General features: G+C 49.4%; 117 protein-coding genes, 2 tRNA genes and 3 riboswitches. Of the genes, 77 read left to right on the forward strand and 42 right to left on the reverse strand.

The annotated features are described in order from the left end of the window. Position 1 precedes the first annotated feature (1 nt). The 6 genes from P397_RS0102485 to P397_RS0102510 all read left to right on the forward strand — a co-directional run bounded on the left by P397_RS0102485 (position 2) and on the right by P397_RS0102510 (position 3338). A tRNA-Met gene (locus tag P397_RS0102485) sits at positions 2-78 on the forward strand. Positions 79-185: 107 nt separating this feature from the next. Next, entirely contained in the window at positions 186-632 is a 447-nt protein-coding gene (gene tsaE, locus P397_RS0102490; protein ID WP_026831810.1) for a tRNA (adenosine(37)-N6)-threonylcarbamoyltransferase complex ATPase subunit type 1 TsaE, read from the forward strand. Beyond that, positions 629-1282 carry a tRNA (adenosine(37)-N6)-threonylcarbamoyltransferase complex dimerization subunit type 1 TsaB gene (gene tsaB, locus P397_RS0102495; protein ID WP_028105504.1) on the forward strand — a complete coding sequence of 218 codons (654 nt, stop codon included), beginning with the start codon at positions 629-631 and terminating at the stop codon, positions 1280-1282. The genes tsaE and tsaB overlap by 4 nt, the downstream gene beginning before the upstream one ends. Further along, on the forward strand, positions 1275-1733 hold the full coding sequence (rimI, locus tag P397_RS0102500; protein WP_026831812.1) for a ribosomal protein S18-alanine N-acetyltransferase: 459 nt from the start codon (positions 1275-1277) through the stop codon (positions 1731-1733). The genes tsaB and rimI overlap by 8 nt, the downstream gene beginning before the upstream one ends. Further along, the gene (tsaD, locus tag P397_RS0102505) at positions 1730-2737 is read left to right on the forward strand and encodes a tRNA (adenosine(37)-N6)-threonylcarbamoyltransferase complex transferase subunit TsaD (protein ID WP_026831813.1); all 1008 of its coding nucleotides are present in this window, start codon (positions 1730-1732) and stop codon (positions 2735-2737) included. Before rimI ends, tsaD begins: the two co-directional genes overlap by 4 nt. Positions 2738-2768: 31 nt before the next feature. Beyond that, positions 2769-3338 (forward strand): hypothetical protein, encoded by a 570-nt coding sequence (locus tag P397_RS0102510; RefSeq protein WP_026831814.1) that lies wholly within the window; start codon positions 2769-2771, stop codon positions 3336-3338. Positions 3339-3384: 46 nt separating this feature from the next. Here the strand turns inward: P397_RS0102510 and P397_RS0102515 are convergent, their stop codons facing one another. After that, positions 3385-4050, reverse strand: coding sequence for a haloacid dehalogenase type II (locus tag P397_RS0102515; RefSeq protein WP_028105505.1), 666 nt, complete (start codon positions 4048-4050; stop codon positions 3385-3387). Between the two features lie 163 nt (positions 4051-4213). On the opposite strand from P397_RS0102515, the gene P397_RS0102520 reads away from it, so the two are divergent. Further along, on the forward strand, positions 4214-4867 hold the full coding sequence (locus tag P397_RS0102520; protein ID WP_028105506.1) for a TVP38/TMEM64 family protein: 654 nt from the start codon (positions 4214-4216) through the stop codon (positions 4865-4867). A gap of 18 nt (positions 4868-4885) precedes the next feature. Here the strand turns inward: P397_RS0102520 and P397_RS0102525 are convergent, their stop codons facing one another. Together P397_RS0102525 and P397_RS0102530 are read right to left on the reverse strand one after the other, a co-directional pair. Further along, complete coding sequence (locus tag P397_RS0102525) at positions 4886-5341, reverse strand: flavodoxin (RefSeq protein WP_035414024.1); 456 nt, start codon at positions 5339-5341, stop codon at positions 4886-4888. A gap of 114 nt (positions 5342-5455) precedes the next feature. Further along, a complete protein-coding gene (locus tag P397_RS0102530) occupies positions 5456-5776 on the reverse strand; it encodes a winged helix-turn-helix transcriptional regulator (RefSeq protein WP_012371654.1) in 321 nt (106 codons plus the stop codon). 183 nt (positions 5777-5959) lie between these two features. Here P397_RS0102530 and P397_RS0102535 point away from each other — a divergent pair, with 183 nt between their 5' ends. Beyond that, complete coding sequence (locus P397_RS0102535; RefSeq protein ID WP_026831818.1) at positions 5960-6358, forward strand: DoxX family protein; 399 nt, start codon at positions 5960-5962, stop codon at positions 6356-6358. Positions 6359-6381: 23 nt separating this feature from the next. Then, positions 6382-6975 (forward strand): flavin reductase family protein, encoded by a 594-nt coding sequence (locus P397_RS0102540; RefSeq protein WP_028105508.1) that lies wholly within the window; start codon positions 6382-6384, stop codon positions 6973-6975. A 67-nt stretch (positions 6976-7042) separates the two neighbouring features. Here P397_RS0102540 and P397_RS0102545 read toward each other — a convergent pair whose 3' ends face one another. Both P397_RS0102545 and P397_RS0102550 read right to left on the reverse strand, forming a co-directional pair. Next, complete coding sequence (locus P397_RS0102545; RefSeq protein WP_026831820.1) at positions 7043-7435, reverse strand: hypothetical protein; 393 nt, start codon at positions 7433-7435, stop codon at positions 7043-7045. Next, positions 7435-9336 carry an ABC-F family ATP-binding cassette domain-containing protein gene (locus P397_RS0102550; RefSeq protein ID WP_026831821.1) on the reverse strand — a complete coding sequence of 634 codons (1902 nt, stop codon included), beginning with the start codon at positions 9334-9336 and terminating at the stop codon, positions 7435-7437. The genes P397_RS0102545 and P397_RS0102550 overlap by 1 nt, the downstream gene beginning before the upstream one ends. Positions 9337-9492: 156 nt before the next feature. On the opposite strand from P397_RS0102550, the gene P397_RS0102555 reads away from it, so the two are divergent. From P397_RS0102555 to P397_RS0102600, 10 genes are all read left to right on the forward strand, one after another. Further along, the gene (locus P397_RS0102555) at positions 9493-10152 is read left to right on the forward strand and encodes a redox-sensing transcriptional repressor Rex (protein WP_026831822.1); all 660 of its coding nucleotides are present in this window, start codon (positions 9493-9495) and stop codon (positions 10150-10152) included. Further along, positions 10152-10355: a twin-arginine translocase TatA/TatE family subunit gene (locus P397_RS0102560; RefSeq protein WP_026831823.1), complete on the forward strand. Its 204-nt coding sequence runs from the start codon at positions 10152-10154 to the stop codon at positions 10353-10355. The genes P397_RS0102555 and P397_RS0102560 overlap by 1 nt, the downstream gene beginning before the upstream one ends. Before the next feature lie 7 nt (positions 10356-10362). Continuing rightward, positions 10363-11142 (forward strand): twin-arginine translocase subunit TatC, encoded by a 780-nt coding sequence (tatC, locus tag P397_RS0102565; RefSeq protein ID WP_028105509.1) that lies wholly within the window; start codon positions 10363-10365, stop codon positions 11140-11142. Between the two features lie 107 nt (positions 11143-11249). Further along, positions 11250-11322 (forward strand) — tRNA-Ala (locus P397_RS0102570). 251 nt (positions 11323-11573) lie between these two features. After that, positions 11574-15317 carry a S8 family serine peptidase gene (locus P397_RS0102575; protein ID WP_028105510.1) on the forward strand — a complete coding sequence of 1248 codons (3744 nt, stop codon included), beginning with the start codon at positions 11574-11576 and terminating at the stop codon, positions 15315-15317. Positions 15318-15487: 170 nt separating this feature from the next. Further along, a complete protein-coding gene (locus P397_RS17945) occupies positions 15488-15646 on the forward strand; it encodes a hypothetical protein (RefSeq protein ID WP_014971497.1) in 159 nt (52 codons plus the stop codon). A gap of 162 nt (positions 15647-15808) precedes the next feature. Continuing rightward, on the forward strand, positions 15809-16285 hold the full coding sequence (locus tag P397_RS0102585; RefSeq protein WP_028105511.1) for a hypothetical protein: 477 nt from the start codon (positions 15809-15811) through the stop codon (positions 16283-16285). A gap of 22 nt (positions 16286-16307) precedes the next feature. After that, positions 16308-16769, forward strand: coding sequence for a hypothetical protein (locus P397_RS0102590; protein ID WP_028105512.1), 462 nt, complete (start codon positions 16308-16310; stop codon positions 16767-16769). Between the two features lie 18 nt (positions 16770-16787). Then, the gene (locus P397_RS0102595; RefSeq protein WP_028105513.1) at positions 16788-17264 is read left to right on the forward strand and encodes a hypothetical protein; all 477 of its coding nucleotides are present in this window, start codon (positions 16788-16790) and stop codon (positions 17262-17264) included. Between the two features lie 26 nt (positions 17265-17290). Beyond that, a complete protein-coding gene (locus tag P397_RS0102600) occupies positions 17291-17776 on the forward strand; it encodes a hypothetical protein (protein ID WP_028105514.1) in 486 nt (161 codons plus the stop codon). Positions 17777-18024: 248 nt separating this feature from the next. Here the strand turns inward: P397_RS0102600 and P397_RS0102605 are convergent, their stop codons facing one another. The 4 genes from P397_RS0102605 to P397_RS0102620 are packed head-to-tail and all read right to left on the reverse strand — an operon-like array spanning position 18025 to position 21806. Beyond that, positions 18025-19032, reverse strand: coding sequence for a FecCD family ABC transporter permease (locus tag P397_RS0102605; protein ID WP_026831831.1), 1008 nt, complete (start codon positions 19030-19032; stop codon positions 18025-18027). Continuing rightward, positions 19029-20075 carry a FecCD family ABC transporter permease gene (locus P397_RS0102610; protein WP_051523867.1) on the reverse strand — a complete coding sequence of 349 codons (1047 nt, stop codon included), beginning with the start codon at positions 20073-20075 and terminating at the stop codon, positions 19029-19031. The genes P397_RS0102605 and P397_RS0102610 overlap by 4 nt, the downstream gene beginning before the upstream one ends. A 24-nt stretch (positions 20076-20099) precedes the next feature. Beyond that, positions 20100-21011 carry an iron-hydroxamate ABC transporter substrate-binding protein gene (locus tag P397_RS0102615; RefSeq protein WP_026831833.1) on the reverse strand — a complete coding sequence of 304 codons (912 nt, stop codon included), beginning with the start codon at positions 21009-21011 and terminating at the stop codon, positions 20100-20102. A 3-nt stretch (positions 21012-21014) separates the two neighbouring features. After that, complete coding sequence (locus tag P397_RS0102620) at positions 21015-21806, reverse strand: ABC transporter ATP-binding protein (RefSeq protein ID WP_028105515.1); 792 nt, start codon at positions 21804-21806, stop codon at positions 21015-21017. Between the two features lie 183 nt (positions 21807-21989). Here P397_RS0102620 and P397_RS0102625 point away from each other — a divergent pair, with 183 nt between their 5' ends. Together P397_RS0102625 and P397_RS0102630 are read left to right on the forward strand one after the other, a co-directional pair. Further along, positions 21990-23048, forward strand: a complete 1059-nt coding sequence (locus P397_RS0102625) for an NAD(P)/FAD-dependent oxidoreductase (protein WP_028105516.1) — start codon at positions 21990-21992, stop codon at positions 23046-23048. A 157-nt stretch (positions 23049-23205) separates the two neighbouring features. Further along, the gene (locus P397_RS0102630; RefSeq protein ID WP_028105517.1) at positions 23206-24501 is read left to right on the forward strand and encodes a cation:dicarboxylate symporter family transporter; all 1296 of its coding nucleotides are present in this window, start codon (positions 23206-23208) and stop codon (positions 24499-24501) included. Positions 24502-24814: 313 nt separating this feature from the next. On the opposite strand, the gene P397_RS0102640 is transcribed toward P397_RS0102630, so the two are convergent. Beyond that, entirely contained in the window at positions 24815-25048 is a 234-nt protein-coding gene (locus tag P397_RS0102640) for a DUF4305 domain-containing protein (protein ID WP_026831839.1), read from the reverse strand. Between the two features lie 21 nt (positions 25049-25069). Next, a complete protein-coding gene (locus P397_RS0102645) occupies positions 25070-25762 on the reverse strand; it encodes a CPBP family intramembrane glutamic endopeptidase (protein WP_026831840.1) in 693 nt (230 codons plus the stop codon). Between the two features lie 220 nt (positions 25763-25982). Here P397_RS0102645 and groES point away from each other — a divergent pair, with 220 nt between their 5' ends. The 5 genes from groES (at position 25983) to P397_RS0102670 (ending at position 30347) form a co-directional block, all read left to right on the forward strand. Beyond that, complete coding sequence (gene groES, locus P397_RS0102650) at positions 25983-26267, forward strand: co-chaperone GroES (RefSeq protein WP_012371631.1); 285 nt, start codon at positions 25983-25985, stop codon at positions 26265-26267. Between the two features lie 19 nt (positions 26268-26286). Further along, complete coding sequence (gene groL, locus P397_RS0102655; RefSeq protein WP_028105519.1) at positions 26287-27927, forward strand: chaperonin GroEL; 1641 nt, start codon at positions 26287-26289, stop codon at positions 27925-27927. Positions 27928-28224: 297 nt separating this feature from the next. Continuing rightward, on the forward strand, positions 28225-28764 hold the full coding sequence (locus P397_RS0102660; protein ID WP_028105520.1) for an ATP-binding protein: 540 nt from the start codon (positions 28225-28227) through the stop codon (positions 28762-28764). An 82-nt stretch (positions 28765-28846) separates the two neighbouring features. Beyond that, positions 28847-29422, forward strand: coding sequence for a GNAT family N-acetyltransferase (locus tag P397_RS0102665; RefSeq protein WP_028105521.1), 576 nt, complete (start codon positions 28847-28849; stop codon positions 29420-29422). Further along, positions 29409-30347, forward strand: a complete 939-nt coding sequence (locus P397_RS0102670; RefSeq protein ID WP_028105522.1) for a HEAT repeat domain-containing protein — start codon at positions 29409-29411, stop codon at positions 30345-30347. The genes P397_RS0102665 and P397_RS0102670 overlap by 14 nt, the downstream gene beginning before the upstream one ends. Before the next feature lie 107 nt (positions 30348-30454). Here P397_RS0102670 and P397_RS0102675 read toward each other — a convergent pair whose 3' ends face one another. Continuing rightward, complete coding sequence (locus tag P397_RS0102675) at positions 30455-32260, reverse strand: LTA synthase family protein (RefSeq protein WP_028105523.1); 1806 nt, start codon at positions 32258-32260, stop codon at positions 30455-30457. Between the two features lie 185 nt (positions 32261-32445). Between P397_RS0102675 and P397_RS0102680 the strand changes: the two genes are divergently transcribed. The 3 genes from P397_RS0102680 (at position 32446) to P397_RS0102690 (ending at position 38008) form a co-directional block, all read left to right on the forward strand. Then, entirely contained in the window at positions 32446-34605 is a 2160-nt protein-coding gene (locus P397_RS0102680) for a hypothetical protein (protein WP_028105524.1), read from the forward strand. 205 nt (positions 34606-34810) lie between these two features. Beyond that, the gene (locus P397_RS0102685; protein WP_028105525.1) at positions 34811-36844 is read left to right on the forward strand and encodes an acyltransferase family protein; all 2034 of its coding nucleotides are present in this window, start codon (positions 34811-34813) and stop codon (positions 36842-36844) included. Positions 36845-36961: 117 nt separating this feature from the next. After that, positions 36962-38008 carry a DUF2332 domain-containing protein gene (locus P397_RS0102690; protein ID WP_028105526.1) on the forward strand — a complete coding sequence of 349 codons (1047 nt, stop codon included), beginning with the start codon at positions 36962-36964 and terminating at the stop codon, positions 38006-38008. 137 nt (positions 38009-38145) lie between these two features. Here P397_RS0102690 and P397_RS0102695 read toward each other — a convergent pair whose 3' ends face one another. Beyond that, positions 38146-38757, reverse strand: a complete 612-nt coding sequence (locus tag P397_RS0102695) for a TetR/AcrR family transcriptional regulator (protein WP_028105527.1) — start codon at positions 38755-38757, stop codon at positions 38146-38148. A 160-nt stretch (positions 38758-38917) separates the two neighbouring features. Between P397_RS0102695 and P397_RS0102700 the strand changes: the two genes are divergently transcribed. The 3 genes from P397_RS0102700 (at position 38918) to wrbA (ending at position 41376) form a co-directional block, all read left to right on the forward strand. Beyond that, positions 38918-39661 carry an ABC transporter ATP-binding protein gene (locus P397_RS0102700; RefSeq protein WP_028105528.1) on the forward strand — a complete coding sequence of 248 codons (744 nt, stop codon included), beginning with the start codon at positions 38918-38920 and terminating at the stop codon, positions 39659-39661. Then, the gene (locus tag P397_RS0102705; protein ID WP_028105529.1) at positions 39645-40664 is read left to right on the forward strand and encodes an ABC transporter permease; all 1020 of its coding nucleotides are present in this window, start codon (positions 39645-39647) and stop codon (positions 40662-40664) included. Before P397_RS0102700 ends, P397_RS0102705 begins: the two co-directional genes overlap by 17 nt. Positions 40665-40773: 109 nt before the next feature. Further along, on the forward strand, positions 40774-41376 hold the full coding sequence (gene wrbA / locus P397_RS0102710; protein ID WP_028105530.1) for an NAD(P)H:quinone oxidoreductase: 603 nt from the start codon (positions 40774-40776) through the stop codon (positions 41374-41376). Between the two features lie 56 nt (positions 41377-41432). Here wrbA and P397_RS0102715 read toward each other — a convergent pair whose 3' ends face one another. Further along, positions 41433-43868, reverse strand: a complete 2436-nt coding sequence (locus tag P397_RS0102715) for an ATP-binding protein (RefSeq protein ID WP_028105531.1) — start codon at positions 43866-43868, stop codon at positions 41433-41435. Positions 43869-44131: 263 nt separating this feature from the next. Between P397_RS0102715 and P397_RS17950 the strand changes: the two genes are divergently transcribed. After that, a complete protein-coding gene (locus P397_RS17950) occupies positions 44132-44305 on the forward strand; it encodes a hypothetical protein (RefSeq protein ID WP_167331052.1) in 174 nt (57 codons plus the stop codon). A gap of 256 nt (positions 44306-44561) precedes the next feature. Here the strand turns inward: P397_RS17950 and P397_RS0102725 are convergent, their stop codons facing one another. Then, positions 44562-45584 (reverse strand): zinc-binding alcohol dehydrogenase family protein, encoded by a 1023-nt coding sequence (locus tag P397_RS0102725; protein WP_028105532.1) that lies wholly within the window; start codon positions 45582-45584, stop codon positions 44562-44564. 173 nt (positions 45585-45757) lie between these two features. On the opposite strand from P397_RS0102725, the gene P397_RS0102730 reads away from it, so the two are divergent. Then, the gene (locus tag P397_RS0102730) at positions 45758-46195 is read left to right on the forward strand and encodes a hypothetical protein (protein ID WP_028105533.1); all 438 of its coding nucleotides are present in this window, start codon (positions 45758-45760) and stop codon (positions 46193-46195) included. Between the two features lie 53 nt (positions 46196-46248). Here the strand turns inward: P397_RS0102730 and P397_RS0102735 are convergent, their stop codons facing one another. The 4 genes from P397_RS0102735 to P397_RS0102750 form a co-directional block, all read right to left on the reverse strand. Continuing rightward, positions 46249-46773 (reverse strand): PCYCGC motif-containing (lipo)protein, encoded by a 525-nt coding sequence (locus P397_RS0102735; protein WP_028105534.1) that lies wholly within the window; start codon positions 46771-46773, stop codon positions 46249-46251. A gap of 93 nt (positions 46774-46866) precedes the next feature. Beyond that, on the reverse strand, positions 46867-47784 hold the full coding sequence (locus P397_RS0102740; protein ID WP_028105535.1) for a metal ABC transporter substrate-binding protein: 918 nt from the start codon (positions 47782-47784) through the stop codon (positions 46867-46869). Continuing rightward, entirely contained in the window at positions 47781-48641 is an 861-nt protein-coding gene (locus P397_RS0102745) for a metal ABC transporter permease (RefSeq protein ID WP_026831856.1), read from the reverse strand. The genes P397_RS0102740 and P397_RS0102745 overlap by 4 nt, the downstream gene beginning before the upstream one ends. Beyond that, positions 48638-49378 carry a metal ABC transporter ATP-binding protein gene (locus tag P397_RS0102750; protein ID WP_028105536.1) on the reverse strand — a complete coding sequence of 247 codons (741 nt, stop codon included), beginning with the start codon at positions 49376-49378 and terminating at the stop codon, positions 48638-48640. Before P397_RS0102750 ends, P397_RS0102745 begins: the two co-directional genes overlap by 4 nt. 235 nt (positions 49379-49613) lie before the next feature. On the opposite strand from P397_RS0102750, the gene mgtE reads away from it, so the two are divergent. Next, entirely contained in the window at positions 49614-50966 is a 1353-nt protein-coding gene (gene mgtE, locus P397_RS0102755) for a magnesium transporter (protein WP_028105537.1), read from the forward strand. Between the two features lie 77 nt (positions 50967-51043). Here mgtE and P397_RS0102760 read toward each other — a convergent pair whose 3' ends face one another. From P397_RS0102760 to P397_RS0102780, 5 genes are all read right to left on the reverse strand, one after another. After that, on the reverse strand, positions 51044-52615 hold the full coding sequence (locus tag P397_RS0102760) for a glycosyltransferase (protein ID WP_028105538.1): 1572 nt from the start codon (positions 52613-52615) through the stop codon (positions 51044-51046). 118 nt (positions 52616-52733) lie between these two features. Beyond that, on the reverse strand, positions 52734-53366 hold the full coding sequence (locus tag P397_RS0102765) for a hypothetical protein (protein WP_028105539.1): 633 nt from the start codon (positions 53364-53366) through the stop codon (positions 52734-52736). Positions 53367-53381: 15 nt separating this feature from the next. Next, positions 53382-53708 carry a potassium channel family protein gene (locus P397_RS0102770; RefSeq protein WP_028105540.1) on the reverse strand — a complete coding sequence of 109 codons (327 nt, stop codon included), beginning with the start codon at positions 53706-53708 and terminating at the stop codon, positions 53382-53384. Further along, on the reverse strand, positions 53705-55288 hold the full coding sequence (locus P397_RS0102775) for a sensor domain-containing diguanylate cyclase (RefSeq protein WP_028105541.1): 1584 nt from the start codon (positions 55286-55288) through the stop codon (positions 53705-53707). The genes P397_RS0102770 and P397_RS0102775 overlap by 4 nt, the downstream gene beginning before the upstream one ends. 92 nt (positions 55289-55380) lie before the next feature. Beyond that, positions 55381-56220, reverse strand: a complete 840-nt coding sequence (locus P397_RS0102780) for an SDR family NAD(P)-dependent oxidoreductase (RefSeq protein WP_028105542.1) — start codon at positions 56218-56220, stop codon at positions 55381-55383. Between the two features lie 130 nt (positions 56221-56350). On the opposite strand from P397_RS0102780, the gene P397_RS0102785 reads away from it, so the two are divergent. The 3 genes from P397_RS0102785 to P397_RS0102795 are packed head-to-tail and all read left to right on the forward strand — an operon-like array spanning position 56351 to position 58607. Further along, on the forward strand, positions 56351-57112 hold the full coding sequence (locus tag P397_RS0102785; protein WP_028105543.1) for a DeoR/GlpR family DNA-binding transcription regulator: 762 nt from the start codon (positions 56351-56353) through the stop codon (positions 57110-57112). Then, on the forward strand, positions 57109-58149 hold the full coding sequence (locus P397_RS0102790) for a Gfo/Idh/MocA family oxidoreductase (protein WP_028105544.1): 1041 nt from the start codon (positions 57109-57111) through the stop codon (positions 58147-58149). Before P397_RS0102785 ends, P397_RS0102790 begins: the two co-directional genes overlap by 4 nt. After that, positions 58146-58607: a heme-degrading domain-containing protein gene (locus tag P397_RS0102795; protein WP_028105545.1), complete on the forward strand. Its 462-nt coding sequence runs from the start codon at positions 58146-58148 to the stop codon at positions 58605-58607. Before P397_RS0102790 ends, P397_RS0102795 begins: the two co-directional genes overlap by 4 nt. Positions 58608-58870: 263 nt before the next feature. On the opposite strand, the gene P397_RS0102800 is transcribed toward P397_RS0102795, so the two are convergent. The 4 genes from P397_RS0102800 to P397_RS0102815 all read right to left on the reverse strand — a co-directional run bounded on the left by P397_RS0102800 (position 58871) and on the right by P397_RS0102815 (position 60665). After that, positions 58871-59350, reverse strand: a complete 480-nt coding sequence (locus tag P397_RS0102800; RefSeq protein WP_026831867.1) for a DMT family transporter — start codon at positions 59348-59350, stop codon at positions 58871-58873. Between the two features lie 12 nt (positions 59351-59362). Next, on the reverse strand, positions 59363-59791 hold the full coding sequence (locus P397_RS0102805) for a DMT family transporter (RefSeq protein WP_026831868.1): 429 nt from the start codon (positions 59789-59791) through the stop codon (positions 59363-59365). A 70-nt stretch (positions 59792-59861) separates the two neighbouring features. Further along, entirely contained in the window at positions 59862-60179 is a 318-nt protein-coding gene (locus tag P397_RS0102810; protein ID WP_028105546.1) for an ArsR/SmtB family transcription factor, read from the reverse strand. Positions 60180-60215: 36 nt separating this feature from the next. Beyond that, positions 60216-60665: a GNAT family N-acetyltransferase gene (locus P397_RS0102815; RefSeq protein WP_028105547.1), complete on the reverse strand. Its 450-nt coding sequence runs from the start codon at positions 60663-60665 to the stop codon at positions 60216-60218. A gap of 169 nt (positions 60666-60834) precedes the next feature. On the opposite strand from P397_RS0102815, the gene rpoE reads away from it, so the two are divergent. The 7 genes from rpoE to P397_RS0102850 all read left to right on the forward strand — a co-directional run bounded on the left by rpoE (position 60835) and on the right by P397_RS0102850 (position 67637). Next, on the forward strand, positions 60835-61359 hold the full coding sequence (rpoE, locus tag P397_RS0102820; RefSeq protein ID WP_026831871.1) for a DNA-directed RNA polymerase subunit delta: 525 nt from the start codon (positions 60835-60837) through the stop codon (positions 61357-61359). A gap of 254 nt (positions 61360-61613) precedes the next feature. Further along, positions 61614-63209, forward strand: a complete 1596-nt coding sequence (locus P397_RS0102825; RefSeq protein ID WP_026831872.1) for a CTP synthase — start codon at positions 61614-61616, stop codon at positions 63207-63209. A 157-nt stretch (positions 63210-63366) separates the two neighbouring features. Next, the gene (locus P397_RS0102830; protein WP_026831873.1) at positions 63367-64077 is read left to right on the forward strand and encodes a GntR family transcriptional regulator; all 711 of its coding nucleotides are present in this window, start codon (positions 63367-63369) and stop codon (positions 64075-64077) included. 150 nt (positions 64078-64227) lie between these two features. Then, on the forward strand, positions 64228-64575 hold the full coding sequence (locus P397_RS0102835; RefSeq protein WP_026831874.1) for a PTS lactose/cellobiose transporter subunit IIA: 348 nt from the start codon (positions 64228-64230) through the stop codon (positions 64573-64575). Further along, positions 64572-64880 carry a PTS sugar transporter subunit IIB gene (locus P397_RS0102840; protein ID WP_026831875.1) on the forward strand — a complete coding sequence of 103 codons (309 nt, stop codon included), beginning with the start codon at positions 64572-64574 and terminating at the stop codon, positions 64878-64880. The genes P397_RS0102835 and P397_RS0102840 overlap by 4 nt, the downstream gene beginning before the upstream one ends. A gap of 15 nt (positions 64881-64895) precedes the next feature. Next, a complete protein-coding gene (locus P397_RS0102845; protein ID WP_026831876.1) occupies positions 64896-66302 on the forward strand; it encodes a glycoside hydrolase family 1 protein in 1407 nt (468 codons plus the stop codon). A 12-nt stretch (positions 66303-66314) separates the two neighbouring features. After that, positions 66315-67637: a PTS sugar transporter subunit IIC gene (locus P397_RS0102850; protein WP_026831877.1), complete on the forward strand. Its 1323-nt coding sequence runs from the start codon at positions 66315-66317 to the stop codon at positions 67635-67637. A gap of 127 nt (positions 67638-67764) precedes the next feature. Here P397_RS0102850 and P397_RS0102855 read toward each other — a convergent pair whose 3' ends face one another. Next, positions 67765-68274, reverse strand: coding sequence for a DUF2529 family protein (locus P397_RS0102855; protein WP_028105548.1), 510 nt, complete (start codon positions 68272-68274; stop codon positions 67765-67767). A 93-nt stretch (positions 68275-68367) separates the two neighbouring features. On the opposite strand from P397_RS0102855, the gene P397_RS0102860 reads away from it, so the two are divergent. From P397_RS0102860 to glpX, 5 genes are all read left to right on the forward strand, one after another. Then, the gene (locus tag P397_RS0102860; RefSeq protein WP_026831879.1) at positions 68368-68742 is read left to right on the forward strand and encodes a response regulator; all 375 of its coding nucleotides are present in this window, start codon (positions 68368-68370) and stop codon (positions 68740-68742) included. 132 nt (positions 68743-68874) lie between these two features. Then, positions 68875-69729 carry a class II fructose-1,6-bisphosphate aldolase gene (fba, locus tag P397_RS0102865; RefSeq protein WP_026831880.1) on the forward strand — a complete coding sequence of 285 codons (855 nt, stop codon included), beginning with the start codon at positions 68875-68877 and terminating at the stop codon, positions 69727-69729. A gap of 164 nt (positions 69730-69893) precedes the next feature. Then, a complete protein-coding gene (gene fsa / locus P397_RS0102870) occupies positions 69894-70541 on the forward strand; it encodes a fructose-6-phosphate aldolase (RefSeq protein WP_026831881.1) in 648 nt (215 codons plus the stop codon). 27 nt (positions 70542-70568) lie between these two features. Continuing rightward, positions 70569-71816: a UDP-N-acetylglucosamine 1-carboxyvinyltransferase gene (gene murA / locus P397_RS0102875; protein WP_026831882.1), complete on the forward strand. Its 1248-nt coding sequence runs from the start codon at positions 70569-70571 to the stop codon at positions 71814-71816. Positions 71817-71847: 31 nt separating this feature from the next. Further along, entirely contained in the window at positions 71848-72813 is a 966-nt protein-coding gene (gene glpX / locus P397_RS0102880) for a class II fructose-bisphosphatase (RefSeq protein ID WP_026831883.1), read from the forward strand. 454 nt (positions 72814-73267) lie between these two features. Here the strand turns inward: glpX and P397_RS0102885 are convergent, their stop codons facing one another. Continuing rightward, entirely contained in the window at positions 73268-74041 is a 774-nt protein-coding gene (locus P397_RS0102885) for an SDR family NAD(P)-dependent oxidoreductase (protein ID WP_028105549.1), read from the reverse strand. A 73-nt stretch (positions 74042-74114) separates the two neighbouring features. Beyond that, complete coding sequence (locus P397_RS0102890) at positions 74115-74798, reverse strand: C40 family peptidase (protein ID WP_026831885.1); 684 nt, start codon at positions 74796-74798, stop codon at positions 74115-74117. A 362-nt stretch (positions 74799-75160) separates the two neighbouring features. Here P397_RS0102890 and rho point away from each other — a divergent pair, with 362 nt between their 5' ends. Both rho and P397_RS0102900 read left to right on the forward strand, forming a co-directional pair. Then, on the forward strand, positions 75161-76525 hold the full coding sequence (gene rho, locus P397_RS0102895) for a transcription termination factor Rho (RefSeq protein WP_026831886.1): 1365 nt from the start codon (positions 75161-75163) through the stop codon (positions 76523-76525). A gap of 97 nt (positions 76526-76622) precedes the next feature. Further along, positions 76623-76868: a type B 50S ribosomal protein L31 gene (locus tag P397_RS0102900; RefSeq protein WP_012371588.1), complete on the forward strand. Its 246-nt coding sequence runs from the start codon at positions 76623-76625 to the stop codon at positions 76866-76868. Positions 76869-76903: 35 nt separating this feature from the next. Here the strand turns inward: P397_RS0102900 and P397_RS0102905 are convergent, their stop codons facing one another. Beyond that, positions 76904-77554 (reverse strand): DedA family protein, encoded by a 651-nt coding sequence (locus tag P397_RS0102905; RefSeq protein WP_028105550.1) that lies wholly within the window; start codon positions 77552-77554, stop codon positions 76904-76906. Positions 77555-77732: 178 nt separating this feature from the next. Between P397_RS0102905 and P397_RS0102910 the strand changes: the two genes are divergently transcribed. Beyond that, entirely contained in the window at positions 77733-78353 is a 621-nt protein-coding gene (locus P397_RS0102910) for a thymidine kinase (RefSeq protein WP_026831888.1), read from the forward strand. Between the two features lie 68 nt (positions 78354-78421). On the opposite strand, the gene P397_RS0102915 is transcribed toward P397_RS0102910, so the two are convergent. After that, complete coding sequence (locus P397_RS0102915) at positions 78422-79180, reverse strand: alpha/beta hydrolase (RefSeq protein WP_028105551.1); 759 nt, start codon at positions 79178-79180, stop codon at positions 78422-78424. Positions 79181-79242: 62 nt separating this feature from the next. Then, a riboswitch (SAM riboswitch) is annotated at positions 79243-79345 on the reverse strand. Between the two features lie 249 nt (positions 79346-79594). Further along, positions 79595-79698, forward strand: a riboswitch (SAM riboswitch). 86 nt (positions 79699-79784) lie between these two features. On the opposite strand from P397_RS0102915, the gene P397_RS0102920 reads away from it, so the two are divergent. The 9 genes from P397_RS0102920 to P397_RS0102960 all read left to right on the forward strand — a co-directional run bounded on the left by P397_RS0102920 (position 79785) and on the right by P397_RS0102960 (position 90082). Then, a complete protein-coding gene (locus tag P397_RS0102920; RefSeq protein ID WP_026831890.1) occupies positions 79785-80816 on the forward strand; it encodes a methionine ABC transporter ATP-binding protein in 1032 nt (343 codons plus the stop codon). Then, positions 80806-81456: a methionine ABC transporter permease gene (locus P397_RS0102925; protein ID WP_026831891.1), complete on the forward strand. Its 651-nt coding sequence runs from the start codon at positions 80806-80808 to the stop codon at positions 81454-81456. Before P397_RS0102920 ends, P397_RS0102925 begins: the two co-directional genes overlap by 11 nt. Before the next feature lie 33 nt (positions 81457-81489). After that, positions 81490-82311 (forward strand): MetQ/NlpA family ABC transporter substrate-binding protein, encoded by an 822-nt coding sequence (locus tag P397_RS0102930; RefSeq protein WP_028105552.1) that lies wholly within the window; start codon positions 81490-81492, stop codon positions 82309-82311. A gap of 27 nt (positions 82312-82338) precedes the next feature. Then, positions 82339-83550, forward strand: coding sequence for a M20 family metallopeptidase (locus P397_RS0102935; protein ID WP_028105553.1), 1212 nt, complete (start codon positions 82339-82341; stop codon positions 83548-83550). A gap of 154 nt (positions 83551-83704) precedes the next feature. Further along, positions 83705-83849, forward strand: a riboswitch (FMN riboswitch). A gap of 158 nt (positions 83850-84007) precedes the next feature. Continuing rightward, positions 84008-85054 carry a bifunctional diaminohydroxyphosphoribosylaminopyrimidine deaminase/5-amino-6-(5-phosphoribosylamino)uracil reductase RibD gene (ribD, locus tag P397_RS0102940; RefSeq protein ID WP_028105554.1) on the forward strand — a complete coding sequence of 349 codons (1047 nt, stop codon included), beginning with the start codon at positions 84008-84010 and terminating at the stop codon, positions 85052-85054. Then, positions 85039-85668, forward strand: a complete 630-nt coding sequence (gene ribE / locus P397_RS0102945; RefSeq protein WP_028105555.1) for a riboflavin synthase — start codon at positions 85039-85041, stop codon at positions 85666-85668. The genes ribD and ribE overlap by 16 nt, the downstream gene beginning before the upstream one ends. After that, positions 85665-86849, forward strand: coding sequence for a bifunctional 3,4-dihydroxy-2-butanone-4-phosphate synthase/GTP cyclohydrolase II (locus tag P397_RS0102950; RefSeq protein ID WP_028105556.1), 1185 nt, complete (start codon positions 85665-85667; stop codon positions 86847-86849). Before ribE ends, P397_RS0102950 begins: the two co-directional genes overlap by 4 nt. Before the next feature lies 1 nt (position 86850). Then, the gene (ribH, locus tag P397_RS0102955) at positions 86851-87309 is read left to right on the forward strand and encodes a 6,7-dimethyl-8-ribityllumazine synthase (RefSeq protein WP_028105557.1); all 459 of its coding nucleotides are present in this window, start codon (positions 86851-86853) and stop codon (positions 87307-87309) included. Positions 87310-87439: 130 nt separating this feature from the next. After that, a complete protein-coding gene (locus P397_RS0102960; RefSeq protein ID WP_028105558.1) occupies positions 87440-90082 on the forward strand; it encodes a putative bifunctional diguanylate cyclase/phosphodiesterase in 2643 nt (880 codons plus the stop codon). Between the two features lie 47 nt (positions 90083-90129). On the opposite strand, the gene P397_RS0102965 is transcribed toward P397_RS0102960, so the two are convergent. Further along, positions 90130-90783 (reverse strand): DUF4352 domain-containing protein, encoded by a 654-nt coding sequence (locus tag P397_RS0102965; RefSeq protein ID WP_028105559.1) that lies wholly within the window; start codon positions 90781-90783, stop codon positions 90130-90132. A gap of 11 nt (positions 90784-90794) precedes the next feature. Further along, positions 90795-92153, reverse strand: coding sequence for an alkaline phosphatase (locus P397_RS0102970; protein WP_028105560.1), 1359 nt, complete (start codon positions 92151-92153; stop codon positions 90795-90797). Between the two features lie 264 nt (positions 92154-92417). Here P397_RS0102970 and P397_RS0102975 point away from each other — a divergent pair, with 264 nt between their 5' ends. Then, positions 92418-93224, forward strand: coding sequence for a DUF6612 family protein (locus P397_RS0102975; RefSeq protein ID WP_028105561.1), 807 nt, complete (start codon positions 92418-92420; stop codon positions 93222-93224). A gap of 77 nt (positions 93225-93301) precedes the next feature. On the opposite strand, the gene P397_RS0102980 is transcribed toward P397_RS0102975, so the two are convergent. Next, positions 93302-95005 (reverse strand): methyl-accepting chemotaxis protein, encoded by a 1704-nt coding sequence (locus P397_RS0102980; RefSeq protein WP_028105562.1) that lies wholly within the window; start codon positions 95003-95005, stop codon positions 93302-93304. A 191-nt stretch (positions 95006-95196) separates the two neighbouring features. On the opposite strand from P397_RS0102980, the gene P397_RS0102985 reads away from it, so the two are divergent. Beyond that, on the forward strand, positions 95197-96555 hold the full coding sequence (locus tag P397_RS0102985; protein WP_028105563.1) for an alanine/glycine:cation symporter family protein: 1359 nt from the start codon (positions 95197-95199) through the stop codon (positions 96553-96555). 50 nt (positions 96556-96605) lie between these two features. On the opposite strand, the gene treC is transcribed toward P397_RS0102985, so the two are convergent. The 6 genes from treC to P397_RS0103015 all read right to left on the reverse strand — a co-directional run bounded on the left by treC (position 96606) and on the right by P397_RS0103015 (position 102854). Further along, positions 96606-98249, reverse strand: a complete 1644-nt coding sequence (gene treC, locus P397_RS0102990; protein WP_028105564.1) for an alpha,alpha-phosphotrehalase — start codon at positions 98247-98249, stop codon at positions 96606-96608. Between the two features lie 24 nt (positions 98250-98273). Beyond that, the gene (gene treP / locus P397_RS0102995; RefSeq protein WP_028105565.1) at positions 98274-99713 is read right to left on the reverse strand and encodes a PTS system trehalose-specific EIIBC component; all 1440 of its coding nucleotides are present in this window, start codon (positions 99711-99713) and stop codon (positions 98274-98276) included. A 191-nt stretch (positions 99714-99904) separates the two neighbouring features. Next, positions 99905-100615, reverse strand: a complete 711-nt coding sequence (treR, locus tag P397_RS0103000) for a trehalose operon repressor (protein WP_028105566.1) — start codon at positions 100613-100615, stop codon at positions 99905-99907. 46 nt (positions 100616-100661) lie between these two features. After that, on the reverse strand, positions 100662-101633 hold the full coding sequence (locus tag P397_RS0103005; protein WP_028105567.1) for a hypothetical protein: 972 nt from the start codon (positions 101631-101633) through the stop codon (positions 100662-100664). Beyond that, entirely contained in the window at positions 101626-102492 is an 867-nt protein-coding gene (locus P397_RS0103010; protein ID WP_028105568.1) for an ABC transporter ATP-binding protein, read from the reverse strand. Before P397_RS0103010 ends, P397_RS0103005 begins: the two co-directional genes overlap by 8 nt. After that, positions 102486-102854 carry a GntR family transcriptional regulator gene (locus P397_RS0103015; RefSeq protein WP_028105569.1) on the reverse strand — a complete coding sequence of 123 codons (369 nt, stop codon included), beginning with the start codon at positions 102852-102854 and terminating at the stop codon, positions 102486-102488. The genes P397_RS0103010 and P397_RS0103015 overlap by 7 nt, the downstream gene beginning before the upstream one ends. 192 nt (positions 102855-103046) lie before the next feature. Here P397_RS0103015 and prfA point away from each other — a divergent pair, with 192 nt between their 5' ends. From prfA to upp, 13 genes are all read left to right on the forward strand, one after another. Further along, positions 103047-104105, forward strand: a complete 1059-nt coding sequence (gene prfA / locus P397_RS0103020) for a peptide chain release factor 1 (RefSeq protein WP_026831910.1) — start codon at positions 103047-103049, stop codon at positions 104103-104105. Next, positions 104105-104953: a peptide chain release factor N(5)-glutamine methyltransferase gene (gene prmC, locus P397_RS0103025; protein WP_028105570.1), complete on the forward strand. Its 849-nt coding sequence runs from the start codon at positions 104105-104107 to the stop codon at positions 104951-104953. The genes prfA and prmC overlap by 1 nt, the downstream gene beginning before the upstream one ends. Further along, positions 104950-105948 (forward strand): L-threonylcarbamoyladenylate synthase, encoded by a 999-nt coding sequence (locus P397_RS0103030; protein WP_028105571.1) that lies wholly within the window; start codon positions 104950-104952, stop codon positions 105946-105948. Before prmC ends, P397_RS0103030 begins: the two co-directional genes overlap by 4 nt. A 17-nt stretch (positions 105949-105965) precedes the next feature. Next, positions 105966-106481, forward strand: a complete 516-nt coding sequence (locus P397_RS0103035) for a low molecular weight protein arginine phosphatase (protein ID WP_012371560.1) — start codon at positions 105966-105968, stop codon at positions 106479-106481. Between the two features lie 5 nt (positions 106482-106486). Continuing rightward, positions 106487-106927, forward strand: coding sequence for a ribose 5-phosphate isomerase B (gene rpiB / locus P397_RS0103040; protein WP_026831913.1), 441 nt, complete (start codon positions 106487-106489; stop codon positions 106925-106927). Then, on the forward strand, positions 106928-107467 hold the full coding sequence (locus P397_RS0103045) for a TIGR01440 family protein (protein ID WP_026831914.1): 540 nt from the start codon (positions 106928-106930) through the stop codon (positions 107465-107467). A gap of 110 nt (positions 107468-107577) precedes the next feature. Continuing rightward, positions 107578-108837, forward strand: coding sequence for a serine hydroxymethyltransferase (gene glyA, locus P397_RS0103050; RefSeq protein ID WP_026831915.1), 1260 nt, complete (start codon positions 107578-107580; stop codon positions 108835-108837). Positions 108838-108935: 98 nt separating this feature from the next. Next, the gene (locus P397_RS0103055) at positions 108936-109604 is read left to right on the forward strand and encodes a response regulator transcription factor (RefSeq protein ID WP_028105572.1); all 669 of its coding nucleotides are present in this window, start codon (positions 108936-108938) and stop codon (positions 109602-109604) included. Beyond that, positions 109601-110971 carry a sensor histidine kinase gene (locus P397_RS0103060; RefSeq protein ID WP_028105573.1) on the forward strand — a complete coding sequence of 457 codons (1371 nt, stop codon included), beginning with the start codon at positions 109601-109603 and terminating at the stop codon, positions 110969-110971. The genes P397_RS0103055 and P397_RS0103060 overlap by 4 nt, the downstream gene beginning before the upstream one ends. 70 nt (positions 110972-111041) lie before the next feature. Next, complete coding sequence (locus tag P397_RS0103065) at positions 111042-112073, forward strand: ABC transporter permease (RefSeq protein ID WP_028105574.1); 1032 nt, start codon at positions 111042-111044, stop codon at positions 112071-112073. After that, positions 112070-112711 carry an ABC transporter ATP-binding protein gene (locus P397_RS0103070; protein ID WP_028105575.1) on the forward strand — a complete coding sequence of 214 codons (642 nt, stop codon included), beginning with the start codon at positions 112070-112072 and terminating at the stop codon, positions 112709-112711. The genes P397_RS0103065 and P397_RS0103070 overlap by 4 nt, the downstream gene beginning before the upstream one ends. A 166-nt stretch (positions 112712-112877) precedes the next feature. Continuing rightward, a complete protein-coding gene (locus P397_RS0103075; protein WP_028105576.1) occupies positions 112878-113819 on the forward strand; it encodes a hypothetical protein in 942 nt (313 codons plus the stop codon). Positions 113820-113889: 70 nt separating this feature from the next. Further along, positions 113890-114519: a uracil phosphoribosyltransferase gene (upp, locus tag P397_RS0103080; protein ID WP_026831921.1), complete on the forward strand. Its 630-nt coding sequence runs from the start codon at positions 113890-113892 to the stop codon at positions 114517-114519. Positions 114520-114642: the final 123 nt, after the last annotated feature.

Consider the following 114642-nt stretch of genomic DNA (forward strand, 5'->3'; position numbering starts at 1 on the left):
TCGCGGGGTGGAGCAGTCTGGTAGCTCGTTGGGCTCATAACCCAAAGGTCGTCGGTTCAAATCCGGCCCCCGCAACCAATTTTAAACTTAACTTCAACTTTACTACGAAACGTTCAGCGTTTCGTATTTTTTTTTGCCTTTTTTGTTCGGTACAATGGAGTAAGAGAAAAGGAGGAGGGACACAGATGATGAAACTTGAAATGACGAACCTCGAACAGACGACGGCGCTTGCCGTTGAACTGGGGCACCGTGCCTTCAAAGGGATGGTCGTGACGCTCGACGGGGACTTGGGGGCAGGAAAGACAACCTTCACCCAAGGATTCGCCAAGGGGTTGGGTGTGACCCGAAACGTCAACAGTCCGACGTTTACGATCATGAAGGTCTATACTGGACGATTGCCGCTTTACCATATGGATGTCTACCGTCTCGAAGGCGGAGATGACATCGGTCTTGAAGAATATTTGAATGGAGATGGTGTCGCTGTCGTCGAATGGTCGGAATTGATTGCTGATGTCCTTCCACCGGAACGCCTTGCGATCACGATTGAACGGACAGGCGATGACTCACGTCGTTTTTTGCTTGAACCAATCGGTGAACAGTACATCAAGATATGTGAGGGGTTATATCCATGAAAATCGTAGCGATTGATACATCGACGAAACAACTGTCTGTTGCGTTATCGGACGGGAAACAGATCTTGGCAGAAGCCTCTTATGTGACCTCGTTGAACCATGCAACAAAATTAATGCCTTTGCTTGAGCGCATGATGCAGGAAGTCCGCTGGTCGCCGCGCGATTTGACCCGTGTCGTCATTGCGGATGGACCCGGTTCGTATACCGGTCTCCGGATTGGAGCAACAACGGCCAAGACGTTAGCCTATACACTCGGAATCGAACTGGTTCCTGTGTCGACGCTTGAACTGATGGCAGCATCCGCCGGCTCGACCGGTCGGATCGTAGCGATTCAAGACGCCCGCCGCGGAACAGGATTCGTTGGTCTGTACGAAAACGGTCAATTGGTCGGAGAAGAGCAACATACATTGGTCGCAGATTTCGTCAAAAACTTGCCGACGGATACGAAAGTGACGGGGGATACGGACAAGTTCGGATCGGAACTGGAACCGTTCGCCATCGTTGATCCGGCATTCCGCGCTCCACGTGCCGGTGTTCTGGCATTGCTTGGCGCAACACGGCAATCTGTCGAGACTCATGCCTTTGAGCCGCGTTACCTTCGTCTCGCGGAAGCGGAAGCCAAATGGATTGAGGCACAACGTCATGAGTGACGTCTTGATTCGAAAAATGACGGTCGCTGACGCACCCGGCGTTCATGCCGTGGAACGGGAGTCCTTTGCGACGCCGTGGACACTGGAAGCATTTGTAGCGGAGATGACGCAAAATCCGAATGCCTATTATTTGGTCGCAGAAGCAGAAGAAATCATCGGATTTGCCGGACTGTGGCATATTGCGGATGAGGGCCATATCACGAACGTTGCCGTCAAACGGGCAACACGTGGCATGGGAATCGGAGAAGCTCTGCTCGTTGCGTTGATCGCGGAAGCCAAACAGCTTGGGTTACGGGCGATGACACTCGAAGTGCGTGTCTCGAATACACCGGCGCGGACCTTGTACGAAAAACTTGGTTTTTTATACGCCGGGACACGGAAACGTTATTATCAGGACAATAATGAAGATGCAGCCATCTATTGGTTGGAACTAGAAGGAGACAAGCTATGACACAACCGTTGATATTAGCAATTGAATCCAGTTGTGATGAGACAGCCGCTGCTGTCGTGCGCGGGGGGACGGATGTACTTTCGAATGTCGTCTCGTCTCAAATCGAGAGTCATAAACGTTTTGGCGGGGTCGTGCCGGAAGTTGCTTCCCGTCATCATGTGGAACGGATCACATATGTCATTGATGATGCCTTGACGGAAGCCGGCGTCACGATTGATGAGATCGATGCGATTGCCGTCACGGAAGGACCCGGTCTTGTCGGTGCCCTCCTCGTCGGTGTCAGCGCGGCCAAGGCATTGGCCTTTGCTCACAGTAAACCATTGATTGGTGTTCACCACATCGCGGGTCATATTTATGCCAATCGTCTTGTGCAAGAACTTCAGTTCCCGCTCGTCTGTTTGATTGCTTCAGGAGGACATACGGAATTGATTTATATGCCGGAAGACGGCGTCTACGAAGTAATCGGGGAAACCCGTGATGATGCAGCCGGAGAAGCGTATGACAAAGTGGCGCGGACCTTGAAGCTCCCTTATCCAGGTGGTCCCCGGATCGATCAACTGGCGCAAACAGGACAGGATACGTTCCATTTCCCACGGATTTGGCTCGAGAAAGAGTCATATGACTTTAGTTTCAGCGGCTTAAAATCCTCTGTCATCAATGCCGTCCACAATGCGGAACAACGGGGGGAAGTCATCATCCCGGAAGACTTGGCAGCCAGTTTTCAAGCGAGCGTCGTCGAAGTCCTCGTCACAAAAGCGATTCGGGCCGTCAAGGAAAAGGGCGGGACACAGCTGCTCGTTGCCGGTGGTGTTGCCGCGAACCAAGGGTTACGGAAAGGGTTGACCGAAGCCTGTCAACGTGAAGGGATCGAGCTCGTCATCCCGCCGATGCACTTATGCGGTGACAATGCCGCGATGATCGGAGCAGCAGCCATTCATCCATATCGGGCCGGCCGCCAATCGACACTTGCCATGAATGCCGAACCTGGGCTAGATTTAAAGTAAGGAATTCGAGAGACATGGGGGAAATAAGGGAATGAAAAAAGTCATCATCGCGTTATTAGGTGTACTCGTCATTGTCGCAATCGGTTTACAGATTCGGGAAATCGTCGATGCGTATCAAATCGCCTATAAAGAAGAGCTCGTACCAGATAAAAAAGCAGTTGAAGCGAATACGAAACAGCAGCCCCTGTACGAAATCGGTCGTGCGGAAGGTGAACAGACACGGATCGAGAAGCTGTATGCGTTTGATCAGACCGTCAACGGTGAACTAAAGAACGTGGTATTGGTCGACCGGAAATACGGTTTGACGAATAAAGCGAGTGATGACTTCTTTACGATCGCGCCAGGTAAGCCGGCGACGGATCAGGAAAAGAAATCCTTCCAACCGATGATCGACCGACTGGATGCCGAACAAATCCAAGCGGAGGTCATCTCGAAGCACCAGGTCGTGGCCAGTGAAAACAATAAAAAACGGACGTTGACGCTCTACAAAGTCTTTTATAAAGATACGGATCAAAAAGAATACCTGTTTTTCATCGAGAAAGACGGTGGCTTGAAGCTTGATCTCTTTAAAAGAGGATTCTCGCGTCTGGCGAACTATTAAAATAAGCGATGCTCTCCCAATATTCGTGGGGGAACATCGCTTGTTTTTATTTCCACTCCAGCAGACCGTTCAAATCATCGTAAATGCTGTCCGGATCGAGATTCAACTCTTCGACCGGCAGACCTGCCCGATTGATCCATGCTGTCCGAAAACCAAAACTTTTGGCACCGGTGATGTCCCAACCGTTCGACGACATGAACAGGACTTCTTCCCGCTTCAGCCCCAGTGTGTTGAGGGCATGCATGTAGGATGCCGGAGTCGGTTTATATTGTTTGATGTCATCAACGCTGATGATATGGTCGAACCATTCGGCCAGTCCGGACTGTTCCATCAACGGATCGAGCATATCGTGTGATCCGTTTGAGAAGACCGCCAGTTGTTTATCCCCCATCTGCCGGAGGACGGCATCGACTTCCGGGTAATGCTCGAGTTGCAAATAGACCTCCATCAAGTCAGCAATATGTTCTTCCGTGACATGCAGTTTGAGTTGTAGCAAGGCATACCGGAGCGCATCACGCGTTACTTGACTGAACGGAACGTATTGACCGTTCAACTGACGTAAAAACGAGTACTCGAGCTGCTTTTGGCGCCAGGCTTGGCTGATCGCTTCTCCATGTTCCGGATACAATTCTTCTGCTTTTACTTTGACGGAGTGGACATCAAATAAGGTCCCGTACACGTCAAAGACTAGGGCTTTAATCGGTTGTGTCATTCTGATCACCTTTCTGCTTTCCAGATTATTCTCTTTTAGCTAGTTCCCATAAAGCGTTACAGCTGAAACACCCATTTCAAGTGTAACCGGAGGCGTGACGCAAGTCGGATTCGGGAACTGATAGATAAGACCAGGGTCTACAGGAAAGGAAATGAGACATTTTATGACACGCCAACAAAAAATTATGCGAATTCTTCTGCTGGTCCTGATCATCAGCGGACTGATCTGGTTCAGCCGTGCCTATCTCGATATTAACCCGACAGATATCAAGGAGTGGATTTTATCGTTCGGAATGTGGGCGCCGATTCTCTATATTCTCCTCTATACGATCCGCCCGTTGATTTTCTTTCCGGCATCCGTCCTGTCGATTACCGGCGGACTGGCCTTTGGTGCCTGGATGGGAACAATCTATACAGTGATCGGAGCGACGCTCGGGGCGGTCGTTGCCTTTTTAGTCGCACGAAAGCTTGGAAGCGGACTGATCAAGGAGAAGGCGAATGCCGGAAAAGTGGAGCAGATTCAGCAGCAACTCGAAAAAAATGGATTTATCTATGTGTTGATTTTCCGTTTGCTTCCGATTTTCAACTTCGATTTGATCAGCTATGCAGCCGGACTGTCGAAAGTCCGTTTGCTGTCCTTTTTCCTAGCGACGTTGATCGGAATCATCCCCGGGACATTTGCCTATAATTTTTTGGGCAGCAGCATCGTCTCGAAGGATCCGCAAATCATCATCGGTGCGATTGTCGTCTTTCTTGTCTTGACGATTGTTCCTTGGTATCTCCAAAAACGCTGGAAAGCAAAAAAGAACCTCGGCTGAAGTCGAGGTTCTTTCCGGTTAAGCGTGAAGCCGTTGTGCCCGGACGAAAAATTCATTCGCAAACGTGCGACAGGCGGCTTGTTTCTCAGGTGTATCCGGATCAAACTCAATCTTCAGCCCGGGAACGACAATCGTCGCGCCCGCGGACGTGAGCGTCTGCTCCAACGTATCGACGGCTGCACAGTATTTGGGATAATCGAGGTCACCGGAGCCAAAGGCGGCAGCAGGTAAGCCGTTTAACGCACTTTCCCCCAACTCGTCGACGAAGTCTTCTGCTTCATACGGTAAATCGCCGTCCCCCCACGTGTAGGAGCCGAGTAAAACGGCATCATACTTGGAAAAGTCGGACGGGTATAACTGATCGAGCTCTTGTATGTGAACCGTACAGCCCTTGCGCTCGAGTTCCGACTGCAAGATCTGCACGATGTCTTCCGTGTTGCCGGACATGCTGACAAAACCAATCATGATGTTCATCTGAATCATCCTTTCTCCATAAGTGAACCTCTTCAGTTTAATTGATAATCGTTCTCAATGCAAAAAAAGAAATAAAAAAAGGCTCTCCACACGATTGGGAGAGTCTTTTTTGTGTCAGTCTTGGAGCTCGGCCCATTCTTCGATTGAACGAATGACAGGTTCAAGCTGACGACCTTTGTCAGTCAAACTGTATTGAATTTTAATCGGACGTTCCGGAATGACGGTCCGGATGACAATACCTTCCGCCTCAAGTTCCTTCATGCGCTCCGTTAACATACGACCAGATAACTCCGGAATCGCATCTTGAATTTCGTTGAAACGACAGGTCTTCGTCATCAGATGACGTAAAATCAAGCCCGTCCACTTCTTGCCCAAAATTTCAAAGGCATGTTCGACTTTCGGACAAAGGGCAGTCGGAATCAATGTCTCTTCCATCAGCACTCATCCTTTCTATACTTGTAGTATACCCGCTTCCACTAAAAAAATCGAATCATTTTACTTAATGTAACAAAAAGAACAAAAACAAATCTATTTACTTTTAGTAAGTGATGATTTATAGTCATATTTAGGTTACGAAAAGTAATTAAAAAACATTAAGTAAAAGGGGTTTTAATCAAGATGATGGATTTAGGATTATTTCTTATTCGATTGGTGATTGGATTAACATTTGCCGCACACGGGACACAAAAACTGTTTGGCTGGTTCGGAGGGCATGGCATTGCAGGGACGGGTGGCTGGTTCGAGTCGATCGGGATGAAGCCGGGTAAAACACTCGCAATTACGGCAGGACTGGCGGAACTCGTCGGTGGTTTGTTGTTTGCCGGTGGTTTGTTCTTATGGTTCGCTGCCGCCCTGATCATCGGATCGATGCTCATCGCAATCATCAAGGTCCACGGTCAAAATGGTTACTGGGTCACACAGAACGGGTACGAATACAACATGGCCCTGATCGTCATCGCCCTCGGCGTCGCATTGATTGGTGCTGGAGACTATTCGCTCGCAGCCATGCTCGGGTGATCAGAGAAAGCGGGTAATGAACAATGAAGTTTGATGCACAGTCACTCAGTCCAAAAGAAAATTATAAATTGTTGATCGGGAGCATCATCCCGCGACCGATTGCCTTCGTGACGACAAAAGGTGCGGACGGAACGATTAATGCTGCGCCGTTTTCGTTTTTCACGGTCGCCTCAAGCCATCCGCCGCAATTATTGATCGCAGTCCAAAAGACGGATCAAGGGGAAAAAGATACAGCCAAAAATATCTTACTCAATCAGGAGTATGTCATTCATATCGTCAGTGAAGAGATTGTCGAAGCGGTCAACGAAACGGCAGCCCCGCTCGCTTACGGTGAAAGTGAACTGGAGCGGACGAACCTGACGTTGATCGACAGCGATCTGATTGACGTCCCGGCAGTTGCCGAAGCGAAGATTCGCTTTGAACTGAAACTGACGCAACACGTTGAGCTGGAGGCAGCTGATTTATTGATCGGCGAAGTCGTACGGTATCACGTCGCAGATGAACTCGTGGACTCGTTCCGAATTGATGCCGACGGTTTAGGCGCAATTGCCCGTCTCGCCGGAAATGATTATGCGAAGATTGGTGACATCTTCACGATTGCGCGTCCTACGAAATAAGACAACGCGATACAAATAGACGAGAAAAGCAGATTCGACATCCGCTTTCCTCGTCTATTTTTGTTGCCTATTCCACTTTATGACGTTTGCTGTACTGGAAACCGTCCAGCAGATAAAACAACACGGCAAGGGCCCAGATCCCGACACAACTGATCAGAAACGCAACGAGCGGTGACACTGCTCCATAATACAGGATGATCATCGGATCATTGAGTTCAACGAATAATTGCGTCGTCAGGAGCGTACAGAATAAGCCGGACAACAGACTGATGAACAGACCGCTCCATGTCTGAATGACAAGACCGATCATACAGGAGATTAAGATAAACAACGGGTACACGGCATTTAATCCATCCGGACGGATGAAAACCGAAACGTAATCCGCATACATCGGGACAAAATAGAGTACACCGGACAATAGACCTTGAATGAGATTGATCAAGTAACTTTTCGAACGCATCAGTGGAACGACTCCCACTGTTCCATGAGCTCGAGTAAGTCGACATCAATCTGGTCGCGCTCCGCCGACAGGGCAGTCGCTTTCGGAATGTCATTAAAGACTTCCGGTTCGCACAACAGCTGTTCGATTTCGACCGACCGGTTCTCCAACCGTTCAATCTCTTGTTCCAGCTGTTCGAGTTGCTGTTTCTTTTTGCGTGCTTCTTTTTGGGCTTCCTTATCAATCGTCTTCGTCGATGCGACTTTGATTGCTTTCGCTTCTTCCGCTTCGAGGCGGGCGATTTCTTCCTTCTCGGCTTTTTTCTCCATGTAGTACGAGTAGTCGCCGAGGTAATCGGTCACACCATCGACACTCATCTCGATGACGCGGGTCGCGACCCGGTCGATGAAGTAACGGTCGTGGGAGACGAACAGTAACGTCCCTTCGTAATCGACGAGGGCATTCTCAAGCACCATTTTGGAGTCGAGATCCAAGTGGTTCGTCGGCTCATCGAGGACAAGGAGATTCGTTTTCCGTAATTTCAGCTTCGCCAGTGCCAATCGTCCGCGTTCGCCGCCGGATAATTCATGGACGAGCTTAAAGACGTCGTCTCCGCTGAAGAGGAATTGTCCGAGAACGGACCGGACTTCCTGTTCCCGCATCAACGGCCATTCGTTCCAAATCTCGTCGATGACCCGGTTGCGGTCGTTCAGTTCCGCCTGCTCCTGATCGTAGTAGCCGATCGAAACGCCGGTGCCAAAACGATAGTCACCGAACAGCGGTTTCAGACGACCGACGAGGACTTTCAGTAACGTTGATTTGCCGATTCCGTTTGGACCGACGAGCGCCAGCGACTCGGCACGTTGGAGACGGAACGTGATGTTTTTTGAGACAGCTTCTTCATAACCGACGGCAAGTTGGTTCACCTGCAGCACGTCATTGCCGCTTTGCTTTTCAATCGGGAACGACAGGACCGTACTGCGTTCGTCGCCGTCCGGTCGATCGATCCGGTCGACCTTCTCAAGACGTTTGCGGACGCTTTGCGCCCGTTTCGTCGTCGTCGCGCGGGCGATGTTACGCTGGATGAAGTCCTGCATCTTCGCGATGTCTTCCTGCTGCTGTTCAAACTGTTTCATTTCCTGTTCGTACAACGCCGCTTTTTGTTCGAGATACTTCGTATAGTTGCCGGTAAACTTCCGGGAGACGTTGCGGGACAATTCATAAACGACATTGACGACTTGATCGAGGAAATACCGGTCATGGGAGACGATCAGGACGGCGCCGCGGTAACCGGATAAGTAACTTTCGAGCCAAGACAGGGTATCGATGTCGAGGTGATTGGTCGGCTCATCGAGAATCAACAGTTCCGGTGCCTGCAGCAACATCTTCGCCAGGGCGAGACGGGTCCGTTGACCACCGGAAAGTGTTTGAATCCGGCGGGAATAATCGTCCGGATAAAAGCGCATCCCGTGTAAGACGGAGCGGATGTTGGCTTCAAACTGATAGCCGCCGGCTTCCGAGAAGTCGTGTTGTGCCTGATCGTAGGTTTTGAGCAACCGATCGTAGGCGACCGGATCATTCAAGATGTGCTCCATGCCCATCTCGATTTCCATCCGGCGTAACGCCCGTTCTTGATCCTGCAGGTGTTCGAAGACGGTCAGCATCTCGTTCCAAATCGATTCGTTGGACTCCAGTCCGCTGTCCTGAGCGAGGTAACCGATCCGGACTTCCTTGCTCTTCATGATTTCCCCGGAATCATGTGACAGCTCGCCGGCGATGATTTTTAAAAGTGTCGATTTTCCGGCACCATTTCGACCGACGAGGGCAATCCGGTCCCGTTCCTGTACTTCGAGTTTAATATTGTCTAAAATCGGCTCAACACCGAATGATTTTGAGAGTTGGTTTACTTGTAAGAGAATCATATCCATCCATCCTTCCACCCTTTAGTCTATCACGAAAAATCCTGCCGAATATAATATTTGTTACTCTATGTGAAGTGGTTTACAATCAAGGAGAGTAGAATTCTTTGCATTGATTTGGGTGCCACGTCAGAACGTGGCCGAAGGGGGAACTGCAGTATGAATGGGCCAGACACAAAAATACCACAAGCAACGGCGAAACGACTGCCGTTATATTATCGTTTCATCCAGAGTCTTTACAACTCCGGCAAGCTGCGCGTCTCGTCAGCAGAGCTCAGTGAAGCGGTCAAAGTCGACTCGGCGACGATCCGTCGTGATTTTTCCTACTTTGGGGCGTTAGGGAAAAAGGGGTACGGTTACAATGTTCAACATTTGTTAACATTTTTCCGAAAGACACTTAACCAAGACGAGGTCACGAATGTCGCCTTAATCGGGGTCGGACACCTCGGGACAGCGTTTGCAAATTATAACTTTTTAAAGAATAATAGTACTCGTATCGTCATCGCGTTTGACGCGGATGAGGAGAAGGTCGGAACGACGACACAAGACGTTCCGATTTACCACGTGTCAGATATGAAAGAACAAATCAAAGCGAACCATGTCGACGTCGCCATCTTGACGGTACCGTCCCAGTTCGCACAGTCAGTAGCGGACGAGTTAGTTGAGTATGGTGTGACCGGCATTCTGAACTTTACACCGGCACGATTAAACGTACCGGCCCATGTTCGGGTCCATCACATCGATCTGTCGATTGAGTTGCAGTCGCTTGTTTATTTCATGAAGCATTATTCGCAATCAGCTGAAGGAGTGAAATCATAATGGAAAACTTAATCCCGTTGACACTTGGTATCGGCCCGGGGAGCATCGCCTTGATTGGTGTCGTCGCCTTAATCATCTTCGGACCGAAGAAATTACCGGAACTCGGCCGCGCCGCCGGTCAGACGTTAAAAGAATTCAAGAGTGCGACAAACGGCATCATGGAAGATGATAAAGACAAAAAGGACGAAACGAAAGAGAAGTGAGTGAATCATGGCGATCGATCAAGAGCAGAGTATGACGACGCACTTAGATGAACTCCGGAAACGGATCATCTGGTCGCTCATCATCGTGGTGGTCATGTTCGCTGCAGCTTTTCCGCTTGTCCGTCCGCTTGTGCGTTTTCTGCAGGCTGACTTAAAGGAGCTTGGAATTGGTCTGAACGCTTTTAACGTGGCTGATCCACTGATGTTATATCTGAATCTTGCGTTCATCATCGCAATCGTCTTGGCGTCACCGTTTTGGATGTACCAGCTTTGGGCGTTCATCCGTCCCGGTCTGCATGACCAAGAACAAAAAGCGACGTTGACGTATATTCCAGTAACGTTCTTCTTATTTTTAGCTGGTGTTTCATTTTCTTACTTTTGGTTGTTACCGTTTTTACTTGAAGTATCGACAGAGCTCGGACAAGAGCTCGGCATCGAACAAGTCATCGGCGTCGAGAACTATTTCAGCTTTTTGATCCGCTTGACGATCCCGTTTGGAATACTGTTCCAACTGCCGGTCGTGACGATGTTTTTGACACGGCTTGGACTCGTGACGCCGTTCTTCATGCGGAAGAATCGGAAGTATGCCTACTTTGCGTTATTCGTCGTCGCGGCGTTGATCTCACCGCCGGACGTCACCTCGCATTTAATGATTTCTGTCCCATTGTTCGTCTTATATGAAATCAGTATCCTGATTTCAGCGCGGACGTATAAAAAAGTACTGATCTTGGAGCAACAAGCAGAACTGGAGCGACAGGCGGATTTGATGCGTGACTTAAATAAATAAGACTGAAACTCTCCTTGTCGAGGCGGCAAGGAGAGTTTTTTTGTAAGCGGTCTAATTTTATATTGAAAAAATGAACAGAAATGGTTATACTCTTAATAGAAACACACGGGGGCTTAGCTCAGCTGGGAGAGCGTTTGGCTGGCAGCCAAAAGGTCGTCGGTTCGAGCCCGATAGTCTCCATTCCGTATGTTCAAAAAACCCTTGGGAAACCAAGGGTTTTTTTTGTGTTTTCCTATAAGAAATCTTCTTAATAAAATAAGGGGAATATAGGGAGTTTGATACTTTTGATGACATAAACCAACAAATATTTTTAAAAAGAACCAAATTTAAATTGTATATTAAGAGAAACTTAATTAAACTAAAAATACAGAATTTTCGTTTAATATGTTTTTTAGGGTCACATTACATCTTTCGGAAAAGGGGAAAAACGAATGAAGAAGAAGATTGCATTGGTGGCAGCCGCCATCATGACATCTTCCAGCCTGGTTCATGCTGAGGGAAGTCTGTCATCTCAAGGGAAAGCAGACGTACAAAAGCCACAAGCACTCTCACTCAAGAAAACGGGGCAGGAAAAGTCATACAGTCAAAATGAGAAGGTCCGGATTGTCGTTGAACTGGATCAAAAAGCCGCAATCGAGCACGCGCAAGCTCAGAATAAACGTTACAGCGCGTTAAGCAACACGGAAAAAACGATTCTCAAGAATCAAATCGTCAACAAACAGAAGGAAGTCAAAGCTGCGATTGCACAACAAGACATCGCGGTTGCCTATAAGGAAAGCTTCACGACCGTGTTGAACGGGTTCAGCGGGGAAGTCAAATATGGTGAAATCAAGGAACTGAAGAAATTAAGCGGGGTCAAGAACGTACATATCGCACACGAATATGCGCGTCCGGAAGTCGAAAAGGGCGCAACGCCAAACATGTTACATAGTAAAGACATGGTTAATGCGAAGCAGACGTGGCAGGACTACGGGTATAAAGGGGAAGGCACGATCGTTGCCGTCATCGATACGGGAATCGATCCGACGCACAAGGACATGGTCCTCAGCCCGGAAACAAAAGTCGATTTGACGTCATCAAAAGTCGAAGGCTTTAAATCGTCAAAAGGACTAAAAGGAAACTACTTCACGGAAAAAGTACCGTATGGCTATAACTATGCGGATCATGACAGCGAAATCCGCGATCTCGGTCCGGGTGCTTCGATGCACGGGATGCACGTTGCCGGTACAGTCGGTGCCAACGGCGATGAAGCGAACGGTGGCATCAAAGGGGTTGCACCTGAGACACAACTTCTCGCGATGAAAGTATTCGGAAACGATCCGGGAATGCCGTCGACATTCAGTGACATCTACATCAAAGCAATCGATGATGCGATTGCGCTTGGCGCAGACGTCATCAACATGAGTCTCGGCTCAACGGCATCATTCGTCCAAAAAGATGATCCGGAACAAAAAGCAATCGTCAATGCGATGAACAACGGCATTTTGTGTGCGATTTCAGCCGGAAACTCAGCATTTGCCGGAAGCGGCGCCGGAAACCCGTACGCGTCGAATCCAGACGTCGGTGTCGTCGGTTCACCTGGTTTGATCAGCGAATCACTGCAAGTTGCGTCGGTTGAGAACACACAATTGACACTCGAAGGAATGGCGTTGACGGTTGACGGACAGGACGCCGGTTACCTCGCGTATCAAAAACAAGATTCACCGAATCCGATTACGGTCTTCGATAAAGAGAAGATGGATGTCGTCTATGTTGGCGATGGCAGTGAAGCGAACTATGCCGATAAAGACGTCAAAGATAAAGTCGTCTTCGTCGTTCGGAACGGCAGCTTCAACTACGGGATGATCCAGGCAGAAGCCGAAAAACAAGGCGCAGCCGGTGTCATCGTCCGCGGTCGGGTCGATCATGGCGATTATGTCAGCATGGCGCTTAATAAACCAACGATTCCGCTCGTCTCGTTAAGCATTGCCGACGGAAACGAACTCGAAGCAAAAGCCAAAGACGGCAAGGCGTTGACGGTGACGTTCGACGGCAAAGCGGTCTCCAGTCCGAATCCGGTTGCCGGCGAAATGTCCGACTTCACGTCATGGGGCGTTACACCGAACCTGGACTTCAAGCCGGAGATCACGGCACCAGGCGGAAAAATCTATTCGACGCTCAACGACAACGAATACGGCGTCATGAGCGGTACATCGATGGCAGCACCACACGTCGCCGGTGGGACGGCGCTCGTCATGCAACGGATCGACAAGGACTTTAAGGTCAGCGGTGCGACACGTGTCAAACTTGCGAAGACGATCCTGATGAACACGTCACGTCCGCAACTCGATAAAGGGAAGTACAATGCGGAAGCGAAAACCGGCAACTATTACTCGCCGCGTCGTGAAGGAGCGGGTCTGATGGACTTGCGTGCGGCGATGAAAACACCGGTCGTCGTGACGGAAACGAAATCGGGCGAAGGAAAAGCAGCCTTAAAACAAGTCGGTGACAAGTTCACCTTCACGTTAGATTTGAAGAACTACAGCAATGAGAAGTTAACGTACAAACTGGCCGGTACCGTTCAATCGGATCTTGCAGTTGAAGGTCAGAACCTCCTCGAGGCAAACGGTATCTTCAAAAAAGGAACCGTTGATGCAGTCGATGCCAACAAAGGCACGTTCCCGATCTCGTTCACGGTCGGTTCGAAGAAAGCAAGCTCGGTCGCGATCAATGCGAAGAGCACAACAAAAGTGAACGTCACAGTCGACTTAAAAGACACGGTGGATTGGGCGAACGGTGCACCACTCGACACGATCTTCGAAAACGGCTACTTCGTCGAAGGATTCGTCCGTCTCGTCGATGCCAACAGCAAAAACCCAGAGTTGACGGTTCCGTATGTCGGCTTTAAAGGGGCATGGGACAAAGCACCGATCGTGGATGCGCCGCTCTATGACGGCAACACATTCTACGGCATCACGGGTCTTGCGACAGAAGTGAAGGATGACTTCAACTTCCTCGGCACGAATGCGCTCGGTAAAGTCGTCAAAGAAAAAGTTTCGTTCTCTCCGAACGGAGACGGCAGCGCGGATGAGGCGTTCCCGGTTCTATCGTTCTTACGGAATGCGAAGAAAGTCGAGTATTCGATTCTCGACCGCAACCAGTCACCACTCCGTAAACTCGAAACTCAGTCGGATGTCGTCAAGAACTACTACGATGGTGGAGCGGAGCCAGGCTTTACGCCGGTGACGAACGCTGCGTGGGATGGAACGATCAACGGTTCAAAAGTCAAAGACGGTTTGTACTACTACCAAGTGAAATCAGTCGTCGATTACCCGAATGCGAAATGGCAGACCGCGACATTCCCGATCTATGTCGATACGAAAGTACCGGCTGCGACAGTCAAATGGGATGCTGACAAGAAGGCCGTCTCATGGACAGCCGGTGATCAAGGAACAGGTATCGCTTCATTTGATATTCTCGTTGATGGCAAAAGTGTCTTGAAACAGCCGCTTGCTCCGTCTGCTAAAAATTACACGCTGACGGATCTTCCGAGCCGCGCGAAAGTCACGTTCGTCGTCTCTGATTACGCGGGCAACATCGTCAAGAAAAACGTCAACACATCAGGCGTCGACAAAGCGGTGCCGAGTGTCCAAATCGACACACCGGAAGCACTCGCCTTAACGACGTCGCAACAAGTGACTGTAACAGGTAACGTTGCGGATGAGTCAGGCGTGAAGTCATTTAAAATCAACGGCAAATCCGTGAAATTACGCTGGGATGCCGCGCAACAGCACTATGCGTTCAGCCAGAACATCACGTATACGACAGACGGCGTGAAATCGTTTAAAGTCGAAGCGTATGATGGAAAAGGCAACCGTGTCGCTTTCAGCCGTCAAGTCATCATCGATTCGGAACGTCCGACGATCCGCGTGACGGCACCAACAACGGTTTCAAGCAAAACCAAAACAGCGAAGATGACAATCGTCCTGCGCGACAACTACGATGAGTTACGCTTTGATCTGAACGGCAATGCTGAATACCGCCGTTCGTTCAAAGAACCATACGAGATGCGTGCATTCAAGAAGACAATCAACAAAACCGTCACCTTGAAAAAAGGTCAAAACGTCTACAACCTGAAACTGACTGACTTAGGCGGCCATGTCGTCGAGAAGAAAGTTGTCATTACGAAGAAGTAATCCTTTTACGAAACAGTGCTTGGCAGGATGGAATTCCGTCCTGTCTAGCACTTTTTTTGCGTTTGGACACAAAACGTTTCCGTCTGAACTGCTGAGACGCCGCTTTGTGTGTTTATCAAGTTCCGGGAATGGGAAATTTCTTAGTAGGTTATTTTTGAGGGGGAACTACTATGAATCCATTCACAACGTTAATCGCCTTCATCGTCGGCTGTCTTGTTCTGTATCTCGGAATTCGTGATAAGAACGGTTGGTTGATCGGTGTCGCGATGATTCCGTTAGCCATCGTTGCCTATAGCGTCATTTACCTGATCATCCAAGTCTCGGCCTAGAAACTTCTTTTATAGAAGTTTCTTTTTTTTTGAAACATAACTGGTAAACTGTAAGTATATGACAGTATAGAACAACGAAAAGAAACGTGTGGCAGTTCGCTTGTGACACGGCCGGTATCACTAGCTACACTAGCGAAACAGGACTTCAAGGAGGAAAGACGGATGCAAACGGCAAAGGACGAACGATTACATGAACTGACGCTTGCCTATATCGACAAGAGTCAGCTGCAAAAAAACGGCTGGCTGATGGCTGCCGTGGCGGCGACGCTCGGCATCTTTTCGGAAACGATGGATTCCGCACTTTACTTCGGTCTGTTGCCGCTTGTGTATCTGATTTTTGATCTTCCGTTTCAGCTGGAAAAACGCAGGATTTTAGAACGGTATCTTTCAAAAGATCAGATCATGACACAATCGATGCTGTGGCTAGGCATTCAGATTGTGTTATATGGCACGCTGCTTGTCGTAGTACTTGAGACAAACGATCTCGGCTGGTGGAAGACGGCCTTTTGGATGGCATTGATTCTAGTGCCACTTTACTTTGCGACCGACTGGCTGTTTAAGAAAATGGCACGTTCAGGCGATCCTGACTTCGTCAGTGATCAGGAAGTGCATAAGCACGTGAAGTATCTGGAAGAATGACAGGCTTAAAGGAGAGAACATCATGCGTACGGCACGGGACGAACGGTTACACGAATTGACGCTAGCTTACATGGATAAGAATACCTTAGGGACAAAAATGATTTGGAGCATGTTACTATTCATCGGCGTCGGGATCCTGACAACGTTGTTTGACTCGAGTTTAATGGTATTACTGATCCCGGCAACTTACTTTTTGTTCGATTACCGGTATCAAGTCGAAAAGCGCCGGATTCTTGAATCCTATATCGGAGAAGAATTGGCAACCAAACAATGGCGTTTTTGGATCATCTATCAAGTCATCCTGTATACGATTTTTGTCGTCCTGATGGTAGCGACGATGGATCGTCCGTTTTGGCAGATGTGGTTGGCGCTTATGATCATCCTCATTCCACTCTATGCAATCTGTGAACGCGTGTATAAAAAAATCCAACTGCGTGATGATCCGGATTTTGTCAGTGATCAGGAAGTGTACAAAAATGTATAAAGTAGGAGCGAAAATTAAATGAATACATTGCTTGAAAAAAATGCACGGTTAAATCTGCTCGGACCACCGTTGAAAAAAATCCAATATTTGATTCCGATTCCTGTTTTAGTGGTCGCAGTCATCGGTTGGTTCATTCCGGATTTTTGGAAAACGGGACTGTTTACGTTATTTTCGCTTCCGTTACTTTGTCTCGGGGGCGTCGTCCGTGAAATCATGCGTCTGCGGATTTTAAAACGACGTCTGCCGGCTGAATTGTATCAAGAGACCGTCTTGAAGGTCGGTCGGGCTTCAATGATCGGCTATTTTGTGCCTGTGTTGTTGTTCTACGTGGGCTATCTCTTCCCGCAGTATTCAGGTGTCGCGTTTGCCATGATTCTGATCTGGGTGCTGGTAATTACGTTGTTTGTTTCCAAACTAAATGCGACGGCGAAACAACTGGATCCCGCCTTCGTGACGATGCGGGAGATTGAACAGTACCGGAAACCGGGAAATTAATTTAGCGATAAGGGGGAGGTCAGGGAATGGGTGAAATCAAACGGCAACTCACACTTGATTATCTGCGCTTCACGAAACGTGCCCGGCATGTCCAGACGGTATTTTTTCTACTCGTTTTGGTCGTCTTTTTGTTTCTAGCAGATGATTTAAACTTTTCCGAAGCCTCGATGCATTACTTTTTACTGGTCCCGGTCCTCGGCTACCAGTGGACCGTCCGCTTGTTGAAGTATCGTTACTTTACGAAACGATTTGACCGGATGGAAGTGTGGGACCATCTTGCCTTGCCGTACATCGTCATTACCATTAGCGAGTTGCTACTTGTCGTGGCATCCCAATTTCTAATTCCGTATGTGTCGCGACCAACGCTGATCGGCCCGATTCTTGTCTTTTTGCTGTCCGTCTTGTCACTCGACCGTCTCGTCGATTCGCGGATCAAACGACTGGATCCGACGCATCTGTCAGAACGCGAGCTGATTCTAGCGGAACGAGAAGCACGGCGCGTTAAATATTAAATAATAATGAACCGATACGTAAAAAACAACAGCGGCGAGAGGAAGTTAAAATTCCTCTCGCCGCTGTTGTTTTTTTAGAAATGATTTGATTTACGAGACTCCTGCAGGAAGAAACGCAAGGCAACTTGCGCTGTCAGAGACAAACAAGACCCGGTTTCCTGTCCAAATGGATAGGAAAACTGGCTTGTGTCTCGCCTGAGGAAAGCGAGTGAAACAAGAAATCATTTCTTGTTGGTTGATCAGTTTTCTTACTTTTTCAGAAGCAGATAAATAAAGTACGGTGCACCGATCAGTGCGACAACGATACCGGCCGGAACACCTTCCGGATCAGCGATGTTTCGTCCGATCGTATCGGCCAAGACGAGCAACCAGCCGCCGATCAACAGCGCAATCGGCAAGAACCATTGATGGCGCGGACCGACCAGGGCACGGGCGATATGCGGTGCCATCAAGCCGATGAAGGAAATCCCACCGGTGACGGAGACGGCGGATGCCGCGAGTGCGACTGCTGTCAGCAACAGTTGAATCCGTTCCTTCTCAATCGCGACCCCGACACCGATCGCGACCGGTTCGTTTAAAGCGAGCAGATTGAGTTTATTGGCTTTATACAGCGTAAACGGAATCAAGACGATCAGCCAGGGCAGCAAGGCGTAGACGAATGTCCAGTCCGTGCCCCAGATGTTACCGGCGAGCCATTTGGCGATGAAGTCGACTTTTTCACGTTTCGTCGATGAGATCAAGATGACCATGATACCGGACAAGGCCATCGAGAAGCCGACGCCGGTCAAAATCAGGCGGATCGGTTGCAAGCCGCGATTCCGGTCGTAAGAAAGCGCGTAAATGGCTACGGCCGTCACTAAAGCACCTAAGAAGGCCGCAACCGGTAATCCGTAGATAAATGAGCCGACATCAACCGGGAAATAGAGGAAGAAAATCGCCACCGCGACACCGGCTCCTGTATTGATCCCAATGATGCCGGGATCGGCCAGTTCATTCCGAGTGATACCTTGCAAAATCGAACCGGACAAGGCGAGCGCCATTCCCGCAAGTAAGGTAATGATAATTCGTGGCAGACGGAGCGAGAACAGAACAAAATCTTCTTTGAACGTCCCTTGACCGAATAACGTCGGCAACAAGCGGTCGTACGAGACGGATGCCGGACCAAGCCCGATACTGATGACGATCGTGCCGAGCAATAACACACTTAAAATGAAAAAGATCAAGCGTTGACGGCGACGTAAACGAGTTTCCATCATGAGAATGCGTGACCTCCTTTACGGACAATCAATAAGAAGAACGGTAAACCGAGCATCGAGACGATCGCGACGACTGGTGTCTCGTACGGCGCAAACAGCGTCCGACCGATCGTATCGGCAAGCAGCATGAACGTTGCTCCGAATACAGCCGTCATCGGCAGAATGTAACGGTAATCGGTCCCGACGATTGCCCGGACGATATGGGGAATCATCAATCCGATGAATGCCATATTGCCGACTAAGGCGACGGCAGCACCGGCAAGCAGGATGACGACGACGTACAAGACAGCTTTGATCCGGGTGATGTTTTGACCAAGACCAAGTGCGACTTCTTCCGACAGACTGAGAATCGTCAACTGACGCGAGAAAATCATCGCAATCACCGTCCCGATGACGATGACCGGCGTGATCGCTTGCAGTTGTCCCCACGTCGTGCCGACGAGTCCGCCTGACGTCCACTGAGAGACGTCCTGGGCAATCTTAAAGTAAATCCCGATTCCTTCCGCAATCGCGTACAAGAAGGCGGAAATCGCCGATCCGGCGAGGACGATCCGGAGCGGGGAGAAGCCGCCTTGGCGGGAAGCACCGATTCCGAAGACGAGAGCGGCACCGAGCGCAGCACCGATGAAGCAGGCGAGCATGATGCCGTAATAGTTGATGCCGGGAATGAAGACGATTGCTAAGGCAAGGGCCGCATTGGCACCGGCTGTTAGACCGAGCAGACCGGGATCCGCCAGAGGATTACGTGTCATCGCCTGCATGATGGCACCCGAGACGCCGAGTGCCGCACCGACGAGAATCGCGGCGAGTTCCCGGGGGAGACGAATTTCTTGAATGATTTTGGCTTTATCGTTGAGCGGACCAAACGTCAAGGCGTTCCAGACTTCACGGATTGACGTATCAGCAGCACCAAACGTCATCGAAATCCAAAACATGACGACGAAGAGGACCAGTCCGAATGAAATTTTTAATCCAAAGGGTAGTCGAGCGGATGACACAGGTATCGCCTCCAGTTTGTATGAATCCAAAAAAGGAGGGAGCATTGAGGCTCCCTCCTTTAGTATACGTTACGCGCCAAGGAAACTTTTCTTGAAGAACTCCAGTTGACGTTCCAATGTGAGTGGATCGTTGAAGTAAAATTCTTTTGAATCCACTTCGTAGACTTGCTTGTTCTTAACGGCAGGGATATTTTTGTATGTGTCCGTTTCTGTGAACGAGTTATCCGCTTCTGCTGTCTTGCTGAAGATCAGGTAATCGCCTGCATATTCAGGTAAGACTTCCGGTGATAACGCGTAGTAGCCGTCTTTTAACGCCATCTCTGTGACTTTTTTCGGCATTTTCAATTTCATCTCTTGGTAGAGGATTTCTGTGCCGCGGCCCCAGTTGTCGCCGAAGACGTAGAGTTGTTTGTCGAAGCTTTCGATGACAGAAACTGTCGCATCTTCACCGATTTTAGCTTTGATTTCTGTTCCGGCGTCTGCTGCACGTGTTTTGAAGTCTTTGACCCAGTCGCGTGCTTCTTGTTCTTTGTTGAGCAATTTACCGATTTCGATGTGTTGCGTCAAGTAGTCGACTTTGCCGTATGTGTACGTGACAGTTGGTGCGATTTCTTTGAACTTATCGATGTTTTTTGTCGTATCGTATCCGATGATGAGATCCGGCTCGAGTTCGATGACTTTTTCGACGTTTTCTTCTGAGATTTCTTGGACGTCTTTCAGGTCAAATTTCGGATTTGATTTTGACCACGAGTCGACACCGACGAGCGGTACGTCGAGTGCCATGACGTTGCCGGCGAAACCAGCCAGGACGACGACACGTTTTGGATCAGCCGGGACTTCGACGTCACCTTTTTCGGATTTATAGGTAATCGTTTCTTTTTTTGTATCAGCAGACGAGGTCTCTTCTTTTTTCTCCGTGTTGCCACAAGCGGCAATCACAAGCGTTAACAATAAAAGAACCGGTAATAAAAGTTTTTTCATGATTCAGTCTCCCTTAATTAAGTTGTAGGTGACACACATCGGTTTGTTCGTGCGCGGATCACGACCGATTTCGGCATCGATATGGAATACATCTTTGAGGACGTCTTTTGAGATGACTTCCTCACACGTTCCGGCTTTGACGACTTCGCCGTGTTTCATGGCGATGATGTAATCGGCGAAACGTGCCGCTTGATTTAAATCGTGTAACACCATCACGATTGTCCGACCTTCTGTCCGGTTGAGTTGTTCGAGTAACTCCAGGACTTCGAGTTGGTGGGCGAGATCGAGGTAGGTCGTCGGCTCATCGAGGAAGATGATGTCCGTTTCCTGCGCGAGGGCCATCGCAATCCAGACCCGTTGCCGTTGACCACCGGATAAGGCGTCGACCGGACGATGCTTAAACGCCATCGTGTCCGTCGCTTCCAGTGCCCAATCGATGATCTCGTAATCGTGTTTCGTTAAACGACCAAATCCTTTTTGATAAGGAAAGCGACCGTATGAGACAAGCTCTGCGACCGTCAGACCACTTGCGCTTTCCGGTGTCTGGGGCAGGATAGCCATTTTCCGGGCAAGCAGTTTTGTACTTTCCTTGGCAATATCGAGACCATCAAGTAACGCGCGTCCCGATTGATGGGGAATGATCCGGGTCATCGCTTTCAGTAACGTCGATTTGCCGCATCCGTTCGCACCGATGATCGTCGTGATTTTTCGATCAGGAATCTGAACCGTCAATTCCTTGACGATGGTACGATCTCCGTAACCAATACTGATATCTTCTGTTGCTAGACGTACCATAGACAGAGGCTCCTTCTCGTTTAAAGCTGTTATCATTGATAATGATTATCACTATCGTCCACCTAACCATAACAGTTTCATAAAAACGCTGTCAACATTTTTTCTTGTCTTCAAGAGATGTTCACGTTATCATTGGGAATGAGAATGATAATCAGTCGTGTTGAAGAGCGAGGAGTGAGTGAGATGGAGCAGCAGGAATTGTTCGATGTAACGGTAATTGGTGGAGGCCCGGCCGGGTTATACTCTACTTTCTATAGTGGACTACGCGGAATGAAGACGAAATTGATCGAATATCAGGCAGAACTGGGTGGGAAGATTCACGTCTATCCGGAAAAGATGATTTGGGACGTCGGGGGTCAGCCACCTATTACCGGTGCAAAGCTGATGGAACAGCTGGTCGAACAAGGCTTGACGTTTAATCCGAGCGTTCATTTAAACGAAAAAATCATCTCCATCACGAAGGACGTGTTCGGCAACTTCGTCTTGGAAGCGGAATCGGGGACGATTCATTATTCGAAAACGGTGATCGTTGCGGTTGGCGGCGGAATCCTCAATCCGCAGAAATTAAAGATTGAGGGCGCGGAACGGTACGAGGTGTCGAACTTGAACTACACCGTCAAATCGATTGAACGGTTTAAAGACAAAACCGTCATCATTTCCGGCGGCGGTAACTCGGCGATCGACTGGGCGAATGAACTGGAACCGGTCGCGAAAAAAGTCTATGTCACATACCGAAAAGACTGTTTCACGGGGCACGAAGCGCAAGTTGAGCAACTCGTGAACAGCTCTGCCGTTTGTCTCTTGAATACGACGATCCATAAATTAATTGCCAGTGACGACCATCACCGGATTGCCTCGGTCGAACTGATTGATTGTGCTACAAGCGAGACGGTGGCTTTGGAAATTGACGAGGTCATCATCAACCACGGCTACGAACAGGATGCCGAGTTACTTTCGAACTGCGATCTCGATTTGCAGCAGGTCGACGATTTTTATATCGCCGGAACAACGTCGAGTGAATCGAGTGTGCCCGGCTTGTATGCAGCAGGTGATATCTTATCCCACGACGGGAAAGTCCACCTCATCTCGGGGGCGTTCCAGGATGCGGCGAATGCCGTCAACCGGGCGAAAAAATTCATCGAACCGGACGCAGCAAAAGTCGCGATGGTTTCTTCCCATAATGAAGTCTTTAAAAAACGGAACCGTGAACTGATTCAGGAAATGGTCAATCAAAACCGCTAAACTAAGTGAAAATTGTATGGATGGCTTCTGTTCTTCGGACGGAAGCCATTTCTTTTTTTGTATTGTGCTATAACAGATGGGTTTGACAACGCTCTGTCTTTAGGACAAAATGCTCTTATTGTGTTTTTTTTAATTGCAAGATGTAGGAGGAATAATTATGGCAACAACAAAACGCAAGCCCATTGGTTTGGCTTGGCAGATTTTAATCGGATTGATTCTCGGGATCACTGTCGGCGGTGTCTTTTACGGGAATCCACACGTTGCGGAGTGGCTGAAGCCAATCGGTGACATCTTTATCCGAATGATGAAAATGATCGTTGTCCCGATCGTCTTTACGACAATCGTCCTCGGTGTTTCATCGGTCGGCAGTCCCAAAAGTCTCGGACGCCTCGGCGTCAAGACGCTTGGTTACTTTACGATCGTGACGATGATTGCGATCTTTACCGGATTGTTTGCAGCGAATCTCGTCGAGCCGGGTGCCGGCATCAACATGGCGACACTCGACAAGACAGACATCTCGACGTACGTGGAGACGGAAGAGACGACGCAAGATCAAGGGCTCGTTGAAAAAGTCGTCAACATCGTCCCGACAAACATCTTGGACGCGATGGTACGCGGGGATATGCTCGCGATTATCTTCTTCTCCGTTCTGTTTGGACTCGGTGTCGGATTTGCCGGTGAAAAAGGTTTACCGGTCGTCCGCTTCTTCGAAGGGGTCGCAGCCGCGATGTTCAATTTGGTCAACATCGTCATGAAGTTTGCGCCAATCGGTGTTTTCGCCCTGATTGGTGTCACGGTCTCGACGTTCGGGATCGAATCACTCGGTTCATTGTTCAAATTGATCGGAACGTTGTACGTGACGGCACTGCTGTTCATGGTCATCGTCTTTGGTTCCATCATGAAATGGGTCGGCATCCGCGTGTCGGATTTCGTTCGTGTCTTCAAAGATGAATTGCTCCTGACGTATTCGACGGCATCGTCGGAAACGGTCTTACCACGCGTCATGGAGAAGCTGGAAAAGATGGGAGTTCCAAAATCGATCGTCAGTTTCGTCGTTCCGACGGGTTATTCGTTTAACCTCGACGGTTCTGCACTTTATCAAGCCATGGCTGCTTTATTCATCGCGCAGATGTACGATATCAATTTATCGATCGGCACACAGTTGACACTCGTTTTCGTCTTGATGCTGACGTCAAAAGGGATGGCAGCTGTCCCTGGGGTTTCGTTTGTCGTCTTACTGGCGACACTCGGGACAGTCGGAATCCCGCCTGAAGGTCTGGCCTTCATCGCCGGAATCGACCGGATCATGGATATGATGCGTTCTGTCGTCAACGTAACAGGCAATACGCTCGCGTCACTCGTCATCGCGAAATGGGAAGGGGTCCTCGACTCCGATCAACTCGATGCGTTCATGTCGACGGAAGGTAAGAAGGATCAAATCAAGAGTGCCTAATAGAGGACAGCAGACCAGATGAATCGTCATCTGGTCTTTTTTGTTGTTTCGGAAATGGGAGGACATGATCTATTAGTGCTGGACGCGGTATCGTGTTTGTCACGCCCGCTTTTCTCGGGCGGAACGCAAGCCGCGGTCGTCTCTGACGACCGGGTCTCGCCTGTTCCTGACGGAAGCGGTGCTTCCTTTTCCCGTAGAAGTCGGGCGATGAACACACAACACCTTGCCATTAGCCTCTCATCATAAAGGCTTTTGAAACTATGTAATGAGACAAAAAATGAGATCCCCGATTCCTCGGCGATCTCATTTTGCATTATTTCTTGTCGTCCTTTTTTTCCTGTTCTTTTTTGATCATCTTCTTGGCTGCCATTCGGAAGCGGAAGATGAGGTAGAGACGGTAAAAGTCGACGGCTGCGAACAGCGTCAAGAGGATCGTCCAGAAGTTGAAGACGGTTCCTGCCTCGATCGAGTTGCTGTACGCGAGGTACATGAACAGAATACCGAAGATGGCATAGAAAAATGCCATGAAGTTTGAACCTTGTCGCATGAAAACACTACCTTTCGTTAATTAAGTCGTTGCGTAAAGTGCAAGTACGACGATGCCGTTATTAAAGACATGGATCGCGATTGGAGCGATGATGCGGCGTGTCTTGACGAAGACGAGCGAGAAGACGAAACTCATCGCGACGTAAATCAAGAACTTGTTGTCGCCGTGGATCAGACCGAAGATGATTCCACTGAGCACGAAGCTGAAGATGAAGTTCAGTTTCGTCGACAAGTTTCCGAACATGATGTGGCGGAACAGAAACTCTTCCATGATCGGACCAAGCAGGACGACCATCAGTTGGAGAATCGGAATGACCTGGATCGCTTTCATAATGTCATCCGTATTTTGTGATTTCGCGATGTTTTCAATCCCACCGGACAACCAGGCATCAATCAAGTTGACGCTGATTAAAGAGACATACAGTAAGACAATCCCGATTCCGATCCACTTTAACGTATCCATCGTATCGGTTTGATTGCCCTCTGCTTTCCACTTCTGCCAGTCAGGACGTAGACAATAGAAGGAAACGATGACGGCTACGGTAAAACCAATCGCGAGCCACCAACCGAGAACACTCGGAATTTGGCTTTTTGACAGGAAACTCGGAAAGGTTGCTGGGACAAGTTGCACGATTAAATAAATCACAATCGGAATGATGTGACGGATTTGCCACTTCTCTGCCATGTTGAACGGCAGATTGACGGAATTTTTCATCTGTCGGGAAACAACTCCTTTGTAATGAAGGTACTGTCCCGATTGTAACAAACAAACCGACCGGGCGCACGAATGGTGATGGTTCAAAGATGTCGATTTCGGGAAAACGGATAAGGGTTCGGGCTTGAATTCCAACTGGAAACCGTTTAAGATAAAAATATGTTAGCACTCCAATTAAGTGAGTGCTAAAAAACAGTCATGTTCAAGGAGGATGTTTCGCATGTTAAAACCACTTGGTGATCGCATCGTGATCGAAGTCGTTAAAAAAGAAGAAACAACACTCGGAGGAATCGTTCTTCCTGGGTCAGCGAAAGAAAAGCCGCAAGAGGGTAAAGTCGTCGCTGTCGGTACAGGCCGTGTGACGGAGCAGGGTGTCCGTGTACCACTTGAAGTGAATGTCGGGGACCACGTCATCTATGCGCAATACGCAGGGTCAGAAGTAAAAGTCGATGGCAACGAATACTTAATCTTACGCGAAAGCGATATTTTAGCAGTAGCAAACTAATCAAAGGGGGATTTCAGTCATGGCAAAAGATATCTTATTCAGTGAAGAAGCACGCCGGGCGATGCTTCGTGGAGTAGACGCATTAGCGGACGCAGTCAAGGTGACGATCGGACCAAAAGGACGGAACGTCGTTCTCGAACGTAAATTCGGTTCACCACTCATCACGAATGATGGTGTGACAATCGCAAAAGAAATCGAACTCGAAGACCACTTCGAAAACATGGGCGCGAAGCTTGTGGCAGAAGTCGCATCGAAAACGAATGAAATCGCAGGGGATGGTACGACAACAGCGACAGTCCTCGCACAAGCGATGATCCGTGAAGGACTTAAAAACGTCACTGCGGGTGCGAACCCGATGGTCATCCGTAAAGGGATCGAAAAAGCAGTCCGCCGTGCCGTCGAAGAACTGCACGCGATTGCGAAACCAATCGAAGGCAAAGAAGCGATCGCGCAAGTTGCGGCGATTTCAGCTGCTGACGAAGAAGTTGGTCAATTGATCGCCGAAGCGATGGAACGTGTGGGTCAAGACGGTGTCATCACAATCGAAGAATCACGCGGCTTCACGACGGAACTTGATGTCGTCGAAGGCATGCAGTTTGATCGTGGCTATGCATCACCATACATGATCACGGATTCGGATAAGATGGAAGCCGTCCTTGAGAATCCATACATCTTGATCACGGACAAAAAGATTTCGAACATCCAGGAAATCCTGCCGGTCCTTGAGCAAGTCGTTCAACAAAACAAACCACTCTTGATCATCGCGGAAGACGTCGAAGGCGAAGCACTCGCGACACTCGTCGTCAACAAACTCCGTGGAACGTTCAACGCCGTTGCGGTCAAAGCACCAGGTTTCGGGGACCGTCGGAAAGCGATGCTCGAAGACATCTCAATCGTCACTGGCGCAGAACTGATCACAGAAGAGCTCGGTCTTGATCTGAAAGAAACACAAATCACGCAACTCGGTCGTGCGTCGAAAGTCGTCGTTTCAAAAGACAACACGACAATCGTCGAAGGAAACGGACACAGTGATTCAATCACAGCCCGTGTCGGTACGATCCGTTCACAAATCGAAGAAACGACAAGCGACTTCGATCGTGAAAAACTCCAAGAGCGTCTCGCGAAACTCGCAGGCGGCGTAGCCGTCGTCAAAGTCGGAGCAGCAACAGAAACGGAACTGAAAGAACGAAAACTCCGGATTGAAGATGCACTCAACGCGACACGTGCAGCCGTCGAAGAAGGAATCGTTGCCGGTGGTGGTACTGCCTTCATCCACGTCACGAAAGCCGTTGAATCGATTCTTTCGGTAACGACAGGCGACGAAGCGACAGGTGTCAACATCGTCCTTCGTGCGCTCGAAGCACCGCTTCGCCAAATCGCGGAAAACGCCGGTCAAGAAGGTTCAGTCATCGTCGAGCGTCTCAAACATGAAGCACAGGGCATGGGTTACAACGCGGCAACGGACGAGTATGTCGACATGATCGAAACAGGAATCGTCGATCCAGCGAAAGTAACGCGTTCAGCCCTTCAAAACGCAGCGTCTGTTTCAGCGATGTTCTTAACAACAGAAGCTGTCATCGCCGATAAACCGGAACCAGCCGGATCTGCTCCTGCAATGCCTGATATGGGCGGCATGGGTGGAATGGGCGGTATGATGTAATCTAACCATATACCCCGCTGATCGATGGGATTTGTAGTGGAACCGGATTATAAAGCGCTAATTTAATGTTAAATCAGGGAGATCCTTTGTAAGTTCTTTGAACTTATAGAGGGTCTTTTTTTACTACGCTAGTACAAAATTACTTTTGAAGTTTTTTAAAGATGATGGTTTTTATTAATTGATATGAGTCTATTTTGAATGCTTTAAAAAGAATAGTAGGTGTCTTTTAAAAAATGTAATGTAAAATTAGGAAAACTATATAATAGATACATAAAACGCTTGTAAGGGTGAGAAAAAATGATGAATAAAATCCATATCATAGGGGCTTCGGGATCAGGAACATCCACACTGGGCAAAGCTTTAGCAGAAGTTCTTCCTCATGATTCTTTGGATACGGATGATTATTATTGGATATCCAAGTTTACTGAGCAGCGACCTGTACCTGAAAGAATAGAAATGTTGAAGAAGGATTTGTCACATTCCGAGCAATGGATTTTATCGGGAGCAACTGTAGGTTGGGGTAATTGCTTTGCTTCTTATTTTGACCTCGTTATTTTTTTATGGATACCACCGGAGGTCAGACTCGAAAGACTGCAAAAAAGGGAAATAGAACGGTACGGGGGAGAGGTACTACCGGGTGGTGAAAAGTATGAACAATCGCAAACGTTTCTTAAATGGGCTACTCTCTATGACCATGCGGGTTTGGAAGTTCGAAGTAAAGCCTTGCACGAGCAATGGATGGATAAATTATCGTGCCCGATATTAAGGATTGAAGGCGACTATTCAGTCGAAAAATGTCTGGCGATGGTTAAAGAATACTTAAGTACAGATTCTTAAAATTGATTTTGCAGTTCGAAAAAATTTTGATCTTCTAATATGAAGAGTTATCTTGGAAATTACATAATAAGGGGTGAGAGCAATGCACCAATTTGAGAGAATCACAATTGAGCCGCTAAAAGAACAGTTTATAACTATCGTCAATGCAGCTAACGAACCCTTTCCAATTGTCGGAAAAGTTCTCCCGAGTCTTTCAAACGGCGTCTGGTCTTACGAAGAAGAGTTGTATGATACACCATCAGAAATCCGTTTCCCGGATGACAAACTGGATTGGTCTGTTTATATCGACAGCAGTGAAAAAATCGTCTTGTTGGCTTTCCATGAAGACGCGTGCATTGGACAGATCCGTCTCGTCAAAGACTGGAACCGGTTTGCCTATATTGAAAACATCGCCGTCAAAAAGGATTTCCGGAAAAGCGGTGTCGGTCACTTGCTGCTTGAAGCAGCTGAAACCTGGGCGAAGGAACAATCGTTGATTGGCCTATCGCTTGAAGCGCAAAACGATAATTTGATTGCCTGCCGTTTTTACGTGAAAGAAGGGTTTGTCCTTGGCGGAGTCGATACGCTGAAACAGTCAGCTAATTCAAACATTGATCTGACGCTGTACTGGTATAAACTGTTTGAGAAGATTAAAGGAACTGCCGATGAACAAAGATGAATTAATCGCATTAGCGGAACAGATGTCGATCGACGAGTATGTGTACGATGAAGAACGGGGTTATTCCACGAGTGAAGGGTCGCCGTCTGACTTAGCGTATGAAACAGCACGGCGTTTTCAGGATATTCAAATGCTTCCTGTGTTAATGGACCTGCTTGAACAGACTAAGAGACTAGAAATGAAACGGTATTTCTACTTTATGCTGGGGACGATTGGGATGAACACAGGTGACGTACGTGTTGCTGATTTGCTGTTAGAGCGACTGGCGCAAGAGACAAAGCCTAAACTGATTACCAGTATCCTTGATGAACTGGCGAACCAGGAACGGGTGGATGATGCGACAGATATCATCAAGTACGTCGAGGATTCCCGTTCGGCTATTCGAAATTCGGCGATTGATGCACTCGGCTCCTGTCGGGGGGCTTTAGCAGAAGATGCGTTAATTCAATTTATTACGACCTCGACCGATTCGTTTGAGATCATGAGTGCGAATTTTGTGTTGGCAACGATCGGGACGGAGCGGGTTATTCCGCATCTGTTACCGCTCCTCGATCATCCGAAAGGTGATGTCCGGCACTCGGCACTCAATGCGCTCAGTGAACTCGGAGACGACTCGTTCCTGCCGCTGTTTGTGAAAGGCTTGGAGGATCGGTCGGTCGACGTCAAAGCGTACGCGTTGCTCGGAATTGCAAAACATGGGGATGCATCTGCTATTCAGCCGATCATTAAACGAGTGAAAACAATGCTGAAACGAAAGCGACAGATTCAAAGTAACGAGATCCTGACCGCATTCCGTTTTTTGAATCGTTACCGACAATCGGACAAGACGATCCCGGAATTGTTTGACTGGATCATCATGAAAAGATGGGATGTCCTGTTTGACGAGGAACAGCAGTGGTTGACTGAATATCGGACATCTCACTAGATGATTTATTCAAGACGGATGGACTAAAGCACATAAAAGGAGGAGCCGGATGCTGAGTCCGGCTCCTCCTTTAGTGCTGCAACGATCATTTGATTCGGATGACTGGTTCAGTCTTGCTCTAATCCATTCTTTTCGATGATCGCATCCGACAGACGCAAATCTTTTCGTACTTGTTTCGTTTGCGACTGGCACATCTTACGATCGACCTGTTTTTTCGTCGAGACGTCATAACAGATGCCGTTGCCGGCTTTTTCCGTCAGGTTCGCTTCGTAATAGTAGTCCTTGTAACGGAACGAGCCGTCACGGAAAGCAGTCAGATTTGGTTCATCATCGAGCAGGGAGTTGCCCATCATATACGGGGACTCGAGATTGAGTAAATCAACAATCGTCGGAGCGATATCGATTTGTCCGCCGTTCTCTTGAATGACTTGACCCGTGTCTTGATGTGGTTTTTTGATGAACAATGGGACTTGGCGGTCGAGGGCAAAGGCGTCGACGGCATTGTCGATCTGCGCTTTTTGTTGCATCTCACTGCCTTCGTTCGTCAAGCCGCTGTCATGATCCCCGTAAAAGATGACGAGTGTCTCGTCCCACATGTCTTTTGCCTTCAACTCCTTGACCATCTGCCCGACGGCCTCGTCGACATAATGGACGGTCTGGTAATAACGTTTTAACATCGGATCCTCGTAACCGGACAGATCCAGCTCCCGTTTGTCTTTTGGAATCTCATACGGCGTATGACTCGTCAGGGCGACGAGGAACGAGAAGTACGGTTCCTTGAGTGTTTCCATATGCTCGATCGATGTCGTCAAAAACTGTTTATCGTTTAACGCCATCCCGATTTCTTGTTGATCGGGATAATCCTTTTGACTGAAGAAGTGATCGAAGCCCAGGTTTTGATACACTTGATCCCGATTCCAGAATCCTTTTTCATATGCATGCATGGCGGCGGTATCGTATCCATTGTCGCGCAACAATTCAGGCAACGCTCCGAATTCATTATCCGGGAACCGGGTGTAGACCGAACCCGACTTCAACGGATAGAGCGACGTGTTCGTGATGAATTCCGCGTCCGAGGTCCGTCCTTCATGCGTCTGATGATAAAACGACGGGAAGTACAGCGATTCTTGTTTCAACTTATTCAGGTTCGGTGTCAACGTTTGACCGTTTACTTTTTGGTCGATGACCGATTCCTGAAACGATTCCAGTTGGACGAGAATGATGTTCGGTTTTTTCGTGGCGCCGTCTGCGGCTGAAGTCGAGTTTTCCTCGATTCGTTGGCGCTCAGACGCGGTCAAGCTTTCTTCTGAGCCGATTGCTCCTTGGATGCCGCGGAACAGATCGAGTCCATGGTAGCCCCAGAAACCGAGCTGATAATAGTCCCGCATGTCGGAGACCGACTGGCTGAGCCGTTGGTCTTCTTTGACGACGCTGTAGGTGACTGGCGCAGCAAACAGGATCACACCTGCGAGTAAGACAAGACCTGCTGCCTTTTGGCGTTTGCTTTTCGTGACGGCAAACGTCTTGTTGCGCGTAAAGAAGAGAATCGCTAAGAAAATCAGGCTGTCCGCAAACAACAGGAAGTCGGACGGCAGGATCAGGGCGGCGAAGCCGCTGCTGACATCACCCATCTGCAACATCTGCGACATCAACGAGACCGACAGAAAATCTTCGAAGTAGCGGTAGTACCACAGATCAGAAATCAAGAGGAAGCTGTGGGCGATTAAAAGACCGAGCCAAATCCAGCGGCGCTTGTTCCACTGGATCAACAGTGTCCAACTCGACAGCACGAACATCCCGCCGAGGTTCATTAAAAAGAGGTCAACCGGAAAAGCGGTGTTGGTATAAAAGCTGAACAGCACGAATTTTAACGTGCCTAACAATAAGTAGAGGGCGTAACCAAATACGATCATAATATTCTCCTAACGTTCGTCATTGTTGTAAAGTAGTCTATACCCTAAACTAAATCAGAACGAACGTTTGAATCGGTTGCGATATGTTTGTCATTGACCTGATGTATCAAAAAACATCTGAATAGAGCAAATAAATGGAATAAAATAGAATTAATCACTGCATTTTGAAAGGATGTTCTACATAGATGAACTGGAAACATTGGATGGGGAGTACCGCACTGGTCTGCGGAACCTGGTTGACGCTGACGACACTGACTGAAGCTGCCCCGTATGACATCAAAAAGAATGATCAGGCAATCATCGGATTTTATGATTTGGAAACGAAACAAACGACGCCGTATCCAAGTGGTGTATCACCGTATGCGTTCCTCCGGGCAGAATCTGCTGACAAGACATTATTCTTGTTCCAAGACGATTATTTTGACGAAAACTTTCAGCCGTATTATTTCATGAACGCTAAAACCGGGACATCGGAAGAAGTGGAGCTCCCTGAAAATCTGGAGTATTTACGAGTTCTTGATCAAGATCATCTCGTGGCGCGGGCAGGCTGGGATACGTTTCATGTACTGGAGCGACAGGGAAACCAATTCGTCATCCGTGATACGGTGAAGGATGGGCGTACTCCGTCCGTTCAGTGGATTGGCCCGAACCGTTTCTCCTTGATTCGGGACGGCGTCGCGGACTGGTATGATGTGCAAGCAGATGGAACGTTTGCAAAAGTTCAGTCCATCGACGTAAATAAATTTTATCCGCTGACAGGGGACTGGATTCTTGATGTCAGCAAGACAGCCGTGATCCGGAATGTGGAAACCAATCAGACGTATGCCTTACCGAATAAACGGACGGATCAATTTGTCCGTGGAGCCTATGAGACGGCAGACGGTTTGTATATGCAACTGACAGAAGAAGATGAGACGAAAGACGATAACCGTTCAACTTCCTTGTATTATCTGGACAAGCAAACAGGACAAATCAAGACACTGGTCGACTATTCCGATGAGTTAGCACAAGAAGTCTTGACCGATGGACGTGCCATTTACCGGGCAAACGGACAAACAACGCTGCTCGACTTTAAAGAGTACTTACGCGAACCAATCGCGATTGATGATCGGACAAAAGCGGACACTGTGTTTCTGGAGAAGACGCCGTTGACGCCGGATATTCAGTTGACACGAATCGACGGGACGACGGAGCCGCTTGCGCTTCAGAAGGTTACGTTTACGGGAGACGTTGACCAGGAGAACGGTGTCCGGATTCCGACAAGTCAAAAGCGGATTTATAATACGGAGTATACCGTCGCTTATACGACAGAAACAGGTGTCGTATTGAAAGATACGACGCGTTATCAACACAAACGATACCTGACGGCGACACTCGATCAACTGAAAGAAGTCAAAGAAGGTCTCTATACGTACCGGATTGATCTTGGACAGGCCGATGTGCCGGTCAGTGTCTTCCGCAAGGACGGAACACGCATCAACGGTGCGGTATCGGATGAGAACGGGATGCTGACCCTTCCACTTGGTACGACGGGACTGCTCGGGCAACCAATCTCGTTTACAATCGGTGGCGGCAATGTATTTGATAAGGAAACGACGGTACAGCGGACGGTCGTCGGATACGAAGTACCGCGTGTGACCCAGTCGACAAATACGAATTTCAAAACTTTCACATACCGTTTGGAGAGTAAAACGGACGGCGGAACGTATACTGTCTACTATGGAAAGAAAAAAATCGCAACCGTGCCGGCAATCAAGAAGACCGAAGTGACGATTCCCTATACAGATCAACTGGCCGAGTACCGGATTGTCCGTTCGGGCAGTTATGCCTCAAAATCACTCTCGTTAAAAGACAGCGTGATGATGTCCAGTGTATTACATCAGCCGTTAAATGACGAACAGACGACGATCGACGGCGCACTCGATTGGGATGCTTCTTACGGAAAGCTTTACATCGATGGCAAGTACACCGCGTATATCGATCGGAAGAAAACACGGATGTTCGCCATCCCGACGAAACCGTTGAAAGCGGGTCAAATCGTCAAATTGGTGGCGCGCAAAGGAACACAGCTCCAAGTTTCCGAGCAACGGGTCGTCGCTGCCGGCAATCCGACGCTGAAATCATACACGACGGCGTTAAATTCCGCGAGTACGGCATGGAAAGTTAAAGCGACCAAAGGCAAGACGATTGTCGTGACGATCAACAAGAAACGGTACACGAAAATCGCGACCGGTAAAACACAGACGATGACGTTCCCGAAACAAAAACGGGGGACACGCGTGACGGTCCATGCGGAATCGATCAAACTACGCAAGAGTAAAACGTTTACGTTAACCGTGAAATAAGCCATATGTAAACACGACCCTTCGTTATCAGAAGAGTCGTGTTTGTCGTGGTCGGTGATCAAAGAAACGCAAAAGTAATTACTATTGTTATGGATTTTATTAGTATTTTACTTTAGGATGAATTGGTGCGTGTTTAATGTTGGAGGAATTTTTTTCAATTCCATTCGTCTCGTCGTGAGAAAAATAGTATAGGAGCTAATGCAAAATGAATCAACTGAATCACAAAGAAGTCCAACCTCAAAAACTCATCAATACCAAAAGTCAGTTTCGACCGGAAATCGAAGGGTTACGTGTCGTTGCGGCGTTACTCGTCGCGGTTTATCATATCTGGTTCAATCGTGTCTCAGGCGGCGTTGATGTGTTCTTCGTCATCTCCGGTTTCCTGATTACGACATCGATCATCTCGACGATCAATCGGACCGGTGAGTTTCGTTTCTTACCGTATGTCACGAAGTTGATCAAACGGTTGTTACCATCGGTCTTGTTCATTTTGGCCGTCGTGCTTGTTTTGAGTTCGTTTTTATTACCGCAATCGATTTTAGAGAAGACGATTCGTGAAGTCGTTGCCTCGATGTTCTTCTATCAAAACTGGCAACTGGCGATTTCGAGTACCGATTACTTGGATGCGAGCCAAATGAAGTCGCCGGTTGAACATTTCTGGGCCTTGTCGATTCAAGGGCAGTTCTACATGATTTGGTTTGTCTTGTTTGCCTTCATCCTCTGGATGGTCAAAAAGTATGCGATCAAGAACGTCAAACCGATGCTCAATACGATTTTAGGTGTCCTGTTCGTGTCTTCTCTCGTCTATTCGATTTATCTGACGTCAGTCAATCAGCCGTGGGCGTACTTCATCACGATGACACGCGTCTGGGAATTCGCCTTAGGAAGTTTGCTGTGTATCAACCTGTCGTCGATCCGTGTTCCGAAATGGATTGCAACCGTGATTGGTTGGCTCGGATTGATCGGGTTGATCCTAACCGGGATCCTCTTCAACGTCTCGGAAATGTTCCCGGGCTACATCGCCTTATGGCCGATGACGTGCGCCTTGTTCATCGTCTTGTCGGGAACACGTGAGACGACGTTCGGGATCAAACGTTTCTTAGGTTCAAAACCGATGGTCAAACTCGGTGGAATCGCGTTCGGGATTTATCTCTGGCACTGGGTCCTGCTTGAGTTTTACCGCTACAACGTCCAGCAAACACCAGGTTTCTGGATGGGGACGTTGATCATCCTGTCGTCGATTCTGTTGTCTTACCTGATGACGGAATATATCGAAAAACCGATCCGCAGCTCAAAAGTCGACCGCTCGTCCTTCAAGAAGCTCGGCATTATGGCGAGCATCAACGTCTTGTTGATCGGTTCGTTACTCGGTCTGAAATATTTTGAAGAAAAAGAATTGACGGACGGCGTCAGCACCGGCGATTATCCGGGGGCGATGGCAGTCAAGAATCCGGACCAGACACCGGACCGTGAGCCGTTCCCGTCGTACGCCAACGTCTTTGATGACCTGCCGCTCGTTCACACCGACGGCAGTAATCAAGTATTGAGCAAAAGTGACGTCAAAGTCGGCGAGTACGGCGAAACGAAAGACTATATCGCAACGATTGCCCTCGTCGGCAGCTCGCACTCGGAGCAATGGTTCGGAGCCATTCACGAAGCCGCAAAAGGTGAGAAGTACCGGGTCTTGAACATCACCCGTTCCGGGACACGCTTCTCGACCGGCTATGAAGATAACGTCTTAAAAGGTATCTGGAACCAAAATGTTCTCGATTACTTGAAGGATGCCGATGTTGATCTCATCATCTCGCACGTCACGGCGGCAAATGCGACGAAAGATAAGATTCATCAACAGATGGTTGATCAGATGCAGTACGTCAAAGACGAGTATGGTATCGATGGTCTGGCACTGCGGGATAATCCGCGTTACAGCTTTAACGTCCTCGAGTCGCTCGAGACGACGAGCATCGAAGAGACGACGAAGAAAATGAATGCCGAAGTCAACCAGCGTGATGAAGCGTATTGGAAAAACTTCGAGCAGACGAACAAGTCGCTCTATAAACTCGATTTGACGGATTACTTCCGCGTTGATGGAGAGTTCCGTCCGGTCATCGGAAACGTCGTCATCTACCGCGACGTCAGTCATATGACGAATACGTACGCGGAAAGTTTCGGACCGGTCTTCAAACAGAAACTGAATGAAGTCGTGACGGATATTCTTAAGAAAAAACAAGCTGATTAATCGTCAGACGAACTCTTCCCCTGTTACAGGCGGAAGAGTTTTTTTTGATATCGAAAACAGGGGTTTGGAATAATTCGGGGAATATAAGATGGGTATCGAAAAAAGGGGGAACGATTCATGACACAAGCAGAAATTGCACAACGCTTCCAGACTTTCGCGGAACGGGAATGCCGGGACTCGAGTCCGTTTTATGAATATCTATCGCTCGAAATTGCACAAACTCCGGCAATTCTTGAACTGTGCCGACACGCGCGCGACGGGCAACCGATTCCGAATCTCCTGTTTGGTGCCGTCCACTATCTGTTGCTGAAAGGGATTGATCATCCGCTCGCCGCGTACTATCCGAGCGTGACGGACCAACCAAAACCCTTTGCGGAGTCCTTCGCAGACTTCGAATCCTTTTGTCAGACTTACGAAACGGATCTGATTCCGCTGCTGGCACAACGTCTTGTCCAAACGAACGAGGTCCGACGCTGTACGTATCTGTATCCAGTCTTTGGTCAGATTCATCAACAGACGAACCAACCGCTCGCTCTGCTCGAAATTGGAACGAGTGCCGGATTACAACTGTTGTTTGATCAATACGCCTATGATTACGGGACAGGGGAGACGGTCGGCCATCCGGCATCCCGTCTGCATCTGACCTCCGTCATCGAGGGAACGGGAACACCGACGCTTCCCAAAACACCACCACCCGTCACGATGCGGACCGGACTCGATTTAAATATCGTCGATCTGACCGATGCCGATGAACAGTTGTGGCTGAAAGCACTGATTTGGACGGAGCACCGGGAACGGCTTGAGATGTTCGAGGCGGCAGCGCGTTACGTTGACGAGTCTGCACTGGAACTCGTCGAAGGGGATGGAATTCAATTATTGAAGCGGTACGCAACGCAGACACCGGACGACAGTATCCTCTGTATTTTCCACACGCATGTCGCAAACCAGATGCCGTTGGCTGTGAAAAAGGAATTGCTCCAAGTCGTCGAGGAAATCGGACAGACGCGGAACCTCTACCACCTGTACAACAACGTCCAGGACCGGTACTTGCATCTCGATGCGTACATCGATGGAGTCTTGACGGAACAGACGATTGCCGAGACAGACGGCCATGGTCGTTGGTTCAAGTGGTTGGTCGAAGATTCAGTAACGACGTCTTCTTAATCCATCCAAAGTTTACGTGAGTCCTGGCGGAGATAGTAGTTTACAGAAGCTGTGAAAGATCAATAAGACCCGATTCCTTGCATCGATTAAGCAAGAGAACGGGTCTTATTGTACGTCTCTAGACAGCACATAAAGTATTAGAGCAAGCCGCCTGCATGGAGTGGACCACGCGTCGTAATGGTAAAGATGATTTTTGCGATCTCCTCTGGTGTTTCGCCTTTCTCGTGCAGCAACCATTCTTGGACAACACCGATGTGTGCGGATGATATATAGGAAATCAGATATTCACTAGGAACAAGAAGCTTGTTTTTATCAAACAAGGATTCAGAAGAACGGTGGAACAAAGCGTCATGCATGAATTTTTTCAAGCGATCTTGAAATTGAAGATCTCCGTTTGGACCAAGCAAGGTTTTCATCAGCACACGATTCTGATAAAGAAACTCAAGAAATGGGACCAACAGTAAAGAGGCGTCAGCCGGTGGAAATTGGGATTCTTTTTTAAAGAGGACCTGTAGGTTTTTAATGAGCTTTTCTTCGGCTCCAGTGAAAATTTCTTCGATGTAGAGATTCATCAAATCGTATTTGTCTTCATAATGGCTGTAAAATGTTCCGCGATTGATTCCGGCTTGTTTGGCGATATCTTTCACGGTGATGTTTTCGAATCCCTTTTCCTCAATGAGCCCAATTAAAGCTTCTTTAATGAGCTGTTTCGTCCGAATGACACGTAAATCGTTGTCTTGTTTCGTCATAAAAGCGTCTCCTTTTCAACACTTGAATGAGATGTGTCGGTAAAGCGACAGACTCGCTCAAGTTGATTATTGTAAGCGGTATTTTGTCTATCTATACTTACATTATAAACAACATGGTGTTGATTATCTTTGTTTTTAATTCAAGAAAGGAGATCATCCAATGAAGATTCGTGTAGCAGGAACAACAAAGTCCTTTGGTCAGACAGAAGTCATTCGACATATTGATTTCACTGTCATGTCCGGCGAAATCTGCTGTTTGTTAGGTCCTTCCGGTTCAGGAAAAACGACGTTGATTCGATTGATGATTGGAGCGATTGCCCCAAGTACAGGGACGATTCACATCGGGGACACCTTGATGCCAAACATGACGCTCTTGAATGAGATTGGGTTCATGCCGCAAAATAATGCGTTATATGAGGATTTGACGGCAGAAGATAACCTCTTGTTTTTTGGATCCGTTTATAAGCTGGAGAAGTCCGTATTAAAACAACGAATCGAGGAAGTGCTTAAGATTGTCGACTTAACGGCACATCGTCAAAAACGAGTGCATGTTTTTTCGGGAGGCATGAAAAAACGACTGTCGCTCGCCATCGCGATATTACACCAACCGAAAGTCTTGTTTTTAGATGAACCGACCGTCGGGATTGATCCTGTTTTACGACGTGAGATCTGGCACCAGTTTCATCGCATCAAACAAGCGGGTACGACGATTGTCGTCTCGACTCATGTCATGGATGAAGTCATCGAATGTGATCGTGCAGCCCTTATTTATGAAGGAACGTTGATTGAATATGATACGGTCGACAACTTGCTCGCGAAGACACAAACAGGACGCGTCGAAGAATTGTTCATTTTAGCTTCGGATCAACTGAAGGAGGGGACAACTCATGAACCACTTAGCTAAACGTGTCATCCGTCAAACACTGAATGATAAACGAAGTGTCATGATGATCTTGATTGCTCCCTTACTGCTCTTGACGTTAATCTATCTGTTGTTGGGGGATACAGACTATGTGCCGGTCATTGTGATCGAAGAAGCAACGCCACAAAATCTTGTGACTGCATTGAATAAGCAGGACATCGAATTGATTCAGGAAAAACAAACGATCACATCCCCTAAAACATATCTGACGGATAACGAACACGTCGATGCGGTATTTCTTTATTCAGACAATGGATTTGACATGACACTGCGCGAACCTTCCACAAAATCCTCAACAGCCGCCAAAGAAATTCAAGCAGCCTTATCGTCAATTAATCCTGCGTCAAAGATGGAGACCAGCTATGTCCATGGTTCGACGGATCAGTCGACGTTTGATTCACTTGGTTATGTTTTCCTGTCGTTATTCTCATTTTTCATGGTCTTCGTCATCTCAGCGATGGCTTTTGTCAAAGAACGCAGCGAGGGAACGCTGGAGCGATTATTGATGACACCAATCAAGCGGAGTGAGGTCATTCTTGGATATACGATGGGCTATAGTGTCTTTGCGATTGCCCAAGCGATTTTGATTGTGCTTTATACGGTCTATATCTTACAGATGAGTTCAAACGGTAACATCTTCTTGGTATTACTCGTCTTGTTGCTTCTTGCGACGACCGCTGTCTTGTTTGGGGCGACGATTTCTGTTTTTGCCAGCTCTGCGCTCCAAGTCGTGCAATTGATTCCGTTCACGATCATTCCACAAGTCTTCTTTTCCGGTTTGATTTCACTGGATTTGATTCCTTACCATCTGGGGAATCTGAGCTACATCATGCCGATTTTTTACGGGGCGAGTGCGATCAAGGAAATCATGGTCTACGGAAACGGCTTCGATGCCATTTGGGGATATCTCTCAGGGTTACTTCTATATATCCTCGTCTTGTATACGATCAATGTACGCGCCTTAAAAAAATTCAGAAACGCTTAAATTGAAAAACCTTGAATTCAAAATAAAGGCGTTACTTTATCCAAAAAGCGGGAAAAGAGGACATGTACATCCATTGTCCGTCACTGTTTTTGAAAAAAGGAGCGAAGTCATGTCTAATGTGAAACTGGCTGTCATCTATTACAGTTCGACCGGAACAAATCATCAACTCGCCACGTGGGCGAAAGAAGCAGGGGAAGCGGCTGGAGCCGAAGTGCGTCTTGCGAAAATCAAGGAGACGGCACCGGCAGAAGCGATTGCCTCCAACCCACTCTGGCAAAAACATACCGATGCCACGCGTGACATCGAAGAAGCGACACCCGACCTGCTCGACTGGGCGGACGCGATCATCTTCAGTGTCCCGACTCGTTACGGACATGTCCCGGGACAATTCCAACAGTTCCTCGATACGACAGGTGGTCTCTGGGGTCAGGGGAAACTCGTCAATAAAGTCGTCAGTGCCATGTCGTCGGCGCAAAATCCGCACGGCGGACAAGAAGCGACGGTCCTTGCTGTCTATACATCGATGTTCCACTGGGGTGCGATCGTCGCAGCACCAGGCTACTCGGATCCGGTTCTGTTCGCAGCAGGCGGTAATCCATACGGGACGACGGTGACCGTCGATCAGGACGGCAACATGGTGGAGTCCGTTGAACCGGCTGTCCGTCACCAAGCGAAGCGTACGGTGGACATTGCAAGCCGCATTAAAGGCTGATTAAAAAGTCTAATTAAAAAAACCGCGCCAGTCCTTTTCGGAACAGCGCGGTTTGCTTATGCATCCGGTTGTGTCAATGGCAAGTCGACGGTGAACGTCGAGCCTTGTCCTTCAATCGATTCGACGTGGATTTCACCATCATGGGCACGAGCAATCTCGCGACAGATGGATAAGCCAAGTCCCGTTCCACCGATTTTTCGGGTATCGGAATTATCGACCCGGTAAAACTTCTGGAACAGTTCGCTCATGGCGGAAGCAGGTATGCCGATACCGTGATCGGTAATCGCCACCTGCAGCCGTTCATTATGCTCGGTCACACGGATGTCGATGGCACCGCCGGCTGGTGAGTACTTGATGGCATTGTTGATCAAGTTTCCGAACAATTGACGAATTTTCTTTGCATCGGCCTCAATCAAGAGGGGTGACACGTCAGATGAGACACGAATTTGATGACTGGACGAAGACAGACTGTGCAGTTGTTTTAAGTCCTTCATCATCGCGAGTAAATCAAACGGTTCGAACGTGTACTCTTGTTTATTGGCCTCCATCCGTTGTAAATCAAGGAAGTCATTGATTAACAGGGACAATCGCTCGGTTTCCGAATGGACGGCGAGCAAGTATTTTTTTTGACGATGTGACGGAAGATCCCGCTGGATCATCAGCTCGGTAAAACCGTAAATCGAGGAGAGCGGTGTCCGTAACTCATGGGAAATCGTCGAGACGAGTTCATTTTTAATCCGATCGATTTCGACTTCGTTCGTCACATCCCGGAGAACAAGCAGGATGCCCCGGAACTTCCCGCCGTAATGGATTTCTTCCGAGTAGGTCTTGATGAACCGTTGTTCGTGGTTAATCGAAAACGTGATGCCTTCTCCCGTTTCCCGGTTGACGAAGGTTTGACGCAAGTACCGTTCGAATTCAGGCAGTTGATCGACCTGGTATTTTAAGTGGGTGATCGAATCATCGATTTCAATCAACCATTCAGCCTTGGACTCAACGGCGGATGGATGATCAAATAATTCGAGTAACGGTCGGTTGATCAATTGAATCGGTCCGTCCGGTTCGATATAGACGATCGACTCACGGATCGAGTTCAACAAGCGGGCTGTTTTTTCCCGTTCTTGATCAATCTCGTCGAAAGAACGCATCCGGAGGAGCGACAACGCGAGTTGACGGGCGAATGACGCCAGTTCTTCCTGCTCTTGCCGATCAAACGGGCGGTGCAGGCGCATCAGATAGATGTAGGCGATGATTTCATCGGTACTGGCGTCAAGGACCGGTGTCACCGCAAAAGCGCGTTCTTCGAATTGAGCCGTATGCGGAACTTTGTCTGTCCGTGCTTTTCGAATGACCGGTTCAATCGTCGCAATCAACTGATCCTGCTCGTGTTCCGACATGGCGTGAGACACGATGTTCGTTACCGTCGTCCCTTCTTTGAAAATCAACGAACCATTCGTCGAGTCGGTAATCTCGACCATCTTTTCGATGACAGCTGGATACGCTGTCACGGTATCTCGGTCGGCAAGTGTTTCGGTCAACTGATTCCGGATTTTGAGATGGGCTTCATTGCGCAACGTCAATTGCAGTGCTTGTTCCAGATTATCGTTGGACGACATCAACCGATGTTTGTTGTCGGTCAGTGCTGTCGCCATTTGATGAAACGACTTGCTGAGCTCGCCGATCTCATCGGTCCGGTTCATCGGAATCAACGGTGCCGTGTGAAGTCCTTGCGCAAGCAGCTTGCTTTCTTTACTGAGCAGTTGAATCTGACGTGTCGTCCGTTCGATGAAGGGACGGATGATCAACAGAATGACGAGAAATAAGACAAGCAGATTCACAAGCCAAATCCATTCGGCGTATTTTGTTTGTGTAATCAGTTTGTCCTTTGCCATCGTCTCTTTGGCCTGCAGACTTGTCCGGTAATTGGTGAAAACACTCTCCATCGTGTTGACACTTTTACGCATCGTTTCACTGTCGGACGCATTCATCTTGAACTTTCGGTTCGGATCCCGTTTGACTTCCGGCATCATCGATTTCAGACTCGGCATCTGCAGGAAACTTTCATCGACAGTCCCGTCTTGTTTGGCTTGAACGTACTTGATCAAGCTCGGCATCACGAACGTCGTGTAGGACGTGTAAAGCGAACGGACATCGGAGGCATAGATTTGATCAGCCTCATAAGTTCCGTTTTTCTCGAACCACTGGGTTTGTTCCTCCAGCGACTGTGTTTTTTCGTCGACGGTCTCTAATACAGCGTCGTCTCCAAACACGATATATCCCCGCATCTCATACTGGAGTGATTGCCAGTCGTCCCATAAGGATGTCGCCCTTTCCTGACGCTCGCTGATGGCATCGAGACTGGTTTTCGCACTCATGACTTGATGGTTCGTATAAAAGTAAGCAGCAATCGAAGAAACAGAAAGCGTAATTAGTATGAGGTAAAAAGCGGACATGATTTGTCGGCTGATTTTTTGATTGAACCATTTTTTCATAAAGTATATGGATGCCCCTTTGCGTCAGCTTTCCGATTCAATAATAGATGTAACTACTATACCTATTTCTTACCGTAATCGTACATTTTTTAGACTCAAAAATATAGTGTTATTAGAAAATTATCTTAAATACAAGAAATTCATACCAAAAAGTGCTCGAGACGTTTTGGGACATTCACAATCGAGCCGATGCATGCGTGCTTTAAAATCAGGGAAAGATGAAAAGTACGGTGGATGTTTCTGAGAAGAAAGGGGGACTTCAGATGAACTATCGCTTTTTAGCTGTATTGTTCGCAGCCGATGCGGCGATTTTAATCGTTGGCGGGATGCTGTTACGCGATACGTTTTCATACGCACCGATCATCGGCTGGGCAGGAGGACTGTTGTCGTTATTTGCGGCGATCGTCTTTTCCGTGAAGCGGCAAAAGAGCAGATGATACAAAAAAGGGGCTGACTCAAAAGTCAGTTTTTACAAAGATCAGGGTGGCAGAATGATAATCTGCCACCCTGATCTCGTAAAAAAATCACTCGCTACACGCAACTCCTACAGGAAAAAGCGCATTTTTGCGCTGTCAGAGACAAACAAGACCCGCTTTCCTGCCTGAATGGGGCAGGAAAACTGGCTTGTGTCTCGCCTGAGGAAAGGGCGTGAAAAGACGAGTGATTCTTTTTTGAGTCAGTCCCTGTTACGTCTTATCGTCGTTCAACAACGACTTTCCCAATCGTTTTGCCACTTTCGACGAGGCGATGGGCTTCTTTCAAGTTGTCGGCATTTAGACCGATCAGTGTCTGCGTGACAGTCGTCTCAAGCGTCTCTTCTTCGAACCACGTGGCGACTTGCGTCAAGATTTCGTGTTGGCGGATCATGTCTGCTGTCTGGAACAGCGAACGGGTGAACATGAACTCCCAGACGAAGGTCGCACTTTTCTGTTGCAACGCACTGAGGTTAAGGTTTTGATCCGTCTCGACGATGCTGCAAATCTTTCCTTGCGGAGCGATGACGTCGACCATCGCGTCAAAATGCTGATCGGTTGCATTCAAGCAGAAGATATAGTCGACGTAGTGATACCCCAGTTGCTCGAGTTGAGCTCGGAAGTCTTCATGGTGATTGATCGTATGATGGGCGCCATGTGTTTTGGCCCATTCAATCGTCTCCGGTCGTGAAGCCGTTCCAATGACGGTCAGTCCGGCCTTGTTCGCGAGTTGCGTCGCAATCGAGCCGACACCGCCGGCTGCACCGATGATTAACATCGTCTTATCGAGGTTTGATTTGGCATCAAACGTCAACTGGAGACGGTCGGTCAATGCTTCGTAAGCCGTCAACGTCGTCAGTGGCAGGGCGGCCGCTTCGCTGAACGCCAGCCGTTGCGGTTTTTTGGCGACAATCCGTTCATCAACGAGTTGGAAGTCGCTGTTGGAACCGGGCCGGTTGATGGCACCGGCATAATAGACTTCGTCACCAACCGAGAAGAGGGAAGCATGGTCGCCGACTTCAACGACGATACCTGCCGCATCGTAACCGATGACTTTTGGTTCAGTCTCGTCCGCACCGTGGGCCCGGACTTTCGTATCGACCGGATTGACGGAGACTGCCTTAATTTCAACTAACAGATCGTGTCCTTGCGCGACGGGGCGCTCGATTTCAAGATCAATCAAACTGTTGGCTTCTGTAATCGGTAAATGCTGATGGAATCCAATGGCTTTCATTTGAGTCATATCGATCATCCTTTCGTAAGTAACTATCTTTGGAACTGTTCCACTTGCCTGAAGAAATGAAACCACTTCTAAAACTAAAAAACTGATTTACTTCCTGCTGAACGGTCCATTTCATTTGGGGATTTGTAGTAAAATGGATGGCGTATCTACTACTGAAAAAGGAGTCGAATCGTATGCATGATGTCATTTCCTTTCCAGCAGCCCCGACGCAAGCCCTCATTGAACGGTATTTAGTCCATGCCCACCCGCACCCGCGCTCTTACCAGCCTGCAAAATTGATCGCTTTACGACGGGAACAAGGCGTCATGAACCGTCTGTATCGAACGGAACGGGAACTGATCCTTCGTCCGGCTGAAGCGATTGCCCCACAAGTACAACGGTTATCGATGGAGCAACAACGGCGTTTACTCGGTTACATGGAAGCACGACGCACCAGTTTTGGTTTTGATGAGTCGGCAACCTATAAATTCTACCTGCTGGAAGTGGCGTATGAATTGCGGCATCTCCCACGCACGAGTCAACCGCTTCGCGCCCATACGTATTATCAACTCGAAGAACTGCTTTCCGGCAGACCGTTTGTCCTCCATGCGACCGCTCGTTCGCGACACTAAGTCCTACACAAAAAAAGCTGTTTCGACGCTTGAGGTCGAAACAGCTTTTTGATTTAGAGGGCAGGAGTGGGTGTCGGTGCCACGTCCATTTTGGAATAGATCGCATCAATGTCATCGCGGATTTGTTTGATGGGTGTGCCTTGTTGATAGGCGACGATTGATTGAGCCGCAATGTCGAGACACGTCCCACACGTAATGCCGTGTGTCGTCCACGTCGTTTCACCGCTCTGTGCCTGATCCGCAATGAAGCAGTCATAGTTACTCGTATGACCGGCAGATTCCCCGCAACCACAGTAACACGGCATTTTTTCGAGCAAGTCCTGATGCTTCGCGACAGACAAATAAATCGTCTGAATCGACGAATCGGTCTCTTTTAAAAATGACGGGGCGATTGTCGGAGAAGTCGTCCGCTCCAACTGATCAGCACCTGTATGTGAAGCATGTCCTTCATGTTCAGCATGCGCTTCCTGTTTTTCCTGTTCGGCATGTGGGGCGGTCTTTTGTTCCGCCTGACCACAGGCACCGAGCGCAAGGGTCGCTGATAATGTCGCGATCATCCATCCGTTTTTTCGTACCATCCATATCCCTCCATCGTATATCGTTTCCGTCCTTAGTATACGTTGGATCAGACAGCCGTGCAGAAAAATCGGGTGGCAATCCGATGACAGTTCTTAGCGGGTCAGTTGTTGTTCGATCGTATCGAAGTTCGCTTCCATCATCGTCAAGTACGTCGAGCCGTCTTTTCCTTTGGCACCCAGCGAATCGGTATAGAGGGTTCCGCCAATCGGGACACCGGTTTCACGGGAGACCGTCTCCATGCTCCGGCGGTCGACACTTGTCTCGACGAACAAGACGGGAATGTCCTGCTGCTTGATTAAATCGACGATGCGGCGGACTTGATCGGGTGTTCCCTGATTATCGGAATTGATCTCCCAGATGTAGTCGGCTTTAAAGTCATAGGCGGAACTGAAGTACTTAAAGGCGCCTTCACTCGTGATCAGATGCCGTTGTTCCTCAGGAATCGCCGCAAACCGTTCTTTGGCTTTTGTGTCGAGCGTCTTGAGTTCCTTGATATACGCGGAAGCATTTTTTTCGTAATCCGCCCGGTTGTCCGGATCTTCCTTAATCAAACCATCTTTGACGTTTTCGACGTACTGGATGCCGTTGTTCAGATCGAGCCAGGCGTGGGGATCGGTTTCCTGTTCTTTTCCGGCTGCCGTCAAGTACTTCGGTTCGACGCCTTTACTCAGTTGATAGACCGGTGCGTCTTTGCCGTCTTTGTTTGTACTCGAACGGAGTTTGTTGAACCAGGAACCGCCGGCTTCAAGATTTAACCCGTTATAAAAAACGACGTCGGCATCGGCCATCTTCTGGACGTCCGTCGGCAACGGATCATACTCATGGGGATTGGCACCAATCTTGACCATGCTGTGCACTTCGACGTGTTCGCCGCCGACGACACGTGCCATATCTTCTAAAATCGAATAGGTCGTGACGACCTGCAATTTTCCTTCGTCCGCGGAATCCGTTGAACAGCCTGCCAGTAAGACGGCGAGACCAGCCAAGGGGATGAATCGTTTGAATGTCATGTCGTGAGCTCCTTTTTAGATGATTTCCATTTCCGGAGCAGACCGTGACGTGGTGAGAACACGAAGACCAGTGCAAACAGGGCAGTCGCGACCAGCACGATCGACGCTCCGGAAGAAAGGTTGTAGGTAAAACTAAAATACAGACCAACGATGGAAGAGATTGTGCCGAACCCGGCGGACAGGAAGATCATCCGCGACAACCGGTTCGTCAAGAGATAAGCGGTCGCTGCCGGTGTGATCAACATCGCGACGACGAGGATGATGCCGACTGTCTGCAGGGAAGCGACTGTGACGAGTGTCAACATCGTCATCAGCAGGTAGTGGACCAATCGTGTCGACAATCCGTAAGCTGCAGCCATCGTCGGATCAAAGGATGTGACCAATAGTTCTTTGTAGAACAGATAGATCGCCCCGAGAACGATGATGCCGATGATCAGTGTCATCCACATATCACTCGGGCGGACGGCGAGGACGTTTCCGAACAGGATGTGGTACAGGTCACTGCTGCTGCGTAAGAAGGAAATCAGGATGATGCCGAGCGCAAAGGCAGAAGTGAACAAAATCCCGATCGCGGTATCGTTTTTGATCCGGCTGTTTTGGCTGACAAACCCGATTCCGAGCGCCGTCAGCAGACCGGTCACGACCGCACCGATGAAGAAGTTGATACCGAGCAGATAGGAAATCGCGACGCCCGGTAAGACAGCGTGGGAAATCGCATCCCCCATCAAGGACATGCCGCGCAGGATGATGAAACAGCCGATGACACCACAGATGATCCCGACCATGACGGAGGTGATGAGCGCTTTTTGCAGGAAATCATACTGAAACGTCGCTTCGATGAAAGTTAAAAAGTTCATGAGGTGACCTCGACTTTCTGTAAGAAGGCGAGCGAATTGCCGTATGCGCCTTCAATCGTTTTGGCATGCAAGACATCTTTCGGCGGACCGACGGCAACCAATTGCCGGTTCAACAACATGAGGGTATCGAAGTAATCGGCGGCCTTACTCAAATCATGGTGGACGACGACAATCGTTTTCCCTTCGTTGCGTAGTGTCCGCAATAAGTCGATGATGACCCGTTCACTGCCGGCATCGACTCCGACGAACGGTTCGTCCAGTAACAGCAGTTCTGCTTCTTGTGCCAGGGCACGGGCTAAAAAGACCCGTTGTTGTTGACCGCCCGACAGTTCACCGATCTGTCGGTTGGCATAGTCCTGCATGCCGACCCGTTCGAGACAAGCAACCGCTAAGGCCCGATGTTGTTTCGTCGGACGCTTGAACAGACCGAGTTTTGGATAACAGCCGATCAAAACCGCGTCGAGCACCCGAATCGGAAAATCCCAATCGATGGCACTGCGTTGTGGAACGTAAGCGACCCGCGTCCGTGCTTCTTTTGTCGATTGACCCAACAAGGTGATCGTTTTCGCACCGGCCGGAATCAATCCCATGATGGCTTTGATGAAGGTCGATTTGCCGGCACCGTTTGGACCGATGATGCCGACAAGCTGTCCTGCCGTGAAGCGAACAGATAATTTTTCCAAGGCGGTCGTTTCGAAATACGATACGTTTAATTGTTCTACTTCGATTGCGTACATATGAAGACACTCCTTTCAACTGCTTAAATTTTGGTGTGGAAACAAATGTTTCCTTAGGGCAAGAAAAAGTCTAAAAAAAGAGATTGCCTTATCGCATGGATTGTTCTCCGAACTAATAATGTTTCCTTTAGGCAAATTTTAAGGCGTGACGAAAGAAAAGTCAACTGCTTTGACGGGCGTTCTTTTTGAAAGCATCGTGCTAAGATGGAGAAGGAGAAAACGTGGGGGTGGTAGTATGAGTCAGTCAAAGGAACAACAATGGAAGTTGCTGCTGCTGGATGCGTTGATGAAGGAACGACGTGAAGAAGCACAGCAGGTGATTGAGGAAGTCTATCCGTACGATTTGGCGAAGTGGTATGTCGAGTTGGCGCCAACCGAGCAAGAACGTCTGTTACGCTATCTCGATCATGAACGTTTGGCGGATGTCATCGAGGAACTGGAACTGGAGCAACAGTTGGATGTGCTGCGGCGTCTCGACGTCGAACATGCCGGACACGTCATGGATTTAATGGAAAACGATGATTTGGCAGAAATTCTGGAAGAACTGCCGGACGAGGAAGTGGACCGCTTACTGTCGGGGATGCGACAGGACGAAGCACTGGTCGTCCGGAATTTGCTGACGTATCCGGCAGAGACGGCCGGACGTTTGATGACAAACCGTTTCATCTGGGTGACGGAGGAGTCGACAATCGGCGAGACGGTCGAGAAGATGCGGGATTATATCGAATACTCGGAAACGATCAACTACGTCTATGTCGTCAATCAGCTGAGTCAACTCGTCGGCGTCATCTCGTACCGTGATTTGATTTTGGCGAATAACGACGAACAGATTGCGGACGTGATGGATCGAAAAGTCATCAGCGTCTCGTCGGAGACCGATCAGGAGGATGTCGCGAAGATGTTCGAACGATACGATCTGGTATCGTTGCCGGTCGTCGAAGGGGAGGTCCTCGTCGGACTGATTACCGTCGATGATGCGCTCGATGTCTTACGGGAAGAAGCCAATGAAGACATCGAGAAATTATCCGCTTCCGGTAAATCGATTGATTTTGATACAAAACCTTGGGTGGCGGCGACACGCCGGTTGCCGTGGCTGATTCTGTTACTCTTCATCGGACTTGTCTCGGGATCGATCATCAGTCAGTTCGAGGAGACGTTGTCGAAGGTCGTCGCCTTAGCCTTCTTCATGCCCATGATTGCCGGCATGACCGGAAACACCGGAACCCAGTCCCTCGCTGTCGTCGTCCGCGGATTGATCACACGCGAAGTCGATAAAAAAGTCGTCACCCGGCTGATTCTTCGAGAGTTGCGGGTGGGATTGATCATCGGTGTGACATGCGGTATTTTGATTGCGATCATCGCCTATGTCTGGCAGGGGGATCCGATTCTGGGTCTCGTCGTCGGCAGTTCGTTGATCATCACCTTGATTTTCGGCACACTGGCGGGAACGATCATTCCGTTGATTTTGCATCGCCTGAACATCGACCCGGCCATCGCGTCCGGTCCACTCATCACGACGTTAAACGACATCCTGTCGTTGCTCGTCTATTTTGGGATCGCGACCGCATTCATCAGCCGTTTGATGTAACACCAAAAAAGTATCGTTCTGCCGGATCTGTTGAGATGCGGCGAAACGATACTTTTTCTTGTTCTCGGGGATAACAGTTAATGTGTCGAAACGTCCAGTTCGTGTAACAGGTTCACCCAACTCGTTTCATACTGTTGATCAGAAAACGGTGCGAGCGCTCCGGCAGCACGTAAGCCCATCGCCTGCCGTGCTTCGGGCTGTGTCATCAATTCAATCGCGGCCTCGGCAAACTGAGCCGTGTCGCCTTTTGGAATGAGACGTCCCGTCACGCGGTCTTCGATGATTTCCGCCGGACCATAACAAATATCGTAAGCGATGACCGGGATCCCGTAGCTCATGCTCTCGAGGATCGCCATTCCGAATCCTTCCGATTGGGAGGTGAAGAGCGTTGCGACGGCACCGGCATAGGCTTCCCGCATATCGGTGACGAACCCTTTGAAATGAACATGATCCGTTAAGGCGAGTTCCTTGATCAACGCCAAGAGGTCCTTTTCAAGTTGATCGTTGTACCCGAATCCATAAAAATCAAGGAAGGCGTTTGGATTATGATCGACGATCAAACGCATCGCGCGAACACTCTCCGCGACATCTTTTTTGATTTGAATTCGTGACACGACGACGAACCGGTTCGGATTGACGGCGTCAGCAACAAGGCTGCCTGCCGCTTTATTCGTAAAGGCATGCGGAATCGATTTGAAAAGCGAATCGTGTCCAAACTGCTGTTTCATGTGTGTGGCTTGACGGGGCGTTGCCGTGACGACGGCACTCCATTCGCCGATCCGCTTAAACAGCGCATTCCACACACCGCTGATCGTCGCGGTCTCGTCAAACGGCGCGACAAAATGATTACTATGGCCGAAGGCGATTTTCCGAATGTTCGGATGGGTGACATCCAATACGACGGCATCTAAATTCCGTTTCGGTAAGTTTGGCAGACGATCCCGGAATTCCGAGGACAGCAGGACTGCCGGATATTGGGCCAGCAACTGATTCAGCGCAAACGTGTAGAAGGCGGCCGGATCGTTGAATTGGAACTGTTCGTGTTTTCCGAAGTAAAACAGATGACTCCAATCCACCGAATTGATCTTATGCCACAGTGTTAAGTAACAGGTGCCGTCACCGTTGAGAAATTGACGGGAGACCGGTTTGTTCGTCGTCGCCGAATAATGAATGACTTGGAACAATTGGCCGTGCTCAAGGTATTCTTCCCGTTTTAAGCGGTGACGCGACTCTGAAAAGTAATCGATGAAGACGAGCCGTTCATCGGCGTCAAACCGTATGTACTGGCAGTAGACACCGTTCTCGAACAGACGATAGGAATCGTTTTCCGGGCGGCTCGCATCCTCGAAGATGACGAATTGCCGTTGCAATCGTTTCAGCAAACGGGCTTTCGTCTGTTTATCATTCGGTTTTTGCTTACCTAACGTATGGATCAAGTTCGTAACCTGCACACGCTGATCCAACAGATGGAGGTGGACCATCTCTTCCCGGATACTGTTGATTTGTGTCTGCAACCCGAGGGTCAACAGATGGACGTGACGATCCGGCTCAGCGGCTGCGATCGTGTTCGCCCGCTTGATGACGGCTTTGACGAGACCGCCGCGTTTCGTACCTAACGTATTTAAGGTGAAAAAAGTTGTTCGCTTCATGGTGTTGGCTGTTTCACCTGTTCAGGTGAAGACAACCTGCACCTCCTCTCTTCTTATCCACTGTCTTGTTCCACTCTACCTTACTTCGTCTGAAAAGGAGAGGGGAACGTTCATCCGTTCAGCGAATCCAGACCGCAAGCGGTCCGATGTCATCAAAACCGGCCTCGAGGGCCGTGATCAGTTGATCCCCATATTCATAGCCGACAAGCGGTTGTCCGGGAAAATGGGCGGAGCTGAGCCGGATCACATCATCCCACAGCCGTTCGTCGAGATAGTTTGAGGTCAGGTGGGACAGACCGGTCGTCTGTCCGTTCGAATAGGCGATGAATCCCGCTTGTTGCTGCTCGGAAAAAAACAGCCGGACATCGGAACGTTCAAACAACCTCTGCGGGACATCCTCCGTTTCGAGGATGGCGAAAAAACGTGCTGCTTCCTGCACGTCACGCACGACGGTCCAATCGGCAGGTAAAGCCCGACGATCGAGGATCGGACGGCGGGTGATCCATTCGGCTGTAAAGAGATGCGTCAAACCGGCACGTGAAAAATCGTAACCGGCCGTACAATCCTTGATGCTCCTGACACCGGACAAATCAAGTTGTTGTTGGTGAGCGCGGACCATCATTTCCGGATAGAGGAGCGGAACATCCCCTTTGGCGACCCAGCTATCCGCCGTTTCCGTCACGGTACACCCATGCAACTCACAGATTAAACGACACCAGTCGAAATTGTTTTGAATGGCAGCTTGTCGCATCGATAACTTCTCCTCTCACTCTTCCGGCTGTTTGATCAAGACATAGGACAGCGTCGCGATCAGCGTCAAAAACAATCCGCATCCGATCGTGATGTACGCCATCGTAAAGATTTTCCCGAGCGTCGTGACGGGGGAAAATGTCGGATGCCCGACCGTACTCAGTGTCGTGATGCAAAAGTAGAGCGCATCGACGACCGATAAATTTTCTTGCGTGCTGTAAAAAATCGTTCCGGAAATCAATGTCAACAGACAGAGAATCAATAATCCTTGGAAGTACGACAAGTGGAACGCACGACGTATTCCTTTGAACAGGCGTGAAAAAATAGCGAACGCGGAAATCATCTGGCCCCTCCTTCATACGGTCGTTGTATCGGATCCAGCGTATCATGAATCCGGTATCCGTTTTTGCCGTTATGTTTGATATGATACATCGCTTGATCGGCATGATGAATCAACGTATCGAGACTGATGCCGTGGTCAGGGGAATAACTGAGACCGATGCTCGTCCGAATCTCAATCAACTCTTCCGCCAAAAGAAACGGATTGTCTTGGAACGTTTTTAAGAGTGACGACATGAACTGATGGAGCTGATCCGGTGTCTGATCATACAACAGTAAAAAGAATTCATCGCCCCCGACACGCGCCGCAAAGCCGAGCGATGCAACTTCTTGTTCAAGTAATCGGGCCATGTGGATTAAGAACGCATCCCCAATCTGATGCCCGTACGTATCGTTGATGCCTTTGAATCCATCCAGATCGACGACGACAATCGTAATGCTCATCCGTTTCAACAGTTCTTGTCCGGCTGCTTCATAAAAACTGCGCCGGTTGGCAATCTTCGTCAGTGGATCGTGATATGCAAAAAAGCGAATCGTTTGCTCGGCCTCTTTGAAGGACTGGATATCCCGAATCAACAACATTCCGTGGAGTTCCTGTTCGATGAAGACGAAATCGGCATCCATCACGACATACCGTTCCTGTTGTTCCCGGGTGACGACTTTCGTTTCGTACTCATTGAATTTGCGCTGCGACTGGAAATGGACCTCGTAATGGACCGTCCAGTCCTGCTGTTTTTTCTCCGGCAGATAATCGGCGAACGGATGACCCAACAAGTCCTGCTCTTTCAGTAACGTATAGGCGGCAGGATTCGCACTCTCGATCCGGCCGTACCGGTCGACCAACAGGATCGCGGAAGGATTCAAGTTATACAGCGTCGCAAACCGTTTTTGGTAGGACGCAAGATAATCAAACCGACGCATCGCAATCGTCAAGGCAGCCGCCCAAAACAGTCCGCCGTACATATAGGCATACGGGGGCATGATGCCATAAAACGAGTTGTAACCGAAGACGACATCCCAGACAAGGACGATCAGCGCAACACCCAGCAAGACGTTGATGATGCCGCGTCGTGCGTCACGCAAGTGCGTCCGGGCGTAGACGAGGAGACCGATCACGAGGACGTGGAAGACGTTCCCGACCGTCATCGTGATCAAATAGGACGGATTGAACTCCGGATAGATGAACAGTCCGATCCGGTCGAACTGTTGGCTGTTGATGACGTTCGTCTGAAAGACATAGGTAAACAAGACGATGGCCATCGGCAGGTAAAAGATGCCCGGATACAGGAGGCGCGGCATCTTTTTCCACAAGTTCGACACACGGAAGATAAAATGAAGCGATGTACTGAAGACGAGTAAGCCGGCATTCCCGAACCAATACGTCACAAAAGCCGGACTCATCGCGACCGGTGCGGTATTTCGGAAAAACTCACCGAGGAATAACATCCCGTAGGCAAAGGTAAACAAGCTCAACAACCGGTGTTGCGAGCGCTTCGGATTCCGCAAAAAGATATCGACCGCCATATAAAACATGATGAACGTCGGAATCAAATAGACGGCTGCGTACAAAAACAAATTCGTCATGAAAAACCGTCCTTTTGAATAAAATGAATTGAATAGTTTCATTATAGGAGGAAGAAAAGGATGCAGCGATTGTCTTTTCAACAAAAGGGAAATCAGTCTAAATTTAACGTCAGTTGCCGGGTTTTGACGGTTCCGATCAGACCGGACGGATCGTTCGCCGTTTTATGAGCGACGAATGCTTCATCTTCCGGTGCGGTTCGGACACGTAACGGCTTTTCGTCTGCGTGGACGAGATCGAATACCAACTCGGCGATGTCATCCGCTGACTGCCGCTCTTGATGGCGGATGCGGTAGGTGCGTAAATAACTCTCGACAATCGGCTTGAAGTCATCATCGTGAAGTCCGCCCGTCTGCTCGAGACGGTCGAGGACGCTTGCGGTAAAGTTCGTCTCGACGGCAGCGGGTTCGATCAATGTGACATCAATCGAGAAAAATGGTTTGTAATAGGTGGCGAGACTTTCGAACAATCCTTCGAGAGCAAATTTACTGGCGCAATAAATTTCATTCATCGGCTGACCGACAAGGCCGCTGATGCTTGAAGTCGCGAGCAGATGACTGCCGTGCGGAGCGGCTTTGAGCAGCGGCAGACAACATTCAACCGTCCGCATGACGCCAAAGACGTTGATATCAAACAGTTGATTGATTTCGTAACTCGTTGCTTGTCCGAGCGCCCGCAACAATCCTTGTCCGGCATTACAAAATAAGGCATTCAGATGCCCGACTTCCTGCTCGATGACGGCGACGGCTTGTTTCAGGCTCGCAAGATCGGTGACGTCGACTTCAAGAAAATGCAGATTTGGCACAGCTTGTTGCTCGAGTGCCGGCGTCCATTCGCGGATGCCGGCGTAGACCGTCCATCCCTCCTCAGCGAAACGTGTGGCGGTCGCAAGACCTATGCCGGACGAGGCCCCGGTAATGAAAATCGTACGCATACGTGATTCCTCCTTTTAAAATCCGAGTCCTAGTTTTCTTTACCCGAATTCAACAAATATATTTTGCGTAAAAATTGCACATTTTAATTTAAAAACTTAAAATAAAGAAAAGAACTGGGAGGGAATCTAAATGGCGCAACAGGAACGACTTCAACAAATGCGCGAATGGATCAAGACGACCCCTGAGATTTCACTCGATCAGGTGATGGAAGAATACCGGATTTCACGGGATACGGCGCGTCGTGATCTGATTGCACTTGAGCAGGAAGGCCAGATCATCCGGGTCAAAAATGGCTTGATTCGTGTCGGGACGAACACGACCGTACAATACGATCGACGAACGGAGCAACCGGAAAAAAACCGCATTGCCAAACGGGCGGTCCGCTATGTCGAACGAAATCAAACCATCATCTTGGATGCTGCGACGACGGTCGCCCGGATGACGGTCCATCTCCCGGTGCAACCCCTCCACATCGTCACGAACTCCCTCGCGATCGTCGAGCAGGTCGAGGCACGTCCGGAAATCGATTTGTATGTGACCGGGGGAAAGTTTGATCGGCATGCGCGTAGCTTGGTCGGCATCAAGACGGCCGATGATATTTTAAACTATCAGGTCGATCGTGTGTTTCTCGGAGCATGTGGTCTGACGGAGCAAGGGGTGTTTGCTGAAAATCTCGAAGAGGCGATCGTCAAAAAAGCGATGATCCGCAGTGCCGGTGAGGTCATCGTGCTCGCCGACCGGACAAAATTTGAGAAACGTTTTCTGCATAAGGTTTGTGACCTGGACCAGATTGACGTCTTGATCACTGACGAACAACCAACAGACAGCTGGCAGGACTGGTTACGTGAAGCAGCAGTCTTGCTCGAAATAGCAGAGGAGGAACAAGCATGACGACGATTCAAACGACGCTTGTCGGATTCGGATTTTCAGCCGTGACATTTCATGCCCCATTGATTCAAGCGTTACCGGAGTTTACGGTCCGACAAGTCGTTTCGAGCCAAGCAGAGAAGGTCGCGACCGTCTTTCCGGATGCGGCCGTCATCGCGACGTTAGAGGAAGCACTTCAAGATGAGCAGACGGAACTGGTCATCATTACGACGCCAACCGCCTTACATTTTGACATGGCAAAACAGGCAATCGAGGCGAAAAAACACGTCCTGCTCGAAAAACCGGCGGTCGTGACGATCGAAGAAGCGGAAGAACTGATGCGCCTTGCCGATCAGCAGGGTGTGCGGGTCGCAGTTTATCAAAATCGACGGTATGACGGCGATTTCTTGACGATCGAGCAGTTGATTGAAATGAATGAGATCGGCGACTGGCAATGGCTTGAATCGCGGTTTGACCGGTATCGTCCGGTCGTGCGGGACCGGTGGCGCGAACAGAAGGGACCGGGCTCCGGGATTTTATTTGATCTTGGTTCCCATTTGATTGATCAAGCGCTCGCTTTATTCGGCGAACCGGATGCGGTTGTTGGTGATGTCTTGTTCCAGCGTGACGGGGCAGAGACGGATGACGGCTTCCAGATGACGTTGTTTTACGGAAAGCGCCGTGTCGTCTTACGGTCAAACTCCTTTATCCAAGGACCAACCCCGCGGTTTGAGTTACATGCGACACGCGGCAGTTACGTCAAATACGGGATGGATCCGCAAGAAGCCCGACTGGCGTCCGGTCAACCAATCGATCACACATTCGGACGGGACGAGGAAACGAACTACGGTTATCTGCAGATTGCCGATCAGCCGCCGGAACGGTTGGCGACACTTCCGGGAAACTATCTCGGGTTTTATGAAGCGTTGGCGAAAGGGCTTGCGACCGGAGATTTACCAGTCGACTTGACCGATGCTTTGAAGACGATGCAACTGATTGAAGCGGTCCGGTTGAGCAGTGAGACCGGACGGAAAATCCTGCGGAAGGAGTGGGAGGGATGAAACTGACGGAGTTGTTGGCACAAGAGCATACCTTGACGTTACAGAGTTTTACGAATCAGGAGGCACTGCGGGCCGGACAATATGTCATCGAGCGAGCGTTGCAGGAACAATTGTCTGTCGCCGTCGAACTGAAGCGAAACGGACAATGCTTGTTTTACGCAGCACTCGACGGAACGGCACCGGATCAGGAAGAGTGGATCCGCCGGAAATCGAACGTCGTGCTCCGGCACGGTCACAGTTCGCTCTACATGCGTCTCTACAATGAGAGCAAGCAACGGTCCTACCATACGATGTACGCTGTCGATCCGGCCGACTATGCCGATGCCGGTGGTTCCTTTCCAATCCGCGTCACGGGAGTCGGTGTCATCGGGACAATCACCGTGTCCGGTTTATCGCAAGAAGCAGATCATCAGCTGGCAGTGGATGCCTTGATGTATTTGAACGGGCAAGACAAGTAGAACAGGATGGACTGAAAATTGATTGCTATACAAAAGAGGGCGGCAGATTATAATTCTGCCACCCTTGTTTCGTGCAAAAGGAATCACTCGTTTCACGCGACTCCTACAGGAAAAGGCGCAAGGTGACTTGCGCTGTCAGAGACGAACAAGACCCACTTTCCTGCCTCATTGAGGCAGGAAAGTTGGCTTGTGTCTCGCCTGAGGAAAGCGCGTGAAAGAAAGAGTGATTCCTTTTAATGTTAGATAACCAATCATTTTGACGATCAAGAAGCGATCGAGTCAGAAGCAGGAGCAGCAGCACGCCGTTTGTTGCCGCGATAAATGAAGAACAAAGCAGCGAGCATGAACAAGAGACCGGCAAACCGTTTGAGATCAAACGCCACTTCGACGCCACCAAATGTCCCGAAGTGATCGAGCACCATTCCGGCAGACAACTGTCCGATGACGGTTGCGATGCTGGCTGCCGTCACACCAATCTTGGGAACGGCGAGAATGGTGAGGAACAGATAACTGACGCCGAACCAGACGGCACTGAGTTGCCAGCGTGGGGCGTCAAGCAACATCAGGACATCTCCTTGTCCAAAGAAAAGGACGGCGAGTGCGAGCAGCAACATGCCGGTGAAGAACGTCAAGAACGTACTTTCCAGTGCGCCGGCTTTTTGACCAAACGCGCCGTTGATTGAAGACTGGGCGCTGAGGAGTACACCTCCAAGCAGCGTCATACCAAGTAATGCGATATTCATTACGATTCCTCCTTAAAAAATCAAAAATAGGGCGATGACCATCAGACCGGATGCGATCAACTTATCTTTGTTGATGGCGACCCGCGGACTCCCGAGCCAGCCTTTGTGTTCGATGATCATGCTGGCGATCATCTGACCGATGATGACGCTGATCATCGCCAGTCCGACACCGACGAGCGGAATGCTGATGATGAGGATCGTTAAGTATATACTTCCGAGCAGTCCGCCGAGCAACGTCCATTTTGGTGCCTTAAACGTGTAGCCGAGCGAGCCTTTTCCGAAAAAGAGCATGATGATGCCGATGATGATCGTCCCGGCAAAGAAATTATAGAAACTGCTCTCAAGTTTGCCGATGCTGTTGCCGAGTTCTCCATAAATCGCGCCTTCGATGCTGAGCGAGATGCCGGCAAGCAAGGCGAACAAGTAATAAATGAATTTCACAATCCGTCACTTCTTTCTTTAACAAATCTATATATCGAGAAATGTCGATATATGAGTAAAGGAAAACCCGTTAGAGTTCTCCCTTGAAGTACTCCGCCAGTTCGCTGATCTTTTGTTCATTTCGCCGATAATAGGTCCACTTGCCGTGACGCTCTGATTCGAGCAGTCCGACTTTTTGTAACATCGCCAAGTACTGGGATACCGTGGATTGGGACAAGTTTGCCTTCTCCTGGATATCACCGACACAAACGCCTCCTTTTTCAGCGGAATTCGTTGACAAGTGAGCGGTCGGTTTACCGAAATGAGTTTGAGGATCTTTGAGCCAGCGTAAGATATCGAGCCGTACTTCGTTCGACAGAGCTTTAAAAAGATCAACTTGATGTGTCATGCCATCAATCTAATCGATAGTTTCCGATATGTCAATTCATCGGTTTGAGTTGGCAAAAGCAGATTTATCGAGTGCATGTGTAATCTTGTCACCCGTTGCCGGCTGAAAACCGAGTCCTTGGTAAAACGGATCCGCCTGCTCGCTGTAGAGAACCAAACGATCATACGTCAAAAAAGCTTCGGACACGATTTTCTCAAGCAGTGCTGTTCCGATGCCTTGCGACCGTGCTTCCGGTAAGACATAGACATGGCGGATCCGACCTGTTTTGGTCTGACCGGATTGTTTCATATAGCCACCGCAAGCGAGGACCTGATTGGTCGTCGACAAGGCGACGAACATCGCTTCCCCGTTTTCTTGAAAGGTTTCCTGCCGGCGGTTGCGTAACATGTGTTCAACGAACATAAACTCTTCCTGTGAACTTTTGGCAAGCAGCGGAAGCCAGTTGTAGCCGTCAAAATCGTTCACCCGTTCGATTGTCATTTCCATCGGTCATTCCTCCTTCTTCTCCCTGCATTATTCCTTTTTTGAGCGTGTCAAAAACACGATTTGTTTCACAAACAATCTTTTTTTTACGAGAGACTGGATTTTTAAAAGCCATTTTGCGTATAATGAGAAGTAATGGATTGAACGCAAATGAAAGGAAGTGGCCGTCACAATGAGCCTCAGCCGTTTAAGTAAAGAAGAAATTACTGATCTTTCACTGATTAACTTCGTCAATGAAATGCTGCAAGAAGCGGGCGAACAGCCTATCACTTTCGATGACATCACAAAAGAAATCGAAAAATATCATACGTTTACAAATGAAGAGGACAAGTTCGAGAAACTTGCCCAACTCTATACAGACATGAACATCGATGGGAACTTCGTTAACGTAGGAGCTAACCGTTGGTCCCTTCGTGCGTGGTATCCGTTTGACAAATCGGATGAAGATTTGGTCATCGAAGCACGTCAACGTGGAGAACTGGATGAGTTCGAAGAAGAGTTCAACTACGATGCAGAAGAAGATGAATTCGAGACGATCGAAGATGATCTCGATACGTTCGCGAAAACAGCCGATTACGATGCAGCTGACGACAGCGAAGATGATACATTCAAAAAAGTCGCGGTCATCGATGATCTCGACGACGATTTGGATGAAGAAGACCTCGAAGATTTCGAGGAAGATGAAGAAGAAGTTTAACAACCGCAACCTGCTATTTTTGAACATGAAAATAGCAGTTTTTTCGTTGACGGCTGACGACAGCACGCTTGATTTTTGACTTTAAAAAATCTGCTTGACGAAGTTTTCGGAATGACGTAAGTTAGTCATGGGCTTCTTTAAGCAACGTGCTTAATTTCAGCAAAAGTGTCTCCTGTGAATGGGGGCACTTTTGCTTTTTTATTTTTTTACGACCTCTGACAGATTTCTGGACTTGAGAAGGGAGCAATTTAATCATGACAAAGTATATTTTCGTAACCGGTGGGGTAGTATCTTCACTCGGTAAAGGGATCACGGCAGCATCGCTCGCACGTCTCTTGAAAAACCGTGGCCTCAACGTCACGATCCAAAAATTCGATCCGTACATCAACATCGACCCGGGCACGATGAGCCCGTACCAACACGGTGAAGTATTCGTGACGGATGACGGCGCTGAAACTGACCTTGACCTCGGTCACTACGAACGTTTCATCGACATCAACCTCAGTCAGAATGCGAACGTCACGTCAGGCCGCATCTACTCGACGGTTCTTAAAAAAGAACGCCGTGGCGATTATAACGGTGGAACAGTTCAGGTCATTCCGCACATCACGAACGAGATCAAAGACCGTGTTTTCCGTGCCGGAAAAGAGACGGGGGCTGACGTCGTCATCACAGAGATTGGTGGAACAGTAGGGGATATCGAATCGCTTCCGTTCATCGAAGCCATTCGCCAGGTGAAAAATGACATCGGCAAGGAAAACGTCATGTATGTGCACTGTACACTCGTTCCGTATCTGGCAGCTGCAGGTGAGCTGAAGACGAAACCGACGCAACACAGTGTCAAGGAACTCCGGAGCTACGGAATCCAGCCGGACATCATCGTTTTACGTGCGGAGCATGATGTACCGCAAGAAATGAAAGATAAAATTGCCCTCTTCTGTGACACACGTCCGGAAGCCGTCATTGAAGCGAAGGATGCGTCAACGCTTTATGAGGTACCGCTCAACTTGCAACGTCAAGGCATGGATCAACTCGTCTGTGACTACTTCAAGTTCGATACACCATCTGCTGACATGACAGCTTGGAAACAACTTGTCCATACCGTGACACACCTCGAGAAGAAAACGAAAATCGCACTCGTCGGGAAATACGTCGAATTGCGTGATGCGTACATCTCGGTTGCAGAAGCGTTGAAGCATGCCGGTTTTGCGTTCAACAGCGACATCGAAATCGACTGGATCAATGCGGAAGACGTCACGCGTGAGAACGTCCAAGAACTCCTTGGATCAGCAAACGGAATTCTCGTTCCCGGCGGATTCGGCGAACGCGGCATCGAAGGAAAAATCGAAGCAACCCGTTTCGCGCGCGAAAATAACGTTCCGTTCTTCGGTATCTGCCTCGGGATGCAACTGGCGACAGTTGAATTCGCCCGTAACGTCCTGAACTTACAAGGGGCGCACTCGGCGGAAATCGATCCGGCGACACCATACCCGATCATCGATTTGCTTCCGGAGCAAAAAGACATCGAAGATTTAGGCGGAACGCTTCGTCTTGGTCTTTATCCATGTAAGCTCGAGGAAGGTTCGAAAGCACGTGCCGCGTACTCAAGCGAACTCGTGTATGAACGTCACCGTCACCGTTATGAGTTCGGCAACGAATTCCGCGAGCAGTTCGAAGCGAACGGTATGATCTTCTCCGGTACAAGCCCGGATGGTCGTTTGGTCGAAATCATCGAGATTCCAGAACACAAATGGTTCGTCGCGTGTCAGTTCCACCCGGAATTGATTTCACGTCCGGAACGTCCGCAAGCTCTTTTCCATGACTTCATTCAAGCATCACTTGGTGAGTAAGCGTCAAGGATTGGAATTGAAAACCTGTCTCCCGTGTGGAGACGGGTTTTTTTCATGTTTTATTGGAATTTGAGGATTCAAAGACGCGTGTAAAACTTATCTGCTATAATGATAGCGAATTCATTCCTACAAATTTACGTGGAAGGTGTAGATATTGATGGCTCCAAAGTACAAACAAGTAGCAGAACAAATCGAGACGGATATCGTAAATCACGTCTATCAACATACGAATAAGTTATTGACGGAAGATGAATATGCGACGAAGTACGGCATCAGCCGCAACACCGTCCGAAAGGCGATCGAGATTCTCGTTAATAAAGGATACGTCTATCAAGTGCAGGGCAGCGGCGTGTTCGTCCGCGATCATTACAACAGTGATTACGTCAACCTCGAGAAACTCCAAGGATTGACGAGTGACTTCAGCGGGCGCAAAGTCGAGACACGTGCCTTGGCGTTTGAACAGACGACGGCGAACGAAGAGGTGGCGGAACGGATGAAGTGTCCCGTCGGCACGCCGGTCTACTACGTCAAGCGTCTGCGGTTGGTCGACGATCATCCGTTTTCGGTCGAGGATTCGTATTTCCGTAAAAACCTTGTCGTCTATTTGGATGAAAACATCATTCAAAAGTCGATTTACAACTATTTACGCAATGACCAAAAACTTGCGATTGGCTTTGCCGACCGAGTCATCTACGCGGACTTTTTGAATGCGGAAGACGCCGTGTTGCTTGAGTTAAAAGAAAACGATCCGGCGCTGCTCGTCGATAATACGGTCTACTTAACGAACGGTCAAATCTTTGACGTCTCGCGGGCGACCCATCATTTCCGACACGTCAAAATGTTGAAAGTCTCGAATATTAAATCTTGAACGCCGGCGGGAGGAATCTCTCACCTGCGTTTTTTTTGTTCACATTTTATTCAAGAAGAAAGGGTTTACATAAATTTTCGCACGTGCTATTATCAATTTGTAGAATTTGTACCTATGAATTTTAGTTATCCATACAAAAGGAGAGATACCATGGTTTCTGAAACGATTGAAATTACACCGGAAGACATCTTCGGTCTGATTGCCCTCTCGGGAGACGCGAAAGCAAGTTACCACCACGCGATGCTTTTGATGCAAGAAGGAAAAGTAGACGAAGCGAATGAAGCGGTCAAAACGGGAGATGCGACTTTAAAAGAAGCGCACAGCATTCAAACGAAGTTCGTCACACTTGAAGCACAAGGAAAAACGGCTACGGTCGGTGTCCTGATGGTACACGCGCAAGATCACTTGATGAATACGATTCTTGTTAAAGAAATGCTCGGATACATGATGCACATGCAAAACGAAATCAACCAACTGAAGGGAATGGATCAAAAATGATGAAAATCGGATTATTCTGTGCGGCAGGTATGTCGACAAGTATGTTAGTGGAAAAAATGAAAGCGGTTGCCGCTGAGCGTGGACTCGAAACAGAAATCGCAGCCTACCCGGAATCAGAAATGGAAACGTATGTCGACAACTTGGATGTTGCGCTGCTCGGACCGCAAGTTAAATACTTGCTCGCAAAAGGCAAACAGATCTGTGAACCAAAAGGTGTGCCGATTGATGTCATCAACACGATCGATTACGGCATGATGAACGGAACAAAAGTACTCGACCACGCATTGAAGCTCGCAAATAAATAAAACGGGGTGACGACTTTGAAAATGCCTAAACATTTCCTGTTTGGTGCAGCATCGGCTTCTTACCAAGTCGAAGGTGCATGGAACGAGGACGGGAAAGGCGTCTCGAACTGGGACGTCTTCTCGAAAATTCCTGGAAAGACTTTTGAAAATACAAACGGTGATGTCGCGATTGACCATTATCACCGCTATAAAGAAGATATCGGACTGATGGCAGAGATGGGGCTGGAATCATACCGGTTCTCGATTTCATGGCCACGGATCTTCCCAAACGGCACAGGCGAAGTAAACGAAAAGGGACTCGAGTTTTACAACAATGTCATCGATGAATGTTTAAAACACAACATCGTCCCGTTCGTCACGCTCTATCATTGGGATTTGCCGCAAGTCCTTGAAGAACAAGGCGGCTGGCGGAATCAAGCGACGGTCGATGCCTTCGTCCGCTTCGCGGATACTTGTTTCGAAGCGTTTGGTGACCGTGTCCGCAACTGGATTACGTTTAATGAGACCGTCATCTTCTGTTCGCTCGGCTACTTGTCAGGCGCACACCCGCCAGGCATCGAAGGTGATGCGAAAGCCTACTTCCAGACGACGCACAATGTTTTCGTCGCCCACGCCCGTTCCGTCGAACGCTTTAAGCAAGCCGGATACGAAGGGGAAATCGGCATCACGCACGTCTTTAACCCGGCTTTCAGCATCGACAACGAGGCGGATAATAAATTCGCCGAGATGCATGCGAACGAATTTGCGACACACTGGTTCTACGATCCGATCTTAAAAGGGACGTATCCGGAATACGTCGTCAAGCAACTGGAGCAACAAGGTCTCCTGCCGGACTGGACACAAGACGAACTCGACGTCCTCAAACGGACAGCTCCGATGAACGATTTCATCGGTCTCAACTACTATTGTCCGCAACGTGTCATGAAAAACGATACAGCACTCGTCATGGCGGGCGGTCGTGAAAATTCGACCGGTCGTCCGGGTAATCCGTCGTTTGACGGCGTCTATAAGACGGTCTTGATGGACGATAAAGTCTATACGAAGTGGGGCTGGGAAATTGCACCGGATGCCTTCCTCGATGGACTTCGGATGTTACAAGCCCGTTATGGCGATGTCAAAATCTACATTACAGAGAACGGTCTCGGTGATGTCGATCCGATCGTCGGCGAAGAAATCATGGATACACCACGAATCGAGTACATCGAGAGCCACCTCCGCGCCGTCAAACACGCGGTCCAGGAAGGAATCAATGTCTCCGGATATTATGCGTGGTCGGTCATCGATCTCCTCAGCTGGCTGAACGGTTATAAAAAACAATACGGTTTCATCTATGTCGACCATGAAAATGGTCTTGCCCGCAAAAAGAAACAGTCGTTCCATTGGTACAAAGAGATCATCGCCACGCGCGCTGAAGACCTGTAAGGAGGTTTCCGAATGAGTCGTCTAGAAACCGTATTCGAAAAAGTAACGCCGGCTTTTGCCCGTTTCGCGAATGCCAAACCCGTTCTCGCCATCAAGGATGGATTCATCCTGACAATGCCGATGACAATCATCGGGTCACTGTTCCTGTTAATCTTAGCCCTCCCGATTCCGGGTTGGGAGAAGTTCATGTCCGGTCTCTTTGGAGCCGATTGGACGTTGCCGTTGACGCAAGTCGTCGGAGCGACGTTTGATATCCTCGCCTTGATTGGTGTATTCGGGATTGCTTATTCCTACGTCAAAAACGAAAAAATCGAAGGGGTGCCGGCCGGGATCCTCGCGATCATCTCGTTTTTGATCATCACCCAAGCATCCGTCCTGTCGGAATCAGGCGAAGTCGTCAAAGGCGTCGTCCCGAAAGTCTGGACAGGTGGACAAGGTGTCATGGCGGCGATCGTTGTTGGATTGGTCGTCGGTTTCATCTACTCGCAGTTCATCAAACGCGGCATCAGCATCAAGATGCCGGCAGGTGTTCCGCCGGGTGTTGCGAACTCGTTCTCGGCACTCGTACCGGGATTAGCCGTCATCACGTTGTCTGTCGTCACGTTTGCCGTGTTCCAGGCATTTGCAGACCGGACGTTCACGGAAGTCATCTATGACGTTCTCCAAGCGCCGATTCAAAACTTGACGGATACGCTGGCTGGAGCCGTTCTCATCATGGTCCTCATGTCCGTCATGTGGTGGTGCGGGATTCATGGTGCCGCCATCATCATGGGAATCATGGGACCGCTGTTGACAGCCAACGCGCTCCAAAACCAAGCGATCATTGACTCGGGGAAAGAACTGGTTGTTGGCGGAAACGCGAACATCGTCACGATTCAATTCCTGGATGTCTTTACGAAGCTCGGCGGAACCGGGATCACGATCGGTTTCATCATCGCGACGTTGATGGTTGCCCGGTCGGCGCACTTGAAGCAACTGGGTAAGTTGTCACTTGCGCCGAGTTTGTTCAACATCAATGAACCCGTCATTTTCGGGATGCCGATCGTCTTTAACCCGATCATGTTCATCCCGTTCGTCATCGTTCCTGCCATCGCATCATTCATGGTCTACTTCACGATTCTGTGGGGCTGGGTCGAACCGTTTAATGCCTTGCAGGTACCATGGACGACACCACCGATCATCTCCGGGTTCTTGATCGGCGGATGGCGTGCTGCCTTGTTGCAAATCGCAACGATCGCCATGTCAGTCGCGATTTATCTGCCGTTCGTTCGGATGCAGGATCAGCTGTCATACGGCGAAGAAGTAAAAGCGCAGGAAGATCAAGCTTCGGCTTGAGAGGATCCAACAATTCAGACGCAATAAAACCGAGTGGGTTTTCTCTAAAGCTAGAGGAAACCCACTCGGTTTGTCGTTACAGATAAAACAGTTCAGCATCACGTTCTAATACTATAGAAGAAAAGCGTCATTCCCACTCTTCCGTCATCTCTTGTAACTGCGTCAGGATATGCGTCAACAGGAACGCACCCAGTGCAAGACTCGGCAAGCCGTGACGGGAACCGTCTTCAGCCGGAAGCAGGCCTTTGTTGAATTTTAAGGCGAGCGGTGCGATCGACCGTTCGAGTGTCTCAGTCACGTCGCCGAGCGTGATGATTGCGTACGGTGTGTGCCACGCATCATAACGGGCGAGAGACGCCAGCAGGTCGGAACGTTCCGTATCCGGTGTGAAAATCAGAATGCGGTCGACAGCATGTAATGTTTTATGATCTTTGATTTTCGTGACCCGTTTCATCTGATCCGGACCGTCGGACAGCATCGGATAGAGACCTTCGAATTCACCGTACGCATCGAGATAGACTTTCCCTTGACCGACGAGCGCCTGAGCCAGCAGACGGACGACATCGAATAATTCGTCTTCTTGTTTTGTAAGCGTTTGTAATTTTCCGTTGAACTGAGTCGCTAAAATTTTCATCATTTTGAACATCCTCTCTAACTTTCTGTCAAGGATAGTATATAGCAAGTTTTGCTTTCATGTAGAATGGAAATAACTAGAGGAGGAGTGTGGGACATGAAAGGGAGATTGCTGATCGCGGAAGATGAACCGGGGATTCGGAATTTATTGGCCCAATTGTTTCGGGCACAGGGCTACACGACGGACGTCGCTGTGGACGGCTTAGAGACGATTGAACGCCTGAAAGAGGCGGATTATGATTTATTGTTGATGGATGTCAACATGCCGGGACGGACCGGTCTTGAAGTATTGCGTCACCAAGACGAGGTCGGACGACGGGTTCGGACGATTTTGATGACGGCACTTGGGGAAAAAGAAGCAATGGAAGAAGCGAAGCGACTGGGCGTCGTCGCCTTCTTCGGAAAGCCGTTTGACATCTTTGAATTAAAAAAAGAAGTGACTGTGCAAATTTCGAGCGATGTAAGCGGTTAATCTTTCACGTCGTCGTCACAATCCTAAATTCGGAGCGAAATGCTGTACGTTCAAGCGAATCAGTGTGTTATAATCAGTCTGAAAATGCACGTTTACGTGTAAGTAGCGATCAAAACAGAGGAGGATGTCATTATGCCATTAGTATCTATGACAGACATGTTAAACAAAGCTCTCGAAGGTAAGTACGCAGTAGGTCAATTCAACATCAACAACCTCGAGTGGACTCAAGCAGTACTCGGTGCGGCTCAAGAAGAGCAGTCACCAGTCATTCTTGGAGTATCTGAAGGTGCAGCACGTCACATGGGCGGATTCTACACAGTTGTTAAAATGGTAGAAGGTCTCGTTCACGACATGAAAGTAACAGTTCCTGTTGCAATCCACCTCGACCACGGTTCGAGCATTGAAAAATGTAAAGAAGCGATCGACGCTGGATTTACATCTGTAATGATCGACGATTCACATAGCCCGATCGACACAAACATCGAAACAACAAAAGCTGTTGTTGAGTATGCACACTCGAAAGGTGTTTCAGTCGAAGCAGAAGTTGGAACAGTTGGCGGACAAGAAGACGACGTCATCGGCGATGTCATGTACGCGAAACTTGACGACTGCGTTCGTATCGTTAAAGAAACTGGTATCGATACGCTTGCTCCTGCACTCGGTTCTGTTCACGGACCATACAAAGGTGAACCAAACCTTGGTTTCACTGAAATGGAAGAAATCCGTAACGCAACGGACCTCCCACTCGTTCTTCACGGTGGAACAGGAATCCCGACACACGATATCGAAAAAGCAATTTCGCTTGGTACTTCGAAAATCAACGTCAACACGGAAAACCAAATTTCGTTCGCGAAAGTGGTTCGTGAAGTCTTGGCTGAGAAACCAGAAGCATATGACCCACGCGTATTCATCGCACCAGGTCGCGAAGCAATCAAACAAACAGTCATCGGTAAGATGCGTGAGTTTGGTTCAAGCAACAAAGCTTAATTTTTCGTGCCCAAAACACGGTAGACATTCGTCTATCGTGTTTTTTTTCATCTGTTTCAGCAGATTGTTTTGGAAAACGTTAGGACTTCTCGGAGAAAAAATTTATAATAGAAGAGTAAGCGATTTCAAGGGATATTTTAAGGGATGAAAGGGGAAAGAGAGAGATGAGATTTTTTATCGACACAGCAAACGTAGAGGATATTAAAAAAGCACATAAAATGGGGATTTTAGATGGGGTTACGACCAACCCGTCACTCGTCGCAAAAGAGGGCGTCGATTTCCATACACGCTTGCGTGAAATTTGTGAGATCGTCGGAGACGTCTCGGTCAGTGCAGAAGTCATCGCACTCGACGCGGAGGGAATGATTCGGGAAGGGAAGGAACTTGCCCAGATTGCACCGAACATTACGGTAAAGGTTCCGATGACACCGGCCGGTCTTGAGGCCGTTGCAGCACTTTCGAAAGAAAAGATCACGACGAACGTCACATTGATCTTCAATCCGAACCAAGCCTTGCTCGCAGCACGCGCAGGTGCGACGTATGTCTCACCATTCCTGGGTCGATTGGATGATATCGGTCAAGACGGCATGGGGCTTGTTGAAACGATCGCTCAAATATTCGTCATTCATGACATTCCGACACAAATCATTGCGGCATCTGTCCGGAATCCGGTTCATGTCACGAACGCAGCACTTGCGGGTGCCGATATCGCGACGATTCCGCTGAATGTCATTGAATCACTGACGCAACACCCACTCACGACACAAGGAATCGAGCGGTTCCTGGCTGACTGGGAAAAAGCGCAGCAATAACAGATTGTACAGAAAGGTTGATGGAATGTGGACATTTTGCATATCGTAGGACAACAACGTCTTGAAGGGACCGTCATGATCAGTGGATCGAAGCAGAGTGCGATTCCGTGTCTCGCGGCAGCACTGCTGACCGACCAACAGGTCATCTTAGAGGGGGTGCCGGACATTGGCGATGTCGCGACGATGATCCAAATCATTGAGATGCTTGGAGCTGTCGTGACACGTCAAGGCGATATGGTGACGATTGACCCAAGTCATGTTGAGCCGATGCCGCTCACAGGTACGGATACACGGAAATTACGTGGATCGATTTATCTGATGAGTGTCCTCGCGGCACGATTCAAACAGGGAGTCGTCGGTCTGCCCGGTGGTTATGCCATCGGTCCTCGACCGATTGATTTACACATCAAGGCACTGGAGCGACTCGGTGTTTCGATGCGAAATGAACAAGGGGTTTACTATATGCATGTCGAAGAGTTGAAGGGGAACCGAATTTATTTGGACCTTCCTTCCTTCGGTGCAACCATCAGTGCATTGCTCGTCGCCGTCATGGCGGAAGGGACAACTGTCATTGAAAACGCAGCATGTGATCCGGAAGTCATTGACGTCAGCACGATGTTGACGAACATGGGGGCGAGTGTCAAAGGTGCAGGGACCGATGAGATTCGCATCAAAGGGATCAAGACGCTGCAAGGTTGCCGGCATACGTTGATTCCTGACCGGATGGAAGCGGGGACGTTCCTCGCCATGGGAGCCGTCCTCGGTCGGGTGACGGTTGATAATGTCATTCCACTTCATCTGGAGAGCATCATTCAAAAGCTCGAACGATTCGGGGCGAACATCGAAATCGCAGATGATGCGGTCACAGCCTCTGTCGACATGGCAAAACCGATTGATATTCGTGTGTTCCATTACGGCGGTTTTCCGAGTGATCTTCAACCGATCATCTCTGCTGTTTTGCTCAAACCGAAAGGCGCGAGTGTCGTCGTCGACAAATTGTATCCGCAACGTTTCCGGCATGTCCAGGAAATGCGGCGACTGAACGCACGGATTACGCACGAAGATGCCTCTATCATCATTCGCGGCGGGGAAGACTTGCGTGGAACCGAAATCGAAGCACACGATCCGCGCGGCGCGGCGGCACTTGTCTTAAGCGGTATGCTCGCTTCGGGGGAAACGCTGTTGCATCACGCGGAAGTGCTCGATCAGAGTTATGAACAGTTCGTTGAGAAGTTAAAAGGGCTTGGCGCCCTCGTATGGCGTGAAACGGTCTAAGATTTTCAGCTAGGGAGAGGGGATTATACACATGGAAAGAAGTTTATCAATGGAACTCGTACGGGTGACGGAAGCGGCAGCACTTGCTTCGGCACGTTGGATGGGGAAGGGCTTGAAAAACGAGGCAGATGACGCGGCAACAAGCGCCATGCGTGATGTATTTGATACGATCCCGATGAAAGGAACAGTCGTCATCGGCGAAGGCGAGATGGATGAAGCTCCGATGCTCTACATCGGTGAAAAACTGGGGAACGGATACGGACCACGTCTTGACGTCGCCGTTGATCCGCTCGAAGGAACAAACATCGTTGCTAAAGGAACATGGGGAGCACTTGCCGTTCTCGCTGTAGCCGATGCCGGAGATTTGTTACATGCACCGGATATGTACATGGATAAGATTGCCGTCGGACCGGAAGCAGCGGGCCACGTCAGTTTGGATGCGACGATCGAAGAAAACATCGCGGCAGTCGCCAAAGCGAAAAATAAAGAGATCGAAGACGTCGTCGTCTCGATTCTCGACCGGGAACGTCACGAAGAAATCATTCAACGGATTCGCGCAACAGGGGCACGGATTCGTCTGATTGGAGACGGTGACGTCGCAGCAGCGATCAATACTGCTTTCCCGCATACCGGAATCGACATGTTGCTTGGTTCAGGTGGTGCGCCGGAGGGTGTTCTGGCGGCAGTTGCTTTAAAATGTCTCGGCGGAGAACTCCAAGGACGACTCTTGCCGGCAGATGACGCGGAAGTTGCGCGTTGCAAAAAAATGGGGATTGAAGATCCGTCGAAAATCCTCATGATGGATGATCTTGTTACGGGAGATGACTGTATCTTTGCCGCGACAGGTGTCACGGACAGCGAGTTGATGAAGGGTGTTCAGTTTACGGCGCAAGGCGGTCAAACGCACTCTGTCGTCATGCGGGCGAAATCGGGAACGGTTCGTTTTGTCGAAGGGATTCACTCGTTCAAGAAAAAACCAAAGCTCGTTATTAAGTAATCGGCATTGCAAGCTTATCCAAAAGAACCTACGTTTTCTTCACCCGCTTTCCTCGGGCGAGACACAAGCCGCGTCTATTTGTCCAAATGGACAAGTAGTCGGGTCTTGTTTGTCTCTGACAGCGCGGAACACCGCGCTTTTTCCCGTAGGAGTCGAGTGAAGAACGTAATTCTTTTCGAAAAGGGAATGCAGTTTGATGCTACATGCGAGTCATGATTCAAAAATGAATGAAGGGAGGTAGATTTTCGGTATTTAATCCGGAAGTCTGCCTCTTTTTTCTTTTTGTACAAGAAATAAGAGCATTTGTATGAGGTATCTCAATTAGTCATCATACTGTCGTGAATGAGCATAGAAATAGCCGATGGTCACGAGAATTGATTTTGGTGTGACTTATGAGTCAGGCTCTGATATCAGACTTATAAGAGTCCACTCGCATGTAAATGACAAAACTGTATTAAAGACTGTGTGTTGGAGCTTGCAACTGGTGTGTCATCTGGACGAGTTTTCGGCGTGAGAGGAAACGGGTCATGAAAACGTAGATGGCGTTACTTCGACCCGGGATGACAAGCGTTTTTCCCTTCATGTATCCGGTGAAGGAAAGTTGAGCAGTTGTCTTGGCATCCATGATACCTGGACGTTTAAATAATCCGGACGTCGCAAGATCCGCTGTTTTAGCGAAATCAGTATGGGTGGCTCCCGGGCAAACGGCCGTCACCTGAATATTGTACGGGGCGAGCTCGTCCGCCAATGCTTCCGAAAAACTGAGAACATAAGCTTTTGTCGCATAATACACGCTCATGAAAGGACCGCCATGAAAAGAGGAGGTCGATGCAATCTGAACGATCCGTCCGCCGCCTTGTAGTTGCATCCGACGGGAAAAAGCTTTCGTCAAATACGTCAGCGCCCGGATGTTGACGTCAATCATGTTCAATTCGCGTGATACATCCGTTTCGATAAATTCACCATACAGACCAAAACCGGCGTTGTTGATCAAAACATCAACGCGAGTGTGTTCTGTCGCACGTAATAAGGCTTTGATTTGAACCGTTTGACCGATATCATACGGGAGAACGACCGCTGAACCACCCCGTTGTTCGACAAAGTGTTTCGTCTCAAAAAGCTGTTCGACGTTTCGTCCGACGAGTAACAGATGATGTCCTTGTTCGCCGTGCAGATAAGCAAGTTCCCGTCCGATTCCGGCGGAAGCGCCTGTGATCAATACGTTCATGATAAGTCCTCCTTTTAATAATAGGGTAGAAAAAAAGCGATCGAGCCGATGCTCAACCGCTTGTTCATTTGAATTATAGATATGAACCCGCGCCGACAAGGCGTGAACCCCAGTATCCTGATTTAAAGCTTGAGTACTTAACGCCACCCGTTTCCGAGTTGACCATGCTTGTTTTGCTTGTCGCCATACCGACGTGTTGAATGCCGCTACCGTGTGAGAAGAAAACAAGATCTCCCGGTTGAACGCTAGATACGCTGACTTTTTTAGAAGATGCGTATTGTGAAGAAGACGTACGTGGCAATGTTTTGCCTGCTGCTTTTTTGTAAACGTAGCTTGTGAAACCAGAGCAGTCAAATCCACGAGTTGTCGTTCCGCCCCATACGTAAGGAGTTCCTTTGTGTTTAGCGGCTTCGCTTAGAAGACGTGTACGTGTTGAAGATGAAGTTGTTGATTTTTTAGCCGTTGAAGTAGAAGACTTGTATGTTTTCGTATATTGCGAGAAGACATAACGTGTTTTTCCGCCGTACGAAATTTTAGTCCAGCTGCCTGATTTACCTTTGTATGTAAATGTTTGGCCTGCGTTTACTTTACCGACGATGCCTGCTTTTGTAGAAGGAGCCGTACGAACACGTAATCCGTTATCTGTGATCTTAACTTTCGTGACTGTAGCTGCTGCTTCAACCTTATCTGTTCCCACTGATGCAAATCCTGAAACCACTAATGCTGCTGTCGCGACCGATGCTAGAAAACGTTTCATATGTGAAATCCTCCATGTCATTTTAAAGTAGTTTGAAAACCGGGTTATATGATCAATCTCATTAAGTGTTTGTTTAGGCAGTGTGTCTTACAACTGTGTAAGTTTTTCTCTGCACGATTATCTTAGCACGCCGATACATGAAAACGTTTTTTCAGTTCCGCTACAAAACATGACGTTTTTGTAACATAATTGCAATAATATACTCGAATATTACAAAGAAGAAATTCCCATTCGTTAAATCACGACGAAAGAGGCGGAAATGTGATACCTTTAATGCACGACAAAAAGTATGAAGCAACAACTGTTAAAATGAACATCGCGCCCTTTGCTACTGAATTTATACGAAGAATAGGTGAATGCATATGCCAACTGAGAAAACTGACAAACCAGAACGTTCCTATACACTGGCTCAACTGAGCAACCTGACATTAAAAGACTTATATGAGATTGCAAAAACAAAAAACGTCCCACAATACCGAGAGGCCCGCAAGCGTGAACTGATGTTCAAGATTTTAAAAGCGCAGGCTGAGTCAACCGGTCTGTATTTCCTCGAAGGGGTATTAGAAGTGATCCCCGGCAACCCACAGATGCAAAATGACGGCGGCTTCGGCTTCCTTCGTCCTATCAACTATTCGCAATCCTCTGAAGATATCTACATTGCTGCTTCGCAAATCCGCCGATTCAACCTTCGTAATGGAGACGTCGTGACCGGAAAGGTCCGACCGCCAAAAGAGAATGAACGGTTCCAAGGTTTATTAAGTGTGGAAGCAGTCAACGGGGAAGCGCCGGATACGGCCCGAAATCGTCTGTTTTTCCCGGCATTGACACCGATTTATCCGGATCGTTTGATGCGGCTCGAAACAGAACCGCGCCATCTGTCGGTTCGTGTGATGGATATGATTGCACCGGTTGGCTTCGGACAACGGGGATTGATCGTCGCACCGCCTAAAGCGGGTAAGACATCTCTATTAAAAGAAATCGCAAATTCGATTCAAGTGAATCACCCGGATGTCGAATTGATCATTCTATTGATTGATGAGCGCCCGGAAGAAGTGACGGACATCGAACGGTCTGTTCCGGGAGCCGATGTCGTCAGTTCAACATTTGACGAAACACCGGATAACCACGTACGGATTTCCGAACTCGTTTTGGAACGGGCGATGCGTCTCGTCGAGCATAAAAAAGATGTGGTCATCTTGATGGATTCGATTACACGTCTGACCCGTGCTTACAACTTAACGGTTCCGCAAAGCGGACGAACGTTGTCCGGGGGGATTGATCCGGCCGCCTTCCATAAACCCAAACGCTTTTTCGGTGCTGCCCGGAACATCGAACACGGTGGCAGCCTGACGATCCTTGCTACTGCCCTCGTCGAGACCGGCTCGCGGATGGATGACGTCATCTATGAAGAGTTTAAAGGGACCGGCAACATGGAGCTCCATCTCGACCGGAAGTTATCCGAACGCCGGATCTTCCCGGCCATCGACATCCGGAAATCCGGAACACGGAAAGAAGAGTTGTTGTTACCGCAAGATCAGCTGGATGCCTTGTGGACGATCCGCCGGACGATGAACGAGTCCAATGAGTTTGTAGACAGCTTCTTACGCAAGATTCGTGACACAAAAAACAATGAAGAATTTTTTGTGGAACTGAACAAAGAAAAGAAGAAGCCCGTCCGACGCGCACCTGTCAAACCCCGTGTGACGAAAACAGACACAACGACTTGAAAATAGGTATTGCGGGTCATCAAAAAATCGTTTAGTATAGGAAGGTAACTTACTCTGGCTCAGCAAATGAACCAGGGCGGAAGGAGAGAAAACAACCATGAAACAAGGAATTCACCCAAACTACAACAAAGTTGTATTTATGGATTCAACTACTGAGTACAAATTCTTGACTGGTTCTACACGTTCTTCGAACGAGACAATCACTTGGGAAGATGGAAACGAGTACCCACTCATCCGCGTGGATGTGTCTTCGGACTCGCACCCATTCTACACTGGTCGTCAAAAGTTCAACGCTGCAGACGGTCGTGTCGATCGCTTCAACAAAAAATACGGCCGCAAGTAATTGCGACTTCTGTATTAAAAAACAGCCTGTCTCCATCACTGGAGCAGGCTGTTTTTGTATAAACTGAACTGGGCACGATAGGTGAGATAGGTTTTAAGCACAAACGACAGACCGATCGCTCCAGCCGCTCCGACGAGGTACGGCAGCATATCCGGATTGTCCGCAAAGTGTTGAAACAGCAGACTGAAGGAAAAATGACGTCCGAGAAAATAACCCGCTCCTAAAAAGATACTGATCCAGATCAAGGCACCGGTATAGGCATACGTGACGAAGATCCGAAACGGCATTTTTGAGACACCGGCAAAAAACGCAGAGAGCTGACGGAGTCCGGGTATGTAGTAACCGATGATCAAAACCGTTTTCCCGTAACGTAAAAATCCGACCTCCGCTTGAAAGATATGTTTTTCGGAAATCCGTAACTTCGGAGCCACACGATGCAGCAAGGGCATCCCGAGTTTCAGACCCAGCACATAGCTGATCGTCATCCCGATGCAACTGCCGGCATACGCCGCCAGAATCGTTCCGATCAGTGGTAAATCACCGTGATGCATCCAAAATCCTGACATGACGAGTAACGTTTCGTCAGGAATCGGTAAACCGACGATTCCGCCGGCTAACAGAATGGCGAGACCGAATGCTCCATATTGGTGGAGAACTTCATGTAGTATGTGATGAATCGGAGTCACCTTCCTTCAAAGAAACTTCTTCCTTAGTGTACAGGAAATAGATACCAGTTGAAATGAGGAGATGAAGATTTAGGGGAATACTGAGGAGTTTTCGATTTTGAGAAGTCAACTCTTTTTCTCAATTTAGATTCGGGCTATACTCGTTAAAGTGACTAATTTTAGAGGACGGTGTTTTACGATGATGCATGTGATCAATCAGTATGGTTGGATCGAAGTGATTTGCGGAAGCATGTTTTCGGGCAAATCCGAAGAGCTGATCCGTCGTGTTCGACGGGCACAGTACGGAAAATTACCGGTGCAAGTGTTCAAGCCGGCGATTGACGACCGTTACCATGAAGAACATGTCGTGTCGCACGTCGGAAATTCCGTCATTGCGATTCCGATGGCGACGAGCCGCGACGTCTATGCGGCAGTAGCAGAAGAGACACAGGTCGTCGCAATTGATGAAGTTCAATTTTTTGACGATGAAATCGTCGCGGTCATCGAGGCACTGGCGCAAGATGGCAAACGCGTGATTTGTGCGGGGCTCGATCAGGATTTCCGGGCAGAACCATTTGGAAAGATGCCTGAATTATTGGCACGTGCCGAGTTCGTGACGAAATTACAGGCGATTTGTTTATCGTGTGGCGATCCGGCTTCCCGGACACAACGCTTGATTAACGGCCAACCGGCCAACTACAATGATCCAATCATTTTGGTGGGAGCTTCTGAATCTTATGAACCACGTTGCCGTCACTGCCATCAAGTACCAGGCAAACCGCAACCGTTGCAGGAATGGAAAAAACAACAGCAGAATTAAGAGTACAATATGAAAAAGCGAACGACTCTCCGGCCTCAGGGCTTGAAATCGTTCGCTTTTTTTTAATATCAACCGGTCCGTGTCAACTGACTGTACTGCTCGACGAAATAAGCCGTTTCGCGGACAATCGTCTCTTGGTCATGATCGAGTGTCGCGACATGATAGGAATCGAGCAGACAATAACTGCGTTTATCCGTCGAACCAATCGTCCGGTGCAGGTAATCCGAACAGGTTGGCGGAACGACATGATCCTCGGCAGAATATAAAATAAGCGTCGGAATTTGAATGGCGGGAAGGGTTGGGATGGTGTCGCGAATCAAGCGTAAAAGTTCGGACGCAGCGACTGCCGGCACGACATCATAGATAATTTCAAAAGCGGTTTGCTTGATATCGGGTGGGCTTTCCGGCAGATAAACCGGACAATCCGTAAACGATAACGCTTCGTAAGCGGGGACGGATAAAGCAGCATTGATTGTGATGATCCCTGCGACCGGCAGACCTTCGGCAGCGAGTGCCAGTGCGAGCGTCGCACCCATCGATTGACCGACGATGAAGATCGATTCACACTGGCGGGACAGTTGAGCAAAGCCCGCGCGGACACTCTGTTTCCAATCTTCGGCCGTCGCCGTTTCGAAGTCACGTACATCTGTCCCGTGACCATGCAGACGGGGGGCGTAGACGGAAAAACCGTGTTCTGCGAAGCGTTCTCCTACAGCCCGAACACTTTGTGGCGTCGCATTAAAGCCGTGACACAGCAAAATACCGACTGATCCACGTTCCAAGAAAAAGGCTTCGGCGCCCGGTAAAACAGGATAACTCATACTCATCATCTCATCCTCCATTTCAAAATAAAAACCCGTTTGGCTTTGGACGGCAAACGAGTTTCTCGTGTGTATCATCCAAAGCGGTTGCTTTGCTGGTCGGAGCACCTTGCCAATCGCAGGTTGCCGTGGAGTCCTAGAGCCAGGTCTCTCGTCCACTCTTGATATAACATATAGGAATTGTCGGATTAATCATTGAGAAGATGATAGCACTGACGGAAAAGGATTGTCAAATGCTCCTTGACCGGCGGCCGGAACTCTTCTATGATGAAGCCCAACCCGGGAAATCAATCGATATGGGTCATATGGTTTATTTTTGAAAATATGGTTGACCTTTAAAAGATCTTTCTGTAATGTAAAAATTAGTTTTACGACATAAGTTCGAACAGCAACAACACACATATGAATTTCATACCGCAACACTTATCCAGAGAGGTGGAGGGACTGGCCCTACGAAACCTCGGCAACAGACTCATTATGAGCACTGTGCCAATTCCATCAGACGATTGTCTGAGAGATGAGTCGAGTGGATTCTGCCTCTGTGCGGATCCAGGTCTCTTCTTGTTTCTTAAGAAGAGGCCTTTTTGTTTTTTAAAAGGGGGAAAAAGTGGTGATTACATTCAAAAATGTAAAAAAAATCTACCAGACCAACGAACAATCGATTGCTGCATTGGACGGTGTCGATCTCGAAATCCGAAAAGGTGAAATCTTTGGCGTGATCGGGTTCAGCGGGGCTGGAAAAAGTTCTTTATTACGGTGTGTCAATCTTCTTGAACGTCCGACATCCGGCAGCGTGACGGTCGACGGGCAAGAACTGACGACCCTTTCGGCGAAACAACTGCGGGAAGCGAAACAAAACATCGGGATGATCTTCCAACATTTCAACTTGCTTGATTCGAATACGGTCTTCGCGAATGTCGCAAAACCACTCGTCTTAAAAGGGATCAAAAAGGAGGAAGTCCACCGGCGCGTCACAGAGCTGCTGGCGTTCGTCGACTTAGCGGACAAAGCCGATCATTATCCGGATCAGTTATCCGGAGGGCAGAAACAACGTGTCGGAATAGCGCGGGCATTGGCAACCCAGCCGTCGGTTCTGTTGTGTGACGAAGCGACATCGGCGCTTGATCCGCAGACGACACAACATATCCTGCGGTTACTGAAACAGATCAACGCGGAATATGGCATCACGATTTTACTGATTACACACGAGATGGGCGTCATCCGTGAGATTTGTGACCGGGTCGCGGTCATCGAGGCCGGGAAGTTAATCGAATCGGGTACCGTGTTCGACGTCTTCTCGAATCCCCAGACGGCGACGGCGAAAAACTTTGTCCGTTCCGTCATGCAAGATGAGATTCCGGCGTCGGTGCAACGGTTGATCGAACAGCGGGATGCCGGACATCATGTCTATAAAATCAATTTCCTTGGGGCACACACCGGGCAACCGCTCTTGTCGCAAGTCGCTAAACGGTTTGATGTCGATGTCAACATCCTGCACGGCAGCATCACGGAACTGCAAAATATCCCGTTCGGCAGTTTGCTCGTCGAATTGATCGGTGAAACGGCGGAAATCGCGCGAGCCCTGCAATACATTGATCAGTCGGATGTCAACGTCGAGGAGGTGCTGGCCGATGCTAGTTAACTACACGGATATCTGGACCGCTTTTCTGCAAACCTTGACGATGGTCGGATTGTCGCTGCTCTTTTCGACGCTGATTGGGCTGCCGCTCGGAATTCTGTTGGTCGTCACACGTAAGGGAGCGTTGCTCGAACAAGTGCCGCTCTTCAACGTCTTAAGCAGCGTCGTCAATGTGTTTCGGTCGGTTCCGTTCATCATTTTGCTCGTCGCGATCATTCCGCTGACACGGCTGCTCGTCGGGTCGTCGATTGGCACGAAGGCAGCAATCGTCCCGCTGGTCTTTTATGCGGCACCGTATATTGCCCGATTGATTGAAAGTTCACTGCTCGAAGTCAGTACGGGCGTCTTGGAAGCGGCGGAAGCGATGGGTGCGACACCGTTGCAGACGATTTTCCGTTTCCTGTTGCCGGAAGCGCTCAGCTCGCTTGTCCTGAACTTGACGATCGCGACGATTGGCTTGATCGGGGCGTCGGCGATGGCCGGGGCGATCGGTGGCGGAGGGCTCGGGGACTTGGCCATCACCTACGGCTACCAACGGTTTGATACGACCGTCATGATCATCACGGTCGGGATCCTCGTCATCTTGGTGCAAGGCTTACAGACGACAGGTAACCTGTTGGCACGAAAAATTCGGAGACACTAACAAAACATAGAGAAGATAAGGGAGAGATGAACGATGAAAAAAGGATTAGCGATTGGTGCAGCATTGACGACGGTATTATTTGCAGGGTGTGCAGCGTCCGGGGAAGAGGATAAAAATACGGTCAAGCTCGGCGTCAGCAGTTCGGATACGCAAGTTTGGGAATACGTCGCGAAAAAAGCGGAAAAAGAGGGGATTACGATTGAACTCGTTAAGTTCTCCGATTACGTGCAACCGAACCTGGCACTCGCGGAAGGCGAGATCGATGCGAACTCGTTCCAGACGATTTCGTACTTCAATGCCTTTAAAAAAGAACATAACTTAAAGCTGTCGCCGATTGCGACGACCGTCATCGCACCGATGGGGATTTATTCGGATAAAGTCAAGGACGTCAAAGATATCCCGGTCGGCGGAAAAATTGCCGTTCCGAACGAGGCGACGAACATGGGACGGGCACTGCTGTTGCTGCAGGAAGCGGGCTTGATCAAATTGCCGGACGACTTTGATGGAAACGGAGCCGTCGACAAAATCGTCGAGAATCCGAAAAAACTGAAGATTGTCCCGGTCGTCGCCGGACAGACGCCACGTGTCCTGCCGGATGTATCGGCATCGATCATCAACAACGGAATCGCCGTGGATGCCGGCTTCAATCCGATCAAAGACTCGATTCTTCATGAAAATGCAACAGCGAAACCTTACATCAACATCATCGCGACACGAACGGAAGATAAGGACAAAAAGACGTTGAAGAAAATCGCTTCACTGTACCAACAGGACGATGTCGCGGCCTTCATCAAAAAAGAGTACAAAGGAAGCACGATTCCGACGTTCGTCCCACTGAGTGACATCGGCGAATAACTAAAAATCCAAAGGAGCGTGACCCAAATGACGGTTCAGACAAAACGGGAAAACTTGATTCAAACGATTGAGCAGGATATCGAACAAAAACGTGAGTCGTATCTCGAGACGAGTCACCGGATTCATGCGACACCCGAGATTGGGAATGAGGAATATTTTGCTTCGCGTCATCATGCGGAACGCCTGACGGCAGAAGGGTTCACGGTTGAGCTCGGGATCGCGGGACACGACACGGCGTTCCTGGCCCGGAAGACTTCGGATAAACCGGGGGCGACCGTTGCCTTCCTCGCCGAATACGATGCGTTGCCGGGGATTGGTCACGCCTGCGGTCACAATATCATCGGCACGACGAGTGTCGCAGCGGCGATCGCACTCAGTAAAATCATCGATGAAGTCGGGGGCAGTGTCGTCGTGCTCGGCACACCGGCAGAGGAAGGTGGACCAAACGGCAGTGCGAAAGGCAGCTTCGTCAAACATGATCTCCTGACGGGGATCGATGCGGCCCTGATGATTCATCCGTCCGGACAAACGCGCATCACCGGTTCCTCGCTCGCCGTCGATCCACTCGATTTTGCCTTTACCGGCAAGCCGGCTCACGCGGCAGCGTCACCGGAAGAGGGCATCAATGCACTCGACGCCATCATCCAACTCTTTAACGGCATCAATGCCTTACGCCAGCAATTACCGAGCGATGTCCGGATTCACGGCATCATCACGGATGGCGGTGATGCGCCGAACATCATCCCGGAGTACGCCAAAGCCCGCTTCTTCATCCGGGCGACGACGCGCGAACGGTTGAATGACGTGACGAAGAAGGTCAAAGCCGTTGCCGAAGGGGCAGCGCTTGCGACCGGGGCAACGCTTGAGGTCATCGCGTTCCAAAATGAGGTCGACAATCTCCTGTTCAACCGGACGTTTGACGAGATTTTCCGGGAGGAAGCAGTGGCGCTTGGGGAAGACGTCCAGACGGATGAACGCCCGGGTCTTGGTTCGACTGACGCCGGCAACATCAGCCAGGTCCTGCCGACCATCCATCCGTATATCAAGATCGGAGCGGATGATTTGGTCGCCCACACGGAAAGTTTCCGGGAAGCGGCGCGATCGGAACAAGGCGACGAAGCCTTGATCACCGGCGCAAAAATCCTGGCTCGGACGGCGTTACGTTTGTTGACGGACGGACAGTTACTCGGGACGGTCAAGCAGGAGTTCCATGACCGGAAAAACGGCTACTTGGCGTAATAGACAAACCGAAAAGTATGTTTCTATCCGACGGATGAGGTCTTTTAAAGTCCGTCGGATAGCACATACTTTTTGTCGGAAATGGAAGTAAAAACAAATTCTTTTTTGTATTTTAAAATAACCTGTGCTAGTCTTGAGCTGTACAACTGAATAACCAGTTCTTCGGGGTAGGGTGAAAATCCCAACCGGCGGTGATGCGATTTTCGAATCGACGAGCCCGCGACCCATAGTGTACGCACTATGGCTGACTTGGTGTGATTCCAAGGCCGACGGTAAAGTCCGGATGGGAGAAGAACGAAAAAATGTGCTTGAAACCATTTTCTGAAAAAATACATTCAGAGAAAGGTCTATTTCTGTATGCTTTTAAACAGAAAAACAAGACGTTTCTTTCGTGACCCTTCAATCATGACGCCCTGCAAATGCAGTGGCGTCTTTTTCTTTTGAAAGGAGCGAAATCATGAAAAATAGAATGCATCATGCGATGCAATTGGCAGAGATGTTAGACGGACAAACAAGTCCAAATCCAAGTGTCGGCTGTGTGATCACGAAGCACGGACGGATCATCGGTTTTGGAGCGCACCGGTTTGCCGGCGGTCCCCATGCCGAAGTCGAAGCGTTACGGATGGCGGGAGAGGCGGCACGCGACGCCGATCTGTATGTCACGCTGGAACCATGTAACCATCACGGCAAAACACCTCCTTGCACGGAAGCGATCATTGCCGCCGGTATCAAGCGCGTGTTCGTCGCGACGGAAGATCGTCATGCGATCGTCGCGGGGCAGGGCATTGAACGTCTGCGCGACGCCGGACTGACGGTCGAAGTCGGATTGCTGCAAGACGAAGCAGTTCGTTTTTATACACCGTTTTGGCAAAGTATCGAGCGAAAACGGCCGGCTGTCACGGTGAAGATTGCTCAGACACTAAACGGAATCATCACGACAGGTGAAAAACGCTGGATTACGTCAGAAGCCGCGCGAACGGCGGGACGCCGGTTGCGGGCAACACATGACGCCATCTTGGTCGGAAGTGAGACGGTTTTAATTGATGATCCGGCCCTGACGTTACGCAGTGAAGAGGGAATCGAACCGATTCGGGTCCTCGTTGATCGACGGGGGCGGTTGTCGGAGACGTTTCAGGTTTTGCATGACGGCTTGAATCCGACGTACTGGCTGACGGAACAGCCGCGAATCAGTTCCAAGCCGAATGTTACCGTCCTTGTCAGCACGTACTCGACACCGGACCAGATTCTCGAGACCTTATACGAACAAGGCATCCGGAGCCTCTTGATTGAAGGCGGGCCGACCATCCAGTCGGCATTTTTGGCAGCCGACCTTGTGGATCGAATCGATGTCTATCAGGCGCCTTCCGTCTTGAAGGGAACCGGTGGTTTGACGGGTACCGTCGAGGTCGAAGACCGATTTGCACTGACAGACGTCGAGCCGATCGGTCAGGATATCCATCTGCGGTATGAGCGGAAAGGAGAATGGACATGTTCACAGGATTGATTGAAGAAGTCGGCACGATCAAACGAAAAGTCCCGCGACCGAACGGTTTGGCGCTGGAAATCGAAGCCCGGCACGTGCTCGAAGGAACGAAAATCGGTGACAGTATCGCGGTCGACGGCATCTGTTTGACCGTCACGGCGATGACGGCAACCGGATTTACGGCGGATGCGGTCCACGAAACGATTCGGGCGACAGCACTGCAGACATTGCGCGTCGGCACACCGGTTCAACTGGAACGGGCGATGCCGGCGAACGGACGATTCGGCGGTCACTTCGTCAGTGGCCACATTGACGGGACAGCCCGGCTGTTAAGCCGTCGACCGGACGGTGAAGCGATGGAATACCGATTTGAGACCGCTGACTGGCGCAAATACTGTATTCCGAAAGGCTCGATTGCGATCAACGGAACCAGTTTGACGATTCAACATGTCCAAGCGGACAGTCTGACGATTTCGCTGATTCCACATTCACGCCAAGTGACGACGTTCGACCGCTTACAGAGTGGAGCGCTCGTCAATATTGAGTGTGATCTGATGGCAAAACACTTGTATCACTTTACGCAACAGGAGCAGAAAACTGATTGGTCGGCATTTTTAGGAGGCGGAGCAGGATGAACGGATTTGATCTCATAGAAGAAGCGATTGAAGAGTTAAAACAAGGACGTCCGATCATCGTCTGTGACGACGAAAATCGGGAAAACGAAGGCGATTTGATCCTGCTTGCGGAACATGCGACACCGGAACAAATCAACTTCATGATCACTCACGGCAAAGGACTTGTCTGTGTACCGGTCAGTCCGCAACTGGCAAACCGATTGGAACTGAATCCGATGACGGACGTCAACACCGATCCGCACGGAACAGCCTTTACCATCAGTATCGACCACGAAGAGGCGAAGACCGGTATCAGTGCGGGCGAGCGGGCCTTGACGATCCAACGGATGCTGACGGATCGAGCCGGTCAATTCAAGCGTCCGGGACATATTTTCCCCTTAATCGCGAAAGAAGGCGGTGTCCGGGAACGGCGGGGTCATACAGAAGCCGGTGTTGACTTGGCACGACTCGCCGGAAGCGCAGAAGCGGCCGTCATTTGTGAAATCATCTTGGAAGACGGGACGATGGCGCGTGTGGACGACTTGTTGACGTATAAAGAAGTCCATGGACTGAAGATGATCACGATCGACGCGCTCGTTTCTTATCTGGAACGTCCCGTTCGACGCGAAGCCGACGTCTTGTTGCCGGCGGATCACGGAGCATTCCGGATGCTTGGTTACACGACGCCGGATGCGAAGGAACACGTCACCGTCTTGTCCGGTGAGACAGAAGACGGCATGCTCGTCCGGCTTCATTCCGAATGTCTGACGGGAGATGTTTTTGGCTCCAAACGCTGTGATTGCGGTCCACAACTCGACGCCGCCCTCGAGCGAATCGGTCAAGAAGGAGGCGCCGTCCTGTATTTACGGCAGGAAGGACGGGGCATCGGCTTGATGGCAAAGTTAAAAGCGTATGAGTTACAGGAGCAGGGACTCGATACGGTCGAAGCGAATCACGCACTTGGATATGCGACGGACTTACGCGACTACAAAGTCGCAGCCGCGATGTTACATGATTTAGGTGTGACGAAGATTCGCTTGATGACGAATAACCCGGATAAGCAACAAGCCCTTGAACAACACGGCATTAAGGTGCTCGAACGGGTGCCGCTTGAAATCGCGCCGGTTCCGGAAAACAAACATTATCTGCACACTAAACAAACGAAACTCGGGCATCTGCTCGACATCCAAGGAGGACAATAACATGGTATTCGAAGGTTTTTTAACAGGTGAGGGACTACGCGTCGCAATCGTCGCGGCACGTTTTAATGAATTGATCACATCAAAATTAGTCGGAGGCGCAAACGACGCATTCCGTCGACACGGTGTGGCAGCGGACGCCGTCGATACGGCGTGGGTACCGGGAGCGTTTGAAATTCCGCTCGTCGCAGAAAAGCTTGCGAAAAGCGGCAACTACGATGCGGTCATCACGCTTGGAGCCGTCATTCGCGGGGCGACGTCGCATTACGATTATGTCTGCAATGAAGTGGCAAAAGGGGTTGCGAGTGCGTCACGTGAGACAGGAGTTCCGATCATTTTTGGTGTCCTGACGACCGATTCGATTGAACAAGCCGTCGAACGTGCAGGTACGAAAGCGGGCAATAAAGGATACGAATCAGCTGTTTCGGCAATCGAAATGGCAAATCTGTTGCGGACGATCTAAGGATCGGAACGTAAGGCTAGAGACCTGTTTCTGATGGAAACAGGTCTCTTTTTTTGTCGCCCGCGCAGGACTTTGAACGCTCCATCCCTAATGGAAGGAGAAGGACTTTTTCATGAAGGAGGAAAGGTACATGATCAGTCTTAAAAAATCGTATTATCTGCCGGGGATCTTACTTTTCATTGCGATGTACTACCTGTGGATTATTCTGTTGGAGGACCGGCCGGCGCTTTCGGCTTGGGGAAACAATCTATTTTCCATCATCGGTTGCTTAGCGGCAACAGTTCTCCTGCTTCAGGCGCACCGGACTTTCCGTCAACAAGAAGGACGGTTTTTTCTGTATTTGGCGTTCGGGACAGGGAGTTATCTGATCGCTGAATTGATTTGGATGTCTTATGAAAATATCCTGCGTGTCGATGTCCCCTTTCCAGGTGTGTCGGATGTCTTTTACATCTTGCAATCGGTGTGCTTTTTAGTCGCTTTTTTACATTTGATTCGCCGGCACGTCACGAAAAACCGGCTGATCAGTTTTATCTTCGATATTGCCATCGTCATGACGGTCGCCGTCACCTACAGCTGGTTTTTCTTGATTCGTCCCTTGTTTAATACACCGTTTGCGTCACGTGGCGAGGTGATTTTGGCGTTTGCTTATCCGATGTGTGACATCGTGCTTCTGTTTTGTATGATCAGCATTTATTATCTGTTTGAGAAAAAAGAGTGGCGTGGGCGTCTGCGTTTATTTCAGTTTTTGTTTATCGGTCTTTTGTTTCAGATTGTTGCCGATACGATGTTTGTCTACATGACGACCGTCAGCGGGAATGAGGCGATTCGGATAATCGATCCGTTATTCATCCTCGGATTATTGATGGTCGGTGTAGCGGGGCATGTCAACAAGTCGGTTAATGCGAACGAGCCGAATGACAGGCAGCAACGGAATACGGTGCAACTGGGGAAACTGTTTTTGCCGTATCTGCTCGTCATCATCCTGTTTTCAACGATGGCCCTGTACGCACGGCGTGACGAGGCCTTAAACGGGTTGATGATTGGCTGTGCGATTACGATTCTGTTGATTTTAATCCGGCAAATTTTGATGATTTTGAGTAATCACGAATTAATAGAAGAAATTCATCATAAGGCAGACGAACTTGAAGAGAGTGAAGAGCGGTATAAATCGTTGTTTACGTATCATCCGGATGCCGTCTACTCGCTGGATCTGAAAGGGCGCATCAAAAGTGCCAATCCGTCCTTTGAAAAATTGACGGAGCAAAGTGCGGACCAACTGGTCGGCAAATCCTATCAACAGCTGATGGAACAACAAGCAGCGGCTGATGAGGAAATGACAGCGCATCAATTTGAAACGACGTTTCGCAAATCGGGCGGGACGGATGTGTTGCTGAACGTGACGAACATTCCGATTCGTGTCCGGAACCGGTTTGTTGGCATCTATGGAATCGGTCAGGATATCACGCGGGTGCGGGAAAATGAATTGAAAATTCGCCGTCTTGCTTATTACGATCATTTGACCGGAGCGATCAACCGAACGTACTTTGAAGAAGTGCTTCATCATTTGGTGGAAGTCGAACAGGACGATGAAACAATCATCTTGTGCTTCATCGATTTGGATGACTTCAAACTCGTTAATGACTCGTTTGGCCACCATGTCGGAGATCAGTTATTGATTCAAGTCGCAAGCCGCTTACAGGAGGTGACGGAGCCGGACGATCTTGTTGCGCGTCAAGGCGGGGATGAATTTACGGTCATCTTGCGTCATGTCGCATCGGAAACGGACGGACGGATTCGGACGGCCCGACTGCTCGAACGGTTACGCATGACCTATACGATTGATGAGATTGAACTGATTTCGAATCCAAGTATCGGAGCCGTCGGTTATCAGCGGACAACCGACAAGCCGATCGTGACGTTGTTGAAACAAGCCGATTTAGCGATGTACCAAGCCAAATCAAGCGGCGGGAAATCGATTATCTTCTTTGAAGACATTGCAGAGAAAGCGTCATACCGATTGCGGCTTGAGTCCGAATTACCGGTTGCGATCGACACCAATCAATTGATCTTGTATTATCAACCGCAAGTCGATACGGTGACGTACCGGATGGTCGGTGTCGAAGGATTGATCCGCTGGAATCATCCGGAACTCGGTATGATTGCCCCGAACGATTTCATTCCGATGGCAGAAGAGGCGGGGATGATCATTCGTCTGGGCGAATGGGTGTTACGTGAAGGATTTTTACAGGCGAAGCAGTGGGAAGATGACGGCTTGACCTTGAAGGTCGGACTGAACGTCTCGATGCAACAGTTCCATCATCCGACGTTTGTCCTGACACTTGTTCGACTTGTCGAAGAGACACAGGTCAATCCGGCCCGAATTGATCTTGAAATCACAGAAGTCTCGGCCGTGGAAGATATTGAAGAGACGGTCGAGACGATGAATCGCCTGAAGGAACTTGGGTTCACGATTTCAATTGACGACTTCGGCACCGGCTACTCGTCCTTATCCCGACTGGCTGATTTTCCGATTGATACGCTGAAAATTCCACGCGAGTTCGTCGAAAAAATCCAGCCGGCAACAACGGGCTATTCGATGATCTCCTCGATTATCCATTTGGCGAAATCGCTGGAGCTTGAAGTCATCGCCGAAGGAGTCGAGACGCTGGAGCAGGTTAATGTCCTCAATCGGTTGGAATGTTCACGGATGCAGGGATATTACTTCGGTCGTCCGATGCCGCACGAACAGATTCCGGCGTTGTATCAAAAATAGGCAATCCCTTCCGTATCATGCGGAAGGGATTACCTGTTTTTTTGTTCTCACTTGAGTGTTGTTGAGACCGAAATGCCTTTTTCGATAACGTCACGTTTCTCGTTCAGGACGTCACTGGTCAATAATTCAACGGACTCGAGCGGTTGTTCGATGATGAAGCCGAAGTTGCCGGTTCGTGTCTCGGACGGCGCGTATGTCGTCGCGAGTGACTCGAGATAGACATCGTCCTCAATCGTCTTCTCGGTCTTAGCGTCGAGTTTAAAATGGGCAACAGGGTTAAAGGTGACCGGTTCGTCACTTGTATTCGTGATCGTCACACGCGTCTTGACGAGGTCGAAGGATTCGTCATGGGTGAAGCCGTGGAAAAAGTCGATCATCCCGTAACTGGGACGGGCATGGAACACCTTCATCTCTTCAATCTTCATCGTGATTGGTCCGATGGTTTGTGTCATATCGGGACGGACGATCTGTTTTAATGTCAGTTCACCTTTATCGTCGGATACCGATTGATTGACGGTCGTCAGTTTGCGGTCATCCGGTAATTGCGGGTTCGGGACATATGCGGCAGACTTCTCGATCGATACCGGTGTCTCCTGTTTCGGGACCGACTTTTCTGACGACTTCTCTTGGACGGTGTCTGGCGTAGTGCCGCAACCCGAAAGAATCGTCCCGAGCATCAAGGCAGCAAGTATCTGTTTCATGGAAAGTCTCCTTATTTCTTCGATTTCAACAGATCGAAGATGATTTTGGCGTGATCCGTATTATCGACTTGTCCGGCGAAGCGTTCCTTTGCAGGACCGAAGGCATAGACCGGAACATCTTCTCCGGTGTGTCCACCTGTCGTCCAGCCTGTGTGCGAACGTTTGTTGAAGATGTCTTCGATCGCATTATCGACGTCGAGCACTTTTTTCGACTCCGCGGCACGTGAAACGGACTGGATTTCTTCCTCCGTCAAGGCAAGTCGGTTTTGATCGATGTACGTCGTCAAGGTCTTCCGGACATCTGCGCCTTCAATGATTTTTGCCGCCATGAAGTCCGGCGTCTTTTTCGCTGCTTTGATCGGCTCGGCGAACCAGTTGTAGATGCCGTCTGCTCCGATCGAGTAACCACCGGTCGAATGGTCGGCTGTTGCGACGACGAGCGTGTGTTTATCTTTTTTGGCGAAAGCGATCGCTGCTTTAAAGGCACGTTCGAAGTCTTCCATCTCGCTCATCGCTCCGACGATGTCGTTATCGTGACCCGCCCAGTCGATTTGGCTTCCTTCAACCATCAGGAAGAAGCCTTTTTTGTTCGAATCAAGACGCTTGATGGCCGAGTTCGTCATCTGCTCGAGAGACGGGACGGTATTCTCGCGGTCGATTCGTTTTGGCAGTCCGCCGTCCGCGAACAGACCAAGTACCTGCTTGTTCTTATCCGCCTGCATTTGATCAAGATCCGTGACGTAGCTGTAACCGTCTTTTTTAAACGATTTCGTCAAATCGACATCCGGACGGACGAAGTTCGATTTCCCGCCGCCGAGCAGGACGTCAATCTTGTGTTTTCCGTTGACACGTTCTTTGAAATAGTCGTCGGCGATGGCGTTCATATTCTTGCGGTTCTCGTCATGCGCCCCGAATGAGGCCGGCGTCGCGTGTGTGATTTCGGACGTCGCGACGAGTCCTGTCGATTTGCCGCGTTGCTTTGCCGCTTCAAGGACGGTCTTGACTTCCGACTTATCGTTGTCGACAGCGATTGCCGCGTTATACGTTTTGACACCGGATGACATCGCCGTTGCGGCAGAAGCAGAGTCGGTGACGTTTTGTTCCGGATCTTCCGGATAGGTCATCTGTTGACCGACAAGATATTGATCGAATGCGGTTTTCTCAGCGACAGGTGTAGAAGGATCGTTTTTCAGATAACGGTGGGCAGACGTATAAGAAACACCCATTCCGTCACCAATCAAAAAGATGACGTTACGGATTTCCGGAGATTTGGATGATTTCGTCTTGGCCTCGGCATTGTCTGTCGAGATCATCGTGCTAAGGGATAATGTCGATAATGCCATAATCGGGATGATTCGTTTCAACTTCATGGATGTTCCTCCTCAAGGAAAATGAATGTTATTCGCTACTGGGTAAAACCTACAGACCTAACTGTAGCGCTCGAATGTAAAACGAACATTTTGCTGATGTAAAGTTTCATAAAGAATAGCAGTAGTCCTACAAGGTGAGAGACAAGACCTGAATGGAAAGGTGTAAGAACTGGAGAGAAAGGTAATAGCATACTATAGGCAATTGAAACATTTTCCATTAAGAACACGTAAATACAGATAATATGTTTTAAAGGAGGAACGGGAATGAAGAAAACGAGGTTTATGACAGTCGGATTCATGACGGTGGCAATCGGATTGGCAGGATGTAGCCAAACAGGTGAGAACGGTGGAAGTTCCACGGATTCAGGTCAGCTGTCCAATGCAGAACTGTTGAAAAAAGCAACAGCTGCACAGGAGAATATCAAATCGTTTCATATGGACAGTGATATGATGTCAGAAATTGGCGGCATGCCGATCAGTCAAAAGATTTCGGCAGACATCATTCAAAACCCGATGTCGATGTATCAAAAAATGACGATGAAAAATGCAGAAGATGGTACGGATATGGAGACAGAACTTTATCTCGTAAATGACAAAATGTATATGTCACAAGCAGGACAATGGTTAGTCCAAGATGCATCCGAACTAGGGGATTTGATGGAAACAATGGAATCCTCTGCATCGACAGAACAAAGTTTAACGTTATTAAAAAAATATAAAGACAACTGGACGATGAAAAAAGAGGGCGATGTGTATCGCATCGATGTCGACCTTGAGGGAGACCAACTGAAAGCATTCATGAAAGATTCGCTTGAACAAACCGGACAACTTGCCCAGATGAAAGATGTCATGGACCAGGTCGATTACAAAAAGATGGAGTATTCGATGACCTATGACGTCAAGACCTATTATCCGCAGACACTCGATATGGAAATGGCATTTGAGATCGAGGAAGGAACAGAATTCACGATGGAAAATGCATCAACCTTCTCGAAATTCAATGAGATCAAGTCAATCGAGCTACCGGAAGAAGCGAAAGACGCGCAATCATTACCAAGTGCCACTCAATAAGATGCAGCTGAAACATCATAAAAGCAAACCGATTTCCGGTGATTGGTCCGGGAATCGGTTTGCTTTTTTAGTGTCTGTTAAATTTTAAATTGACGTAACACAGCCTGGAGAGATTCGGCCTGCTGTTGACTTGCCGTCGTCTGTTCCCGGACATCCCGGAAGGCTTGGACCGAATGATTCATCTGTTCGGACATCGACTGCGTGCCTTGGGCCCCATCGTTGACGGTGACAGCGACATCATGAATGACACCGAGCATGTTCGTCGTCAGCTCCTGTAACTGTCCGGCTTGTTCGGCAAAATGATCTGCCGCGTTCCCGAACACATGCGCATCGGTCCGGTATTGTTCGGATGCTTGTTCAAATAAGTCGTAATCATGAACAACTTTCGTATCGATGAAATGAAGCATTTCGCCGGATGCTGTATTGAGGTGCTCGACAGATTCGATGACGGATAACGATACGTCTTGAATCTGTTCGACGGTTGCACGGCTGCTTTCGGCGAGCTTCCGGATTTCTTCGGCGACGACCGCGAATCCCCGTCCGACTTCCCCGGCGCGTGCCGCTTCAATCGAGGCGTTCAGTGAGAGCAAATTTGTTTGTGCGGCAATCGAGAGGATCGCGTCGGAGAGGACAGAGATTTCCTTGACCGCTTTTGCCCGGACCATCGCATCCTCCAGTTTCATTTTTGTCTCGGACAAGATGAGCGTCGCGTTAGATTTGGCTTCTGTCGCGACGACCTGAAGTGACTGGGCGCGTTGGTCGACGTCTTTTGCCAGCCGACCGTTTTCACCGGCACTTGCGACAATTCCATGGATGGTTGACTCCATGTCGACCGCGGATGAGTTCATTTCTTCTGCTGAAGCGGCCGTTTCCTCCATTCCGGCAGACAGATTTTCAATCGTATGTGAGGTCGAATGCATATCTTGATCCAACTCCCCGATACGTGCTGCGACATGCTGGGAGGTGGAAACGACATGGGTCGCTGTTCCATCCACTTGCTGGATGATTTGTCGCAGATTTCGGATAAACTGATTCATCGAGTCTGCGATGTGTCCGATTTCATCATGACGCGTCACCTGAAGCTGTGCCGTTAAATCGCCACCCTGTGTCGCCAGTTCATGCGTCTTATCCTGTAACTGCTGCAAGGGGATGAAAATCGAGCGCAAAATGAAGAACGTAAAGACAACTCCGAGCACACTGATCAGACCAATGATGGAGAACAACAGGATATGTGCGCGGTTCGTCGCGTCGGTAATACTGTTTCCGGCCTCTTGTGCCTGTTTGTTATTATAAGAAACGATTTTTTTTAAGCTGTCGGATACGGCAAAGTAGGAATCCCGGCTCGCACCTTCAAAATAGGTGACGGCTTCTTGTTTCGTCTCCGGTGTGCTGAGTTCAACTAGCCGATCTGTCGTCTGTTCAAAGGTCGTCCATTTTTTCTGAAGATCATCAAACAGTCGGCGGTCTGATTCGCCATAAATCGTTTTTTCATAAGCCGTTAGATTTTTTTCGACAGCCGCAAGCCCGTCTTGTAATCGTTTGTCATAATCAGCTTTGATCGTCGGGTCATCTTCTTGGATGTGCAACAATTCGACACGCCGTAAATCGGACAGGGCCGTATTCGTCTCGTGCGACAAGTTTAGCCCGGGAATCCAAGACGTGGTAATTTCCTGACTTTTTTGATCGGCATCGTTGAGTGCAAATGCCCCGAATAAACCGACCGTGATCAGGCTGAGCAAAAGAATGGAGGACAATAAGACTAACTTCGTTTTAATCTTCATCATGCACGCTCCTTTTTGCGAAATGAACAACAATCCAACTATCTGTAATATAACAAGCAGACTCGAAAATTTACTTATATTTGAAAATTATAAGTTAGGCAATTATCTGCATCTGAAATTAAGTGTTGACAATAATCTGTAAATTCTGAAAAAATAGAAAAGTACATACTGAATTGGAGGAGGGGAATAGAATGGGAACATCGTTTAGTGATTGGATCAGCACGGTGTCGGACTTCGTTTGGGGACCACCGTTGCTTGTCTTTTTGGTCGGTACGGGGATTTACTTGACGATACGATTGGGATTCATTCAGATTACCAAGCTTCCATATGCACTAAAGCTCGCGTTTACGAAACATCAGGATGATACATCCGAAGGAGACATCAGTCACTTTCAAGCGTTGATGACAGCGCTCGCTGCAACGGTCGGTACGGGGAATATCGTTGGGGTGGCGACGGCAGTCGTGCTCGGGGGACCGGGAGCAATCGTTTGGATGTGGTTGTCCGGATTATTCGGAATGGCGACGAAGTACGCTGAGGCGATTCTTGCCGTCAAGTACCGGGTCGTTGATGAGAAAGGACAGATGGCCGGGGGGCCGATGTACTATCTCGAACGGGGATTAAAACAAAAATGGTTAGGGGTGTTGTTTGCGGCATTTGCGTCACTTGCTGCCTTTGGGATCGGAAACGGTGTTCAAACGAACTCGGTTGCCCTTGCGATGAAGTCGACTTTTGATGTTCCGCTGTATGTAACGGGTATTGTCTTGATGGTCGCGACCGGAATTGTCATCATCGGTGGGGTCAAATCCATCGGGAAAGTCGTCAGCTACTTCGTTCCGTTCATGATTTTCTTTTATGTCGGCAGTGGTCTCGTGATTCTCGTCATGAACTATGACTTGATTCCGGGTGCAATCGCAACGATTTTCAGCAGTACGTTCTCGAATGAAGCCATCACAGGTGGTGCGATTGGGGCAGCGATCCGTTATGGTGTCGCGCGTGGGGTCTTTTCAAATGAAGCAGGACTGGGGTCAGCGCCGATTGCTGCTGCGGCGGCGAAAACGGATTTCCCGGGTCGGCAGGCGCTCGTCTCGATGACCCAAGTATTCCTCGATACACTCGTCGTCTGTTCAATCACCGGATTGACACTCGTCATGGGTGGTCAACTGGATACGAAATTAGAGGGTGTCGAATTGACGACGGCAAGTTTTGAAGTATTCCTTGGACCAACTGGAAAATACATCGTGACGATTGGTCTCGTCATGTTTGCCTTTTCGACGGTCCTCGGTTGGTCGTATTACGGAGAAAAATCAATTTATTATCTGTTTGGTCAAAAATCGATTCTGCCGTACCGGATTTTGTTTGTCCTCGTCGCCGGTCTCGGAGCGATGACGACGAACTTGAACATGGTCTGGGCGATCTCGGATGTCTTCAACGGACTGATGGCCATTCCGAACTTGATCGGATTGATTGGATTGTCCGGTGTCGTCATTGCTGAAACCCGGCTGTTCCGGGAACAGCTGAAACGGGAGGAAGCGAATCGAAAAATTTCATAGAGGGATACAAAACCCCGCACTCTCGTTTGAGAATGCGGGGTTTGATCGTGTTAAATCGATTTGTACAACATGACGGATTCATAAGGACGGAGTGTCACGAGACCGTCTTTTATCTGCAACTCCGGATAGTTTTGAAGCAACACTTCATGTTCGAGCCACTCGTTTGGTAACGTGAACGAACACGTTATCCCGTAAAAATTCGACAAGACGAGTAACTGTTCGTCGTCCGTTGTTCGTTCGTACGCCCAAAGCGATGGGTCGTCCGGTGTCAGGAGGTGATACCGGCCGTTCGTCAAAACATCATACCGTTTCCGTAATTGAATCAATTTCTGATAATGATAAAACACGGAATCGGGATCAGCGAGTGCCGCTTCGACATTGATCGTCGTATGGTTCGAAGCGACCGGAATCCAAGGGGTTTCTGTTGAAAAACCGCCATGCGTCGAAGCATCCCATTGCATCGGTGTCCGCGCATTATCGCGTGACTTTTGCCGGATTGCGGCGAGAATCTGTTCGTCGTCGGCACCTTGCGCTTTCTTTTCTTCATAGACGTTCAGGGTCTCGACATCCCGGTAGTCGGTCATGTCGGTGAAGTCCGGATTCGGTGTCCCGATTTCTTCACCTTGATAAATGTACGGCGTTCCTTGAAGACCGTGTAATGTCGTCGCAAGCATTTTGGCGCTTTCGACCCGATAGACCGTATCGTCTCCAAACCGGCTGACGACACGAGGTTGGTCGTGGTTGCACCAGAAGATGGCGTTCCAGGCATTGCCCTGCATCCCAACCTGCCAGTCCGACAGAATCCGTTTCAGCTCCAGAAAGTCGAAGGGAGCAGCCGTCCATTTTTGTCCGTTTGGATAATCGACTTTGAGATGATGGAAATTAAACGTCATCTTAAGTTCCTGTTCGTTCGTGTTCGAGTAACGCAGGCAATGATCGAGTGTCGTCGACGACATCTCGCCGACCGTCATCAAATCATGACCGTCAAACACACGTTGATTCATTTCCTGAAGATAATCATGGACATGCGGTCCATCCGTATAAAAGATGCGCCCGTCTCCCGTCGGATCATTTGGGAAAGACCGATCCTTGGAAATCAAATTGATGACGTCGAGACGGAAGCCGCGAACTCCTTTATCGCGCCAGAAGCCCATCATTTGATAGACGGCTTCCCGGAGCGCCGGATTTTCCCAGTTGAGATCGGCTTGCGTCTCGTCGAACAAATGCAGATAGTACTTTCCGGCCACCTCGTCAAATGACCAGGCGGAGCCTCCGAATTTCGATACCCAATCCGTCGGTTCATCCCGCCAGATAAAATAGTCGTGATACGGACTTTCCGGATGCCGCCCTTGCTTAAACCAGTCATGGTCCGTCGAACAATGGTTAACGACGATATCCATCATGACGGAAAGCTGGCGTTTGTCGGCTTCGGCAAGTAACTCCTCGAAATCGGCCATCGTCCCGTAAGACGGATCAATCGCGTAATAGTCGCTGACGTCATACCCGTTGTCGCGTTGCGGCGACGCATAAACCGGTGTCAGCCAAAGATAGTCGACGCCAAGCTGCGCCAAGTAATCCAGTTTCGCTGTCACACCACGGAGCGTTCCGGTCGCTGTGCCTTCCGGGCTGTAAAAGCTTTTCGGATAAATTTGATAGACGGCGGATTTTCGCCAGTCGGTTGTCGTAAGAGTCATGTCAGGTCACACCTTTCTAAACAGTTACGCAGCTTCTTTCAGTGCTGCTTTTCGTGCACGTTTCGTCGTGACGTAATGGAACAGGAACGTACAGACGATTGGAACGATGATGGCAATCACCATACCGATGATGAAGGAAAGAATGGATCCCGGCACGATCGAGATGAAGGCCGGCAAACCACCGACACCAATCGCCGGTGCTAAGACACCGCTGACTGCGATGAACGAGGAAGCAATCGCGGATCCGACAAGCGCCGCATAAAACGGATACTTGAACCGGAGATTGACCCCGAACATGGCAGGTTCCGTAATCCCGAAGTAAGCCGAGATGGCAGAAGTCGATGCCATATTTTTATCGTTGACGTTTTTCGCAAGGAACAGCATCGCAAGCGTCGCCGAACCTTGGGCGATGTTCGAGATGGCAATCATCGGCCAGATGAACGTCGTCCCGCTTTGACCGATCAGTTGCAAATCGACGGCGATGAACATATGGTGCATGCCGGTGATGACGAGTGGGGCATAGAGGGCACCAAACAAAAGAGCGCCGAGCAATGGAACAGCTTCAAATGTATTGACGACGCCGATCGTAATCCAGTCCCCGATTTGGCGCGTGACAGGACCGATGACGGCAAGGGCAAGAAACCCTGTTAATGTAATCGTCGTAATCGGAACGACAAGGAGTTGAATCGCATTTGGAACCCGGTTTTTCAACCAACGTTCAATCGTACTCAAGACGTAAGCGGCTGCGAGGACGGGTAAAATCTGTCCTTGATAGCCGACTTTTTCGATTTCGAATAGGCCGAGGATGTTAAATGTCGGAATGTCGCCTTTGAGGGCACTTTGTCCGTAATTCCAAGCATTGAGAAGATCCGGATGAACGAGCATCAGTCCCATGACAATCCCTAAGATTTCACTGCCGCCAAACCGCTTCGTAGCCGACCAGCCGACGAGTGCCGGGAGGAAGACGAAGGCGGTATTCGCCATCATGTTGATTAAATCCCAGAGACCTTGCAAATTCGGATACCGTTCGATCATCGTCTTGCCGCCGAACTCGATGCCGAACAAATTGTTGATCCCCATTAAGAGTCCGGCAACGATGATGGCCGGGATGATGGGCATGAAAACATCGGAAAAGACTTTAATCAGTTTTTGGAACGGATTCATTTTGGATGCACCGGACGATTTGACGTCGGCGATTGTCGTCGCCTGCAAGCCGGTCAATTGGATGAACTCGGCATAAACCCGGTCGACGTCCCCGGCTCCGATGACGATTTGATAAACGCCGGCATTCAAGAAGGCTCCTTTGACGAGTGGCACTTCGAGTAAAGCTTCTTGCTCGACGAGGCTTTGATCTTTCAGTGTTAAACGAAGGCGGGTGACACAATGAGCGGCCTGCTCGACATTGTCTTTACCGCCGATGCGTTCGATGATTTGTTCTGCAATTTGCCGGTAGTTGGGTTTCATCTCACATTCTCCTTTTGGATTGAACTGAAGACATCAATTGAAATGAAAACGTTTTCTTATCTGCGCACACTCATCTTAACTTATCTATATAAGTTAAGTCAACAACTTATCTATATAAGTTTGGAGGTAAACAAAAAGAGGATGAGAGCGCTTCAATAGCGTATCCATCCTCTTGCCTGTCCGGTCTTTTTTTAACGCCTTGCAATATCCGTGAATTGAAACTTATCGAGTCGATGACGGGACTCGGTCCGTTCAAAATGTTGTCCTTCGTAGTAATACGTATCGTTCGTAATGACGATGACGTGTGACGTACCTTCTAAATCAAGATATTTCCGGTCTTCTTCGGTCGCTGGTTGCGCTTCGATTTTTCGTTTGGCGTAACTGATCTGTCGGCCAAGCGTCTGTTCGATGTATTGATAAATCGATTCCGTAGCAATCTCTTTTGTCAGACCGGGGACGAGTGAACTCACGAACAGGTTGATGTCGAAGATGACCCGTTCCCCGTCAATCGTCCGGACCCGTTTGACCTGTGTAATCGGGGTCCCGGGCGTGACATGAAACAAGTGTGCCAGTTCAGTCGTTGCCTCGATGACTTCACAGGAAAGGACGTCTGTCGTCACGTCATGCTGTCCCATCTGACGGTGGGCTTCCGAAAAACTGACGATGCCGTTGAACTGAAAGGCAATCGCGTCTTGACTGAGAACAAACACTCCTTTGCCCTGGTGCTTGCGGACAAATCCTTTGTCCTGCAGGGCATCGATTGCTTTACGGACTGTTCCGCGACTCGCGTCGAATTCGTGCATCAACTCGGTCTCGGAAGGGAGTTTCGTTTCTGCCGGTAACGTCCCGTTCTGAATCCGATCGACCAACTGTTGATAAATCTGAAGATATTTTGGCATCATGCATTCCGTCCTTTGTTCCAAGGTTTGCGACTAGTGTAGCACGGAATCAACGCTTCCACCCAATCATCCGCCGGTAGGAACTGAATGCCGGCCAAGCGAGAATCGCGACGGCAAGCCAGTATAAAAATTGATTTTCAGACGAGATCAGACCGATGATGGCAGCAAGTAAAATCGTCGTATAGACAGAGAAGACGACGATCAAAAACGGATGAATCTTTGGAAAGACCGTGAAACGACCCAACCGTTCGTTTTCGCTTCGGATGTAGAGTATGCTGCCGCAAATCGTCAAGACGAGCACTAAGACGAGATTGAAGAGAATAGCCGGAGTTAGATCCGTCCGGACATTGGTCTCGAACAGCAGCGGGAACGGGGATGTCACGGTCATCAAGAAATTGACGGACGAAAGAAATTCCTCGTTTTGCTTCAGCCCGATCGTCGTTACGGATAGAACGGAGAAAAACGTAAAGTAATTTAAAAAAAGGAAAAACAAACCGAGCAGGAGTTGCCCGATGACGTCACCGGCAATTGTGCCGGCAAACAGGAAGATACTGAATATGGCAGTATCAAACAAAAAATAAACGAGAAAATCGATGAACAGGTCTGCTCCCGATACGTGATCAAACGGATTGATTCCACCGATGCCTTGCAGGAGTAACCAGCTGACAAAAAAGCCGATGATCGGAAAGGCGAGCAAGACAACAACCCCGATGCCCCATTTGATCCAGTACAATGTTTTCTTATTAATAGGTAAAGCGTGTAACATCAGGCTTCGACCGCTTCCCCGTTCTTTCCCGAGTATCAAAATCGCGAAAACAGCGATCAAAATTGCACCGAACCCGGCAAAGCTTGGACTGACGAGAACAGGCTCAATCAAGTCGGCTTTGACACCAAGATAATCATCAAAATTGTCGATGACCGTATAACTGCCGAATCCATAACTGAAGACCGCAAGCAGAAAAAGTGAGGCGAGTGGCCAGATGCCTTGTTTGATATGATATCGAATCAGTTGTTTATACATGTTGATCGCCTCCGAACGTTCCTAAAAAGTAATCTTCGAGTTGAACCGGTAATGCATCTTTCAGTAATGGATTGGTCTGATTGACATACATAGCTCCGGCTTCCGACCGGACGATCAGCGTCACGACCCGACCTGTCTGTGACAAGACGTGGACGTCGTTATGTTGGAAATCCGGGACCGTCTCGTAGGCCAGCTGCCACTTTTGCATACTCGATTTTGCGTCTTCGAGTGTTTTCGGTTCCTTGACGAGGTGTTGCTCGATCGTCATCACCCGGTCAGCGAGTGAATCCAGTTCCTCGAGTTGATGCGAGGCGATCAAGACGGCTGTTTGACGTTCTGCGAGCAACGTGACCAATTGTTTTAAGTAATCCCGTTTGTTGATCCGATCGAGCCCGTCCGTCGGTTCGTCCAGCAACAAGACGGGTGCGTTCGTTGCGAAGGCGAGCTGAAGTAAAAACAGTTGGGCCTGTCCTTTTGAGAGTGACGTCACGCGACGTCCACGATCGAGGTTCGATGACCGGCAATAGTTTTCAATGTATGTCCGTTCGAAATTCGGATAAAAGGCTTGGTAAAACTCCATCAATTCACCGAGTGTCATCTGCCGGTAGACACCGATCGAATCCGGCACTAAAAACAGGTGTTGCCGGGCGCTTGGAACATGATGAATGGACTCTTGGTTCCACTCGACCTTCCCGCGTGACGGCTCGAGCGCTCCGACCAATGTTTTCAGCAAGGTCGTCTTCCCGGCACCATTTCGTCCGATCAATGCCGTAATCGTCCCGGCGGGTAATGTGAATGAGGCATTTTCATAAATCATCTTGGAATCAATCTGTTTGGTCAGGTGAGACACGGTCAACATGATGAATCCTCCCTTGTTTGGATAATCAATTTATAAAGATCTTCGTTAGAGATCGATAGTTCGTCAGCTACAGTGCAAAGTGTCTGAATATGATTCTGGATCGCGGCCTGTTTGACCTGTTCCAGCGGTAAATCAGAAATGAACGAGCCCTTCCCGCGCATCGTGACGATGAAATCACGGCTTTCGAGCTCCTGATAGGCGCGTGAGACCGTATTCGGATTGACGAGCAGGTTGCCCGCGAGCTCCCGGACGGACGGCATCTGTTCACCGGACCGGAGCAGACCGCGGGCAATCGCACGGATGATTTGGGCGACCAGCTGCTCATAAATCGGCAATGAACTTTTTGGATCGACCGTAAACATTCCCTTACCTCCCTAAGTGTATTAATTCAATTAGTACACTAATTATAGGAAAATTCATCCAATACGTCAACAGGTGAAAAAAGCGAGTACGAGAAAACGTTTCTAAAAGGAAGAAATGTCTGTTCTGCGCAACGTGACTTTAAATATTTGCTATACTGACGACAGAAGAATCATCAGGAAGGATGACCGAGAATGTTAGATCGATTGAGTGCGTTAGAGGACCGATATGAAAAGTTGAACGACCTGTTGGCAGACCCAGCCATCATTAAAGATACAAATCAATTGCGTGAGGTGTCGAAGGAGCAGTCACAACTCGCACCGACGGTTGAAGTCTACCGTGTCTACCGTGACAAGATGGAGGCATACCAAGAGGCGCGTCACATGCTGACAGACCCGGAGATGCGCGATCTGGCGAAAGAAGAGGTTGCTGTCCTCGAGCCGGAAATCAAGGAGCTCGAAACGAAGCTGAAAGCACTGCTCTTACCAAAAGATCCGAACGATGATAAAAACGTCATCGTCGAAATCCGTGGCGCAGCAGGCGGCGACGAAGCGGCGTTGTTTGCCGGCGACTTGTTCAAGATGTATTCGAAATTCGCGGAAAAACAAAACTGGAAGATTGAGATCATCGATGCCAGTTATACGGAACTCGGTGGCTATAAAGAAATTATCTTCATCGTCAAAGGAAGCGGTGCCTATTCGAAACTGAAATATGAAAATGGCGCCCACCGTGTCCAACGGGTACCGTCAACGGAATCCGGAGGACGGATCCATACCTCGACAGCGACCGTTGCCGTCCTACCGGAAGCAGAAGATGTCGAAGTTGAGATTCACGACAAGGACGTCCGGGTCGATACGTTCACCTCAAGCGGACCGGGCGGCCAGTCGGTCAACACGACCCAGTCGGCTGTCCGCGTGACGCACGTGCCGACGGGAATCGTCGCGAGTTGTCAGGATGAGAAGTCGCAAATCAAAAATAAAGAAAAAGCGATGAAGGTCTTACGGGCCCGTGTCTACGATAAGATTCAGCGCGAGCAACAGGCCGAGTACGATGAAAAACGAAAATCAGCGGTCGGGACGGGCGACCGTTCCGAGCGGATCCGGACGTATAATTTTGCGCAAAACCGCGTGACGGATCACCGGATCGGTTTGACGATCCAAAAGCTCGATCGGATTCTCCAAGGGGAGATGGATGAAGTCATCGATACACTCGTCATGGAGTACCAGGCCCGGGCATCGGAGGCGGCAAACTGATGCGGATCGCAAAACGTCTGAATCAGGCACAAACGATGCTCGTGACGGCAGGTCGTGAAGCCTCGAGTGCCGAATGGTTACTTATGCACGTGTTGCAGGTCGACCGGACGGGGCTGTTGGTCCGTTTATCGGACGAACTCGAACCGGAACAGGATCTGTTGTTCAGTGAATATTTATTGGCGCATTTAAATGGTGTCCCGGTCCAACATTTGATCGGTTACCAGCCTTTTTACGGACGTGACTTCCGTGTCTCGCCCGCGGTCTTGATTCCGCGGCCGGAGACGGAAGAGTTGATTGAATTCGTGACGGGACGCCTGCAAGGAGAAGCGTTCCAACCCGGCGAAATCGTGGATATCGGGACGGGAAGCGGGGCGATCTGTCTGACGCTTGCACTGGAGCTTGGTCAGCCGGTCACGACGGTCGATATTTCGGCGGATGCCATTGCGGTCGCAAAAGAAAATCAGCAGACGCTTGGCGGCGATGTCACATTTTTAGAAGGTGATCTGCTCGCGCCGCTCGCCGATCAATCGGTCCGCGTTCTCGTCTCAAATCCTCCTTATATTGAAGAAGATGAATTGCTCAGCGATGTCGTTTTTGATCATGAACCGCACCTCGCTTTGTTTGGCGGGAAAGACGGACTCGTGTTTTATCGGCGGCTGATTGAAGACAGTACACGTGTCTTACGGGATGATTTCCGTTTGATTGCGTTTGAGATTGGACACAATCAAGGACAAGAAGTGCAAATGATGTTAAAAAAACGTTATCCAACTGTAGAAACGGGTATTTTAAAAGATATAAACGGTAAAGACCGTATCGTGTATGCGGAACGAAAGGATTGTACGGAGTGAAGACGGAAATGATTCAACATCAGACATTAAACGAAGCGGTACGACTGTTAATAGAAGGGGAAGTCGTCGCGATTCCGACGGAGACCGTATATGGTCTTGCGGGAGATGCGACGAATGAAGCGGCCGTTCGGCGAATTTTCGCCGCGAAGGGCCGACCTTCCGACAATCCATTGATTGTCCATGTCGCGTCCGTCGAACAGGCAAAGCAGTTCGTCACTCATATTCCGGATGTCGCGACCCGCTTGATGGATACGTTTTGGCCGGGTGCCTTGACGATCATTCTCGAGTCAAACGGAAGTGCATCCTCACTCGTCACCGCAGGACTTGATACGATTGGATTACGGATGCCGGACCATCCGCTCGCGCTTCAATTGATTGAAGCGACCGGGCTGGGTCTTGCCGCACCGAGTGCCAACCGATCCGGAAAACCTTCACCGACGTCATCTGCGCACGTCGCACATGACCTCTCGGGCCGCATCGCCGCAATCGTCGACGGCGGGGAAACCGGAATTGGTGTAGAATCGACGGTCATCGACTGTACCTCAAACCCACCGGTGATTTTACGACCGGGTGGCGTAACGCGGGAACAGATCGAATCGGTGATCGGCACGGTGGCACTCGATCCTGCCTTATCGATGAAGGATCAGACACCGAAGGCACCAGGAATGAAGTACACGCACTACGCACCGGAAGCGACACTATCCGTTGTGGCCGGCGACCTCTCATTTTTGCAACAACTCATCGATGAAGCACGCCAAACCGGACAAAAGACAGGCGTCATTCTCTTTGACGGAGAGGACATCGAAGCCGATGTCCGCTGTTTCCTCGGAACGACGATGGAAACGGCAGCGCAACGTCTTTACGATTGTTTACGGCGATTTGATCAGACGACGGTGGATCAGATTTTTGTACGGGACCTATCAGAAGAAGGGGTTGGGCTAGCAGTCCGAAATCGGCTCCACAAGGCAGCAGGTGGTCGGATCATTCGCCCGTAAAGAAGGAGGATACTGAGATGAGCACACGTCGTGTATTGTTTATCTGTACAGGAAACACATGCCGAAGCCCGATGGCGATGGCATTATTGCGCTCAAAAGTAGCGGATCAAGAATTCGATGTCCGTTCAGCCGGTCTGCGTTCGATGCAAGGCTTTGATGCTTCTGAAAATGCGTTGCAAGTCTTACGTGAACGTGGAATCGAGCTTGAACATTATACGCAAGTCTTCGACGACGTCCTCGGGCGTTGGTCGGATATCATCTTGACGATGACCCGGAGTCACAAACAAGAAGTCGGCGAACGGTACCCGGAACTCAAAGACCGGACATTCACGCTGTACGAATACGTGACGGGTCTGGAACGGGACATCAACGATCCGTATGGTGGATCGATGAACGTTTACCGGCAGGTCCGAAATGAACTCGAACCCCTCGTCAACCGTCTTGTGTTAAAATTGACGCAGAACGGAAACGGAAGAAAAGCACCGGACAACCGGAAACTTCCGAAAAAACAACCTAAACAAACGGGGGAATAGTAACGATGAAAGTAGCAATTGGAGCAGATCACGGTGGTTTTAAGCTGAAAGCAGAACTGACTGAACTTTTACAGGAGCTTGGGATTGATTATACGGACTTCGGCACCTATTCATCCGATTCGATTGATTATCCGGACGTCGCGATTCCTGTCGCGGAAGCTGTCACAAATGGTGAGTTTGACCGCGGTATTCTGATTTGCGGTACTGGAATCGGGATCGGCATCGCTGCGAATAAAGTCAAAGGGATTCGGGCGGCACTTGTCCATGATACGTTCAGCGCGAAAGCGACACGTCAGCACAACAACTCGAATATCTTAACGATGGGAGAACGTGTCATCGGACCGGGTCTTGCCCGCGATATCGCTCAGATCTGGCTTGAGACCGAGTTTGAAGGCGGACGCCACGAAAACCGTGTCTGCAAAATCTCAGATTATGAGGTGAAGTAAATGGATTTGGAACAAATTAAACAGGATCTCGAAGCGTCACTGACCGAATTGAATGAGCGCTTCCCGTTAAAAGGGAAGTTGCTCGTCATCGGTTGTTCGACGAGCGAAGTCATCGGGAAACAAATCGGCAAAGCCGGTTCACCGGAAGTCGCAGAAGCGTTGTTTGACGTCTTCGACGCATTCCGTCGTTCGCATCAGGTCGATCTTGCGTTTCAAGGTTGTGAGCACATTAACCGTGCCTTGACGCTCGAGCGGCAAATCGTCGAACGCCTTGGCCTTGAAGCCGTCACGGTCGTTCCGGTTCCGGAGGCGGGTGGTTCGATGGCCAGCGTCGCCTATCAACGCTTCTCAGCACCGGTCGTCGTCGAGGCGATTCAGGCGGATGCCGGGATCGATATCGGCGATACGTTCATCGGGATGCATTTAAAACAAGTGGCGATTCCTGTGCGCCTGCCGCACAAGGAAATCGGAGAAGCACACGTGACGGCTGCCGTCACACGACCAAAATTGATTGGTGGCGCTCGCGCTAAATACGAATGATTTGTGCAAGGGGTTGCATTCCCCTTGCTTTTTTAATGTGTTTTTAGAGGGTGCCCGTTATCGATTATTCGTGTTAAGATAGTGCTATCGAAATGAATGGGGGAATTCAGATGGAACAAACACCGCTTACGTATCTGAAACAGCAAGATGAGGAACTCTTTTCGGCCATGCGCAAGGAACTGGGACGTCAACGCGATAATATCGAATTGATCGCTTCAGAAAACTTTGTCTCACAAGCTGTCATGGAAGCTCAAGGCAGCGTGCTGACGAACAAATACGCAGAAGGTTACCCGGGACGTCGTTATTACGGAGGTTGTGAGTTCGTTGATTTAGCGGAGAACTTGGCGCGTGATCGGGCGAAAGCCATCTTTGGTGCTGAACATGCCAACGTGCAACCGCACTCTGGGGCGCAAGCCAACATGGCGGTTTACTTCACGATTCTCGATCAGGGCGACACGGTCCTCGGGATGAACCTCTCGCATGGTGGTCACTTGACGCACGGCAGTCCTGTGAATTTCTCCGGTGTTCAATACAACTTCGTCGAATATGGTGTCGATCCACAAACAGAGATGATCGATTACGATGTCGTCGCGAAGCTGGCGGAAGAACACAAACCAAAATTGATCGTTGCGGGAGCATCGGCTTATCCGCGCGTCATCGACTTCAAACGGTTCCGTGAAATCGCGGACAGTGTCGGTGCCTACCTGATGGTCGACATGGCCCATATCGCGGGACTCGTCGCAGCCGGCGTTCACCCGAACCCGGTCGAACACGCCCACTTCGTTACGACGACGACGCATAAGACACTGCGTGGTCCACGCGGCGGAATGATCTTGTGTAAGGAAGAACACGCAAAAGCGATCGATAAAGCGATTTTCCCTGGCATCCAGGGTGGTCCGCTCATGCACGTCATCGCAGCAAAAGCCGTTGCCTTTGCAGAAGCCTTGGCACCGGACTTCAAGGACTACATCAATCAAGTCGTCGCGAACGCCAAAGTGCTCGGTGAAGAGCTGACGGCACGTGGTCTGCGGATCGTCTCCGGCGGCACGGACAACCACTTGCTACTCGTTGACCTGCAACCGCTTGGTATCACAGGAAAGCTGGCGGAGCATGCGCTGGACGAAGCCGGCATCACGGTCAATAAAAATACGATTCCGTTTGACCCGGCAAGTCCGTTCGTCACAAGCGGAATCCGGATCGGAACGGCGGCGATGACATCACGTGGTTTCAAAGAAGCCGAGATGAAACAAATCGCAGAACTGATCGAACTTGTTCTGAAAAATCCAGAAGACAACGAAACACTGACAAGTGCCCACCAGCAAGTCTTGGCTTTGACAGGTCGTTTCCCGCTTTACCCGGAACGCGGTTAAGTTTCGGAAGCCTCAAGACCACCTCGACCTTTTCGAACGATGAGAAGTGCGGGGTGGTTTTTCTGATGGCATGAACCAGACTGGAAGGAGTGACGACCGTGGAAATTTTAGTGGTAGAGGACGACTTGAACATCCAGCGGCTTGTCCGCGAGACGCTGGAAGCAGACGGACACCGGGTCCGGGCGACTGCAGACGGGAACGAAGCGGCACACTGGATCGACGGGCAGGTATTTGAAGCCGCGGTACTCGATGTGATGGTCCCGGGACGAAGCGGCTTTGAATTATGCGCTCGGTTACGGGCAAGTCAGGAAATTCCGATTTTGATGCTGACGGCACTCGGCGAGCTGACGGATAAACGCGAGGGCTTTACAGCCGGAGCGGACGACTACATCACAAAACCGTTTGATCCGGAGGAATTGCTGTTTCGTCTGCATGCCGTCGCGCGGCGTTATCAAAAAGCGTCAATTCCGGTCATGCGATTCGGGGACGTCACGATCGATAAACGGAGCCAACAGCTGATGATCGGGACGACCCGCTTGACGATTCCAAGACGTGAGTTTGAACTGTTGCACCAGCTGGCCAGTTTCCCGGGACGGGTCTTCAGTCGCGAGGAATTAATCGAACACGTCTGGGGACTCGACTTCATGGGGGACGACCGGACGATCGACGTCCATATCAAGCGACTCCGCAACCGTCTGCAGGAGACGGACGCAATCGAGATCCAGACTGTCCGAGGACTCGGCTACCGATTGGAGAGCCGCTCATGAAATCGTTATATACGAAGATTGTTGGTCTCGTCTGCCTCGTCTTGCTCGGTTCAGCCTTGATCGCCTTATTGATCAGTAACGTGTTGTACTATACCGTCTTACAAGCATCTTACAGTCAAAAGGTCGAAGAGGCGGTTCAGACGTCGTTCGCCTATTACGAACAGCACGGAGACCAGCAGGTCGACTCCTTCTACGAAATGCTCAGCGCGACCGGTTTTCAATTGTACGTCGTCTCGGAATCGGGTCAGGTGAAACGGTACGGCAATCCATTCCGTGACGAAACATTGGCACCTGACGTCATTGAATCGGTGCAGGACGGGCAGGTCTATCAGGGGATGCGGGAGTATCCGTTCCACCTGTTTTTACTCGGACTGTTTGATAACGAAGTCATCAATACGTACGGGGCGTCCTTGAAGACGGAGACGGGCACAGACGCTGTTTTCATCCGACCGGATTTAAGTCGGCAGATTCGTGAACTGCACCTGTTCGTGGGGGCCTTCTTGGCACTGCTCGTCTTGATCAGCTTCCTGTTGCTTGTCTTTTCGATCCGTTACCTCGTCCGGCCGATCAAACGATTGACGACAGCGACCGAACAGATGACCGCCGGAGATTATTCCGTCACGGTCGCGACGACCGGTCAGGATGAAATCGGGGAACTGTCGCGCCGGTTTGACGAGATGGCGCAAGCTGTCGCCAAATCAGACGCCGAACGAAAAACGTTTGTCGCGAATGTTTCCCACGAATTCCAATCGCCCTTAACGACGATCAAAGGGTATGCCGGACAGCTTGAACAGACAGCGGGGCCGGACGACCGGGCGAAACTGGTGACGATTGGACAAGAGGCAGCGCGGATGGCGGAATTGACACGACAACTGCTTGTACTCGCCCGACTGGACGAAGGACGGCAATTGGCGCGGCATCCGGTGTTGCTGGGACAAGCGATTCAGGCGACGTTACAGACACTCAGCTATCAACTGGATGAGCAAGGCATCGCGGTCGCTCTGACCGTGCCGGACGACACGGTCATTCTTGCAAACGAGATGGCGCTCGACCAGATTTTCCATAACATCATCCGCAATGCACTGCATGTCTCGACCGACGGACAACTGATTTCGATTCAAGCCGAGACCGCAGGAAATATGGTGACGGTCCGGATCAGTGATGAAGGACCGGGCATGACGCCTGACATGATCGAACATGCTTTTGAACGATTTTATCAAGGTGATGCCTCGCGTGGTGCAACCGGGACAGGGCTTGGTCTTGCAATCGTTCAGGAGACGATCCATCAACTCGGTGGAACGGTTCGGATTGAGTCACGACTCGGCGTGGGCACGACATTTGTTTTGACTTTTCCACAAGGCGATTAACTTGTTCATGTTCCGTTCATCTTCAGACTTTAAGATGAACCTGTAACGAAAGAAGCAGGAGGGATAGAGCATGAAGATGGGCTGGCGTGAATTAATTCGGATGAAGCAACGATTCACCTTGATGGCGATCGTGACAACCTTGATCGTCTTATTGATTTTAATGATTTCCGGGCTCGCGGACGGACTGGCCTATGATAACGGAGCCGTCGTCCGGAACTTACCGGTTGAGCACGTGGCGCTGAGCCAAGATGCGGAAGGACAACTGACACGCTCATTTTTGGAACAAACGGACCAGCCGGCGGGAACGGAAGCGTTGGGTGTCCAAAGTATGGTCCTTGAGAAACAGAATGGGACAAAAGATGATGTGACAGTGTTTGCGTCTCCAGTGGATACGGTCTATGGACCGAAGGAACTGGCGACATTGAAGCCGGGACAAGTCCTGGTTGATACGCAGTATGCCAAGCAAAGCGGGACAGCCGTCGGGGATACGATCACGGATTTCCGGACGAAAGCGACGTTTGAAATCGTCGGGACGGTCAGCGATGGGCGGTACAGCCATGCACCGGTGCTCTGGACGACACTTGAGACGTGGAAGGCGTGGCAAGATAAGATGAAGACGAATTATGTGTCGGCCTTCATCAGTCAGGATCCCATCAAGACGGATCTTGCGACCTATACACAACAACAGATTGTTGAACAAGTACCCGGTTATGCGGCGGAACAAAATTCCTTCCAAATGATGCGGATTGCCCTCGTTTTGATCGGTTCCTTGATTTTGACCGCCTTTTTCTACATCTTGACGATGCAGAAGATGAAGCAACTCGGCATCTTAAAAGCCATCGGGATTCGGACACGAACGATTGGTCAAGGATTGGTCTTACAGGTCTTTCTATTGACGACCGTTTCGTTTGCGATCAGCCTGCTGCTGATCTGGACAATCGGTCAGCTCTTACCGGGCGACTTGCCGTTCCGGTTTGAATGGACAACAAGTTTCGGCTACGGTGGATTAATTGTGCTGACAGCGATGCTTGGTGGTCTGATACCGCTACGTGCCTTGAAAAAACTGGAGCCGGCGGATGCGATGGGAGGAATGACCGGATGATTAAGATGACACAGGTCGAACAAACGTATGGAGAGATGAAAGTCCTGCACGATGTTTCATTCGAAGCCGGGACAGGCGAACTGATTGCCCTCGTCGGACCGAGCGGCAGCGGGAAGAGTACGTTATTACAATTGCTTGGTCTGTTGCAGACACCTTCATCCGGCATGATTCAATTTGACGGCAGTCCGCTCGGTGATACGTCGGACGAAGGACGGCGGCAGATGCGGCTTGAGGAAATCGGCTTCATCTTTCAGGAGTCGCACCTCGTTCCGTTTCTGACGGCAGCGGAACAACTGGAGCTCGTCGCGGAAGAAGCCGGACGCACGATCGATGCGGCGGCTCAGCTCGAAGTGTTCGGATTAGGTGACCGAAGCGATCATTTGCCGCACGCCTTATCCGGCGGGGAACGGCAACGCGTTGCAATCGCCCGGGCGCTCGTCAATGACCCGCGTCTCGTCTTGGCGGATGAACCGACGGCGAGCCTCGATTATTCAAACGCGCAACAGGTGATGGAATTGTTGCGGAAGCAGGCGCATGAGTACGGGAAGACTGTCATCGTCATCACACATGATGAACGGATGCTGTCGTACTGTGACCGTGTCTTGCGGATGGAAGACGGCAGTTTAAACGAAACATGATACATCGGGAGCAGGGACGGACCTTTTGGAGGACGTCCCTGCTCTTTTTTTAGTTAATTTAATTAAACTAATCTGACAATATAAGTTTCTTGTTGAATATTTTGTATTCATTTTTACTTTTTTTGTTATAATAAATTAAATTATTGATTGAAGGTGGAACGTATTCATGAAACTCGAGGAATTTGCACAAGAAGAAATTGACCGTGTTGATATAGATCAGTTATCCGGCTGGTTAGCGAAACAAAGTCTTTCGAAGCGGAACTATAAAAAATTAGTGGAGGACTTTCAAGCGATCGTCATCATGCAACAGGCAGGCTTTTACGAGCAAGCCGATGAACGGTTTACACAATGGAAAAACATTCCGGTCCCAATCGAGATGTACCGCTACCGGATGGCGATTGCAGCACGGGCGGGCGGCAAGACACTCGCTAAAAAACGGTTTATGCTGTTGCCGGACATGGCAAAAAATCACAACTACATGAAGCCATGGCGCAAGCTTGTCCGCGTTAATCCATGGATGATGTCCGGTTTCGTTGCGGCGGGTATCCTGCTGATCGGTTTATTCCAGCTCGATTTTTCGGACGATTCGGCAGAGACGGCGACACAGAAAAAAAGTGAACAACAGGTCGTCGCGTTGACGAAAGAAGTCGAGACCCTGACCGAAACCAAAGAACAGTTGGCAGACAAAGTGAAAAAGCAGGAACAGCAAGTGGCTCAAGAAAAAAAGACTGCGGTTCACACCTATCAACTGAAAGAAGCAAAGGCAGCACTCGATGCCAAAGCGTATATGGAAGTCGACCGCATCCTGACGAAAGAGGTGATTGAAGATCCGAAGGTCGCCGCGACGGCGTCGTTCTATCAGTTAAAGGCGAAACACCGGGTCTACAAGTCGATTCCAAAAAACTATTCGGCGTATCTTGCTACTTATCCTAAATCCGTACACGTTCCATCCGTTCTCTGGATGAAGGCTTTCCGCGAACAGGCGCTGGGTCAGCCGGTTTATCAAGAAACGTTGAAAAAACTTGCGAAGTTGCCAAAAAGTCCGGCATCGACGGCGGCACGGGATGTCTTGGCGGGAAAACGGGTCTTAAACGACCAGGACTTCTGAGAAAACAGTTCCCAAGCAGTCGCTTTTTAGAGTACAATGCGAAAAGAGAATGGAGAGGAGATGCAAAACAATGAGTAAAGTACATGTATTTGATCACCCATTGATTCAGCACAAGATGACGATCATGCGTAAAGTCGAAACAGGAACGAAACAATTCCGGGAGCTTGTCGACGAAGTGGCTTCATTGATGGCATATGAACTCACGCGTGACCTTCCACTCACAGACGTTGAAATCGAGACACCGGTCACGAAAACGACGCAGAAGATGATTGAAGGCAAGAAACTGGGAATCGTTCCGATTCTTCGTGCCGGTCTTGGAATGGTCGACGGCATGCTTCGCATGATGCCGAACGTCAAAGTGGGTCACATCGGTCTTTACCGTGATCCGGAGACACTTGAGCCGACAGAATACTATCTCAAATTACCGACAGACGTTGCGGAACGTGACTTCGTCGTCGTTGATCCGATGCTTGCGACAGGCGGTTCTGCCTCTGACGCAATCTCCTCTTTAAAGAAACAAGGCGCACAAAGCATTAAGCTGGCGTGCCTCTGTGCAGCACCTGAAGGCGTCAAACGTGTTCAGGAAGAACATCCGGATGTCGATATTTATCTTGCGGCACTCGATGAGAAATTAAATGACCATGGTTACATCGTCCCTGGACTCGGGGATGCGGGTGACCGTCTGTTTGGTACGAAGTAACAGACAGAATGTGAGACGCTTCCTGCGAAGGGAGCGTCTTTTTTTCATTTTCAGTGAAGACGGGCGGGAACTGCGCGTCTGATGGGGAATATGTTTTAATAAGAAAAGAAGTAAAAAGGAGGA

Source organism: Exiguobacterium undae DSM 14481 (assembly GCF_000620805.1).
Lineage (GTDB): Bacteria > Bacillota > Bacilli > Exiguobacteriales > Exiguobacteriaceae > Exiguobacterium_A > Exiguobacterium_A undae.

Coding starts and splice junctions, on each gene's coding strand:
- tsaE (WP_026831810.1), top strand. CDS start 186: ATGATGAAACTTGAAATGACGAACCTCGAACAGACGACGGCGCTTGCC.
- tsaB (WP_028105504.1), top strand. CDS start 629: ATGAAAATCGTAGCGATTGATACATCGACGAAACAACTGTCTGTTGCG.
- rimI (WP_026831812.1), top strand. CDS start 1,275: ATGAGTGACGTCTTGATTCGAAAAATGACGGTCGCTGACGCACCCGGC.
- tsaD (WP_026831813.1), top strand. CDS start 1,730: ATGACACAACCGTTGATATTAGCAATTGAATCCAGTTGTGATGAGACA.
- P397_RS0102510 (WP_026831814.1), top strand. CDS start 2,769: ATGAAAAAAGTCATCATCGCGTTATTAGGTGTACTCGTCATTGTCGCA.
- P397_RS0102515 (WP_028105505.1), bottom strand. CDS start 4,050: ATGACACAACCGATTAAAGCCCTAGTCTTTGACGTGTACGGGACCTTA.
- P397_RS0102520 (WP_028105506.1), top strand. CDS start 4,214: ATGACACGCCAACAAAAAATTATGCGAATTCTTCTGCTGGTCCTGATC.
- P397_RS0102525 (WP_035414024.1), bottom strand. CDS start 5,341: ATGAACATCATGATTGGTTTTGTCAGCATGTCCGGCAACACGGAAGAC.
- P397_RS0102530 (WP_012371654.1), bottom strand. CDS start 5,776: ATGGAAGAGACATTGATTCCGACTGCCCTTTGTCCGAAAGTCGAACAT.
- P397_RS0102535 (WP_026831818.1), top strand. CDS start 5,960: ATGATGGATTTAGGATTATTTCTTATTCGATTGGTGATTGGATTAACA.
- P397_RS0102540 (WP_028105508.1), top strand. CDS start 6,382: ATGAAGTTTGATGCACAGTCACTCAGTCCAAAAGAAAATTATAAATTG.
- P397_RS0102545 (WP_026831820.1), bottom strand. CDS start 7,435: ATGCGTTCGAAAAGTTACTTGATCAATCTCATTCAAGGTCTATTGTCC.
- P397_RS0102550 (WP_026831821.1), bottom strand. CDS start 9,336: ATGATTCTCTTACAAGTAAACCAACTCTCAAAATCATTCGGTGTTGAG.
- P397_RS0102555 (WP_026831822.1), top strand. CDS start 9,493: ATGAATGGGCCAGACACAAAAATACCACAAGCAACGGCGAAACGACTG.
- P397_RS0102560 (WP_026831823.1), top strand. CDS start 10,152: ATGGAAAACTTAATCCCGTTGACACTTGGTATCGGCCCGGGGAGCATC.
- tatC (WP_028105509.1), top strand. CDS start 10,363: ATGGCGATCGATCAAGAGCAGAGTATGACGACGCACTTAGATGAACTC.
- P397_RS0102575 (WP_028105510.1), top strand. CDS start 11,574: ATGAAGAAGAAGATTGCATTGGTGGCAGCCGCCATCATGACATCTTCC.
- P397_RS17945 (WP_014971497.1), top strand. CDS start 15,488: ATGAATCCATTCACAACGTTAATCGCCTTCATCGTCGGCTGTCTTGTT.
- P397_RS0102585 (WP_028105511.1), top strand. CDS start 15,809: ATGCAAACGGCAAAGGACGAACGATTACATGAACTGACGCTTGCCTAT.
- P397_RS0102590 (WP_028105512.1), top strand. CDS start 16,308: ATGCGTACGGCACGGGACGAACGGTTACACGAATTGACGCTAGCTTAC.
- P397_RS0102595 (WP_028105513.1), top strand. CDS start 16,788: ATGAATACATTGCTTGAAAAAAATGCACGGTTAAATCTGCTCGGACCA.
- P397_RS0102600 (WP_028105514.1), top strand. CDS start 17,291: ATGGGTGAAATCAAACGGCAACTCACACTTGATTATCTGCGCTTCACG.
- P397_RS0102605 (WP_026831831.1), bottom strand. CDS start 19,032: ATGATGGAAACTCGTTTACGTCGCCGTCAACGCTTGATCTTTTTCATT.
- P397_RS0102610 (WP_051523867.1), bottom strand. CDS start 20,075: ATGCTCCCTCCTTTTTTGGATTCATACAAACTGGAGGCGATACCTGTG.
- P397_RS0102615 (WP_026831833.1), bottom strand. CDS start 21,011: ATGAAAAAACTTTTATTACCGGTTCTTTTATTGTTAACGCTTGTGATT.
- P397_RS0102620 (WP_028105515.1), bottom strand. CDS start 21,806: ATGGTACGTCTAGCAACAGAAGATATCAGTATTGGTTACGGAGATCGT.
- P397_RS0102625 (WP_028105516.1), top strand. CDS start 21,990: ATGGAGCAGCAGGAATTGTTCGATGTAACGGTAATTGGTGGAGGCCCG.
- P397_RS0102630 (WP_028105517.1), top strand. CDS start 23,206: ATGGCAACAACAAAACGCAAGCCCATTGGTTTGGCTTGGCAGATTTTA.
- P397_RS0102640 (WP_026831839.1), bottom strand. CDS start 25,048: ATGCGACAAGGTTCAAACTTCATGGCATTTTTCTATGCCATCTTCGGT.
- P397_RS0102645 (WP_026831840.1), bottom strand. CDS start 25,762: ATGAAAAATTCCGTCAATCTGCCGTTCAACATGGCAGAGAAGTGGCAA.
- groES (WP_012371631.1), top strand. CDS start 25,983: ATGTTAAAACCACTTGGTGATCGCATCGTGATCGAAGTCGTTAAAAAA.
- groL (WP_028105519.1), top strand. CDS start 26,287: ATGGCAAAAGATATCTTATTCAGTGAAGAAGCACGCCGGGCGATGCTT.
- P397_RS0102660 (WP_028105520.1), top strand. CDS start 28,225: ATGATGAATAAAATCCATATCATAGGGGCTTCGGGATCAGGAACATCC.
- P397_RS0102665 (WP_028105521.1), top strand. CDS start 28,847: ATGCACCAATTTGAGAGAATCACAATTGAGCCGCTAAAAGAACAGTTT.
- P397_RS0102670 (WP_028105522.1), top strand. CDS start 29,409: ATGAACAAAGATGAATTAATCGCATTAGCGGAACAGATGTCGATCGAC.
- P397_RS0102675 (WP_028105523.1), bottom strand. CDS start 32,260: ATGATCGTATTTGGTTACGCCCTCTACTTATTGTTAGGCACGTTAAAA.
- P397_RS0102680 (WP_028105524.1), top strand. CDS start 32,446: ATGAACTGGAAACATTGGATGGGGAGTACCGCACTGGTCTGCGGAACC.
- P397_RS0102685 (WP_028105525.1), top strand. CDS start 34,811: ATGAATCAACTGAATCACAAAGAAGTCCAACCTCAAAAACTCATCAAT.
- P397_RS0102690 (WP_028105526.1), top strand. CDS start 36,962: ATGACACAAGCAGAAATTGCACAACGCTTCCAGACTTTCGCGGAACGG.
- P397_RS0102695 (WP_028105527.1), bottom strand. CDS start 38,757: ATGACGAAACAAGACAACGATTTACGTGTCATTCGGACGAAACAGCTC.
- P397_RS0102700 (WP_028105528.1), top strand. CDS start 38,918: ATGAAGATTCGTGTAGCAGGAACAACAAAGTCCTTTGGTCAGACAGAA.
- P397_RS0102705 (WP_028105529.1), top strand. CDS start 39,645: ATGAACCACTTAGCTAAACGTGTCATCCGTCAAACACTGAATGATAAA.
- wrbA (WP_028105530.1), top strand. CDS start 40,774: ATGTCTAATGTGAAACTGGCTGTCATCTATTACAGTTCGACCGGAACA.
- P397_RS0102715 (WP_028105531.1), bottom strand. CDS start 43,868: ATGAAAAAATGGTTCAATCAAAAAATCAGCCGACAAATCATGTCCGCT.
- P397_RS17950 (WP_167331052.1), top strand. CDS start 44,132: ATGAACTATCGCTTTTTAGCTGTATTGTTCGCAGCCGATGCGGCGATT.
- P397_RS0102725 (WP_028105532.1), bottom strand. CDS start 45,584: ATGACTCAAATGAAAGCCATTGGATTCCATCAGCATTTACCGATTACA.
- P397_RS0102730 (WP_028105533.1), top strand. CDS start 45,758: ATGCATGATGTCATTTCCTTTCCAGCAGCCCCGACGCAAGCCCTCATT.
- P397_RS0102735 (WP_028105534.1), bottom strand. CDS start 46,773: ATGGTACGAAAAAACGGATGGATGATCGCGACATTATCAGCGACCCTT.
- P397_RS0102740 (WP_028105535.1), bottom strand. CDS start 47,784: ATGACATTCAAACGATTCATCCCCTTGGCTGGTCTCGCCGTCTTACTG.
- P397_RS0102745 (WP_026831856.1), bottom strand. CDS start 48,641: ATGAACTTTTTAACTTTCATCGAAGCGACGTTTCAGTATGATTTCCTG.
- P397_RS0102750 (WP_028105536.1), bottom strand. CDS start 49,378: ATGTACGCAATCGAAGTAGAACAATTAAACGTATCGTATTTCGAAACG.
- mgtE (WP_028105537.1), top strand. CDS start 49,614: ATGAGTCAGTCAAAGGAACAACAATGGAAGTTGCTGCTGCTGGATGCG.
- P397_RS0102760 (WP_028105538.1), bottom strand. CDS start 52,615: ATGAAGCGAACAACTTTTTTCACCTTAAATACGTTAGGTACGAAACGC.
- P397_RS0102765 (WP_028105539.1), bottom strand. CDS start 53,366: ATGCGACAAGCTGCCATTCAAAACAATTTCGACTGGTGTCGTTTAATC.
- P397_RS0102770 (WP_028105540.1), bottom strand. CDS start 53,708: ATGATTTCCGCGTTCGCTATTTTTTCACGCCTGTTCAAAGGAATACGT.
- P397_RS0102775 (WP_028105541.1), bottom strand. CDS start 55,288: ATGACGAATTTGTTTTTGTACGCAGCCGTCTATTTGATTCCGACGTTC.
- P397_RS0102780 (WP_028105542.1), bottom strand. CDS start 56,220: ATGCGTACGATTTTCATTACCGGGGCCTCGTCCGGCATAGGTCTTGCG.
- P397_RS0102785 (WP_028105543.1), top strand. CDS start 56,351: ATGGCGCAACAGGAACGACTTCAACAAATGCGCGAATGGATCAAGACG.
- P397_RS0102790 (WP_028105544.1), top strand. CDS start 57,109: ATGACGACGATTCAAACGACGCTTGTCGGATTCGGATTTTCAGCCGTG.
- P397_RS0102795 (WP_028105545.1), top strand. CDS start 58,146: ATGAAACTGACGGAGTTGTTGGCACAAGAGCATACCTTGACGTTACAG.
- P397_RS0102800 (WP_026831867.1), bottom strand. CDS start 59,350: ATGAATATCGCATTACTTGGTATGACGCTGCTTGGAGGTGTACTCCTC.
- P397_RS0102810 (WP_028105546.1), bottom strand. CDS start 60,179: ATGACACATCAAGTTGATCTTTTTAAAGCTCTGTCGAACGAAGTACGG.
- P397_RS0102815 (WP_028105547.1), bottom strand. CDS start 60,665: ATGGAAATGACAATCGAACGGGTGAACGATTTTGACGGCTACAACTGG.
- rpoE (WP_026831871.1), top strand. CDS start 60,835: ATGAGCCTCAGCCGTTTAAGTAAAGAAGAAATTACTGATCTTTCACTG.
- P397_RS0102825 (WP_026831872.1), top strand. CDS start 61,614: ATGACAAAGTATATTTTCGTAACCGGTGGGGTAGTATCTTCACTCGGT.
- P397_RS0102830 (WP_026831873.1), top strand. CDS start 63,367: ATGGCTCCAAAGTACAAACAAGTAGCAGAACAAATCGAGACGGATATC.
- P397_RS0102835 (WP_026831874.1), top strand. CDS start 64,228: ATGGTTTCTGAAACGATTGAAATTACACCGGAAGACATCTTCGGTCTG.
- P397_RS0102840 (WP_026831875.1), top strand. CDS start 64,572: ATGATGAAAATCGGATTATTCTGTGCGGCAGGTATGTCGACAAGTATG.
- P397_RS0102850 (WP_026831877.1), top strand. CDS start 66,315: ATGAGTCGTCTAGAAACCGTATTCGAAAAAGTAACGCCGGCTTTTGCC.
- P397_RS0102855 (WP_028105548.1), bottom strand. CDS start 68,274: ATGATGAAAATTTTAGCGACTCAGTTCAACGGAAAATTACAAACGCTT.
- P397_RS0102860 (WP_026831879.1), top strand. CDS start 68,368: ATGAAAGGGAGATTGCTGATCGCGGAAGATGAACCGGGGATTCGGAAT.
- fba (WP_026831880.1), top strand. CDS start 68,875: ATGCCATTAGTATCTATGACAGACATGTTAAACAAAGCTCTCGAAGGT.
- fsa (WP_026831881.1), top strand. CDS start 69,894: ATGAGATTTTTTATCGACACAGCAAACGTAGAGGATATTAAAAAAGCA.
- glpX (WP_026831883.1), top strand. CDS start 71,848: ATGGAAAGAAGTTTATCAATGGAACTCGTACGGGTGACGGAAGCGGCA.
- P397_RS0102885 (WP_028105549.1), bottom strand. CDS start 74,041: ATGAACGTATTGATCACAGGCGCTTCCGCCGGAATCGGACGGGAACTT.
- P397_RS0102890 (WP_026831885.1), bottom strand. CDS start 74,798: ATGAAACGTTTTCTAGCATCGGTCGCGACAGCAGCATTAGTGGTTTCA.
- rho (WP_026831886.1), top strand. CDS start 75,161: ATGCCAACTGAGAAAACTGACAAACCAGAACGTTCCTATACACTGGCT.
- P397_RS0102900 (WP_012371588.1), top strand. CDS start 76,623: ATGAAACAAGGAATTCACCCAAACTACAACAAAGTTGTATTTATGGAT.
- P397_RS0102910 (WP_026831888.1), top strand. CDS start 77,733: ATGATGCATGTGATCAATCAGTATGGTTGGATCGAAGTGATTTGCGGA.
- P397_RS0102915 (WP_028105551.1), bottom strand. CDS start 79,180: ATGAGTATGAGTTATCCTGTTTTACCGGGCGCCGAAGCCTTTTTCTTG.
- P397_RS0102925 (WP_026831891.1), top strand. CDS start 80,806: ATGCTAGTTAACTACACGGATATCTGGACCGCTTTTCTGCAAACCTTG.
- P397_RS0102930 (WP_028105552.1), top strand. CDS start 81,490: ATGAAAAAAGGATTAGCGATTGGTGCAGCATTGACGACGGTATTATTT.
- P397_RS0102935 (WP_028105553.1), top strand. CDS start 82,339: ATGACGGTTCAGACAAAACGGGAAAACTTGATTCAAACGATTGAGCAG.
- ribD (WP_028105554.1), top strand. CDS start 84,008: ATGAAAAATAGAATGCATCATGCGATGCAATTGGCAGAGATGTTAGAC.
- ribE (WP_028105555.1), top strand. CDS start 85,039: ATGTTCACAGGATTGATTGAAGAAGTCGGCACGATCAAACGAAAAGTC.
- P397_RS0102950 (WP_028105556.1), top strand. CDS start 85,665: ATGAACGGATTTGATCTCATAGAAGAAGCGATTGAAGAGTTAAAACAA.
- ribH (WP_028105557.1), top strand. CDS start 86,851: ATGGTATTCGAAGGTTTTTTAACAGGTGAGGGACTACGCGTCGCAATC.
- P397_RS0102960 (WP_028105558.1), top strand. CDS start 87,440: ATGATCAGTCTTAAAAAATCGTATTATCTGCCGGGGATCTTACTTTTC.
- P397_RS0102965 (WP_028105559.1), bottom strand. CDS start 90,783: ATGAAACAGATACTTGCTGCCTTGATGCTCGGGACGATTCTTTCGGGT.
- P397_RS0102970 (WP_028105560.1), bottom strand. CDS start 92,153: ATGAAGTTGAAACGAATCATCCCGATTATGGCATTATCGACATTATCC.
- P397_RS0102975 (WP_028105561.1), top strand. CDS start 92,418: ATGAAGAAAACGAGGTTTATGACAGTCGGATTCATGACGGTGGCAATC.
- P397_RS0102980 (WP_028105562.1), bottom strand. CDS start 95,005: ATGAAGATTAAAACGAAGTTAGTCTTATTGTCCTCCATTCTTTTGCTC.
- P397_RS0102985 (WP_028105563.1), top strand. CDS start 95,197: ATGGGAACATCGTTTAGTGATTGGATCAGCACGGTGTCGGACTTCGTT.
- treC (WP_028105564.1), bottom strand. CDS start 98,249: ATGACTCTTACGACAACCGACTGGCGAAAATCCGCCGTCTATCAAATT.
- treP (WP_028105565.1), bottom strand. CDS start 99,713: ATGAAACCCAACTACCGGCAAATTGCAGAACAAATCATCGAACGCATC.
- treR (WP_028105566.1), bottom strand. CDS start 100,615: ATGATGCCAAAATATCTTCAGATTTATCAACAGTTGGTCGATCGGATT.
- P397_RS0103005 (WP_028105567.1), bottom strand. CDS start 101,633: ATGTATAAACAACTGATTCGATATCATATCAAACAAGGCATCTGGCCA.
- P397_RS0103010 (WP_028105568.1), bottom strand. CDS start 102,492: ATGTTGACCGTGTCTCACCTGACCAAACAGATTGATTCCAAGATGATT.
- P397_RS0103015 (WP_028105569.1), bottom strand. CDS start 102,854: ATGTTTACGGTCGATCCAAAAAGTTCATTGCCGATTTATGAGCAGCTG.
- prfA (WP_026831910.1), top strand. CDS start 103,047: ATGTTAGATCGATTGAGTGCGTTAGAGGACCGATATGAAAAGTTGAAC.
- prmC (WP_028105570.1), top strand. CDS start 104,105: ATGCGGATCGCAAAACGTCTGAATCAGGCACAAACGATGCTCGTGACG.
- P397_RS0103035 (WP_012371560.1), top strand. CDS start 105,966: ATGAGCACACGTCGTGTATTGTTTATCTGTACAGGAAACACATGCCGA.
- rpiB (WP_026831913.1), top strand. CDS start 106,487: ATGAAAGTAGCAATTGGAGCAGATCACGGTGGTTTTAAGCTGAAAGCA.
- P397_RS0103045 (WP_026831914.1), top strand. CDS start 106,928: ATGGATTTGGAACAAATTAAACAGGATCTCGAAGCGTCACTGACCGAA.
- glyA (WP_026831915.1), top strand. CDS start 107,578: ATGGAACAAACACCGCTTACGTATCTGAAACAGCAAGATGAGGAACTC.
- P397_RS0103060 (WP_028105573.1), top strand. CDS start 109,601: ATGAAATCGTTATATACGAAGATTGTTGGTCTCGTCTGCCTCGTCTTG.
- P397_RS0103065 (WP_028105574.1), top strand. CDS start 111,042: ATGAAGATGGGCTGGCGTGAATTAATTCGGATGAAGCAACGATTCACC.
- P397_RS0103070 (WP_028105575.1), top strand. CDS start 112,070: ATGATTAAGATGACACAGGTCGAACAAACGTATGGAGAGATGAAAGTC.
- P397_RS0103075 (WP_028105576.1), top strand. CDS start 112,878: ATGAAACTCGAGGAATTTGCACAAGAAGAAATTGACCGTGTTGATATA.
- upp (WP_026831921.1), top strand. CDS start 113,890: ATGAGTAAAGTACATGTATTTGATCACCCATTGATTCAGCACAAGATG.